The organism is Bradyrhizobium sp. TM102 (assembly GCF_009176685.1).
GTDB lineage: Bacteria > Pseudomonadota > Alphaproteobacteria > Rhizobiales > Xanthobacteraceae > Bradyrhizobium > Bradyrhizobium ottawaense.
On record NZ_AP021855.1, the window covers coordinates 5,204,683 to 5,318,729 of the forward strand.

General features: G+C 63.7%; 107 protein-coding genes and 1 pseudogene (2 of these 108 only partly in view). 27 read left to right on the forward strand and 81 right to left on the reverse strand.

All coding sequences use genetic code 11. The features are described 5' to 3' along the window. On the reverse strand, positions 1-347 hold the 5' portion of the coding sequence (locus GDN70_RS24940) for an H-NS family nucleoid-associated regulatory protein (protein WP_028143633.1). The gene continues 19 nt to the left of window position 1, outside the view; only the first 347 of its 366 coding nucleotides appear in the window; it begins with the start codon at positions 345-347; its stop codon lies off the left edge, out of view. A gap of 679 nt (positions 348-1,026) precedes the next feature. Here GDN70_RS24940 and GDN70_RS24945 point away from each other — a divergent pair. Further along, positions 1,027-1,410, forward strand: coding sequence for an H-NS family nucleoid-associated regulatory protein (locus tag GDN70_RS24945; RefSeq protein ID WP_028143632.1), 384 nt, complete (start codon positions 1,027-1,029; stop codon positions 1,408-1,410). A gap of 128 nt (positions 1,411-1,538) precedes the next feature. On the opposite strand, the gene GDN70_RS24950 is transcribed toward GDN70_RS24945, so the two are convergent. The 3 genes from GDN70_RS24950 to GDN70_RS24960 form a co-directional block, all read right to left on the reverse strand. Next, positions 1,539-2,615: a nucleotidyltransferase family protein gene (locus GDN70_RS24950; protein WP_240536270.1), complete on the reverse strand. Its 1,077-nt coding sequence runs from the start codon at positions 2,613-2,615 to the stop codon at positions 1,539-1,541. Continuing rightward, the gene (locus GDN70_RS24955; protein ID WP_244625821.1) at positions 2,602-3,669 is read right to left on the reverse strand and encodes a serine/threonine protein kinase; all 1,068 of its coding nucleotides are present in this window, start codon (positions 3,667-3,669) and stop codon (positions 2,602-2,604) included. Before GDN70_RS24955 ends, GDN70_RS24950 begins: the two co-directional genes overlap by 14 nt. 258 nt (positions 3,670-3,927) lie before the next feature. After that, complete coding sequence (locus GDN70_RS24960; RefSeq protein ID WP_244625822.1) at positions 3,928-4,149, reverse strand: hypothetical protein; 222 nt, start codon at positions 4,147-4,149, stop codon at positions 3,928-3,930. 679 nt (positions 4,150-4,828) lie between these two features. Between GDN70_RS24960 and GDN70_RS24965 the strand changes: the two genes are divergently transcribed. After that, entirely contained in the window at positions 4,829-5,044 is a 216-nt protein-coding gene (locus GDN70_RS24965) for a hypothetical protein (protein WP_038948928.1), read from the forward strand. A 773-nt stretch (positions 5,045-5,817) separates the two neighbouring features. Next, on the forward strand, positions 5,818-6,015 hold the full coding sequence (locus tag GDN70_RS24970; RefSeq protein WP_240536272.1) for a hypothetical protein: 198 nt from the start codon (positions 5,818-5,820) through the stop codon (positions 6,013-6,015). 31 nt (positions 6,016-6,046) lie between these two features. On the opposite strand, the gene GDN70_RS24975 is transcribed toward GDN70_RS24970, so the two are convergent. The 10 genes from GDN70_RS24975 to GDN70_RS25020 all read right to left on the reverse strand — a co-directional run bounded on the left by GDN70_RS24975 (position 6,047) and on the right by GDN70_RS25020 (position 15,222). Further along, positions 6,047-7,048, reverse strand: coding sequence for a formate dehydrogenase subunit gamma (locus GDN70_RS24975; protein ID WP_038948932.1), 1,002 nt, complete (start codon positions 7,046-7,048; stop codon positions 6,047-6,049). A gap of 39 nt (positions 7,049-7,087) precedes the next feature. Next, on the reverse strand, positions 7,088-7,684 hold the full coding sequence (fdh3B, locus tag GDN70_RS24980) for a formate dehydrogenase FDH3 subunit beta (protein ID WP_028143626.1): 597 nt from the start codon (positions 7,682-7,684) through the stop codon (positions 7,088-7,090). Between the two features lie 13 nt (positions 7,685-7,697). After that, entirely contained in the window at positions 7,698-10,640 is a 2,943-nt protein-coding gene (locus tag GDN70_RS24985) for a formate dehydrogenase subunit alpha (protein WP_038948933.1), read from the reverse strand. Positions 10,641-10,652: 12 nt separating this feature from the next. Further along, a complete protein-coding gene (locus GDN70_RS24990; protein ID WP_028143624.1) occupies positions 10,653-10,862 on the reverse strand; it encodes a twin-arginine translocation signal domain-containing protein in 210 nt (69 codons plus the stop codon). Positions 10,863-10,891: 29 nt separating this feature from the next. Next, positions 10,892-11,671, reverse strand: a complete 780-nt coding sequence (locus GDN70_RS24995; protein ID WP_028143623.1) for a molecular chaperone TorD family protein — start codon at positions 11,669-11,671, stop codon at positions 10,892-10,894. A 147-nt stretch (positions 11,672-11,818) separates the two neighbouring features. Then, complete coding sequence (locus GDN70_RS25000) at positions 11,819-12,451, reverse strand: DUF3306 domain-containing protein (RefSeq protein ID WP_152103157.1); 633 nt, start codon at positions 12,449-12,451, stop codon at positions 11,819-11,821. Continuing rightward, positions 12,448-12,963 carry a DUF3305 domain-containing protein gene (locus GDN70_RS25005; RefSeq protein WP_028143621.1) on the reverse strand — a complete coding sequence of 172 codons (516 nt, stop codon included), beginning with the start codon at positions 12,961-12,963 and terminating at the stop codon, positions 12,448-12,450. Before GDN70_RS25005 ends, GDN70_RS25000 begins: the two co-directional genes overlap by 4 nt. Beyond that, positions 12,960-13,967, reverse strand: a complete 1,008-nt coding sequence (locus tag GDN70_RS25010; RefSeq protein WP_038948936.1) for a DUF6352 family protein — start codon at positions 13,965-13,967, stop codon at positions 12,960-12,962. Before GDN70_RS25010 ends, GDN70_RS25005 begins: the two co-directional genes overlap by 4 nt. Continuing rightward, complete coding sequence (locus GDN70_RS25015; protein ID WP_028143619.1) at positions 13,964-14,503, reverse strand: DUF6505 family protein; 540 nt, start codon at positions 14,501-14,503, stop codon at positions 13,964-13,966. Before GDN70_RS25015 ends, GDN70_RS25010 begins: the two co-directional genes overlap by 4 nt. Then, on the reverse strand, positions 14,500-15,222 hold the full coding sequence (locus tag GDN70_RS25020) for a biotin/lipoate--protein ligase family protein (protein WP_240536273.1): 723 nt from the start codon (positions 15,220-15,222) through the stop codon (positions 14,500-14,502). Before GDN70_RS25020 ends, GDN70_RS25015 begins: the two co-directional genes overlap by 4 nt. A 182-nt stretch (positions 15,223-15,404) precedes the next feature. Between GDN70_RS25020 and GDN70_RS25025 the strand changes: the two genes are divergently transcribed. Both GDN70_RS25025 and GDN70_RS25030 read left to right on the forward strand, forming a co-directional pair. Then, positions 15,405-17,375, forward strand: a complete 1,971-nt coding sequence (locus GDN70_RS25025) for a 4Fe-4S binding protein (protein ID WP_038970428.1) — start codon at positions 15,405-15,407, stop codon at positions 17,373-17,375. Between the two features lie 52 nt (positions 17,376-17,427). Beyond that, positions 17,428-17,727 (forward strand): hypothetical protein, encoded by a 300-nt coding sequence (locus GDN70_RS25030; protein WP_038948941.1) that lies wholly within the window; start codon positions 17,428-17,430, stop codon positions 17,725-17,727. Positions 17,728-17,734: 7 nt separating this feature from the next. Here the strand turns inward: GDN70_RS25030 and GDN70_RS25035 are convergent, their stop codons facing one another. After that, positions 17,735-19,024: a c-type cytochrome gene (locus GDN70_RS25035; RefSeq protein ID WP_038948942.1), complete on the reverse strand. Its 1,290-nt coding sequence runs from the start codon at positions 19,022-19,024 to the stop codon at positions 17,735-17,737. Between the two features lie 483 nt (positions 19,025-19,507). Between GDN70_RS25035 and GDN70_RS25040 the strand changes: the two genes are divergently transcribed. The 3 genes from GDN70_RS25040 to GDN70_RS25045 all read left to right on the forward strand — a co-directional run bounded on the left by GDN70_RS25040 (position 19,508) and on the right by GDN70_RS25045 (position 21,688). Beyond that, positions 19,508-19,744 (forward strand): hypothetical protein, encoded by a 237-nt coding sequence (locus GDN70_RS25040; RefSeq protein WP_028143615.1) that lies wholly within the window; start codon positions 19,508-19,510, stop codon positions 19,742-19,744. Between the two features lie 90 nt (positions 19,745-19,834). Continuing rightward, complete coding sequence (locus GDN70_RS35700) at positions 19,835-19,957, forward strand: hypothetical protein (RefSeq protein ID WP_256379433.1); 123 nt, start codon at positions 19,835-19,837, stop codon at positions 19,955-19,957. A 570-nt stretch (positions 19,958-20,527) separates the two neighbouring features. Beyond that, complete coding sequence (locus GDN70_RS25045; RefSeq protein WP_028143614.1) at positions 20,528-21,688, forward strand: iron-containing alcohol dehydrogenase; 1,161 nt, start codon at positions 20,528-20,530, stop codon at positions 21,686-21,688. Between the two features lie 92 nt (positions 21,689-21,780). On the opposite strand, the gene GDN70_RS25050 is transcribed toward GDN70_RS25045, so the two are convergent. From GDN70_RS25050 to GDN70_RS25080, 7 genes are all read right to left on the reverse strand, one after another. Then, entirely contained in the window at positions 21,781-22,392 is a 612-nt protein-coding gene (locus GDN70_RS25050) for a TetR/AcrR family transcriptional regulator (protein WP_049806587.1), read from the reverse strand. A 117-nt stretch (positions 22,393-22,509) separates the two neighbouring features. Further along, complete coding sequence (locus tag GDN70_RS25055) at positions 22,510-23,514, reverse strand: nitronate monooxygenase family protein (RefSeq protein ID WP_038970430.1); 1,005 nt, start codon at positions 23,512-23,514, stop codon at positions 22,510-22,512. Positions 23,515-23,536: 22 nt separating this feature from the next. Then, entirely contained in the window at positions 23,537-24,724 is a 1,188-nt protein-coding gene (locus GDN70_RS25060; RefSeq protein WP_028143612.1) for an acetyl-CoA C-acyltransferase, read from the reverse strand. Positions 24,725-24,739: 15 nt separating this feature from the next. Next, positions 24,740-25,870: an acyl-CoA dehydrogenase family protein gene (locus GDN70_RS25065; protein ID WP_028143611.1), complete on the reverse strand. Its 1,131-nt coding sequence runs from the start codon at positions 25,868-25,870 to the stop codon at positions 24,740-24,742. A gap of 24 nt (positions 25,871-25,894) precedes the next feature. Continuing rightward, positions 25,895-27,076: an acyl-CoA dehydrogenase family protein gene (locus GDN70_RS25070; protein WP_028143610.1), complete on the reverse strand. Its 1,182-nt coding sequence runs from the start codon at positions 27,074-27,076 to the stop codon at positions 25,895-25,897. Between the two features lie 13 nt (positions 27,077-27,089). Further along, a complete protein-coding gene (locus GDN70_RS25075) occupies positions 27,090-27,827 on the reverse strand; it encodes an SDR family oxidoreductase (RefSeq protein WP_028143609.1) in 738 nt (245 codons plus the stop codon). Positions 27,828-27,870: 43 nt separating this feature from the next. Next, entirely contained in the window at positions 27,871-28,500 is a 630-nt protein-coding gene (locus tag GDN70_RS25080) for a 2-hydroxychromene-2-carboxylate isomerase (RefSeq protein WP_028143608.1), read from the reverse strand. Between the two features lie 235 nt (positions 28,501-28,735). On the opposite strand from GDN70_RS25080, the gene GDN70_RS25085 reads away from it, so the two are divergent. Further along, a complete protein-coding gene (locus tag GDN70_RS25085) occupies positions 28,736-29,248 on the forward strand; it encodes a helix-turn-helix domain-containing protein (RefSeq protein WP_028143607.1) in 513 nt (170 codons plus the stop codon). A 96-nt stretch (positions 29,249-29,344) separates the two neighbouring features. Here the strand turns inward: GDN70_RS25085 and GDN70_RS25090 are convergent, their stop codons facing one another. The 6 genes from GDN70_RS25090 to GDN70_RS25115 all read right to left on the reverse strand — a co-directional run bounded on the left by GDN70_RS25090 (position 29,345) and on the right by GDN70_RS25115 (position 37,193). After that, the gene (locus GDN70_RS25090) at positions 29,345-31,147 is read right to left on the reverse strand and encodes an AMP-binding protein (RefSeq protein ID WP_049806588.1); all 1,803 of its coding nucleotides are present in this window, start codon (positions 31,145-31,147) and stop codon (positions 29,345-29,347) included. Between the two features lie 113 nt (positions 31,148-31,260). After that, positions 31,261-32,460: an ABC transporter substrate-binding protein gene (locus tag GDN70_RS25095; RefSeq protein WP_038948946.1), complete on the reverse strand. Its 1,200-nt coding sequence runs from the start codon at positions 32,458-32,460 to the stop codon at positions 31,261-31,263. 866 nt (positions 32,461-33,326) lie between these two features. Further along, positions 33,327-34,304, reverse strand: a complete 978-nt coding sequence (locus tag GDN70_RS25100; protein ID WP_028143604.1) for a HEAT repeat domain-containing protein — start codon at positions 34,302-34,304, stop codon at positions 33,327-33,329. Positions 34,305-34,306: 2 nt separating this feature from the next. Further along, the gene (locus GDN70_RS25105; protein ID WP_007593252.1) at positions 34,307-34,540 is read right to left on the reverse strand and encodes a ferredoxin family protein; all 234 of its coding nucleotides are present in this window, start codon (positions 34,538-34,540) and stop codon (positions 34,307-34,309) included. Positions 34,541-34,572: 32 nt separating this feature from the next. Continuing rightward, positions 34,573-36,315, reverse strand: coding sequence for a fumarate reductase/succinate dehydrogenase flavoprotein subunit (locus GDN70_RS25110; RefSeq protein WP_038948947.1), 1,743 nt, complete (start codon positions 36,313-36,315; stop codon positions 34,573-34,575). A gap of 104 nt (positions 36,316-36,419) precedes the next feature. Next, positions 36,420-37,193, reverse strand: a complete 774-nt coding sequence (locus tag GDN70_RS25115) for a ferredoxin--NADP reductase (protein ID WP_152103158.1) — start codon at positions 37,191-37,193, stop codon at positions 36,420-36,422. Positions 37,194-37,383: 190 nt separating this feature from the next. On the opposite strand from GDN70_RS25115, the pseudogene GDN70_RS25120 reads away from it, so the two are divergent. From GDN70_RS25120 to GDN70_RS25140, 5 genes and pseudogenes are all read left to right on the forward strand, one after another. Further along, a pseudogene (locus GDN70_RS25120) lies at positions 37,384-37,677 on the forward strand (gamma-butyrobetaine hydroxylase-like domain-containing protein); the annotation flags it as partial. Between the two features lie 192 nt (positions 37,678-37,869). After that, complete coding sequence (locus tag GDN70_RS25125) at positions 37,870-38,646, forward strand: Crp/Fnr family transcriptional regulator (protein ID WP_095426564.1); 777 nt, start codon at positions 37,870-37,872, stop codon at positions 38,644-38,646. Positions 38,647-38,827: 181 nt separating this feature from the next. Continuing rightward, positions 38,828-40,249, forward strand: a complete 1,422-nt coding sequence (locus tag GDN70_RS25130) for an ABC transporter substrate-binding protein (protein ID WP_038948952.1) — start codon at positions 38,828-38,830, stop codon at positions 40,247-40,249. Further along, positions 40,246-41,142, forward strand: coding sequence for an ABC transporter permease (locus GDN70_RS25135; protein WP_028143598.1), 897 nt, complete (start codon positions 40,246-40,248; stop codon positions 41,140-41,142). The genes GDN70_RS25130 and GDN70_RS25135 overlap by 4 nt, the downstream gene beginning before the upstream one ends. Beyond that, positions 41,139-42,011 (forward strand): ABC transporter ATP-binding protein, encoded by an 873-nt coding sequence (locus tag GDN70_RS25140; RefSeq protein WP_038970441.1) that lies wholly within the window; start codon positions 41,139-41,141, stop codon positions 42,009-42,011. The genes GDN70_RS25135 and GDN70_RS25140 overlap by 4 nt, the downstream gene beginning before the upstream one ends. A 20-nt stretch (positions 42,012-42,031) precedes the next feature. Here the strand turns inward: GDN70_RS25140 and GDN70_RS25145 are convergent, their stop codons facing one another. The 8 genes from GDN70_RS25145 to GDN70_RS25180 form a co-directional block, all read right to left on the reverse strand. Beyond that, on the reverse strand, positions 42,032-43,159 hold the full coding sequence (locus GDN70_RS25145) for a mandelate racemase/muconate lactonizing enzyme family protein (RefSeq protein WP_038970442.1): 1,128 nt from the start codon (positions 43,157-43,159) through the stop codon (positions 42,032-42,034). 48 nt (positions 43,160-43,207) lie between these two features. Further along, positions 43,208-44,245 (reverse strand): tagatose 1,6-diphosphate aldolase, encoded by a 1,038-nt coding sequence (locus tag GDN70_RS25150; protein WP_028143595.1) that lies wholly within the window; start codon positions 44,243-44,245, stop codon positions 43,208-43,210. Next, complete coding sequence (locus GDN70_RS25155; protein ID WP_244611280.1) at positions 44,242-45,153, reverse strand: sugar kinase; 912 nt, start codon at positions 45,151-45,153, stop codon at positions 44,242-44,244. Before GDN70_RS25155 ends, GDN70_RS25150 begins: the two co-directional genes overlap by 4 nt. A 44-nt stretch (positions 45,154-45,197) precedes the next feature. After that, positions 45,198-46,271 carry an ABC transporter ATP-binding protein gene (locus GDN70_RS25160; protein ID WP_028143593.1) on the reverse strand — a complete coding sequence of 358 codons (1,074 nt, stop codon included), beginning with the start codon at positions 46,269-46,271 and terminating at the stop codon, positions 45,198-45,200. A gap of 5 nt (positions 46,272-46,276) precedes the next feature. Then, entirely contained in the window at positions 46,277-47,281 is a 1,005-nt protein-coding gene (locus GDN70_RS25165) for a zinc-binding dehydrogenase (protein WP_038970445.1), read from the reverse strand. 7 nt (positions 47,282-47,288) lie between these two features. Continuing rightward, entirely contained in the window at positions 47,289-48,116 is an 828-nt protein-coding gene (locus GDN70_RS25170) for a carbohydrate ABC transporter permease (RefSeq protein ID WP_028143591.1), read from the reverse strand. A gap of 4 nt (positions 48,117-48,120) precedes the next feature. After that, positions 48,121-49,008, reverse strand: coding sequence for a carbohydrate ABC transporter permease (locus GDN70_RS25175; protein WP_152103159.1), 888 nt, complete (start codon positions 49,006-49,008; stop codon positions 48,121-48,123). A gap of 61 nt (positions 49,009-49,069) precedes the next feature. Then, a complete protein-coding gene (locus GDN70_RS25180; protein ID WP_152103160.1) occupies positions 49,070-50,371 on the reverse strand; it encodes a sugar ABC transporter substrate-binding protein in 1,302 nt (433 codons plus the stop codon). Positions 50,372-50,539: 168 nt separating this feature from the next. Here GDN70_RS25180 and GDN70_RS25185 point away from each other — a divergent pair, with 168 nt between their 5' ends. Together GDN70_RS25185 and GDN70_RS25190 are read left to right on the forward strand one after the other, a co-directional pair. Further along, entirely contained in the window at positions 50,540-51,580 is a 1,041-nt protein-coding gene (locus GDN70_RS25185) for a LacI family DNA-binding transcriptional regulator (protein ID WP_152103161.1), read from the forward strand. A 9-nt stretch (positions 51,581-51,589) separates the two neighbouring features. Continuing rightward, complete coding sequence (locus GDN70_RS25190) at positions 51,590-52,324, forward strand: SDR family NAD(P)-dependent oxidoreductase (protein ID WP_152103162.1); 735 nt, start codon at positions 51,590-51,592, stop codon at positions 52,322-52,324. 59 nt (positions 52,325-52,383) lie between these two features. Here GDN70_RS25190 and GDN70_RS25195 read toward each other — a convergent pair whose 3' ends face one another. From GDN70_RS25195 to GDN70_RS25235, 9 genes are all read right to left on the reverse strand, one after another. After that, a complete protein-coding gene (locus GDN70_RS25195; RefSeq protein ID WP_152103163.1) occupies positions 52,384-53,715 on the reverse strand; it encodes an MFS transporter in 1,332 nt (443 codons plus the stop codon). Positions 53,716-53,791: 76 nt separating this feature from the next. After that, positions 53,792-54,598, reverse strand: a complete 807-nt coding sequence (locus tag GDN70_RS25200) for an enoyl-CoA hydratase/isomerase family protein (protein WP_152103164.1) — start codon at positions 54,596-54,598, stop codon at positions 53,792-53,794. Between the two features lie 29 nt (positions 54,599-54,627). Further along, entirely contained in the window at positions 54,628-56,172 is a 1,545-nt protein-coding gene (locus GDN70_RS25205) for an AMP-binding protein (protein ID WP_152103165.1), read from the reverse strand. Further along, complete coding sequence (locus GDN70_RS25210; RefSeq protein ID WP_152103166.1) at positions 56,165-56,683, reverse strand: (2Fe-2S)-binding protein; 519 nt, start codon at positions 56,681-56,683, stop codon at positions 56,165-56,167. Before GDN70_RS25210 ends, GDN70_RS25205 begins: the two co-directional genes overlap by 8 nt. Continuing rightward, positions 56,680-57,495, reverse strand: a complete 816-nt coding sequence (locus GDN70_RS25215) for a xanthine dehydrogenase family protein subunit M (protein ID WP_152103167.1) — start codon at positions 57,493-57,495, stop codon at positions 56,680-56,682. Before GDN70_RS25215 ends, GDN70_RS25210 begins: the two co-directional genes overlap by 4 nt. Next, positions 57,492-60,497 (reverse strand): molybdopterin cofactor-binding domain-containing protein, encoded by a 3,006-nt coding sequence (locus tag GDN70_RS25220; protein WP_152103168.1) that lies wholly within the window; start codon positions 60,495-60,497, stop codon positions 57,492-57,494. The genes GDN70_RS25215 and GDN70_RS25220 overlap by 4 nt, the downstream gene beginning before the upstream one ends. Before the next feature lie 144 nt (positions 60,498-60,641). Then, positions 60,642-61,481 carry a helix-turn-helix transcriptional regulator gene (locus GDN70_RS25225; protein WP_028143581.1) on the reverse strand — a complete coding sequence of 280 codons (840 nt, stop codon included), beginning with the start codon at positions 61,479-61,481 and terminating at the stop codon, positions 60,642-60,644. Positions 61,482-61,551: 70 nt separating this feature from the next. Beyond that, positions 61,552-63,024 (reverse strand): UbiD family decarboxylase, encoded by a 1,473-nt coding sequence (locus GDN70_RS25230; RefSeq protein WP_152103169.1) that lies wholly within the window; start codon positions 63,022-63,024, stop codon positions 61,552-61,554. A 28-nt stretch (positions 63,025-63,052) separates the two neighbouring features. Further along, complete coding sequence (locus tag GDN70_RS25235; protein WP_038970453.1) at positions 63,053-63,673, reverse strand: UbiX family flavin prenyltransferase; 621 nt, start codon at positions 63,671-63,673, stop codon at positions 63,053-63,055. 173 nt (positions 63,674-63,846) lie between these two features. Between GDN70_RS25235 and GDN70_RS25240 the strand changes: the two genes are divergently transcribed. Both GDN70_RS25240 and GDN70_RS25245 read left to right on the forward strand, forming a co-directional pair. Continuing rightward, positions 63,847-64,815, forward strand: coding sequence for a LysR family transcriptional regulator (locus GDN70_RS25240; protein ID WP_173015959.1), 969 nt, complete (start codon positions 63,847-63,849; stop codon positions 64,813-64,815). Between the two features lie 212 nt (positions 64,816-65,027). Next, positions 65,028-66,068: a tripartite tricarboxylate transporter substrate binding protein gene (locus GDN70_RS25245; RefSeq protein ID WP_028143577.1), complete on the forward strand. Its 1,041-nt coding sequence runs from the start codon at positions 65,028-65,030 to the stop codon at positions 66,066-66,068. A 126-nt stretch (positions 66,069-66,194) separates the two neighbouring features. Here GDN70_RS25245 and GDN70_RS25250 read toward each other — a convergent pair whose 3' ends face one another. From GDN70_RS25250 to GDN70_RS25335, 18 genes are all read right to left on the reverse strand, one after another. After that, entirely contained in the window at positions 66,195-67,244 is a 1,050-nt protein-coding gene (locus GDN70_RS25250; protein WP_038948973.1) for a LacI family DNA-binding transcriptional regulator, read from the reverse strand. After that, positions 67,241-67,885 (reverse strand): ThuA domain-containing protein, encoded by a 645-nt coding sequence (locus tag GDN70_RS25255; protein ID WP_028143575.1) that lies wholly within the window; start codon positions 67,883-67,885, stop codon positions 67,241-67,243. The genes GDN70_RS25250 and GDN70_RS25255 overlap by 4 nt, the downstream gene beginning before the upstream one ends. Positions 67,886-67,895: 10 nt before the next feature. Then, positions 67,896-68,993 (reverse strand): Gfo/Idh/MocA family protein, encoded by a 1,098-nt coding sequence (locus tag GDN70_RS25260; RefSeq protein ID WP_038948974.1) that lies wholly within the window; start codon positions 68,991-68,993, stop codon positions 67,896-67,898. A gap of 21 nt (positions 68,994-69,014) precedes the next feature. Then, positions 69,015-69,863: a carbohydrate ABC transporter permease gene (locus GDN70_RS25265; RefSeq protein ID WP_038970457.1), complete on the reverse strand. Its 849-nt coding sequence runs from the start codon at positions 69,861-69,863 to the stop codon at positions 69,015-69,017. Continuing rightward, positions 69,856-70,797, reverse strand: a complete 942-nt coding sequence (locus tag GDN70_RS25270) for a carbohydrate ABC transporter permease (protein WP_152103733.1) — start codon at positions 70,795-70,797, stop codon at positions 69,856-69,858. Before GDN70_RS25270 ends, GDN70_RS25265 begins: the two co-directional genes overlap by 8 nt. Positions 70,798-70,799: 2 nt before the next feature. Then, positions 70,800-72,059 (reverse strand): extracellular solute-binding protein, encoded by a 1,260-nt coding sequence (locus GDN70_RS25275; RefSeq protein WP_028143571.1) that lies wholly within the window; start codon positions 72,057-72,059, stop codon positions 70,800-70,802. Positions 72,060-72,353: 294 nt separating this feature from the next. Continuing rightward, the gene (locus tag GDN70_RS25280) at positions 72,354-73,439 is read right to left on the reverse strand and encodes a YeeE/YedE family protein (protein ID WP_152103734.1); all 1,086 of its coding nucleotides are present in this window, start codon (positions 73,437-73,439) and stop codon (positions 72,354-72,356) included. A gap of 106 nt (positions 73,440-73,545) precedes the next feature. After that, positions 73,546-73,989 carry a DsrE family protein gene (locus tag GDN70_RS25285; RefSeq protein ID WP_152103171.1) on the reverse strand — a complete coding sequence of 148 codons (444 nt, stop codon included), beginning with the start codon at positions 73,987-73,989 and terminating at the stop codon, positions 73,546-73,548. 10 nt (positions 73,990-73,999) lie between these two features. Continuing rightward, positions 74,000-74,905, reverse strand: a complete 906-nt coding sequence (locus GDN70_RS25290; protein WP_152103172.1) for an alpha/beta hydrolase — start codon at positions 74,903-74,905, stop codon at positions 74,000-74,002. 14 nt (positions 74,906-74,919) lie between these two features. After that, on the reverse strand, positions 74,920-75,354 hold the full coding sequence (locus GDN70_RS25295) for a DsrE family protein (protein ID WP_246554407.1): 435 nt from the start codon (positions 75,352-75,354) through the stop codon (positions 74,920-74,922). A 26-nt stretch (positions 75,355-75,380) separates the two neighbouring features. Continuing rightward, a complete protein-coding gene (locus GDN70_RS25300) occupies positions 75,381-76,073 on the reverse strand; it encodes a c-type cytochrome (protein WP_038948986.1) in 693 nt (230 codons plus the stop codon). Continuing rightward, on the reverse strand, positions 76,057-77,319 hold the full coding sequence (gene soxC, locus GDN70_RS25305) for a sulfite dehydrogenase (RefSeq protein WP_152103173.1): 1,263 nt from the start codon (positions 77,317-77,319) through the stop codon (positions 76,057-76,059). The genes GDN70_RS25300 and soxC overlap by 17 nt, the downstream gene beginning before the upstream one ends. Positions 77,320-77,325: 6 nt before the next feature. Next, complete coding sequence (gene soxB, locus GDN70_RS25310) at positions 77,326-79,017, reverse strand: thiosulfohydrolase SoxB (protein WP_095426548.1); 1,692 nt, start codon at positions 79,015-79,017, stop codon at positions 77,326-77,328. A 27-nt stretch (positions 79,018-79,044) separates the two neighbouring features. Continuing rightward, positions 79,045-79,866 (reverse strand): sulfur oxidation c-type cytochrome SoxA, encoded by an 822-nt coding sequence (gene soxA / locus GDN70_RS25315; protein ID WP_028143564.1) that lies wholly within the window; start codon positions 79,864-79,866, stop codon positions 79,045-79,047. A gap of 29 nt (positions 79,867-79,895) precedes the next feature. Beyond that, positions 79,896-80,222, reverse strand: a complete 327-nt coding sequence (gene soxZ / locus GDN70_RS25320) for a thiosulfate oxidation carrier complex protein SoxZ (protein ID WP_018316049.1) — start codon at positions 80,220-80,222, stop codon at positions 79,896-79,898. Between the two features lie 19 nt (positions 80,223-80,241). Next, positions 80,242-80,694, reverse strand: coding sequence for a thiosulfate oxidation carrier protein SoxY (gene soxY / locus GDN70_RS25325; protein WP_028143563.1), 453 nt, complete (start codon positions 80,692-80,694; stop codon positions 80,242-80,244). A gap of 18 nt (positions 80,695-80,712) precedes the next feature. Beyond that, on the reverse strand, positions 80,713-81,168 hold the full coding sequence (soxX, locus tag GDN70_RS25330) for a sulfur oxidation c-type cytochrome SoxX (RefSeq protein WP_038948994.1): 456 nt from the start codon (positions 81,166-81,168) through the stop codon (positions 80,713-80,715). A 130-nt stretch (positions 81,169-81,298) separates the two neighbouring features. Continuing rightward, complete coding sequence (locus tag GDN70_RS25335; RefSeq protein ID WP_095426604.1) at positions 81,299-81,916, reverse strand: thioredoxin family protein; 618 nt, start codon at positions 81,914-81,916, stop codon at positions 81,299-81,301. Positions 81,917-81,963: 47 nt separating this feature from the next. Between GDN70_RS25335 and GDN70_RS25340 the strand changes: the two genes are divergently transcribed. Continuing rightward, positions 81,964-82,668: a hypothetical protein gene (locus tag GDN70_RS25340; RefSeq protein ID WP_173015863.1), complete on the forward strand. Its 705-nt coding sequence runs from the start codon at positions 81,964-81,966 to the stop codon at positions 82,666-82,668. Between the two features lie 2 nt (positions 82,669-82,670). On the opposite strand, the gene GDN70_RS25345 is transcribed toward GDN70_RS25340, so the two are convergent. Next, complete coding sequence (locus GDN70_RS25345) at positions 82,671-83,402, reverse strand: cytochrome c biogenesis CcdA family protein (protein ID WP_038948997.1); 732 nt, start codon at positions 83,400-83,402, stop codon at positions 82,671-82,673. 103 nt (positions 83,403-83,505) lie between these two features. Here GDN70_RS25345 and GDN70_RS25350 point away from each other — a divergent pair, with 103 nt between their 5' ends. The 3 genes from GDN70_RS25350 to GDN70_RS25360 all read left to right on the forward strand — a co-directional run bounded on the left by GDN70_RS25350 (position 83,506) and on the right by GDN70_RS25360 (position 85,417). Next, positions 83,506-83,877 (forward strand): thioredoxin, encoded by a 372-nt coding sequence (locus GDN70_RS25350; protein WP_095426546.1) that lies wholly within the window; start codon positions 83,506-83,508, stop codon positions 83,875-83,877. A 35-nt stretch (positions 83,878-83,912) separates the two neighbouring features. Then, positions 83,913-84,263, forward strand: coding sequence for a metalloregulator ArsR/SmtB family transcription factor (locus tag GDN70_RS25355; RefSeq protein ID WP_018316042.1), 351 nt, complete (start codon positions 83,913-83,915; stop codon positions 84,261-84,263). 74 nt (positions 84,264-84,337) lie between these two features. Further along, entirely contained in the window at positions 84,338-85,417 is a 1,080-nt protein-coding gene (locus GDN70_RS25360) for a YeeE/YedE family protein (RefSeq protein WP_152103174.1), read from the forward strand. A gap of 835 nt (positions 85,418-86,252) precedes the next feature. Here the strand turns inward: GDN70_RS25360 and GDN70_RS25370 are convergent. From GDN70_RS25370 to GDN70_RS25415, 10 genes are all read right to left on the reverse strand, one after another. After that, a complete protein-coding gene (locus tag GDN70_RS25370) occupies positions 86,253-87,572 on the reverse strand; it encodes a DUF3422 domain-containing protein (protein WP_097668686.1) in 1,320 nt (439 codons plus the stop codon). Between the two features lie 146 nt (positions 87,573-87,718). Continuing rightward, positions 87,719-90,031, reverse strand: a complete 2,313-nt coding sequence (locus GDN70_RS25375; protein ID WP_152103175.1) for a TonB-dependent receptor — start codon at positions 90,029-90,031, stop codon at positions 87,719-87,721. After that, positions 90,012-91,091, reverse strand: a complete 1,080-nt coding sequence (locus tag GDN70_RS25380; protein ID WP_152103176.1) for a HoxN/HupN/NixA family nickel/cobalt transporter — start codon at positions 91,089-91,091, stop codon at positions 90,012-90,014. The genes GDN70_RS25375 and GDN70_RS25380 overlap by 20 nt, the downstream gene beginning before the upstream one ends. A 200-nt stretch (positions 91,092-91,291) precedes the next feature. Beyond that, a complete protein-coding gene (locus GDN70_RS25385; RefSeq protein ID WP_244625823.1) occupies positions 91,292-93,622 on the reverse strand; it encodes a TonB-dependent siderophore receptor in 2,331 nt (776 codons plus the stop codon). 379 nt (positions 93,623-94,001) lie between these two features. Then, positions 94,002-94,478, reverse strand: coding sequence for a hypothetical protein (locus GDN70_RS25390; protein WP_152103178.1), 477 nt, complete (start codon positions 94,476-94,478; stop codon positions 94,002-94,004). Next, positions 94,462-95,373 (reverse strand): DUF2950 domain-containing protein, encoded by a 912-nt coding sequence (locus GDN70_RS25395; protein ID WP_038970469.1) that lies wholly within the window; start codon positions 95,371-95,373, stop codon positions 94,462-94,464. Before GDN70_RS25395 ends, GDN70_RS25390 begins: the two co-directional genes overlap by 17 nt. Further along, complete coding sequence (locus GDN70_RS25400; protein ID WP_152103179.1) at positions 95,370-97,076, reverse strand: DUF3300 domain-containing protein; 1,707 nt, start codon at positions 97,074-97,076, stop codon at positions 95,370-95,372. Before GDN70_RS25400 ends, GDN70_RS25395 begins: the two co-directional genes overlap by 4 nt. Before the next feature lie 194 nt (positions 97,077-97,270). Then, positions 97,271-99,163: a HAMP domain-containing sensor histidine kinase gene (locus tag GDN70_RS25405; RefSeq protein ID WP_038970471.1), complete on the reverse strand. Its 1,893-nt coding sequence runs from the start codon at positions 99,161-99,163 to the stop codon at positions 97,271-97,273. 88 nt (positions 99,164-99,251) lie between these two features. After that, the gene (locus GDN70_RS25410) at positions 99,252-100,484 is read right to left on the reverse strand and encodes an HlyD family secretion protein (protein WP_028142535.1); all 1,233 of its coding nucleotides are present in this window, start codon (positions 100,482-100,484) and stop codon (positions 99,252-99,254) included. Next, complete coding sequence (locus GDN70_RS25415) at positions 100,477-100,893, reverse strand: hypothetical protein (RefSeq protein WP_038970507.1); 417 nt, start codon at positions 100,891-100,893, stop codon at positions 100,477-100,479. Before GDN70_RS25415 ends, GDN70_RS25410 begins: the two co-directional genes overlap by 8 nt. A gap of 163 nt (positions 100,894-101,056) precedes the next feature. On the opposite strand from GDN70_RS25415, the gene GDN70_RS25420 reads away from it, so the two are divergent. Both GDN70_RS25420 and ppk2 read left to right on the forward strand, forming a co-directional pair. Then, the gene (locus GDN70_RS25420) at positions 101,057-101,509 is read left to right on the forward strand and encodes a hypothetical protein (RefSeq protein ID WP_028142533.1); all 453 of its coding nucleotides are present in this window, start codon (positions 101,057-101,059) and stop codon (positions 101,507-101,509) included. A 40-nt stretch (positions 101,510-101,549) separates the two neighbouring features. After that, the gene (gene ppk2, locus GDN70_RS25425; RefSeq protein WP_038970472.1) at positions 101,550-102,350 is read left to right on the forward strand and encodes a polyphosphate kinase 2; all 801 of its coding nucleotides are present in this window, start codon (positions 101,550-101,552) and stop codon (positions 102,348-102,350) included. Positions 102,351-102,394: 44 nt separating this feature from the next. Here the strand turns inward: ppk2 and GDN70_RS25430 are convergent, their stop codons facing one another. The 5 genes from GDN70_RS25430 to GDN70_RS25450 form a co-directional block, all read right to left on the reverse strand. Further along, on the reverse strand, positions 102,395-102,829 hold the full coding sequence (locus tag GDN70_RS25430; RefSeq protein ID WP_028142531.1) for a hypothetical protein: 435 nt from the start codon (positions 102,827-102,829) through the stop codon (positions 102,395-102,397). A gap of 20 nt (positions 102,830-102,849) precedes the next feature. Further along, the gene (locus GDN70_RS25435; RefSeq protein ID WP_028142530.1) at positions 102,850-104,550 is read right to left on the reverse strand and encodes an aspartate:alanine exchanger family transporter; all 1,701 of its coding nucleotides are present in this window, start codon (positions 104,548-104,550) and stop codon (positions 102,850-102,852) included. A gap of 18 nt (positions 104,551-104,568) precedes the next feature. Continuing rightward, a complete protein-coding gene (locus GDN70_RS25440; RefSeq protein WP_152103180.1) occupies positions 104,569-107,322 on the reverse strand; it encodes a decarboxylase in 2,754 nt (917 codons plus the stop codon). 182 nt (positions 107,323-107,504) lie between these two features. Beyond that, the gene (locus GDN70_RS25445) at positions 107,505-109,208 is read right to left on the reverse strand and encodes a SulP family inorganic anion transporter (protein ID WP_038970473.1); all 1,704 of its coding nucleotides are present in this window, start codon (positions 109,206-109,208) and stop codon (positions 107,505-107,507) included. Continuing rightward, positions 109,205-109,885 (reverse strand): YoaK family protein, encoded by a 681-nt coding sequence (locus tag GDN70_RS25450; protein ID WP_152103736.1) that lies wholly within the window; start codon positions 109,883-109,885, stop codon positions 109,205-109,207. The genes GDN70_RS25445 and GDN70_RS25450 overlap by 4 nt, the downstream gene beginning before the upstream one ends. Before the next feature lie 136 nt (positions 109,886-110,021). Between GDN70_RS25450 and GDN70_RS25455 the strand changes: the two genes are divergently transcribed. The 3 genes from GDN70_RS25455 to GDN70_RS25465 are packed head-to-tail and all read left to right on the forward strand — an operon-like array spanning position 110,022 to position 113,218. After that, positions 110,022-111,710: an aspartate:alanine exchanger family transporter gene (locus tag GDN70_RS25455; RefSeq protein ID WP_038947990.1), complete on the forward strand. Its 1,689-nt coding sequence runs from the start codon at positions 110,022-110,024 to the stop codon at positions 111,708-111,710. A 9-nt stretch (positions 111,711-111,719) separates the two neighbouring features. Next, positions 111,720-112,610, forward strand: a complete 891-nt coding sequence (locus GDN70_RS25460; RefSeq protein ID WP_371731407.1) for an alpha/beta hydrolase family protein — start codon at positions 111,720-111,722, stop codon at positions 112,608-112,610. Between the two features lie 23 nt (positions 112,611-112,633). After that, positions 112,634-113,218, forward strand: a complete 585-nt coding sequence (locus tag GDN70_RS25465; protein WP_152103181.1) for an invasion associated locus B family protein — start codon at positions 112,634-112,636, stop codon at positions 113,216-113,218. Positions 113,219-113,233: 15 nt separating this feature from the next. On the opposite strand, the gene GDN70_RS25470 is transcribed toward GDN70_RS25465, so the two are convergent. Both GDN70_RS25470 and GDN70_RS25475 read right to left on the reverse strand, forming a co-directional pair. Beyond that, positions 113,234-113,557 carry a response regulator transcription factor gene (locus GDN70_RS25470; protein WP_244625824.1) on the reverse strand — a complete coding sequence of 108 codons (324 nt, stop codon included), beginning with the start codon at positions 113,555-113,557 and terminating at the stop codon, positions 113,234-113,236. 241 nt (positions 113,558-113,798) lie between these two features. After that, positions 113,799-114,047, reverse strand: the final stretch of a protein-coding gene (locus tag GDN70_RS25475) for a response regulator transcription factor (RefSeq protein WP_038970510.1). The gene runs 375 nt beyond the window's last position; the window shows 249 of its 624 coding nt (coding positions 376-624); the start codon falls outside the window, past its right edge; the stop codon is at positions 113,799-113,801.

Genomic DNA, 114,047 nt, shown 5'->3' on the forward strand with positions numbered 1-114,047 from the left:
TTCGGAGTCGCTGCCCCTATGCGAAACTCCTCGATCCGTCGGCCGGATTTCATGGCAGCAACCAACCACCGCGGCCGCTTGCCACGTCCTGACCAGGTTTCAGAAGTCTGGGGGTTGCGGTACTTCGGCAGCACACGCGGATATTTACGCCTCTGCTTGCCGGTCGGGGAGACGGCCGGCCCGCCTGTTTCGAACACGGCCATTCCCCCTCCGAGAACCGCCAGGCGCTTCTCCAGTTCCTGCTTTTCCGCCTTGATCCGATCCGACAAAATGCCGCTAATTTCCTCATGAAGCGACCATAGATCGTCCAGAGACATCGCTTCTAGTTCGAGCTTCTTGGTCGACATGCTAGCATCCTGTAGTTGCGCCCATTTAATATTGTCCCGGTCGGCTAATCAAGAACCAAGTGGTCAGCTTAAACAAAAATATGTGGAACCGAACGGCAAGTTCGTGCTCCACATAACTGCGCCGCTGGTTCTAATCAAGACAAAAAAATGAACTTATCCGCTCAATTTAATAGTGGCCAAAGTAACATTACGCGCCTTACGTGCACCGATGCCCCGACTCAAGTGAAGAACGACACGTTAAGCCGGGCCTGGGATCAATCTGCCACGCCGCACTTTCGACAAATATGCTCGGCATCCGAGGCCGCGTTGCATCGTTCTTACCCTCGGCAACAGGGAGCGTACGACTCAGTTACCCTCAGCGCGAGCCATCGCAGCTGGATTTGTGGCTTCAAGCCTGGATATCAATCAATCTAGCCGCGGCAGCGATGAACCGGCCGATCGCTTCCTGAAGGGCGCCCCAGAGGGCAATCGTAACATCCAATGTTTCTCGTCTGGCTCGCATTAAAAACTGATGAAAATAATCCTCGCAATTAATAATTAAATAATATATTATTATTTATTGTCACGCCAATTTGAAAGACCAGCCTTGGACCTATCCGTATTTTGCGCTCGAAAACGATACTCGGCGTGGAGATGACAAGGTAGTCGGGAGCGTGAGTTGAACGGTGACGAGAATGCTATGCGCAGGCAAGATCTCGAAGCCATGGATTTTGAAGAACTATGGCTCCTCCACGAGGAGCTAACAAAGATTCTTGCTGAAAAGATCACGGCCGAAAAGCGGGAACTGGAGAAGCGCCTGGCGCAACTCAATCAACCGGAACAGGTCGGTGGGCCCGAAAGCGGGGCGGCAGAGATGGGCCTAGGCCAGCCTCCCCGCCGCAAATACCCAAAGGTCGTACCGAAATACTTCAACCCTCTCAAACCGACAGAAACTTGGTCCGGGCGTGGCAAACAGCCGCGCTGGCTGGTCGCCGCACTACAATCCGGGCACACATTGGAGGAGTTCAGGATTCACGAGAACGGTGAAGCCTCCAACCAGAATGCTGGTGGTCAGGGGCACTGATTGCCCTACCACTGCAAATCCCCGCATGCGCAAAGTCGTTGGATCCAGGGAAGCTGGCGCCCGGTCGGAACCGGCCAATTGAGGTCGTTCGCTTCGGAGCTACCGCCCTAACGGAGCGGCTTGTGATTTTAGGCCTTCCCTGCGCGCACCGCGACGGCCGCCTTCAACAGAAACTGCAGGGTTCCCATCCTCGGCAGGGACCACAATCCACGCCGGCGCGCAGTGGGTTGGATGGTGTCATTCGCCACCTTCCGGTAGTTTCCGAGATCCAGCATCATCATTGCGAGGAAGGGCACGCGCGTGGCTGGAAATCGTGCTTGCATCAACTGTCGCATGAACTGCAGACGGGGAATCAGCCGAGAGCGCAACTCTTGCGGAATCTCGACGCCAAGCAACTCAGCAAGAGCAAACAGCTGGGTTTCAACCGCGTTCTTCATCAATTCGCCCGAGACAAGAGAGGCAAGCTCTTTCCAATCCAGGCCCTCGGCGGAATTGCTCATATCGCGCAATTCAACTAGGTGCCGCAGGTCGAGGTCGCCCAGCCAATAACCGTAGTCTTGAAATTGATCATGGATGATCAACATGAGCGCCCGGTAGGTAGGCGCGGGGATATACACGCGTCCGCGCCCCAGCGGCGCGGGCACACAATGATTCAGCGGGTGCCCGAAGCTCCGGTAGAGGTACGCGGGACCTGGAGCTGCCCGCTGCAGGTCGATGGTCCCGACATCCTGCGAGCGATTCAGCTCGACATGCCATCTGTGGCTTTCGGGAGGGGTCTCATAGTCAACATCGTAGCCAATTGCGCATAGAGCGGAGACTGCCATTCTGGCTTCGTCCGGCATAACCATAATATCCAGGTCGGACATTAGCCGAACGCCTCGTCGCTCTTCAGGCGCGGTCACCAGCGTCGATGCCCCCTTGAGCATGATTGGCGTAATTCCCAGGTCGTTCATCGCAACGACGGCTTCTTCGAGTTGAGCGACGAGCCGATTGTTCCGCAGCACGTTTCGGCCGTGGATCTGGCGAATATATCCGCAGACGTCCTCCGACAGGACCGGTGCAAATTTGTCGACAAAATCGATGAGCGCCGGTGTCGTCAGAGTCTGATTTGCGAGCCCGATTACGGACGTCCATTCGACATCGACAGGTGGCATGCCTTGCAGGCAATTGCAGAGGCTCGTGAGCGCCGCGCTATGCCTTGCCATTGCATAGATCCATAAGCACGCGGCGAGCCTCCACGGCCTCGCAATAGGTGAGTTGAAGCGATGGCGCGCCCGCGACGATCCGCTTCAAAGCGAAAAAGCCGGCCTGCGAAAGTCTTCCGTCAGCAGCAAATCCGTTGTCGATGAGCCGCTTCATCGAATCCAGTTGATCTATCGCGGTTAGTTCGGCCGGACCGCTCGCGACACGGTTCAAGAAGATGATCCAGCCTGCGGAAAAGCTTTGGTGGTACGCATCCGCAATGGGTACGTATCGCACCAGAACGCCGTCGGAGCGGCGATGCGTCGCGTCGTACCGGCCGCCATGTAGTCGCGAGAGCAAGTCCCACGACCCCTCCTTGAGCGTGAGAGCAAACGGGATGCCGCAGATCGCTCCGTCAGCGCCAACCAGCGCAACGTCATCGCCGGCGTACCGAAGTCCGGCATCCACCAGCTGCAATGTGAGGGTAGACTTTCCGGCTCCCGGCTGGCCGCACAACAATAGTCCCATACCGTCCTTCACAAGAGAAGCGGCATGAAGGGAGAAGGTCCAGCGATCGCTTCGAATAAGCCGCTCGGTGATGTGAGCTTTGATCGTTGGGGCAAGTGCTTCGACTTGACATCTGGAGATGCTGGAATCCTCTCCGCGCAAGAGCACTTGCTCGTCCAGCATCATTGCCTCGATCGCAATGTCGTCGTCGCCGCCGGCGCTCTGGTCCGAAACACAAAACAGCGAACACAGCCGCCTCAAGAGGTCCCGATTTGCAGCCCGGACCCCTATTCGGTGCCGGCCTAGTACCGCCGAGAAGGCAAAATCGGTCGGCATTCGCCAGTCGACCTCGAGCAACGCTCGATCGATCCAGACATCTACGACCTGTCGGGTGAACTGGCGCGCGGTCTGCTCGTCGATGCCTAGGGTCCCAAGCCCCTTACAGGTGTCTTCCAGAGAGGCGCCTTGCGCCAGCTTACACCAGATGAATGCCCCTACTCGGTCCAGTTCAAAGATCTTCTGCCCTGCTTCGCTGAAGAGCATTGATCGACCGTCCAGCAGCGCGAACACTGCATCCGAAGCCGGTCTCAATACCATCTCTGCCGACGATCTTTCCAGCACGGTTCCAACCAATGTGAAGACATCTGCCTCGTCCTGTGCCGACGAAGCGACGACAGCGCCCGGGATGCTAGCGTCGCGGCCCTAGGCAGCCACGAAGTTCAATCTGAACCGTCCGCGGCGCGGCAATTCCCGTCTGCCGGGCACAAGTGACCCAATCGGTCTCGTTTCGAAACGACAATCAGGTCCGGCACGCCACAGCTGACCGCCCTACCCCCTCCCTCCGGAGAAATGTTCAACACCTGCTCTCAAAGAAAGCGCGCCCGCACTCAACCGATGAGCATCCAGGAGGTACCGATAGGCTTCGCGATCGGCACTGCGTTCCCGCAGAATGCGCTCCTTCTCGCCAATACCTACCAATTCGGCACGCATCTGGGCCAACTGCGGCGCATCGGGGGCGAAATCGTACTCGCTAAGAGTTAAATCCCACATTGTCTCCTCCAGCCGAACAAAACCTGGACGAGCTTAGCTTACGTGATCGGCAGCAATTAACAACGATATTTACATCAGTGCCATATAATCAAAATTTATTTCATATTTGAACCGAACCTAACCACCCGTTTACCAAAGCCAAATCGCAGCGCGCGCCGAACTGATGGCAGGTGGCGAGGGATAGGCTGAGCGTGCGAAAGGGCCCGCCGCGACAGCCCGCAAAATAAATCGGTCGAGAGTCGCAAACCGGACCGACAACGCGCATTTAATTGCGCATTAAATAAAAAAACGATAATGTTGACGAATTGCGTGAGGGGGGAGTGAGACCAGTGATCCGGTTGGCTGATCTGTCCGTCAAAGGGAAGATATTGGCTTCGTTGCGAGCGGAATATTCGGCACGAAGCCGCAGGGATTTGAACATGCTAATTGTGAGGGGCCTCCCAGAAGCCTTCGGTTGAAGCCGAAGCCTCATTTCATAGGCCTGCCGGCCAAAGCCGGCGGTATCCCCGAGAATTCGCCAAGCAGGAATCCGGTCGGTTGGAGAAGCGTCGTCACGAGCAAGCTGCCCTTTGCTCGACAACGACCCCAGGTGCGATGCCCCCCCAAGTAACCCGCACCGACGAGAGCGCACTCCAGCCGACCGGCCCCTTTTTCAGCAGTATGTTTCTGGGAGGCTCACATGGGTATGGTCATGGTCGAGTGTCCGCAAACGGGTCGCGCGATTCCTACCGGCATCAAATCCGATCGCGAGACTTTCCTGCGGAGCATCGTGTTTTTCGGCAATACTCGTTGCCCAATCTGTGAGGCCAATCATAACTGGTTCGCCCGCGAGGCCTGGGTCGAAGAGTCAATCATCCGGACGGTGGATATCCTTCGTGCGGCTCCTTCGCGCTGACATAAATGCCAAGGCCGTTTGAAAGAGCGCGTCCAAATTCCCTTTTCCGATGCGAGCATTTTGGTGCAATGCACTAGAGTGCTCGAAAATATTTCTGCGTATCGTCGTAAAGCGAACGGACGGCTCCGGGATCCATTGCTTACAAATTATTGGCACGTCGTCACAAATTCGATCTTTCCGTCACGGCTTCGGCAAGGCCTGTTGGGGTATTATAGTGAGTAGTGGGTTTTGCAGCCTGGCTGTTCTGCATCATACAGCGATCGAGCTCGTTAGCCTGCTCGCTCAATTGAAGCGGCTCCGGGAGAGAGTACGAAGGGCGGAAGCACGGCGCTCGGGAGAAAGACGGCAATCGGCGTCGCGTGCGCGAAGGCCCCGAGCAACGAGATATCGCACGCGAACGATTCCCGGGTCAGTGCAATTCTGATCATCATGCTGGCTGAATCAAGGACCAGCATGGATGCGCAAGGCCTATTCACCGCAAGCGTGCCGTGTTCTCTCTAGCCCGCTTTCGACAGGCGCTGGCCGGCATACATCGCAGGCTTGAACCCTGATTCCGGCTTTCATCACGACAAAGCCGCATCACAACAGACGGCGCAGAGCGTGTTGGCGCGAGTCCGATCGAGCTCTTCCAGTTTCCTCGCTTCATACTTCCGGCTTCGTTGGACGGAACGCATCGACGACTTTGGAACCGCTGGCTGTGAAGTGGCTCACATTGCGCAAGACAATATACGTGTATCCGTCGTGCTGGGTGGACATGGCAGACGGAGATGCGCATGAAACGCCTCATGCTCTCGCTCATTGCAGCCTTGCTTCTCGCCGGAGCGGCCAACAGCATGCTCAGATCGCACGCACTGTTCGACCAGAGCGGCATGCCATCCATCCAGGAACTGCAGACAGGTCAGGCAAACAAGCTCCCTGAACAGGAGATGCAGGACCGTTCGATCTTGTTTGCGAAAGAACCGGCGCAATAGAGCGAACCGCCCGCTTTCCCGGCTGTCCGTCTTACTCGGCCGCCTCGGTTGCGGGTCGTGACTGTCCGTCGTTTGGCCCCGCTCGTGCCGTCTCCTGGTCGAACCAGAGGCTATGGTGCTCGCGAGCCCAATTGACGTCGACCTCACCCGTGCCCATGGCCTCGAACGCACCTTCCATTCCGATCGTGCCGATATAGATGTGCGCGAGCATCGCCGCGACAAACAAGACGGCCACGACGGAGTGCACCACCTGGGCAATCTGCATGCCCTCGATCCCCGTGCCGTAGAACGGAAACATCAGCGCATAGCCGGTCGCGGCGACGAGCCCGCCGCCGATCACGACGATCCAGTAAATCGCCTTCTGCCCGCCATTGAAGCGATTGGCCGGCGGATGGTCATGCCCGAACAAGCCGCCGCCACGTTTCGCCCATTCGATATCCACCTTGTTGGGAATGTTGCCGCCAATCCACATCAGGAAGATCAGGACCACGCCGAGCGTGAACGGGAAGCTCAGATAATTGTGGGCGTACTTCGCCCATTGCGACCATTCGGAAAAGGCCTCGAAGCCGATCAGCGGCAAGAGCAGCGGCCGGCCGAAGGTGATGTTGAGGCCGGAGATCGCCAGGATGATGAAGCAGGTTGCCGTCATCCAGTGCACGAAGCGCTCGAAGACGTTGAAGCGCACGATGGTACGACCCGATCGGCCACTTTCCAGCCGGACCATGCCGCGGGTGAGATAGAAGATCATGATCAGGGCGGTCATCCCGATGATCGCGATGCCACCGATCCAGCGCAGCGTGACATCGCGGAACTCGCGCCACTCACGTCCCTGTGGCTGCTCCAGGACGCCGGACCGCTGGTCCGGAATGCTCACCCGGCCCTGGATCCGGTTCAGCTCCTGCAGAAGCTGCTGCTCCTTGACCGAACTTGCAGTCGGATTGACCTGTTGAGCACTCGCGGGCGCCGCCATCACCAAGAGAAGCAGCGTGCAGACGCCGAAAGCCAGGCGAATGAACATTCCAAATGACGCCATCACGTCCTCCCCGGTATTGCGCGCCCTCGGCTGCCCACCTCAAGATTCGATCGTCTCGCGATAGGCGGTCTTCCAGCCCCACGCGCCCGAACCATAGCCGCGCTTCATGACCCGCTCTTTGTAGATCTGGGCAATGATCTCGCCGTCGCCGGCGAGCAACGACTTGGTCGAGCACATTTCGGCGCAGAGCGGCAGCTTGCCTTCGGCCAGCCGGTTCGCACCGTATTTCTCGTATTCTTCCTTGCTGCCGTCGGCCTCGGGGCCGCCCGCGCAAAAGGTGCATTTGTCCATCTTGCCGCGCGAGCCGAAATTGCCGACCTTCGGATATTGCGGCGCCCCGAAGGGACAGGCGTAGAAGCAATAGCCGCAGCCGATGCAGAGATCCTTGGAGTGCAGCACCACGGCATCCGCCGTGGTGTAGAAACAGTTCACCGGACACACGGCCGCGCAAGGCGCGTCCGTGCAGTGCATGCAGGCCATCGAGATCGAGCGCTCGCCCGGTTTGCCGTCGTTGATGGTGACGACGCGGCGCCGGTTGATGCCCCAGGGCACCTCGTGTTCGTTCTTGCACGCCGTGACGCAGGCGTTGCATTCGATGCACCGGTCAGCGTCGCAAAGAAACTTCATTCGAGCCATGTTCGTTGCTCCCTCAAGCCGCGACGATCTGACAAAGCGTGACCTTCGGCTCCTGCATGCCCGTCGCCGGGTCGTAGCCGTAGCTCGTGATGGTGTTGGCGCTCTCACCGAGCACGATCGGGTCGGTGCCGGCCGGATAGTTCTTGCGCAGGTCGGCGCCGCCCAGCCAGCCGCCGAAGTGGAACGGCATCCAGGCCACGCCCTTGCCGACACGCTCCGTAACCAGCGCCTTCATCCGGGCGCGCGAATTGTTTTCGGCGCCGCTCACCCAGACCCAGCCGCCGTCCTTGATGCCGCGATCGGCGGCATCGGCGACGCTGATCTCGATGAACATGTCCTGCTGCAATTCGGCGAGCCAGGGATTGGTGCGCGTCTCCTCCCCGCCCCCCTCATACTCCACCAGCCGCCCCGAGGAGAGGATGAGCGGAAACTGCTTTGCGATCCCCTTTTCGACCGCCGCCTTCTGCACGGAGAAGCCGATATTGGGCAGACGGAACTGCTTGGCGTCAGGCAGGGTTGGATACTTCTCCACCAGGTCGACGCGCGGCGTATAGATCGGTTCACGATGCACCGGAATCGGATCCGGCAGACCGAACGCGTTCATGCGCGCCTTGCCGTTGCCGAAGGGCACGCAGCCGTGCTTCAGCGCGACGCGCTGGATGCCGCCTGAGAGGTCGAGTGCCCAGGATACGGCATCCGGATTAGCCGCGTTGACCTTCTGGATCGTCGCCATTTCAGCCTCGGTGAGATCCTTGTCCCAGCCGAGCTTCTTCAGGCTTGCCAGCGTGAACTCGGGGTAGCCGTCCTCGATCTCCGACCCCTTGGAAAAGGATTTGTCGGCAAGCAGGCTCACCTTCCGCGTCGTGCCGTCCGGCAGTTTTTCCTCGCGCTCGATGCCGAAGCGTGGGCGGAAAGCGCCGCCGCCGTCCATGACATGCAAATTGTTGTTGTAGAGCAGCGGCGAGCCGGGATGTTTCACCTCCGGCGAGCCCCAACACGGCCAGGGCAGGCCGTAATAGTCGCCGCCGACCTCCGGATCGTCCTTCGGCGCGCGCATCGTCACCAGATCGAATTTGTTCTGGTTCTTCATATGCGCCTTGATGCGCTCCGGCGACTGGCCGCAATAGCCGGTCGACCAGCTTCCGCGGTTGATCTCGCGGAGCACGTCCTCGGCGAGCGGAAGGTTGTTCTCGACCTTGATGTTCTTGAACATCTTGTCGGCGAAGCCGAACTTCTTCGCCATCAGGTAGATGACCTCGAGATCGTCCTTGGATTCGAAGATCGGCTTGACGATCTGCTCGCCCCACTGCATCGAGCGGTTGGAGGCGACGCGCGATCCCGAGCATTCGAATTGCGTGGCGACAGGCAGGATATAGACGCCGTCCTTCCGTCCGGCCTCGACCGCGAGCGACGCCCAGGTGGTCGGGTGCGGATCCGCGATCACCAGCAGGTCCAGTGCCTTCAAACCCTTCATCGATTCCGGAATGCGGGTGATGCTGTTGCTGGCGTGGCCTTGCACGAATACGGCCTTGACGTTGTCCTTCTGTGCAACGTCGGCCTTCGGCAACAGCGCAGCATCGAACCATCGCGTCAGCGGGATGCCTGGGGTCTCCATCTGCTTCTTCTCGTCGAAGCGGGAGACCAGGTACTCGTAGTCGACCTCCCAGACCCGCGACCAGTGCTTCCAGGCGCCTTCCGCAAGGCCGTAATAGAACGGCAGGGTCACGATATCGAGGCCAACGTCGGTTGCGCCTTGCACGTTGTCATGGCCGCGCAGGATGTTGGCACCGGCGCCCGCCTTGCCGACATTGCCGGTCATCAGCAGCGCGATGCAGCTCGCCCGCACATTGGCCGTGCCGACGGTGTGCTGGGTCTGCCCCATGCACCAGATGATGGTCGCGGGCTTCACGGTCGCGAACATCTTGGCGACGCGTTCGAGCTGCGCAGCGGGCACGCCGGTGACGCGTTCGACCTCCTGCGGATTCCACTTCTCGACCTCCTTGCGCAAATCGTCGAAACCGTAGACGCGCGAGGCGATGAACTCCTTGTCCTCCCAGCCGTTCTTCAGGATGTGCCACATCATGCCGTAGAGCACGGGAATGTCCGTGCCGGGACGGATCCGAACATATTCGGTGGCATGGGCCGCGGTGCGGGTCAGGCGCGGATCGAAGACGATGAAGTTCGCCTTGTTGAGCTCCTTCGATTCCAGGAGATGCTGCATGCTGACGGGATGCGCCTCCGCGGCATTGCTACCGATGAACAGCATCGTCTTGGAGTTGCGCATGTCGTTGATGCTGTTGGTCATGGCACCGTAGCCCCAGGTATTGGCGACGCCCGTGACCGTGGTGGAATGGCAGATACGCGCCTGGTGGTCGGTGTTGTTGGTCCCCCAGAACGCGCCGAGCTTGCGGAACAGATAGGAGCCCTCGTTCGTCATCTTGGCGGAACCGAGCCAGTAGACGGAATCGCTGCCCGATTTTTCGCGAACCTGTAAGAGCTTGTCGCCGATCTCGTTCACCGCGGTGTCCCAGGACACGCGCGTCCATTGGCCGTTCACAAGCTTCATCGGATAGCGCAACCGCCGATCACTGTGCACGAGCTCGCGTACGGAGGCACCTTTCGCACAATGTGAGCCGCGGTTGATCGGCGAATCCCAGCTCGGCTCCTGGCCGATCCAGACGCCGTTGAGCACTTCCGCGGTCACCGTGCATCCGACGGCGCAATGAGTGCAGATGCTCTTCTTGACGACGGCCCCGGCCGCGAGCGGTCCGGCCACCGCGGCTTCCGCCTTGCGCACACTGCCGATCGGCATGGTGCTGAGTGCCGCAAGCGCGCCGCCGGCAAGGCCGGACCTGCGCAGGAAGGAACGGCGATCCAGACCGCCGGCCTGACCCGCAAGGGATTCAGCGACGGAGCCGCGACGATCGGAACGCTGGTGTGTTCGCTTGATAAGCACGGGAAGCCTCCCTCAAGCCGGATAGCGATTGACGCGGTAATAGGTTTTTACGTGGTCGGATTCCTTGTAGCGCGCCTTGCGCTTCTCATCGTTGTTCTCGCTGTCGGCTTGTGCCGGCCCGACCAGCGGTGTCGCGAGCGTCGCGCCGGCGCCGACCGTGCCGATGCCGACCTTGCGCAGGAAATCGCGGCGTCCCACCTTGGCTTTCGTCTCGTCACTCATCGCATCTCTCCCGCACCGACGCGCGTCGGTCAGTTGGCGAATGTGAATGCTTCCGTCTCGATCTCGATAAAGGCACGGCCGAGCGCCCCCACGACCCGATAGAATCGGGCGTTGTCGGTGCTTTCCATGTCGGCGAACAGCCGCCCGATCCAGGGCGACACGTGTTTTTCAAAAAAGGCGCGTTGAGCCTCCGGCGAGGCGTCGAGGCTGCCGTCGGCAAAGCCCGACATGATCTCGCAGAGGATGGCGGCGTGATCCTCGGGCTCGGAATTGTTGGCGACCCGCTCGATGCCGAGCGCGGCCATATCCGCGCGCAGCCGTGACAACGGCCGCTCGTTGAGGAAGCCGGTGAGGTAGTACGAGGCATAGGGCAGCAATTCCCCGCGGCCGAGCCCGACGAACAGGTCGAAATATTCGCGCTCGGCTTTCGCCGCGACAGCGCTTGAGGCCGCCTCAGCCAACGCAACATGCGCGCGCCCGAGCGGCGTCGCGTCGCCCGTCAACATGGAAAGCTGGTCGAGCAATCGTCGCGACGGTGGCGCAGATAGAAGCGTTGCCAGAAGCGCGTATTCCTGCGCGCGCGCCGCATCGACGGGATCGAGTGGTTCTGCGGAGAAGGCCTGTTCGCTGTAGAGATCGGGCCGCAGATCGTTGCGAGCTACGCCGGTGGCGGCTTCGACTGCAACCACCCGTTGTGCGGGTACCTTGGTCCAGTTCGAGACGGATGGCTGGCTGATGCCGATTTTGCGCGCAAGCTCGGCTATGCCGCCCGCGGCATCGATCGCGCGATCAAGACCGTCATCCCGCACGTGGACCTCCCATCCGAGTCCCGTCTGCCTAGTCCCACCTGCTCGATTATTCTTTTGTTACAAAGCAGTATGCGGAGGGTAGTCCTGGTTCCACGGACGGTCAATCGCTTGGCCATAGCCGGAGGCTATAGCCTTTCGTCGCGCTGCTCAGGACGGCAGTGCACCACCATGCGTGCGCGGCATGACGGGCTCGGCAAAATCCGCGTGTCTCTCCGCCCCGATCGGTTGCGCTGCAACAGGGGCTGTTGGCAGTTCCGGCGCATTCGCCTGCTCAGGAGCCTCGAGGGCAGCGCTCGTGTCGGCTTGATGCAATTCCTCCGAAGAATCCACTGATTCACCAAGCGCATCGGGCAATGACTCTGCCACTTCGCGCACACCGCCAATGACGCGATCGACGAGAGCCGCCAGTTCTTCCGAGGTACAATCCAGCGGTCCAAATCCCGGCATTGCGGTCGGGTCGTTGAAATCCCATGCGTTCTCCGCAAGCCCGACGAAGTCGCGGATGGCAGGATCGGCGACCCAAGCGCGGCGAAGGGCCGCACGGCTCAACTCCTGTGGAATACCCTTGCGCAGGAACGCGGTGACGTCGGTCGCAGCGTTGATCTCGTCGATCGATGGCAGGCTTGAGAGGTCGAACTCGCTCTCGCCGTCCTTCGCAACGTCCTTTGCACCATCCTTGGCCTCGGGCGGCGGCGCGGGCTGCGCCCCAGGCTTCGCCGGCTCTGGTCGCGACTCGCGCTTGCGGCGGGACCAACGCGCAAGGAACTCTTCCTCGCTCATTCCTGTCCGCCTTCATGTTCGCGCCGGGCGAGCGCCTCGGGGTCAGCCCGGCGCCGCTTGCGCTTGACGAATTCCCGCTCAACATGGTGCTCGACAATGAAGCTTTCAATCGCCTCCCTCAGCACCTCCGGCATCGGCACCGCCTCGACGAGATTGTCGGCAGCCTCGGTAAAGCCCTCGCCTTCCGAGGGATCGGCGGTAACGGTCGTGACGACATAGGGCCACACGCCTTCCGAAGGGGACAGCACGGTCCAGATGCTCGGACTGCCGGAGGCGAGATTGTCGCGATAGCGCGCCGTCTCGGACGGATAAAGATCCACGGTCGCGCTTCCGGCATAGAACAGCGTCGTGCCGTCCTGCTCGCGAAGCACGGTCCAGGGTCTCATGGCGGGCTCGTCCGGCAGGATGGCGACGCCACGCCAGATGAAATCGACCCAAGGGGAGTCGGCCTTGCGCCGCTCGACCACGACACCGACCGGAATCGACAGCAATGGCAGCGCCGCGGGGCTCATGTCACCATCTCCAGACGTTTGACCGGCAAGCCTGTCAGCAGATTCTGGGGCTTCATGCGCAGTTTTTGATCCGCCGACATCGACAGGATCAGGTAGACCGGCTCGTCCTCGACATCGTCGAGCGCGAGCATTGAATCGACGAAGGTGAGGCGGAAGAGCGCGAGCACACGCTCGGCGCTGGGCCCGTCGAGCTCCTCGCCGTGCCAGAGACGATCGCCGAGCCTTGTGGCATCGGCATCGAGCCCGACATACCAGGTGAGCTTTGCGTCCTGCAGTGCGCGCAGCGGTTCGATCGTGACGTCAAAACCGAGCAGATGAGAGAGCCAGCGCCTCATCACCTGCGCCAGGGCGGTCGGCCCCAAGCCGTCGGCCGTGAGGTCGAAGGCCATGTCGAACTGGTCGCTGCGCTGCCAATAGGCAGCAACATTCTCCGCGTTCAAGACATCGACCACCGCATCGGTTGTGGCGCCTAGCATCGACATCAGCGATAGCACCGGAGTTGGGCTAATTCCGCCGACAATCTCCTCGTCGCCGAGCAGCAGGGCCTGCTCATGCGGCAGAATCCGCTGGGCCCGGAAGAACAGTTCGGCCGCGCGCAGCACGAACGGATCGTCGCAACCGTCGAGCGCATTGCGCAGGATGACGTGCACGAGCTGATTGACGAACAGCGGCGGCAGATCGTTCGCGCCTGCGCGCACCGTTGCAAGATAAGCAGCTTCGAGCGTCGGATGCCGCAACAGGAGATCGCGAAAGGCCAGCACGAACTGCCAGTTCTCCCGGGCGTCGGGATCGGCAATACCGGCGATTTCGCCGGCGCTGACCGGTTGGCGCGGATCGGAGAGCAATTCCCGGTGCAGCCGGCGTTCGACCTGACACGCATCCTCCGGCGGCATCAGTTCGGGACGGGCAAAATAGGCCTTGAGGAATTCGTCGGTAACGCGGAGCCCGCCGCCCTCGTCGCGATCGAGCAGATGATGGCCGCAGGCAATCCAGAAATCGTTCATCTGGCAGTTGGCCTCCGGCCCAGATCCACAAGCTTGAGATTGCCGTCAGGCTCGATGTCGTCCTCCATTTCCATGAACGAGAACGCCTTGCCGTGCCCCTGCCCTTCGCGCAGTTGCAGTCGGCGGAAGGACTCGCGGACCTCGCCGTCGCTTACGGCCCGGTGCACCGCAACAAGGGAGCTGATCGGATGGCTGCAGAGCGACTGCGAAAACGCCACCTCCTCTTCTGCGGCGCTCTTCGCTGTCGCCATATCCGGCGCGCCGAAACGATCGACCAGTTGCCCGGCAAGGAGATCGACCAGGTTGCGGTAATCGTCCTCGGTGGCCGGAACGATCTGCGCCAGCGTCGACCAGCCCCAGGACTGCACCCCGAGGAAACCGCCGCGGAAGGCCGCGCGCGCCTTGCCCTCGAGCTTCGCAGGATCGCAATCCCAAAAGCGGAAAACGCCGGAGACGGCCCATTCGCCCGGCTCTGCCGCCACGTCAAACACGAATGTGTCGGAGGGATCGAGCGCGATGGTACGCAGGAGCTTCACAGCCGCGGCCCCCCGAGTGCCGGATCGAGCCAGGATGGGGTCGCAAGCGCCTGGACGAGGTCGCCACGCTCGATCGCGCCCGCCCCAACCCGGCGCGTCAGCAGATCGCCGAGATCGTCGATGCGCCGCACGGTCTGTCGCTCGCGCGGCATACGCGAGACATAATCGCGCGCGACACCGTCAAAACCGTCTGCCTGCCAGCCGTCAATCACCAGCATCAGGTGCCGGGCAAAGCTCTCTGTCAATTGCTCGGCGCCGGCCTCACCAAACCCTTCCTGGTCGAGCGCCGAGGCAAGCGGGTGAACGCCCGGCTCGTCGTCGTCCATGGCAACCGTCCGGATCATGGCGCCAAACACCAGCCATGGCGGCGGTGTGTCTTCGTCGGCGTCGCGTGGCCATCCCAACCGTCCGCCGCCGACCAATCCCCCGTCGACCCTGACCGCGTCAGGCCAATCGATGGTGATCGGCTTGCTCGGCGGCGCATAGGCGCGCAGCGCATCGGTGAGTGCGACCATGCCGGCGTAGAACGCGCGACGCGCGCTGCACAGAGGCTCTCGGGGCTCAAGGACCACGGCAAACTCAGCAAGATCGAAGCGGCCGACATAGACCAATGTGCCCGCACCACTCTCCGGTGCAATGCGGCATGCATGGGCAAAAGCATCGCCACTCTCGCGCAGCCGCACCAAGGTGAACGGCGGCGGCAGGCGGATCGGTTCCACCGGGGAAACGTGGCTGACTGGGGTCGACGGCAGGCCGTCCTCCGCTTTCCTTTTCTTCCCGATGGATAATGTCTATACGAGGCAAAGGGCCGGCGCGAGTCCACAGTCGGCGCCCGACTAGCGGAGGGATTAACCTGTCGCAGCCGTCGAAGACCGTCTTGATCTGCTCGTGCGAAGACACGATGCGTCTCGACATGGCCGCGATCCGGCGCGGATGTCCGAACAGCGAGATCAGAGGCTTTCGCCATCTCTGCGGGCCCGAACTCGATCATTTTCGCAAGGCAGCCGCGGAGACTGGCCCGCTGACGGTCGCCTGCACGCAGCAGGCCGCGCAGTTTTCGGACGAGGCCGGCGAACGGGCCAAGGCGATCAGCTTTGTCAATATCCGTGAGACGGCCGGCTGGTCACACGAAGGGGCGCGCGCCGGCGCGAAAATGGTCGCCCTGTTGGCGGCCGCCTCCATCCCGGCGCCCGACTATCCGCTGGTCACCCTGTCGAGCGACGGCGTGATCCTGATCTATGGGCGCAACGAAGCTGCGATCGAGGCCGGCCGGCTGCTTGCGGATCACCTCGACGTCACGGTCATGCTGAAGCAGATCAGTGACACCGTGCCGCAGGCGGCAACGGTCTTCCCGATCGTGAGGGGCACCATCCGCTCTGCAAAAGGACACTTTGGCGCCTTCGAGCTCATGATCGACGACTATGCCAGGCCCCGCCCCTCCTCGCGCGATCGCTTCGTGCTTGACGCTTCCCGAGACGGAGTGACGTCGCACTGCGATATCGTGCTGGACCTTTCGGGCGGGATGCCGCTGTTTCCCGCACACGACCTGCGCGACGGGTATCTCCGCGCCGACCCGAACGATCCCGCCGCGGTGCTGCGCGCCGTCTTGACCGCACGCGACCTCGTCGGCAGCTTCGACAAGCCGAAATATGTCGACGTTACGCCCGGTCTTTGCGCCCATTCGCGCTCGAAGCGCACGGGGTGCCATCGCTGCCTCGATCTCTGCCCGACCGGCGCAATCACGCCCGCCGGCGATCATGTCGCTGTTGATCCGAACATCTGCGCGGGCTGCGGGCAATGCGCCGCCGCCTGCCCGACTGGCGCTGCATCTTACACGTTACCGCCCGCCGATACGCAGCTTCAAAGACTTCGCGCCATGCTGCTCGCCTACCACGCGGCCGGCGGCGCCAACGCGGTGCTGCTGTTCCATGACGGCTCGCACGGCACACCGTTGATCGAAGCTCTGGCACGACATGGCGACGGTCTTCCCGCGAACGTGCTTCCCTTTGTCGTCAACGAACTCACGCAGGTCGGGTTGGAAGCGATCGTCGGCGCATTCGCTTATGGTGTAACAGCCGTGCGCTATCTGCTGCGCGCAAAGCCGCGCCACGATGTGACCGGACTATCGCAGACGATCGGCATGGCCGATGCGATCCTTGGCGGTCTCGGCTTTGATGGCCAGCGCGTCGCCACGATCGAGACCGACGACCCTGACGCGCTCGGCAGCCATCTGACCGGCATCGGCCCGCTTGCGGCGGTCGCAACACCGGCGACCTTCAGAACCGTCGGCAAGCGGCGCGACCTCCTGCGCTTCGGCCTCAGCGAGCTGCATCGTCTTGCGCCAAAGCCGGTGGACGTGATTGCGCTGCCGCAGGGCGCTCCAGTCGGCGCGATCAGCGTCGACACGGACGGGTGCACGCTGTGTCTCTCGTGTGTCTCCGCCTGCCCGACCGGCGCGCTGCGCGACGATCCCGAGCGGCCGGTGCTGAAATTCATCGAGGACGCCTGCGTGCAATGCGGCCTGTGCCAGACCACCTGTCCGGAAAAGGTCATCACGCTCAAGCCGCAGATCGATTTCCGCGCCGCCCGCGCTCCCGCCGCGGTCATCAAGGAAGAGGAGCCCGCGCTCTGTGTCCGCTGCGGCACGGCGTTCGGGGTGAAGAGCACGATCGACCGGATCGCCGCCAAGCTCGAGGGGCGGCACTGGATGTATCCCGCCGGCGACAAACGGATCGAGGCGCTCAAGATGTGCGCCGACTGCCGCGTCATCGTCATGAGCGAGCAGCAGTTCAATCCGTTCAAGGGCATTCCCGAACGCACGCCGCCGCGAACGACGGACGACTACCTACGTCAGCGCGAGGGCAAGGACTAGACAAGACCAGCAGACATCTACGCAGGGGCAGGAAACCAGGGGAAGCATCACCATGTCTCGTTTGATCACAGCTCTGTCGACGTGCTTGATCTCCATCGCTTTCGCCGGCACAGCGGCCGAAGCTGCCGCTCCTCCACTGACCAAGGCACAAAAGGTTGCCGTGAAACAGGCGATCGCCGCCTGCAAAGCCGAGGCCAAGGGCAAGAAGATCGCATGGCTGTCGCGTCGCAAATACGTCAATCACTGCGTCGCGGAAGCGCTCAAGGAGCACCCCAGCATCGACGTCATTCAGATCCTCAAGCAACATCCGGAGATGAGGGATCTTCCGATGGACAATTGGGATTCGATCTGAGAGGCAGCTATCGCGACGTCACGCGGCCAAGGAAATCGGTGAGCGCGCGGCGATCCTCGGGCGAGCCGATGCGCTGCTCCGGCATCTTGGTACCGGGGGTGTAGGCATTCGGTCCAACCTCGAACAGCTTTGCAACCGTCTCCGGCGTCCAGACGATGTCCATCGTCTTCAGGGCATCGGAGAAGCGGTAGCCCGGCAGCGATGCGATCTTACGGCCAAACAGTCCGGCAAGCGTTGGGCCTGCGCGCTGGACCTCCTTGTCCGACAGCGTGTGACAGGCAACGCACGCCCGGAATACGTCGGCGCCATGATCGCCGGCATAGGCAGCGAGCGGATCGGCCGGAGAGCCCATCAGACTCGAGCCGACGGGATCGCCGGTGCGTGCATTCCACCGCCGGATCTTGCCGTCCGCGCCCCCCGTCATCAGCGTCTCGCGATCCGGAAGGAAGGCAACCGACCACACCGGCAGCCCGGGCCCGACCAGCGTGCGTAGCAGGCTGCGCGACTTGCGATCGATGATCGCAACTGTGCCGCCGATGCCGGCTGCGGCAATCAGCTTGCCGTCGGCCGACATGGTCACGGCCACCACCGGTGTTGGGCCGGCCGATATCTCGCCGCTGACCTTGCCGTCCGTGGTCAGCATCCGCAGCATGCCGTCGACCGCGCCTGTGACGATTTCACCGTCCGGCGCCACGGCTACTGCGTTGAGCGGAGCCGGCAACGTCACGACTTCAGGCTGGCCGCCCGACAACCGCCAGATGCGCAACGTAAGGTCATAGCCGGCGCTGACGAGCGACCTGCCGTCCGGCGTGAAGGCGACGCCGTTGACGTTCTGCGAATGCCCTTCGAGCACGCGCGACACGCCGTCCGACAGCGACCAGAGCCGCACCGTCCGATCCCATGAAGCCGATGCGAGCAGTGCGCCGTCGGGAGAGACCGCGAGTGCGACGATTGGACCGACGTGTCCCTCGAACACCCGGTCCGGCTGCCGCCGGCCCGCCGTCCAGACCGCAATTCGTGCATCGGCACCCGCCGTGATCATGCGGCCGTCGTTCATAAAGGCGACGGCATTGACCGCATCAGCATGATACCGCAGCACCTCCTCCGCTGTCTCCGCCTTTAGCGACCAGCGAATGGCGGCTGAGTCGAAGCTGCCGGACAAGAGGCTGTCCCCATCGGGGGAAATAGCAAGAGCCCGCACGGAGCCGCCGTGTCCCGCCATGTCGGCGTGCACGGATGATACGGCCAGGATGGCCCACAAGGCTGCGGCGCCGCCCGCGCAGAAAGGTAGTCTCATTGACCCTCGCCGCGTCCCGTTCACGCTCTCAAGATTGCCAGAAGAGCCGACGGAGGAGAATATCCGAACCGATCTATTTGGCTGGTGCCGTCGTGGTTTTGGAGGATCCTTGAGGCGCGGCCTGCATTCCAGGCGGACTCTGACCCTGGGGACTTTCGGCGGGCGCGCCACCCGAGCCTGTATTGATGGGGCCCGTCCAGCCTTGCGGCTGTGGTTGGCCCTTCTCCTCGGGAGGGGTTGGTGCCGCAGACGAGCTGGTTTGCGCGGGTTGGGCGGAGGCGCTCTGGAAGAAGCAGAGTGCCGCGAAGCACAAGATCGTTGTTGGCAATTTCACGTCGGATCCTCCGGTGCGTGTACTAAACAGGGCAACGCTGCCTTCCGTTCCGGAGCGTGCATTGCAACAACCTGACTTCGCTCATCCTCCGCTTGAACGCCGGTGGTCCGAAGACTAGTCTCTCGCTGGTCACGTCAAGGACGACTGGCATGCAGGGGCCAACGCGGCCATTTCTGCGGATGATGGCGCGGCTGCGCGCTGTCCGCGCGCTCGATGGGCCGCAAGATCCCATTTCCCGAGAAGCCTCGCCCTTCCTGATCCTCGTTGCCATCGTGCTTGCGCTTCTTTTTTCGATATTAGAGGTCGACCTGAATACCGCGGCGCTTCAGTCCGTAGGCTTGATGGGCAATGGATTTTCCATCGATCCCATCTTCAAGAGCCCATAAGATCGCTTGTGCCTTGGTGCGATCAACGAGTTTGCTCGCGGCAAGCCGTGTCGTATAACACCTTGACGTTTCGATCGAAGGAGGCTGCGGATGAAGGCTTTTCTTCTTGGCTGCGTCGCGGCCATGGTGGTCGCGATTGCGGGAATGGTGGTCTTGAATCGGGTCCAGGAGCCCGTCGCCCAGGCGTTTGCTACGACCGGCGTGCGTCTCTGAGACACTCAAATCTCGCAGAGCGTTAGGCCCCGTCGGCCGATGCGATTCTCCACGCTTCCGCGTGCGAAAGACCCCACGATCGTCTCGCCTTTCGAGACCGTCGGGGCATCCTGTATCGGCAAGACGACACGCGAGGAGTTCGAGAGCATCGAGCAACTTTCGTGCACGGGCCTTGGCGTTTGCGGTGCAAGGTATGCTGCAAACGCCGAGGGTGTGGACCATCGCAGCGTTCGGCGTCAGCTTTTCTCGACTAGCCCTACCCGTTTTGGCCTTTCGGTGCATACGAAAGCTGGAGTGCACATCCGTGTGGCCTTCACCCAAATCGGCATCAGGAAACTGGCGCGTCGGAGCCCGCTACAAGACATTGATGCGGCTGAGGCTTTCCGACGGCGCAAGGGCGCCGAAGGATGGGTGACCGCGAAGTCGGCAAGCCAGGCTGGTGCTTCGCGTGGAACTTGGCGAAGGCCGTAAAACCCTGAGTTCGTGCGATATTTTTGAACAGCTATTGCATGATACTCATAATATAAAAGACTATCTCCGCTTCGACCGCAGTTCCGATGGGAGGATAAAATGCGCAGGACTGGTGCACACAATTTTCCGGCAATTGATCGCGTGATCTATGGCAAACCGGCGGCTGAGGCCATCAACGAAGAAGCGGAACGACTGAAGGCAACGCGCGTCTTCCTTATCGTCAGCCGCACCTTGAACACCCAGACCGACGAGATTGAGAAAATCCGGCATACGCTGGGCGACAAACATGCTGCGACCTTCGACGGAATTGCACAGCACACCACGCGCAAGCAAGCTGCCGAAGTTGCGCTCCACGCCAAGGAAGCACACGCCGATCTCGTCGTGGCCGTCGGCGGCGGTTCTGCCGTTGACCTCGCCAAGATCGTCATCATGGCGATGGAGCACGATATCCGCGATGAAGCCGGCTTCGATCCGTTCCCCATGGGCCCGGGCGTGAGCCATTCCCCGTTCCGAACGCCTGCAGTCCGACAGATCGCCGTGCCGTCAACGCTGAACGGCGGCGAATACAATGCCGCAGCGCTTGTCACCGATGAGCGCAACAAGCTGAAGCAAATATTCTTTCACCCCCACATGATGCCGGTGGCAGTCATCCTCGACCCTGCCCTCACGCTTCATACGCCTTCGAACCTCTGGATGGGATCTGGCACTCGCTCCATGGATCACGGCATCGAAGCATTGTGCTCGCCAGCTGGCACCCCCCTTGCTGACGAAGTGGTTCTGGCGGGTATCCGCACGCTGCGCGATGGAATGCTCCGGACCCTGCAACAACCTGACGATTTCGAGGCGCGCCGCTTGTCTCAATACGGCTCATGGCTTGCGTCCTTTGGACTGCAGGCACGCGTTCCCATGGGCGCAAGCCACGGCATCGGCCACGTGCTTGGTGGGACTTTCGGGGTTCCTCACTATTATTGCACGCCCGTCATCATGCCGAGCCTTCTTCGCTATAACAAGCCGTTCACCGATGACGCGCAGAAGCGTTTGGCGGCAGCTTTGGGGGCTCCCGGTGGGGACGCGGCAGACGCCTTTGCGGAGTTCGTCAGGCAACTTGGACTACCGGGCCGCCTCGCTGAGGTCGGCATCGGCGAAGACAAGTTCGGCAAGATCAGCGAAATCGCGATCAACCATCGCTTCGTCAAAGCCAATCCGCGCCCCTTCAACGACCAAGCCGAAATCGTCGATCTGCTGCGGATGGCCGCGTAGCTGCCAAGGCGGCGGCCGATGGTAGAGGCACGGCCGCTTGCCTCCGCCATCGCCCCGCTCCGCCCAGAAGCCAACGTCAGTTAAGCCGTGTCTCAATTGTCGGCCGAATGCGTTCTCTCGCAGTCGCTCGCGACCGGGCTGCCCAAAGCCTGCCGTCCGGCCTCCAGCAGGAGGTCGGACAGACGCTTGTCGTCGACCGCACGCGCCAGCACGACCGCACCGACCATGGTCGCAATTGCGCCGGCGGCCCTCTGTCTCACATCCGAAGACGGCCTCGCCGAGGTCAGCCGCGCGATGATATCGATCATCTTGCTGAGCCCCCGTTCAAGGGTGCGCCGCGCCTCCGGACCTGAACGTCCGATGTCGGCGGCCAAGGCCGGCAACGCGCAACCGCGCCCCGGATCGTCACGGTGGAGAGGACCCAGGTAAGACTCGACAAGTGCGTCGAATCCCTTCCCGGCGGGCAGCCCCTGCGTGAGGCTGAGCCAATGCACGATCGTTCGATCCATGGCCAGGGCGAGCCCTTCGACGACCAACGCGTCGCGCGATTTGAAGTAGGCGTAGAAGCTGCCATGCGTCAGATTGGCGAGCTTCATCAGGTCGGCCACACTCAGGCCATCGGCGCCGGCCTGGCGCAGACCGCGGGAAGCGCTTTCGACGATGCGTCTGCGGGTATGCTGCCCATGGTCTTTCGGGTAACGCATCGCCTGCTCCGGGATGGCACAAGATATTCGCTGTTGACTATCCCATCACGGCCGGAGCTTCCAGCCCGCGCAGAGACGACGAAATGTCGTCTGCAGCGCGGGTCGCAAGCCGTGGCTTCACGCGACCTTGAGATTGGCCCCACTGTCGGCATCAAGGAATCCCGTCAGCCTGCCCCTGATCAATCGCTCGGCGTCCGCCATGATGCGGTCGATCAACTCCTTCACGGTCGGAATATCGTGAATGAGTCCGACGACCATGCCGCAGCTCCAGGCGCCCGCGTCCATGTCACCGTCGATCATCACCCTGGGATAGACGCCCGCTACCTGATCATGGATGTCGTCGATCTTGAGGCTCTTGCCCTTCTCGCGCTCGACCTCGAGCAGATGCTCGACGCCCTTGTTGTTCAGGACCCGCTCGGTGTTGCGGAGCGCGCGCATAACGAGCCTGGTGTCGAGCTCGGACGCCGCGACCAGCGCCTTCTTGACGTTCTCGTGCACCGGCGCTTCCTTGGTGGCGATGAACCGCGTACCCATGTTCATTCCCGCCGCTCCCATCGCAAGCGCCGCAACCAGGCTGCGCGCGTCGGCCATGCCGCCGGATGCCACGAACGGGATCTTCAGTTCTTCGGCCGCACGCGGCAGCAGGATCATGTTGGGCATGTCATCCTCGCCCGGATGGCCGCCGCACTCGAAGCCGTCGACGCTGACGGCATCGCAGCCGATCTGTTCGGCCTTCAACGAATGCCGGACCGAGGTGCATTTGTGGATCACCTTGATGCCGCCCGCCTTCAGGGCCGGCATGTATTGTTCAGGGCTACGTCCGGCCGTCTCGACGATCCTGACGCCGCCCTCCCTGATGGCAGCGATATACTCCGGATAAGGCGGGGCGCTGAAGGTCGGCAGGAAGGTCAGGTTCACGCCGAACGGCTTGTCCGTCATGTCCCGGCAGCGCGCGATCTCCTTGGCAAGCAGCTCCGGCGTCCGTTGGGTGAGGCCGGTGATCAAGCCGAGCCCGCCGGCGTTGGATACCGCGGCTGCCATTTCGGCGAAGCCGACATAGTGCATTCCGCCCTGGATGATCGGATGTTCGATACCGAACAGTTCAGTGATCGCTGTCTTCACGAATGATCTCCCCGCGTTTCCGTCAGTGGATGATTTCAAACAAGCCCGCGGCGCCCATGCCACCACCGATGCACATGGTCACCACGCCGTATTTCGCCTTGCGCCGCCGTCCCTCGATCAGGAGGTGGCCGGTGAGCCGCGAGCCGGTCATGCCATAGGGGTGGCCGATCGCGATCGAGCCGCCGTTGACGTTGAGCTTGTCCGGATCGATGCCGAGCTTGTCGCGGCAATAGATCACCTGCACCGCATACGCCTCGTTGAGCTCCCAGAGATCGATGTCGTCGATCCTCAAACCGTGGCGCTTGAGCAGACGCGGGATCGCGGCGACCGGGCCGACGCCCATCTCGTCCGGCTCGACGCCGGCGGCGACGAATCCGCGGAAGATACCGAGCGGCTTCAGCCCCTTGCTGGCTGCAAACTTTCCGCTCGTGACCACACAGGCTGAAGCACCGTCCGAGAGCTGGCTGGCATTGCCCGCGCTGATGGTCTTGCCCTCGAACACCGGCTTGATCTTGGCAAGGCCCTCGGCCGTGGTTTCCGGACGCGGGCCCTCGTCTTTCGTGAGCGTCACCTGTTCGTAGGTGACCTCCTTGGTGTCCTTGTTGACGAGCGCCATCCTGGTCGTGAACGGCACGATTTCATCGCTGAAGCGGCCGGCTTGCAGAGCGGCGCCGACGCGGCGCTGGCATTCGAGGCTGTACTCATCCTGCTTGTCGCGGCCGATCGTGTACCGCTCGGCGACGACCTCCGCCGTATCGAGCATCGACATGTACATTTCGGGCTTCATCGCCATCAGCTCGTCGTCGACGGCGTGGAATTTGTTCATGTGCTCGTTCTGCACGAGGCTGATCGACTCGATCCCGCCGCCGATGGCGACCTCGACCCCGTCCAGCATCACCGAGCGCGCGGCAACGGCGATGGCCTGCAGGCCGGACGCGCATTGCCGGTCGATCGTGGTGCCGGCCACCGTCACGGGCAGGCCAGCGCGGATCGCGCCCTTGCGCGCCACGTTCATCACCATGGTGCCTTGCTGCATCGCGCAGCCCATCACCACGTCTTCCACCTCGCCCGGCGCGATGCCGGCGCGCTTCACGGCTTCGGCCATCACATGCCCGGCCATGGTCGGGCCGTCCGTGTTGTTGAGCGCGCCACGATAGGCCTTGCCGACGGCCGTGCGTGCGGTGGAAACGATGACTGCTTCAGTCGTCATGCTGGCCTCTTCTCTTTACGCGGCCGCATCCAGCTGCGCGTAGCGCAGCACGTGGAACGCGGGATCGCCGAACTGGATGTTGATGGAGGAGATTCGCTTGAAATAGTGTCCGACGTTCAGCTCGTCGGTCATTCCCATGCCGCCGTGAAGCTGCACCGCCTGGTCGGCTACGAACTTCCCGGCATAGCCAATCTTCGACTTGGCCCCGGAGGCGAGCCGCGACAGGCCTGAATCACCGGCGTCGAGGCTGAGATTGAGATGCTGCATCAGGGAGAGCGCCTCCTGATGGGCAATGAACATGTCGACCATGCGATGCTGCAACACCTGAAAGGAGCCGATGGCGGTGCCGAACTGCTTGCGGGTCTTTGAATAGTCCAGCGTTGCGGCATTCAGCTCGCCGATCGCGCCGACGACCTCGGCGCAGAGCGCGCCGATCGCGCGGTCACGACAGGTTTCCAGCGCGGCAACGCCCTCGCCTTCTGCTCCCAGCAATTGCCCGCGGACCTCGCGCAAGCTGATCTCGGCGGCGCGGCGTCCGTCGATCGTCTTGAAGCTCTGGAGATTGACGCCCGCGGCATGGCGGTCGACCACGAACAGGCTGACGCCGCCGCGGTCGCGATTGTCGCCGGCGGTCCGGGCCGAAACGATCAGATGATCCGCCCAAGGCGCTGCCATCACCATGGTCTTCTCGCCGCTCAGAACGTAGTCGTCTCCCTCGCGCCGCGCCTTGGTCGCGATATTGGCGAAATCGAACCGGGAGGCCCTCTCGGTCCAGGCCAGCGCCCAGATCCTGGAGCCGTCGATGATGCCTGGGATGAATGCCTGCTTCTGCTCGGACGTGCCAAGCTGCTCGATCAGGCCGCCAGCAAGCACCACCGTTTCGACGAAAGGCTCGACGACGAGGTGACGGCCGAACTCCTGCATGACGATCATGGTCGACAACGGACCGCCGCCGAGGCCGCCGGCATCTTCGGAAAACGGTGCAGCGAGCAGGCCGAGCTCGGCGAAGGCCCTCCACCGCGTCCGGCTGAACCCCTCCTCGCTCGCCACGATCTTGCGCCGCGCCTCGAAATCATACTGGTCGCGCAGAAGGCGCTGAACGCTGGATCGCAGTAATTCCTGCTCTTCCGTGAACTGAATATCCATCCGGTCCTCCCGATCCGCCGTGGCTTAGAGCCCGAGCACGGCTTTGGCGATGATGTTTCGCTGGATCTCGTTGGATCCGCCGTAGATGCTGAGCTTGCGCGCGTTCAGATATTTCTCGGACGCGGTGTGGCCGTAGTCCGGACCCGGCATGAAGTGGTTGTCACTGACCGGATGCTCGCGGATGGCAAGACCATAATTGCCGATCGCGCGGTGCGTGAGCTCGGTGATGTCCTGGAAGATCTCGGTGCCGCGGATCTTGAACAGCGACGCCGCCGGACCGGGATCGATACCACGCGCCATCTGGGCAACCACGCGTAGTTCGGTCGCCTCCAGCGCCAGCACGTCGAGCTCGACGCGGGCGATGTCGCGTAGAAATCCCAGATGCGCCGGATCGTCGGCCGGTATCTCGGCCTTCACGATCTGCTTCAGCTTCCGGAGATAGCGGGTGGACCGGCCGATGCCCGCCATGCTGGTGCGCTCGTTGCCGAGCAGGAACTTGGCGTACGTCCAGCCCTTGTTCTCCTCGCCGACCAGGTTGTCGACGGGCACGCGGACGTCCTCGAGAAAGACGTCGTTGACCTCGTGACTGCCGTCGATCGTGATGATCGGCCGAACGGTGACGCCGGGCGACTTCATGTCGATCAGCAGGAAGGAGATTCCCGATTGCGGCTTCGCATTCGGATCAGTTCGCACCAGGCAGAAGATCCAGTCGGCGTGCTGGGCCAGCGTGGTCCAGGTCTTGTGCCCGTTGACGACGTAGTGGTCGCCCTCGCGCACCGCCTTGGTTCTGACGGTCGCAAGGTCCGAGCCGGAGCCCGGCTCCGAATAGCCCTGGCACCACCAATCCTCTCCGGAGAGAATTCGCGGCAGAAACTTCTTCTTCTGCGCCTCGTTGCCGAACGTGTAGATCACCGGCCCGACCATGGTCACGCTAAAGGCAAGCGGCGGCAGCGTTCCCGCCCGGGAGGTTTCCTGCTCAAAGATGAACCGCTGTGTGACCGTCCAGCCCGGCCCGCCATACTCCTTGGGCCACAGCGGCGCGATCCAGCCCTTCTTGTGGAGGATCCGGTGCCAGAGCAGTGACTGCTCCTTGGTCAGGTCGGTCTCCGGATTGGGCACGCGCATCTCCGCCGGATAATTGTCCGCGATGAAGGCGCGCACTTCATCGCGGAAAGCCTCGTCATCGGCAGACAGCGCAAGCTCCATCGTAAGGGCCTCCTTACCACTTCTCGCCGAAGGGACGGATTTCCAGCTCGAATGTCCACGCGCTCTTCGGCTGCTGATAAAGCTGCCAATAGGACGCAGCGACGGACGACGGCGGCATCAAGAGATCGGGATCGTCGAGCGCATTCGGACCGAGTGCCTCGAGCCGGCGCTGCCGCACCCATTCCGTATCGACGCCGGAATCGATGATGAGATGCGCGACGTGAATGTTCTTGGGGCCGAGCTCGCGCGCCATCGCCTGGGCCACCGCCCGCAGGCCGAACTTCGCGCTGGCAAAGGCGGCATAACCGCTGCCGCCGCGGAGCGACGCTGTCGCGCCGGTGAAGAAGATCTTGCCGCCGCCGCGAGGCAGCATCAGCCGCGCGGCCTCGCGGCCGGCGAGAAAGCCGGAATAGCAGGCCATCTCCCAGACCTTGCGGAAGACCCGCTCGGTCGTATCGAGGATCGGAAAGTTGACGTTGGCGCCGATGTTGAAGATGCAGACCTCGAGCGGCGCATGCTTGTCGGCATCGGCGAGGAAGGAGATGACCTCCTCCTCCTTGCGGGCATCCAGCGAGCATGCATGGATTTCGCCTCCGGCGGCCTCGATCTCCTTGACGAGCGGCTCGAGCTTGGCCCCGTTCCGGCGCCCGGCGAACACCATGAAGCCCTCCGAGGCGAACTTCTTGGCGATCTCGCCGCCGATATAGTCGCCGGCACCGATCACTGCGACGGTTGCATTTCTCTTTTGCATGGATCGTCTCCCGGTTGGATTGAACTTCGTTAGCTCGACGGCTCTATGCCGTCCTTGCGACTGGCCTCGTTTGCTCGAGGATGGACTCCTCGACGTCACGAAGCTGATCCTTGCCGAAGAACATCTCCTTGCCGACGAAGAAGGTTGGCGACCCGAACGCGCCTCGGCTGACGGCATCGCTGGTCAGATCAATCAACCTCTTCTTGACGTCGTCCTGCTGGGCGCGAGCGATCAATCTGTCGATATCGAGCCCCGAAGCCATGAACGCGTTCCGGAAGATTTCGACGTCGTCCATCTTCTTCGGCTCCTCCCACATATGGTGATAGGCCGCGCGAAAATAGGACTCGAACACGCCCTCGAACTGGGCTGCCACGGCGCCCCGCATCAGCATCAGCGTGTTGACGGGAAAGAAGGGATTCTGGCGGAATTTCGTGACGTTGTGGCGGCGGATAAACCGCTGGGTCTCAAGCGCCTGATATTCCGGCTTGTTCTTGATCCCACGAAGCGAGTCGAACGGCGACATGTTGCCCGTCGCCTTGTAGATGCCGCCAAGCAAGACCGGAACATAATCGAATTTCGCACCCGTGCGCTGCTCGATACCCGGAATCGCCACCTCGGCCAGATAAGCGTTCGGGCTGCCGAAATCGAATTGGAATTCAATCTTCAAGGTCATCTCGGCTCCTCCCGCGGAACATGTGCTTGCACTGGCGATCCGGTCGCCGGCCTGACTTTCCTCAAACATACAGTTCTAAAATAGAACTGTCAAATGCTCCCGCAATCTGCTGATTTGGTCTAGTCTGGAAGGGTATTGTTTGGAGTTTAGTACCTATCTAGAATGGCAAATCCGCGCCGGCCTCTGCAACGATTCGAGACGAGGTCCGTGCCGCGGCGGCGACTGGAGTGTGTGGATGAAGTGGAAGGAACTCGAGGAAGAGCCGTGCTCGATGGCCCGAACTATCGGCGTGATCGGCGATCGCTGGACTCTTCTGATCCTGCGCGAGTGTTTTCTGCGCACGCGCCGCTTCGAGGGATTTCAGTCGGCACTCGGAATCACGCGGCATTTGCTTGCCGAACGTCTGAAGAAGTTGGTTCGGCAGGGCATCCTGCGCCGCATTCCCTACCAGGAATCCCCCAAGCGGCACGAATATATCCTGACCCAGAAGGGGCTCGATCTGTATCCGATCATGATGGCAATCGTGCATTGGGGCGATATTCACATGGTCGACGAGCGCGGCCGCCCCTTGCTGCACCAGCATCGCAAGTGCGGAAAAGATTTCGATCCGGTCATGGTGTGCTCCGAATGCGGCGAGCCGCTGTCGGCCAAGGAGGTTCATACTCATCCCGGGCCGGGTGCTCGCAGCGCGCCGGCGGCAGCGGCGCCGACGACCTCGAAAACAAAGGCACGCTCGCGGGCCGCCTGAGGCTCGCGCATCGAAGGCCTCCCGCGGCCGGAGGTGCCGCCAGATGCGATCTGGCGGCAAGGGAGTGAGTAACGACCGCACGGGACAGGCTCGCTCTCAGACCCGGATCACATCGGCGCCAGCTTCGTGGGTGTAGAGACGCTCAACCTGTTCGGATCGAACTTTCAGCACCGCGCGTTGGTTGACATAGGCCTTGTCGGTGATCTCGCCTGCCGCCATTGATGGCGGGTCTTTCAGCAGAACGAAGGAGCAGATCCGTTCGCTGCTTCCGACGGTCTCATTGTAGTCCCGAAAGCGATCCAGCAGGAACCCGACCACGGCGGGATCCGAGGTCAAATCCGCACCCGGAGTTTTCGAGATCCGTGCGGCCTCCGTGGGATTCAACCAGCAGAGCAGCGCGCACGCCTCACGATTTTCGCCCGCGACCACCATGTCGAGCAAGACACCGCGCGTTGCGGCCAGGATTGCCGCGCGCATATTGCCGATCGAGACCCAGGTCCCATTCGCAAGCTTGAAGTTCTCGGAAATTCGTCCGGTAAAGCGCAGCCCGAGCTCAGGCTTCTGCGGATCCAGAAACGAGACAGTATCGCCGATGCGATAGAAGCCTTCCTCGTCGAAGGCCATTTCCGTCAAATCCGGCCGCCCGAGATAACCCGGCGTGACGTTGGGTCCCTTGACCCTGACCTCGTAAGTATCCGAGACCGGAATGAGCTTGAGCCGCAGTCCCGGCGCGGGAAGACCGATCTCGCCGGGTCGATCTGTCGCCCAATGGGTCGTACTGATGGTCGGGGCGGTTTCGGTCGTACCGTAACCCGACATGACCGGAATTCGCCGGCCGGTCACCGAGAGTGTCAAGCGATAGAGCTTCTCCAGCGTGTCCTTTGAAATTGCAGCGCCGGCATAACTCATTCGGTCCATCCGCTTGAAGACACTGGCGCCCAGATCGAGATCCTTCTCGACCGCGTCACACAGCAGGTTATAGCCGGCAGGCACGTTGAACATGGCGGTCGGCGACACTTCCTTGAGATTGGCGACAGTCTTATGAAAGAGCTGCGGCAGCGGACGGCCGTCGTCGATATAGAGCGTCCCGCCGTTCTTGAGGATGCCGTGAAGAATGACGTTGCTGCCCATCGTGTGGTGCCAAGGCAGCCACTCCACCTGGACTGGCGCAGCCGGAGGAGACACGAGCTGGCTACCCATTTGCAGGGAGCTTGCCATCATGCGGTGGGTGTTGAGCACGCCTTTCGGAAAGCCTGTCGAACCCGACGTGAAGAGTATCTTGGCGACCGCGTCGCACGAGACCGCACGAGATGCCTCGGCAAATCCGTCGCACGCGGTTTTGGCTATGAGGGTACGGAAGGGCACCGTGTCCGGCGCGCCATCGACACTGATCCAGGTCGCGGCCGCCAATTCCGGAATGGTACGGCCTGCGGAAAACTCACGTCCGCTTTGGACGAACACGAAGCTCGGGCGCAGCACTTCGGCGATGTCCTTGAGACGAGCAAGTCCACCGGGCATCAGCGTGTAGTTTGGCGATATCGAGGCCAGGATGACGCCGATAGACATCGCCGCAAACGAAACCACGGCGTTCTCGATCGAGTTTCCGGAGAGGATGGCCAGCCTGTCCGCTGGCTTTGCGCCCTGATCAAGCAGACTTTGGCCTACCGCCTGGACCTGAGACCATGCCTCGCTGTAGGTGATCTCGTCCCACCCACCCTTCGCATTGCGCTGCGCGAGGAATATCCGGTCCGGGGTGGTGCTTGCCCAGCTCGGCAGAAAGTCCGTGATACGCCAGTCACACGGCTTCCACTCGAGGGGTGAGCTCAATATGAGCGCGCCATCTGGTCGGCGCTCGATTGAAACCTCGCGCGGCGCAAACGTCAGTGCCTTCGTCGACATCGAATTGATCTCCTGAAGTACCGGAATGGCGATCGCAGCCGTTGCGCTCGTGTCGCGCAGGACGCCGGCGCCGGCACGTCGTCAATGCCGCTCGCCTCTCGCCTGTTACGTGCTCATTCGGACCTGGCGTCCAGCACTTCTCCGAAGGCTTCCCAAGTCGAGCCGGTCCATCGCTGCAGGCGCATCTGCGTCCAGATCATGTTCTCGGTTTCGCTGGTGTTGATCTTGATGCCCGGCAGTGCGGTCGGGACGACGAAGTCCCGGAGGTTCTTGGCCTGCGCCAGGATGTTCTTGCGGGACAGGTCATCGCCGCATTGTTTCAAGATCTGTTCCAGCAGGATGCCCTGCTGATAACCTGTGAGATAGCTGCCGTTGGTGATATCGACGCCGGGCAGATATTTGTCGATAAACGCCCGATAGGCCTGCATGCCGGGATCATCTTTCCACTTCGGATCCACGACATCCTTGTTGATGGTGCCGACGATCACGCCAGTCGACTTGTCGAGGCCGGCCGGCGTGAGCGTGCCTCCAACCGAGCCGGACGGAAAGTTGATGATGACGGTCGCCTTCCAGCCGATCAAAGAGGCCTGCCGGATCGCCTGCGCAGCGAATTTCGGCGTGCCCGCGATCATCAGGGCATCCGCACCGGAGCTCTTCAGGTTGGTGATCTGCGAATCGACGGTCGGTTCAGTGACCTCATAGGACGCGGTGACGACCCTGCGATCGTAGTCCTTACCGAGAAACGCCTTGAAGGCGTTGACGTAGTCTTTTCCGAGGTCGTCATTCTGGTAGAGGATCGCATATTTGGCGTTCGGCAGAGCCTTCGTGAGGTATTTTGCGTAGATCTTTCCCTCGGTATCGTAGCTGACGAGACCTGTCGTGATCAGCGGGTAACTGGCGACGTCAGTGAACTTGGACGATCCGCTGACGATCGCGATGCTGGGCACCCCTTTCGACTTCAGGTATTTTGACGTTGCCGAAATGGCGGGAGTGCCGAGCTGGCCGAACATGAATGCAACTTCATCGCTCTCAACGAGCTTGCGAACCTGCTCCACCGCCTTGGGCGGGCTATAGGCATCGTCATAGGCGACGTAATTGATCTTGCGCCCGCTGATGCCGCCGCGATCATTCAGGGACTGAATGTAGGCGATCAGCCCCTTGCCCACGAGACCGATCGATGAAGCCGGTCCGCTGAACGGAAACACCCCGCCAATCTTGATTTCCGTCGCCGTAACCCCGGGCTCGTCGGCCGCGAATGCCGGGCTGCCCAACAGCACGAGCAGAACGGCAAGACTCTTCCATCTCGGCAACATCGGCATCCTCCCTGATGCGCACTCTTCGGGTGCGCCGTTCAATTCTTATGCGTCTCTACGACTCGCCAGGCGTCATGCCGTGCGAGATCGAGCGCGCTCGCCAAGCGTCGATGGCCAAGCGCATCAACCGTTGCGGCTCTTGGATCGGCCGCCTCATTCCTCGAACCTACAGTTCTTTTTTTGAACTCGTCAAGCGCTTAGATGCAACACCCCTGACAAAGGACGAAGCGCTTGCGATCTTGCGAAGAGTTGTACTCATAATTCGACAGCGGCACGGGTAGAGGCTGATACCGATTCCAGGCGCGGAGACGCCCCTTTCGGCCCCGGATATCGCGCGTCACAATACAAGACCAGTTCATTCTGTTCTTGAACTTACGAGATGATCGGAGGTGAACCGTAAAATGGCACCGAGGGCTGCGCTGCAACACGCCCGGCCAGCAGGCCAGCGATCCGCTTAGATGCGCGGCGCTCGATTGAAGGGCTCAGGCCATAGACAAAGGAACGTCAAAGCGGGAGCACGCTTCACTGAGAGGGGAGAATTCCAGGGTCTTCAAGACGTTCCGGGCGCAGGCGACGCCGCCCGTGATCTCGCGACACGGACGCTACGGGTCCAAGTTCGTGGATGGCGCCAAGACGTTCAAGGTCGGACGGCAGCGACCCTGATTCCAAGATGGGGTCGCTCGCCAATCCGCGCTGCGCGGAGCGATTGTCAGACTACAAGGTGCCGGAAACAGTCTCACTGCGCATGACACCGCCACCGCGCAATGCAAACGGCAAGGTTCTGAAAGCCGCGTTGCGCGAGAGCAAGACATGAAGGTCGCCACCTGGCACAACGGTACAATAAGGCTGTACTGGCCCTTTCCGCCCTACGGCCCCGCCTTCCCCTTTCGCGCGGCGATCTGCTGTAGCGCCCAGCGCGCGTTCTTGCGCACGTCAGGATCGGGATCGTTGGCGATCACCACGAGGTATGCCTCGCCTTCGGGGGCGGCGATCTCGCCGAGCGCGGCAGCCGCCTCCTTCCGCAAATTCGCCTGCTCATGGTTGATGCAGTTACCGATCGGACGCAGGGCGCGCTCGACCTTCATCTTGCCGAGGCTGCGGATCGCCTTGAGCCGAACCTGCCAAAACCCGTCGGCAAGTGAGACGATAAGCTGATCGGCGGCGAGCGAGCCGTTGACGTTGAGCCCGAGCGTCTCGGCTGCCATCTCCCGGACCATCCAGTCCGCATCCCTGAGTGCGCGGGTGATCGTCTCGGCCGCAGGCTTCATCTGGGAGAAGGCGAGCGCGCTCACCGCGGCGCGGCGCACATGGGCGTCGGGATCATGGATCAGCGCGGTGAGCGCCGGGATCGACTCTTCGAGCTTCAGGAAACCGATGACGCCGATCGCCTGCACGCGGACGGCCGCGTCACCATCCTGGAGCGCTTCCAGCGCAGGCTTCAGCGTGTCCTTGCGGCGCAACTCCTTGAGCGCGCGCAGCGCGCCCATGCGGACGAAGGCGTGGGCATGCTTGACCAGCGGCAGGATGATTTCGGCGCAAGCGGGATCCTTGAATTCGGCCAAACTGTCGGCTGCGGCCGACGCCACGATCCGCTCGGGATCGACGAGCAGCTTGACCAGTGCATTCGCCGCTTCCCGCCCGTCGAACTCGCCGAGCGCCATCGCGACCTGCTGGCGCACGCCCGCGTCGGGATCAGACACCATGTTGGCGAGATGCGCGACCGCAACCGGATCGCCGGAATGGCCGAGCGCAATGATGGCGACGCGCCGCTCGGCCGGATCTGCGGCTTGCAACCGCTCGTCGGCGTCTTCGAGATCGTCATAGGATTCGAACGGACTCGACATGACTACCTCAAGAGATAGGGAATGTTCACGGTGACGGCGCCGGTCGGGCAATCGGCCTCGCAGGGCATGCAGTACCAGCACTCGTCATAGGCCATGTAGGCCTTGTTGGTCATGTCGCTGATGCGGAGCACGTCGAGCGGGCAGACGTCGACGCAGACGGTGCAGCCCTTGTCGGCGATGCATTTGGCGTCGTCGACGACCACCGGGACCGACGTCTGATAGGACGCGAGAGGCATCGTAGATCTCCTGTTGCTTGTCGTTCGATGGATCAGGCGGTCGCGCGGATGCGCTGCTTGTCGTAGAGGTCCTTCTCGTCGTCCGCGATCGGGACGACATAGGGTTCGACCGCGCGCTTCTCACTGGTCATCCTGCCGTTCTGTTTGCTCAGCAGGGTGTGGCAGAACCAGTTCTCGTTGTCCTTCTCCGGGAAATCCGTGCGCCAGTGATAGAGGCCCCAGCGGCTCTCCTCGCGATACAAAGAGGCATGTACCGCCATGTCGGCGCAGTCCATGATCGACTGCACTTCAAGGGCGCGGAGCAGCTCGTGTGCGTTACGTGCGATCATATGCTCCTGCATGTCTTGCCGCGCCTCGGCGAGGCGGCGCATGCCGAGCTCGTATTTGCGCGTGACCTTCGGCGGCTGGAGATAGTCGTTGACCAGGCGCCGCGTCTTGTACTCGACCTGGTTCGGCGGAATGCCGTCCTCGCGCCTGGTCGGCGCCATCACGCGGTCGCGCTCCCTGGCCACGTCGGCGGCATCGAACTCCGCGAAGTCGTGGCTGTCGGCGAACTCCATCGCGTCGATGCCGGCCACCGCGCCGTTGGTGAAGGCGCCGAGCATGTAATTGTGCGGCACGCTCGCCATGTCGCCGGCGGCGTAGAGGCCGGGCACGGTGGTGCGCGCATTGTCGTCGACGAACACGCCGGAGGCGCTATGGCCGGAGCAAAAGCCTATCTCGGAGATGTGCATCTCGATCGAATCGTTGCGGTAATCGACCCCGCGTCCCTGCTGGAACAGGCCACGCGTCGGCCGCTCCACCTTGTGCAGCGTTGATTCGATTTCCGAGATCGTATCCGGGTGGAGATGCTTGAGCTGGAGGAACACCGGGCCCTTACCCGACAGCAGCTCGTTGTAGAATTCGAGCATCATCTGTCCGGACCAGTAGTCGCATTCGATAAAGCGCGATCCCTCGTTGTTGGCGGTAAAGGCGCCGAAGGGACCGGCGACATAGGCGCAGGCGGGACCGTTGTAATCCTTGATCAGCGGATTGATCTGGTAGCATTCGAGGTTCGCAAGCGCGGCGCCGGCGTGGTAGGCCATCGAATAGCCATCGCCGGAATTGGCAGCATTCTCGTAGGTTCCGAACATGTAGCCGGAGGTCGGCAGACCCAGGCGGCCGGCCGCGCCCATGCACAGGATGACGGCCTTGGCCTTGATCACCAGCATCTCTGCGGTACGCGTATTGACGCTGACCGCGCCAGCGATGCGCCCATCTGCCGACTTGAGCAGTCGCGTCGCCATGTAGCGATTGGAGATCAGGATTCGGGCGCGCCGGAGCTGGCGGTAGAGCGCCTTTTTCACTGTCTCGCCGTTCGGCATCGGCAGCACGTAGGTGCCGATATGATGCACCTTCTTGACGGCGTAGTCGCCGTTCTCGTTCTTCAGGAAGCGGATGCCGAAGCTGTCGAGCTCTTCGATGATGCCGTAGCAGTTCTGCGCGTACTTATAGACCGCCTTCTGGTCGACGATGCCGTCATTGGCGATGGTGATTTCCTTGGTGTACTGCTCCGGTGTCGCATAGCCGGGGATGACGGCATTATTCAAGCCGTCCATGCCCATCGAGATCGCGCCGGAGCGCTTGACGTTGGCCTTTTCGAGCAGGACGACATTGGCCTTCGGATTCTTCAGCTTCGCCTTCAGTGCAGCCATCGGGCCGGCTGTGCCGCCGCCGATGACCAGCACATCGCAGGAAACCTCCGAAAATCCGTCGACGATCTGATCTAGTGCCATCGCTTGCTCCTGGTTCGCCGGCATTTCCGGCGCCTTTGCATCAGATTTGTTCAGAGGGCGTCGCGGCGATAGCAATTAGTTGTCGACGGGACGCGATTTGCCCCTCAGCGCTCGACGAACGCCTTTTCGATCACGAAATGCCCGGGCTGGCTGTGGTTCCCCTCGACGAAGCCACGCGCGGAGAACATTGCGGGCAGTTCCTCCAGCATCGCCGGGCTGCCGCAGAGCATGATGCGGTCGGTCTCGATATCGAGGCTGCCCTGCCCGATATCGTCGAAGAGCTGGCCCGAGGCGATCAGATCGGTGATGCGGCCACGATTCCTGAACGGCTCTCGGGTGACGGTCGGATAGTAGACGAGCTTGTCGCGGATCAGCGGTCCGAAGAATTCGTGATTGCGGAGGCCTTCGACCACGTGCTCGCCATAGGCGAGCTCAGAGACTTGGCGGCAGCCATGGGCGAGCACGATCGTCTCGTAGTTCTCGTAAACGTCGGGGTCCTTGATCAGGCTGGCGAACGGCGCGAGCCCCGTGCCGGTCGAAAGCAGCAGGAGGCGCTTTCCCGGAATGAGGTCGCCGGTGATCAACGTCCCCGTCGCCTTGCGGCCGACCAGGATGATGTCGCCTTCGCTGATCTTCTGGAGGCGCGAGGTCAGCGGACCGTCCTGCACCTTGATCGAGAAGAACTCGAGCGCTTCCTCGTGATTGGCACTCGCCATGCTGTAGGCCCGCATCAAGGGCTTGCCCTCGACCTCCAGCCCGATCATGGCGAACTGGCCGTTCTGGAAGCGAAAGCCGGGATCGCGCGTCGCGGTAAAGCTGAACAGGGACTCGGTCCAGTGCCGGACCGACAGAACCGTCTCTTTCTGAAATGCGCTCATCTCGTCTCCGTGCCTCGATCGCGCACAAGGTTTCGGAGAGACGGGCATCCGGCAACGCGGAAGTGAAACTCCCGGTCGATTAGTTTCACATTTCGCGGGCGATGATCGGAGAGCGGCCGGCGTTGGCAACTAGTTGCTATTCGCACTCGTCTGCAACGCCGTAGAAGAGGGTCGGAGATACGTCATGACCATGACCTTGGTAGTACCGACCGTGGCCGACTACGAAGCGAGCGCCGATCTGGCGATGCTCCTCGTCCGCACCACGCTGGACGACGCGCTGAGCGTCCCTGCCGAAAAACTTCGCCTCTCCTGCAAATGCGCCCACTGCATCCGCGCCCGCTTCGACGGCCGTTTCCCCGAACACTTTCCCGGCATCGCCATCACCGAGATCGGCGATCTCGGCTATGGGCTGAACATCTCGTTCTCGGACGGACATAACAGGGGGATTTACCCGAAGACGTATTTGCTGAGCCTGGCGGGGCGCCTGACCCGCATCCACACTCGTCATTCCGGGGCGCCCGAAGGGCGAGCCCGGGATCCATAACCCCCGCTCGTGGCTATGGATTCCGGGCCTGCGCGCTTTGCGCGCATCCCGGAATGACGCAGGAAGTTTGCGCTTTCCCATCTGGCACGGACATTGCTCCTCTTTAGAACGATTTGAACGTTCCGGAGGCAGATGATGTTGCAGGCGGCGAATGCGGTGCGCGGGGCTGTTCCCCCGGCAGTCCGGCCTGCAGGCAGCTCCTCGCTGCTGCTCACCGAGAACCAGCAATGGATCGGCGGGCCCCCGCCGCTGATGGATAAGCTCTCCCCGCGCGAGCGGGAGCAGGTGCTGAAGCAAGGCCGCCGAAAAGTGCTCAACCGCGGCCAGACGCTGTTCAGCCAGGGGGGCAAGCATGACGGCATCTGGCTGATCGAGAGCGGCCGTATCCGGGTGTTCTACACCTCCCCACTCGGGCGCGAGATCACGCTGGCCTATTGGCATGTCGGCAATTTCGTCGGCGGGCCGGAAGTGTTCGAGGGCACGGTGCATCAATGGTCCGGTGTTGCGTCCAGCAATTGCAGCGTCGTGCACCTTCCCGGAAAGGAGCTGCGATCCCTCGCCGTCGAGATCCCGAACCTTGCGATCGGCCTGATCGAAGGCCTGACGTTCAAGGGCAAATGCTATTCGGCTCTCGCCCAGATGCTGGGAACGCGCTCGATCACGCAGCGCCTTTCGCATTTGCTGCTGCATCTCGTCGAGCTCTATGGTGTTGAGGACGCCGATGGCAGGGTGATCGCGGCCGCCTTTACCCATGCCGACATCGCGCACATGGTCGGTGCCACCAGGCAATGGGTCACGATCAGCCTGAAGCGGATGCAGGAGAAGGGAATCGTGCAAACCAGGCGGTCACAGATCGTGGTCTGCCGGACGGACGTGCTGGAGGAGATGCGCGGCCACGCATCCGATTGACCGAATTTGCGACCATCGCCCCTGCTCAGGCAAGCGGCTTTATAGTGCAGAACTGCTCAAGGAGTATGCAATCAGCTTTTCCCGGCAACTAATCGACTGCAGCGCTCATTCCGGATTTGCCCTGTCCGGGCCCTCCCCCAATCATGGCAACCACAGCACATCCAACCGAATGAGGATGAGAATGGTCCGCCGTCTTTCCACGCTCTCGATCGCGACGTCGGTGACGTCGCTGGCCCTTCTGGTCGCGCAGCCGGCCTCGGCGGAAACCGTCACGCTTGGCATCGGAACGCAGGATACGACAACCAACACGGTGACCGCCGGTGTCGTCATCCGCCAATTGCACCTGCTCGAAAAATATCTGCCGAAGGACGGCAAATACAGCAACATCAAGTTCGAGCTGGAGTGGCAGAACTTCACCTCCGGCCCGCCCGTCACCAACGCGATGATGGCGAACAAGCTGCAGATCGGCATGATGGGCGACTATCCGCTGATCGTGAACGGCTTCACCTTCGAAAGTAACCCCGAAAGCAAGAGCCGGCTGATCGGTATCGCCGCCTACAGCCTGTCCGGCTCCGGCAACGGCATCGTCGTTCACAAGGACTCGCCCTATTACGATCTCGCTGATCTCAAGGGCAAGCTCGTCAGTGTACCGTTCGGCTCCGCCGCCCATGGCATGGTGCTCAAGGCGATGCAGGACCGTGGCTACACGTCCGACTTCTTCCAGCTCGTCAGCCAGAGCCCGGAGGTCGGCTCGACCAATCTCCAGGAAAAGAAGATCGACGCGCATGCCGACTTCGTTCCCTTCGCCGAGCTGCTGCCGTTCCGCGGCTTCGCGCGGAAGATCTTTGACGGCGTCGAGACCAACGTACCGACCTTCCACGGCATCGTGGTCCGCACCGATTTCGCCGATAAATACCCGGAGGTCGTCACCGCCTATCTGAAGGCGGTCATTGCCGCCAATCAGTGGCTGCGCGACGATCCCAAGCTGGCCGCGGAGAAGATCCAGGAATGGACCGGCATCAGCAAGGAAGTGGTGTACATCTTCCTGGGGCCCAGCGGCAACATGACCACCGATCCCACGGTCAAGCCGGCATTGATCAACGCCGCCACCGCCGACGTCAAGGTTCTGCAAAATCTCGGCCGGATGAAGGAATTCGATCCGAAAAAATGGGTCGACGATGGCCATATCCGCAAAGCCTATGCCGAGATGAAGCTCGATTACGACGCGCAGCTCGCGAGCACCAAGAATTACGAGATCGCCGGCGAAGACACCTTCTGCAAGAAGCCGATCACCGATCCGCGCAAGGCCGGTGAGGTCTGGGTGGATGATGCCGGCATCATGCCGTTTGCGTCCGCGGCGTGCACCCTGGGGGCCTATGCCGGCTTCAAGGCCAAGGGCAAGAAGATCAACGTCGCCTACGTCTTCGACACCACGCGCGGCATCAAGCTGTTCGCCGACCAGGCCTTCTTCGCCGTCGGCGATGGCGACGTCGCGCCGTTCCTGCTGAAGAAGGACGCCGAAGCCTATGCCGCCAGGAACGGCGGCAAGGTGCTGGGCTTCGACGACGCGGTGAAGGCGGCGGTCGGCGGAGGCAAGACGTGAGTAGTCCCGCCATCCTCAGACATCCCGAGGACAGCATGCCGGCAACAGCCATTGCAGAGACGGGCGTGGAGCCCGTCGCCACCCCGCCCTCCTTCGGAACGCTCGCGCTGCGCTGGTATCGACTGAACCGCGGCGGCCTGCGCGCGATCGCGATCGGCATCACCTCGCTGCTGGCATTCCTGCTGGTCTGGCACCTGCTCACGACCTATCGCGTCGTGTTCTTCGTGCGATTCACCAATGTGCCCTCGCCGCTCGCGGTCTATGCCAGTTTCACCAAGGCGATCCACGATCCCAAATTCCTGATGCACATCGTCTTGAGCTGCCGGCGCATCCTCGTCGGCTTCTCCCTTGCAGCCATCGTCGGGGTGCCGCTCGGTCTCGTGATGGGCCGCTTCAAGCTCGTCCATGAGATCATCTTCCCGGTCGCCGAAGTGCTGCGACCGATCCCGGCAATCGCCTGGGTGCCGATGGCGATCATGCTGTGGCCGACCAACGAGCAGAGCATCGTCTACATCACCTTCCTCGGCTCGTTCTTCCCGATCCTGGTGAATACACTTCACGGCATGACGCTGGTCGATCCCGTGCTGGTGCGCGCAGCACAGTGCCTCGGCGCGCGGGAGCGCTCGATCTTCCGGGAGGTGTATTTTCCGGCATCGCTGCCGCACATCTTCACCGGCCTCACGGTCGGCATGGGCGTAGCATGGGTCTCGCTGATCGCGGCCGAGATGATCTCCGGCCAGTACGGCATCGGCTACTTCACCTGGGAGGCCTATTCGCTGGTCCAGTACGCCGACATCGCGCTCGGCATGATCGCAATCGGCGTTCTCGGCCTGGGATCGAGCCTGCTGATCCGGGGCGCCGGACAATTGGTGATGCCGTGGAGAGCAAAATGAGCGAGATCCCCGCCAAGGCACCGCAAGGCCATATCGACGTCAGGAGCTTCTCCCTCAGCTATGACAGCATCGAGGGACCGGTCCAGGCGGTCACCGATACGCAGATCCATGTGAAGCCGGGCGAGTTCGTCTCGATCGTCGGGCCCTCCGGCTGCGGAAAATCGACGCTGCTCAATGCGGTCGCGGGCTTCCTCAAGCCGACCACCGGTATTGTCACCGTCGACGGCGAGCGTGTGAGCGGACCCAGTGCCGAGCGCGGCATGGTGTTCCAGCAATATTCGCTGTTCCCCTGGAAGACGGTGCGGGAGAACGTCGAGTTCGGGCTGAAGATGCGCGGCATGCCTCGCTCGCAGCGTGAGCGCGCCGCCCGGACGCTGCTCGGGCTGGCGGGCCTGGAGGCCTTCGATAAGCACTATCCGGAAAAGCTCTCCGGCGGCATGAAGCAGCGCGTCGGCATCGTCCGCGCGCTCGCCACGGGGCCGAAAGTGCTGCTACTGGACGAGCCCTTCGGTGCACTCGACGCCCAGACCCGCGTCATCATGCAGCAGATCCTCACCAACATGTGGCAACGGCTGAAGATCTCGGTGCTGTTCGTCACCCACGACATCGACGAGGCGATCTTCCTGTCCGACCGGGTCTATTGCATGACCGCGCGCCCCGGCTCGATCAAAGCGGAGATCCCAATTCCGCTGGAACGGCCGCGACAGCAATCCATGATGATGTCCTCGGAATTTTTGGCGCTGCGCCGCGGGCTGATGTCCCTGATCCGCGAGGAGAGCCTGAAGGCGATGGGCGGCGAGATCAACGACCTCGGCATGCGCGGATTGAACATCGAGCTGCATGGCCAATCTTTGGCCGAGGTACTTTAGGCGAAGCCCCCCGCACTGATCTAGATGCTGCGATAGCGCTCGATAGCTGAAAGATCCGGCACTGTTCCGAGCCCCGGGTCGTCACTCAGCTGAACCGTGCCTTCGCGCACGTCGACCAGGGAGCCGCAAAACAAATCGCGCAACGGATTGTCGTTGGCGTCGACCTCCAGCCAGCCATCCCCTCCGATGCCGGCAAGCAGATGAGCCGAGGCAAGCAGTCCAACGCCGCCGCCGAGATAGTGCGGGCAAAACGTCTTGCGCGCATCGAGGATGTCACGCGCCAGTCCGACACAGACCGTGAGCCCGCCCCACTTCGCGATGTCCGGCTGAACCACGCCGAGCACGTCCTCGGTCAACACCTGCCTGAAGCCTTCGGCGCTCGAGATGTTCTCGCCGGCCGCAATCGGCATGTCCGCGCCTGCCCGCAGTCTTAGCCATTCTTCGCGTGGCCGATCGGCGCGGATAGGCTCTTCCAGCCAACGCAGATCGAACCCGCCAAGCCGCTCCAGCATCTGAAGCGCCTGGTCGACCGACCAGCCCTGATTGGCATCCGCCGCTAGCATGCCCGCGCCGACGATCTGGCGCAGAGCCGCGAGGTTGGCGAGGTCGATGTCGGCGCCGAATCCGACCTTCAACTTCAACGCGCGATGACCTCGCTCGAGTGCGGCTTCGGCCGTCTGCGTGGCTCCGCCGGGATTGATGCCGCTGGCATAGACCTTGATCGTACTGCCGTGCCCCCCGAGCAGCCGCCAGAGCGGCAAGCGCCGACGGCGCGCCGAGAGGTCCCATAGCGCGAGATCGATGCCCGCGATCGCCTGCGCAAACGGACCGGGTTCGCCGCATTGCAGCGCCAGCACTTCGGTGCCCCTCGTCAGGCTCTCGAAGGCTTGAGCCGGACCGTCGAATTTGCGCCCGACGAGACCGGGCGCGAGCACCTCGTTCACGAGTCGCGCACGATGCTCCGCACCGGGCGCGGGAAAATTCGACCAGGCCTCGCCCCACCCCTCGACGCCATCTTCATCGACGGCGCGAATGAAGACGGCGGGGCGGTTGAGCATGCGGCCGAACGACGTCACCACCGGTGTCGCCAACGGATAGCGATAGCAGAGCGCTTCGATCGAGCGGATGGTGAAGCTGTCAGACGTCATGTTGCAGATCCTGCGATCGAGATCGGACCACGCGGAACGGCCATCAGCTCAATACGCGCGCGCGAAGTCCCCTTCCCGCTTGATATCAGTGAATACGGGAAAGCGCGCCTTCCACGGCGTTCCCTTGGCCTTTGTCAACTCGTTGAGCCGTTCGAGCACACCAAGGCCATCCTTGCGCAGGCTGGCGGAAACCGCCGCGCGGTCCGGGAAATTCTTCAAGACGGCATCGAGCCAGATCGTGCGGCCCGCCAAAAACCCGCCCGCGCCCGCGGCATAGGCAAAGTCGAGTACCCGTTCGAATTTCTCCGGCGCAGCACCGCCGGAGAGCAGCACCCAGGGGATGCTGCGCGCGCGGCAGATGTCGCCGATCGCGTCGAACTCCGTCTGCGCGGCTTTCGCCTCGGCGCCGCCATCCCGGGCAGGCAGATTGTTGGCCGCCAGCGGGCTCTCCAGCTTCAGAAGGTCGACGCCATATTCCGGCTTGGCGAACTCGCGCACGCTCTCGATGACCAGACCTGGAAGTTTTTCGGGCGACTCCACGTAGTCAGCGGTGTGATTGGCGCTGCCGAGGAACGGATAGACCAACAGCTCCAGGACGTAGGGAATGTCGTGACGGGCGCAATCCTGCCCGATCTCGCGAACGAACCGCTTCTGATGCTCGTTGACCGCAGCATCGGCGTCCGGCCGGTACCACGCCAGCACCTTGACGGCGTCGCCGCCCATGGCGCGGATCTTCTCAACGCTCCAATCGGTGATCGCCCGCGACTTGCGTCCGCCCGATGTCTCATCCACCCGGTGCTCTTCAAGGGTCATGATGAGACCGCAACGCGGCGGCAGAAGATCGATGGCCGCGGGCACCGCGAAATTCGGATCGAACAGCATCGAGCTGCAATGTGGCGCGAGGTTCTCGACGAGCAGACGCTTTGCTGCCGTCACGTCGGAATACTCGACCTGGTCCCGCGTAATCCCCTTTGCTTTCGCAATAGCGTCAAACAGCGGCGGCCGCTGATCCAGCGCGACCATGCGAAAATGACCGTCCGCGTCGGCCAGACGCGCCAGGCCGCGGTTCTTTCCAATCGTTCTCATGGCTTCGTCCTCATGAATGCAAGACACTCGTTGATGGTGGGGATTCCGTTGCGTCCGCCTGCGTGGCGGCATTTCATTGCGGCCGCCGCGGCGGAAAACGCCATCGCGTCGCGCACGTCGAGGCCGGCGCCGACCGCGAGGGCATAAGCGCCATGGAAGACGTCGCCGGCGCCCGTGGTGTCGACCACATCGACCGCGAAGGCCGCCTGCCGGTGCAGGCGGCCGTTCTCGTACCAGCTCACACCCTCGCCACCGCGCGTCACGGCGATGATGCGACACCCGAAGCGGGCGAGCGCGGCGAGGGTTTCATCCTTGGCCGAGCCGCCAAAAGCCGTGAGCGCGGGCTCGGAGAAGATTGCGTGGTCAGTCAGGGGCAACAGCCGCTCGAACACCTCGGCATCGGCCATGTCGCCGTCGAGCACCGTCGGGATCCCGCGCGCGCGGGCTTCGCGGAACAACGTTGCCGCCCCCTCGACCCAGCGCGGATCTGCCAGCACCGAGGATGCGCGGGCAACCGTCTCCAACGGCAGCCAGTCGGCTGCTTCCGGATAGAGACCGCGGAAATTGACGATCTGCCGTTCGCCCGAGCTGTCGACGATGATCCCGGAGACCGACGAGCGGCCATCGGGAAACAGCCGGAAATTCTCGACATCGATGCCCTCGGCGCCGAAGGCGGACCGCATCTCCTGGCCGGCGGCATCATTGCCTGCCCGGCCCCAGAACGCGACCGCCGCGCCGAGCCTTGCAACCGTAACCGCGGCGTTGGCGGCCATGCCGCCGCCGAGGGTCCCGTAGCCGGCGGCCTTGATCTTCTCGCTTCTGCCTGCAAAGAGCCGGTCGACGCGCCAGATCTGATCGAGCGCCGACAGCCCGAGGCAAATCACCTGCACGCGATCCGCCTTGGACACGAGCTCTGCCAGCGCCGACGGATTTCCAATGTTCGCCGGCGAGCTCACCGCAAGACCCGCCCGTCTGCGGCGTCGAACAGATGCGTCCGGCCGGGTTGCGGGCGGAGGCTGAGGCGATCGCCGACCTTCGGTCGTAGCGACGGATCGACCCGCGCGATGGATGCCGCGCCGGCGAGATCGAAATGGATCAGCGTGTCCGAGCCGAGCGGCTCAACGAGCTTGACGTTCACTGCAATACCGTCGGCGGCATCGGTGGCAACGGCAAAATGTTCGGGACGAATGCCAAGCACAGCGCTGCCGGCCCGCCGCAGCCCGTTTGCCGTCTCCTCGCCCAGCGGCACCACCGTTCCGCCTTGCGAAAGGATCGCACGCTCCTGTCGCCATTCGACCGGAAAGAAATTCATGGCTGGCGAGCCGATGAAGCCGGCCACGAACTGGTTGGCCGGCCGCTCGTAGACCGCCTCAGGCGTGTCGTATTGCTGGATCGTGCCGCTCTGAAGCACCACGATGCGGTCGGCCATGGTCATGGCCTCGATCTGGTCATGCGTCACGAAGACCATGGTGGTCTTGAGCTCCTGCGACAGCGCCTTGATCTCGGCACGCACCTGCCCGCGCAGCTTGGCGTCGAGATTCGAGAGCGGCTCATCGAACAGGAAGGCTTTTGGATTGCGCACGATCGCACGCCCCATGGCGACGCGCTGGCGCTGGCCGCCGGAGAGCTCCTTCGGCTTGCGGTCGAGATACGGCTCGATGTGCAGCAGCGACGCCGCGCGCTTCACCCGCGCGTCGATCTCCGCCTTCGGCGTTCCCCGCAGCTCCAGCGCAAAGGACATGTTGTCGTAAACCCGCATGTGCGGATAGAGCGCGTAATCCTGGAACACCATCGCGATGTCGCGCTGCGCCGCCTGCACGCCGTTGACGCGCGTATCGCCGATGTAGAGGTCGCCGGAGGAAATCGGCTCGAGGCCTGCGATGATCCGGAGCAAAGTCGACTTGCCGCAACCGGACGGGCCGACGAAAACCACGAATTCGTGGTCCGCGATCTCCAGGTTGAGATCGGGGATCACAGTGAAATTGCCGTAGCGTTTGGTAAGGTTGCGGATCGAGATCGAGGCCATATCGCTTAGTCCAGCGCCAGTACAGGCTTGATCAACTCGCCTTTGGCGAAGCGGGCGAAATTCTCGGGCAAAGCGGACAGGCCGAACTCGCCGTCGACGAGAACGCGGTATTCGTCCTTGTACCTGCGCAGCAGTTCGACGTTCGGCTCGAAATCCGAGACCGGGAAGTAGAAGGTCCGGATCATGTAGAAATCCTTGCGGCGGAACACCTTGCCTTCCTCGATGGTCCAGGGCGCGGCGTTCTCGCCGACCAGCACCAGCGCCCCGCGCGGCAGGACGAGCTCGATACCGAGGTTGCGCGCCGCGTGCGCGCCGGAGCATTCCATGATGAGGGCGAACCGTTTCGACGTGTCGCCGACCGGATGCGGTTTCACGCCGAACGATCGGGCGATATTCAAGCGTGCAGCGTTCGGATCGGCCACGTGGATGTCGTCATAACCGAGACTACGGAGCGCCAGCACGACGCCGAGACCGACGGGCCCCGCTCCCATCACGAGGACCGCACCTGCCTCGTCCGGCTGCACTACGCGACTGACGAACCGCACGGCGTGGCCGGAGGTGCCGATGGTGTCGAGCAAGAGCGGCGCGAGGCTGTCCTCGATATCGTCGGGCACCGGCAGCAGGCAGTTTTCCGGCACCGGCACGTATTCGGCGTAGCCGCCCGGCCTGTTCCAGCCGATCAGGCTCGAGACCTCCAGGCACATCTGGGTGTCGCCGCGCTTGCAGGCCGCACAGTGGTCACAGTGCAACGGGATATAGACGGCGCAGCGGCGGCCATGCAGGCGATGGCCGGACTGCTCGACGACGCCAAAAATTTCGTGGCCGGCGGTGAACTCGGCGCCTTTGTGCCAGAGCTTGAAGTCCGAGCCGCACAGCGCGGTGCGCGAGACCCGTACCAGCACCTCGCCTGCCCCAACGTCGGGCATCCGTACCGGCTCGATGGTGATGCGTTCGTGACCATGGAACACCGCAGCCTGCATGATCGCGTTCGGACGTGGCGTTACGTTCATCAGATACCTAACCTTTCACCGCGCCGAGCGTCAGCCCGGACACCAGCCAACGCTGAACCAGAGCTGCCAGTACCAGCGGCGGCAATGCGATCAGCGTCGCCGCGGCCATCAGGGCGCCCCATTGCGTCGAGCCTTCGCCGATGAAATTGAATGCAGCCGCGATCAGCGTCTTGGTGTCGCCATTGGAAAGCACCAGCGCAAACAGGAAGTAGTTCCACGAGAATACGAAGGCCAGTATGGCCGAGACGGCGATGCCGGACGCCACCAGCGGCAGCGCGATGCGCCAGAGGATGCGGGTGACGCTGCATCCATCGACCTGCGCCGCCTCGAACACGCTGCGCGGGATGCCGTCAAACGACGGCAGCAAGACCCAGATCACGATCGGAAGCGTGATCACCGCGTGGCTGAGGATTAGCGCCGTGTACGACCCGATCATGCCGACCTGCCGGAACATGACATACCACGGCAGCAGGAACAGCGTTCCCGGTGCCATGCGCGCCGCGAGCGTCAGGATCGCCGGCCACGAAATACGCGTCCAGGAGACGGCGAACGCGGCCGGAATTCCGAACAGGAGCCCAAGCGCGGTCGAGCCGACGGTGACGATCAGGCTGTTGAGGGCATAGCTCAGGAACGGCGTCGTCTTGGTCAGCTCGACATAATTGTCCAGCGTCGGCGTGAAGATCAGTGTCGGCGGATAGGCCGTCACCTCGAAGGACGGCTTGAAGGAGGCCAGCACCATCCAGACCGTTGGCGTCATGATGATAACGCCGGCCAGCACGAGCTGCACCAGGTTGAGCCAGCGTATCCAGCGGTCGGTGTTGACTGCGTCGGTCATGAGATCACCACGCCACCGCGCCGCGCAGGCGGTTGAAGGCGAGCACGGCGCCGAACACGATCGCGGTCAGCGTCAGCATCAACGCGCTGGCATAGCCGATGTTGAAGAATTCGAAGCCGACCCGGAAGCCGTAGATATTGAGCGTATTCGAGGCGTTGCCGGGCCCGCCCTGGGTCGTGATGTAGATGATGTCGAAGAAGCGCAGGAGATCGACGCTGCGCAGGATGGCTGCAGTGACGATGGTCGGCAGCAGCAGCGGCAGCGTGATGCGCTGGAAGGTCTTGAACGCAGATGCGCCATCGATCTGCGCGGCCTCGTAGACGCTCGGCGGCAGAGATTGCAGGCCGCCGAGCACGATCAAGGCGACGTACGGCGTCCACTGCCAGCTATCGATCAGCGCGACCGTCGGAATGACCCATGTCGGCGAGGCCAGCCAGTCCGACGGCGCCAGGCCGAACGATTGCAGGATGTAGTTGGCCGCGCCCAGCGACGGATCGAGGATCACAAGCCACATCATGCCGGCGACCACCGGCGGCATCATGAACGGCGAGATGAACAGCGATCGCACGATCCCAGGAAGGCGCTTGGCATGAAACAGCACCAACGCAAGCCAGACGCCGAAGACGAGTTGCAGCACCAGCGAGAGCACGAACAGCGCAATGGTGATCCACAACCCATGCCAGAACTCGACGTCGGACATCAGCTTCGTGTAATTGGCAAGGCCGGCAAAGGACTGCTTGCCGGTCGAAGAGAAGGTCTGGAAGCCGAGCCAGATCGTATAGACGACCGGAAATGCGATCATCGCGACCGTGAAGATCACGGCCGGCGCCGAGAGCGCCGCCATTTCCAGCTTCTGCCGGTCCTGCGTGAGTGTCGCAGCCGTGTCAGACATGTATTCCTGTCCTCGATCGAGTTAGGTGCCGGCCGGCGCGAAACCAGCCGGCACCGGGCGGTCAGTTCAGCGCGATCAGCGCGTCCAGCGCCTTGTCGGCGTCCGCGCAAGCCTGATCGACGGTCTTTTGCTTCAGGATCAAATCCTGCACCGCCTGACCAATGAACTCGCGCGATTGGGGATTGGCGACGATGGGATAGCCGACTTCGGACGAGCCCTTGGTGGCGAGCACGTCGAGCGCGGCCTGCCATTCCTTGCGCACTGGCTCCTCGTCGATCCACTTGCGATATTCGGGGTCCTTGGCGACGGACGGACGCGGCGGGGCAATACCCTGCAGGGCCATCTTCTTCTGCACCTCGGGGCTCGTTGCCCACTGCACGAAGTACCAGGCCGCATCAGGCTGCTTGCTGTGTGAGGACACCGCCATGCCCCAGCCGATCGTGGTCGGCACCTGGCCGGCCTCGCCGGCCGGGAACGGCAACAGGCCGGTGTCCTTCAGGCGCGCGCCGCCTTCCATCACCGTGCGCAGTTCATTGGAGGATTCGAACGCCATCGCCGCGCGGCCGCCGCGATACAGCGCCGAAATCTGCTGGAAGCTGTAGTTGACGACGCCGGGCGGTCCGAAGTCACGCAGCAGCCGGCTATAGGTGTCGAGCGCCTCCTTGCCCTTGGCCGAGCACAGGCTCGACTTGCCGCTCGCGATATACGCGCCGCCGATATTGTGCAGCATGTTGCTGAAGGTGTAGGCGATCGCAGGCTTGAGGCCACGCGAGACGAACGGCGTCACCGTGCTGTCGCAAGTCTTGATCTTCTCGGCGGCAGCCTCGACGTCCTTGATGGTCTTCGGCGCCTCGAGGCCGCACTTCTTGAAGATATCGGTGCGGTAATAGAAAATCGGGCCCTCGATGTTCATCGGCATGCTGGTCAGCTTGCCGCCGAACGTCGCGGCCTTCAGCAGGGCCTGGCTCAACCCCGCCGGATCGTAGTCCTTGGCGACCTCGTTCTTGGCCATCGCGGTGAGATCGCCGTACCAGCCGGCAGCGGCGAACTGCTCGCCTTCGCGCGAGGGCAGCGTCATGAACACATCGACCTCGTCGCTGTTCGCATTCATGACGGTGACCAGACGCTGGCGCATCTGCTGTTCCTGATAGCCGTCGACCTTCAGGGTCATGCCGGTCAGCTTCTCGAAATCGGCCTTATAGGTGAGCAGCGCCTGCGAAACCGGATTGTTGTTGGCGAGAAAGGTGACGGTCTTGCCCTTGAACTTCATCCAGTCGAATTCGGCCGCGCGCGCCTGCGCGCTCACGGCGGCAATCGCAAGAACGGGCAACGCGACGCGCGTCGTGAGCATCCTGGCCTTCATCGAACTCTCCTCCCGCTGGCCGCTTTATGCTGTCGGCACTTTCTGAAAACGGTTACATCCTAAGCGCCATCTCACCTCTGTCAAGCGATAGACAATCTATCTTTTGTGCGGCAATATCGCAGATATTCTCCTTGCCGCGCTCACGATCCGGGATTGTAACGTTACATCATGAATCGACCGTCCGCCAAATTGACGAAGCAAGGCATCCGCGCCGTCGCGGCACGAGCCGGCGTGTCGACGGCATCGGTCTCGCGTGCGCTCAACAATCCCGATGCAGTGAGCCCGTCCCTGCGCGCGCGCATTGCGCAGGCAATCGAAGCCGTCGGTTACATCCCGCATGCGCCGGCCCGCATTCTGTCATCGCGGCGATCGCGTACGCTTGGCGCGATCGTGCCGACGATCGACAACACGATGTTCGCGCGCGGCATCGCCTCACTGCAAAGATACCTGTCCTCGGTGGGATACATGCTGTTTCTCACCACGAGCGGGTACGATCTCGACGTCGAGCTGCAACAGGCCCGCAACTTGATCGGTCGCGGCGTCGATGGCCTCGTGCTGCGGGGCGACTGCCATCACGAGGGGTTGCGCAAGCTACTCGCGGACAATGCGGTGCCTTTCATCAATGTCGGGATCTATCAGCCCGACCGGCCCTACCCTTGCGTCGGCACGAACAACGAGGCCGCTGCCCATCGGGCGGCCGGGCATGTCATCGAGCTCGGCCATCGCCGGATCGGAATCGCTTCCGCCCTCCAGCGCAACAACGACCGCGCCGGCGCCCGCGTCGCCGGCTTTCGCCACGCGCTCGCGGAGAACGGCCTGGAGCTGCCTCCGGAATGGCATGTCGAGGTGCCCTATACCCTGGACGACGCGCGCGAGGCGGCCCGCCATCTCCTCAACCTCAAGAATCGCCCGACGGCAGTGGTCTGCGGCAACGACGTCATTGCCTACGGCGTCCTGTTGGAAGCGGAGCGCAGCGGCTTTTCGGTGCCGCGTGATCTGTCGGTCGTCGGCTTCGACGACCTCGACTGGAGCCGCCATTTGCGACCGAGCCTGACGACGATCCACGTCCCAACCGACGAGACCTGGCAGCGTGCCGGAGAATATCTGGTGCGCAGCCTCGCCGGTGAGCAGACCATCATGCATCGTGAGATCGACTTCTCGCTGGTGGTCCGGGAATCGACGGCTCCGCCTCCCGCAATCCTGAAGTGAGATCCTCCGATGAGTACCAGCTTTTCTCTCACCTCCGGTTTTCATGCCGTCGTGATCGGCGGCGCCGGCGACATCGGTGCCGCGATCAGCAACCAGTTCTGCGACCTCGGGGCGACGGTGACCGCCACAGGCGTCAATGACGCCGATCTCGCACGCTCCCTGCTCAAGCCGCGCGCCGGACTTGCGCTCACGACGCTCGATGTCACGAGCGATCAGGCCGTCGCGTCACTCGCCGGGCGGCACGAACGCGTCGATGCGCTGATCAATTGCGCCGGCATCCTGGCACGGGACAAGGAATACGAAATCGAGACCTTCATGAAAGTGCTCGACATCAATCTCACGGGCACTTTCCGAACCTGCATGGCATTCCGCTCGCAGCTGGCGAAGATGAAGGGCTCGATCGTCAACATCGCCTCGATGAATGCAACCCTGGCCCTGCCGCGGATTCCGGCCTATTGCGCCAGCAAGGGCGGCGTCGTGATGCTGACCAAGGCGCTGGCCCTGGCGTGGGCCGAAGACGGCATCCGCGTCAACGCCGTCGCGCCCGGTTATGTCGAAACCGCGATCAATGCCGCCGGCCGCACCGACCGCGCCCATTATGAGCGCATCGCCGACCGCACCGCGTTCAAGCGCTGGGGCCAGCCCGAGGACATCGCCGGTGCCGTCGCCTTTCTCTGCATGCCAGCCTCGCAATACGCGACCGGAACGGTGGTCGCGGTGGATGGCGGGTTTCTTGCGGGCTAGCGGCAGCTGTCACACGTTCGCAAGCTGGCGCGGCTGCAGGTGCAGCCGCGCCAGCTAGCTCAGCGGAAGTTGCCCTTGGTCTCGGGGATCACGACCGCGCCGATCAAATAGATCACGAACACGCCGACTGCAAAGTAGGCCAGCGACATCGGAATCTGTGCGGGGCTGCCGCTCACCAGCGAGACGAAGGTCGGCATCATTCCGCCCAACGCAAAGCCGATATTCCAGGACAGGCCGGTGCCGCTGGCGCGAAGCGCCGTGGGGAACCGTTCGTTCAGGAAGATCAGCACCGGCGCATAACCGGCATTGCCGATGAAGGCGATGGCAAGCGCATAGAGCGTGATCTGCGTGGTGTCCTTGGTCGTGGCAAGATTCAGATAGCACAGCGGCAACAGCACCGCCGCCAGGACCCCGATCAGCAGGAACGTCTTCTTGCGGCCGATGAGATCGCTCAGCGCGCCGACCAGCACCGCGGCGAAGAACGCAGAGACGCTGGCGCCCATCAGGATCAGCGAGGAGGTCTGGTTCGGAACCGCGTTGATGACTTTCAGGAAGCTCGGCAGGTACCCCGAGGTCAGATAATAACCGGCGCCGCCGCCGAAGGTAATGAGCAGGTTGATCAGCAGGACGCCGCGATACTCGCGGGACAATACGTCCTTGACCGGCGCCTTCGAGACCTTTGCCTGCTTATTGCCCTGCTGGCGCTTGAGGTCCTTGAAGTACGGGGACTCTTCGAGGTTCCGGAAGATGAACCAGCCGAGCAGAGAGCTCAGCAGCCCTGAGAAGAACATGAAGCGCCAGCCCCACACGGCAAAGGCATCTCCGGGGAATACCGAGGACGTGATCAGGAAGATGAAGGACGCCAGCAGCGCGCCAATGCCGGCGCCGCCGCCGCCGACCAGGCCCGACATCGCCCCGCGCCAATGCGGCGGCACCGATTCCGTGCCGATCGTGTGGGTCGAGGCCACGACCCCACCGACGAACACGCCCTGCACCAGGCGCAGGATCAGGAACACGATGGGAGCGATCACGCCGACCTGCGCGATGGTCGGCAGCAGGCCGAACGCGGCCGTGCTGATGCCGACGCCGATGATGGCGATCAGCATGGCCTGCTTGCGGCCGTGCACGTCGGCGTAGTGCCCGAACACCGCCGAACCGAGCGGCCGCATCAGCAGCGTAACGGCGAACGAACCGTAGACCGCGGCGAGCGACAGCGCCGCATTGCTCGACGGAAAGAACAGCGCGCCGACCACCGGCGCTACATAGAGCAGAATGAACAAGTCGAACAGGTCGAGTGCCCATCCGAGCACTGACGCGATGATCGCATTGACCATCTGCTTGTTATCCGTCGATGCCCGTGCACCGGCCACCGGCATATCCATCTCAGCCATCTTGTTTTACCCTCCCCGTTTGAATAGGGCCGCGGTCCGCGCCATTGCGAACCGCGGCAGCTTGTTGCGTCGCGTATCAACGGCCGACGAATTTCGGCGGACGCTTGGCGTTGAAGGCCTCGACGCCTTCCTTGAAATCTTCCGACTGTCGCAGGCGGCTGTAGCAGTGCCCCTCGAGCTCGATGGCGATCGCGAGCGTCGAATCCTCGGTGTCGTTGAGCAGCTTCTTGGCGGTACGCTGCGCCAGCGGCGAGAAGCTGCGGAGCTCGTCGACAAGCTTGTCGGTCGCCTTCTCCAGTTCGGAATCGGGCACGCATTCGGTGGCGATGCCCCACTCCAGCGCCTGCTTCGCCGAGATGCGCTTGGAGCGCATCACGATGTCCTTGGTGCGGGTGATGCCGACCATCTTCTGCAGCCGCGCCGACCCGCCGGAACCCGGGATCTGGCCGAGCTTCTGCTCGGGCAGCGCGTACTGCGTGGTCTCCGAGGCGATACGGAAGTCGCAGGCCAGCGACAGCTCGAAGCCAACGCCGAAGCAATAGCCGCGGTTGGCGACGATAACAGGCTTGGCGCAACGCGCCGGCGCGGCGATGTTCCAGGCGAGCTTGGAGACGTGCTCGGGGCTCGCTTCCATGAAGCCTCCGATGTTCCCGCCGCTCGAGAAATGCTCGCCCTCCCCGCGCAGCACGATGATGCGCACGCGCGGATCCTCGTCCAGAGTCTCGAAGGTCAGCCGGAGCTGGTCGCGCTGCGGCATCGCCACGACGTTGTAGGGCGGGCGTCCCAGGATGATGTCCGCGCGCTCATGCGCCTCATCGATCTCGACCTTGAACCCGTCGAGCTTGGCAAGCCGAGGATCGGCAAACGTATAGGGTGACGGCATTTTCACTTCCTTCTGTTGATGCGTGACGATCAAGCGGCGTCCGACGGCGGCCGACGCTCGGTCTCGTATTCTCCGGCGACGAGCAGGCGCCGCAGCAGCTTGCCGACCGGCGATTTGGGAATCGCGTCGACGAAGACGTAGCGGCGCGGCCGCTTGAAGTTGGCGAGGCCCGAGGTGCGGCAGAACTGCTCCAGCTCACTCTCGGAAACGCTGCAATTGCGCTTGACGAAGGCGGCGACGACCTTGCCCCATTTTTCGTCGGCGACACCGACCACGGCGACCTCGTCGACCCCGGGATGCAGCGACAGGCAGCTCTCGATCTCGACCGGAGAGACGTTCTCGCCGCCGGTGATGATCATGTCGTCGACGCGGCCCGTGACGAAGAGGTCACCATCGGGATCGACGAAGCCGGTATCGCCGGTGAAATACCAGCCTTCGCGCAACGATTTGGCGTCGGCCTCGGGGCGGCGCCAGTAGCCCTCAAAGGCTTCGTCGCCCGCGAGCGTGGCGATGATCTCGCCCTCCTCGCCGACCGCGGCAAGCTCCGCGACCGAACGCGCGCCGATGCGCACGACCTTGACGTGCTGGTTCAGCCCGGCCCTACCGGCGGAGCCGGGTTTTGCCGTAGCGTTCTGATCGATCGTAAAAGTGTAGATCTCGGAGCTGCCGTAATGATTGACGAACAGCTCCGGCCTGAAGGCCTCGTCCAGCTTCTTCAGCAGGCCGTCCGTCATCGAGGCGCCGGCAAAGCCGAGCTTGCGCACGCTGGAGACGTCGGTCCGGTCGAAGGCCTCGTGATGGACGAGATCGTGATAGAGCGTCGGCACCAGATAGAGATTGGTGATCCCTTCCCGCTGGATCAGCTCCAGCGCCTGGCGGCTGTCATAGCGCGGCAGGCAGATGAAGCTGCCGCCGATCAGCGACATCGCGAGCAACGAGCGGACGCCCATGGTGTGGTAGAGCGGCATCACGCCGAGCGTGCGCTCGCCGCGGCCGTAGAGATTTTGCGCGACATGGGCGATCGCCGCGGCGCGCTCGGCGCGATGACGCCGCGGCACGCCCTTCGGCCGAGAGGTGGTGCCCGATGTGTAGAGCATGATCGACCAGGCATCAGAGCCGACGCACGGCTCGGCATCGGGCGCGCTGTCCCTGATCAGATCGGCAAAGCCGACCGCCTCGCCTGTGCCCGGATCGACCGACACGCGTAGCAGCCGGCCGGCGAGAGCCGAACCCTGCACCGCCTCAGCAGAAACATCCTGGTAGAAAACTGCGCGGCCCTCCGCGTTCTCGATGCAGAAGTCCAGCTCGTCGGCCTTGGCGCGCCAGTTGATCGGGGTGATTACGAGTCCTGCGAACTGGCACGCCCAATGCAGCGTCGCGGCCTCCCAGCGGTTTTGCAGCAGCGTGACGACGTGGTCGCCGGGCTTGAGGTCCAGGCGGCCGAAGGATGCGACCAAAGCAGAGATCTTGTCGTACCATTGCCGGTAGGTCAGGCGGAGATCGCCGTCGACCAGCCCGATGGCGCGCGGATCGCGCGCGGCGCTGGCCATGAAGCTGCTGGCGAGATCAAGCATCTGACGTCTCTTTTTTCGATGAAGCGAGCTGGGCGGCGGCTTCGAGGGCCGCCTGGACGATCGGCGTGTAGCCGGTGCAGCGGCACAGATGCCCGCTGAGAAGATCGCGAATCTCCGCCTCGGTCGGCGCCGGGTTCCTGGCGAGATAATGATCGAGCGACATCAGGATGCCGGCCGTGCAGAAGCCGCACTGGAGCGCGTGGTGACGGCGGAAGGCCTGTTGCAGCACGCCGAGGCGATCGGCCGCGGGTGCAAGCCCTTCAACCGTCTTGATCTCGGAGCCGTCGACCTGCGCTGCAAGGGTGAGGCAGGAACGGGTCAGCATGCCGTCGACGACGACCGTGCAGGCGCCGCAGACGCCGTGCTCGCAGCCGACATGGGTGCCGGTGGCGCCCAACTGGTGCCGCAGGAAGTCGCACAGCAGCGTCCGAGGCTCGGCTTCTCCCGCGATGGGCTCGCCATTCAGCGAGACGTGGATGGGGTGGCGGGCGTCGGATTTGAGACGGGTCATCGCAGAACCTCGCCGATCAGATCGCGGCCGATCATGCGCACGAGGTCGCGGCGACAGCGCGCGGTGGCATGAACGTCGTCGCGCGCACCGAGCTCGTAGGCAAACGCGTTGAGGGCATCGTCGAGCGCGCTGCCCTCGAGTCGCGGCCAGTCCCGCGCGGTCGGGACGTCCGCAACGCCACCGACCGCGAGGCGGACGCCGGATGGCGTCTTCATCGCGGCGCAGGCCACGATGGCAAAATCGCCGTGCCGGCGCGCGACCTCGCGGAACGCGAAGCGAGATCCATTGATGACCGGGAGCGAGATGCCCTCGATCAGCTCGTCGTCGTTGCGCGCCGTCAGCATCATGCCGGCGAAGAAATCTCTGGCCGCGATGCGGCGACGACGCCTGGCACTGCGCAAAAGCACCTCGCCGCCGAGCGCGACCAGCGCGAGCGGCATCTCGGCGCTGGGATCGGCATGCGCGAGCGAGCCGCAGATGGTGCCGCGGCTGCGGGTCTGCATGTGACCGACGCAGGGCAGCGCCAACGCCACCAGCGGCAATGCCTCGGCCAGATCTGGCCAGGCCAGCAGATCGGCCTGGCGCACACCGGCACCGATGACGACGGCATCGGCTGTCCGCTCGATCTTGCGCAGCTCTCTGATCCGCATGATGTCGATCAGAAGCTTCGGCTTGGCGAGGCGCATATTGAGCATCGCCATCAGCGACTGTCCACCGGCGAGCACACGAGCATCGCCGCCCTGCTGCGCCAGCGCACCGAGGACATCACCGACGGCTTCGGCGCGGAGATAGTCGAATGCGGGCGGCTTCATCGGCGCCCCCCAAACCGGCCGGCGAATTTCGCCAGCAGGGCGAACAGCGAAAAGCCGCCCGAGGCGCCGCCGCCGGCCTTGCGGGCCAGCGCTGCGAAGAACTGGCCGACGATCACCCGCGTCGCGCCGTCGAGGAGCCTGCCGCTGATGCTCGCGATCTTGCCGCCGATCGCGGCGTCATAGCTGTAGGTCAACTTCGTCCCGCCGCTGCCGTTGGGCGCGAGCGTAACGCGTCCCTCAGCGCTCCCGAAGCCGAGCGCGCCGGTGGCGCCGCCGCGCAAGGTGACCGCGCCCGGCGGATCGAGATCGAACAGCTCCACGTCGGCACGATAGCGCCCGGTGACGGGGCCAATGCCGAGGGTGACGTCGGCGCGGAAATGCGTCTCGGTGATCTTGTCGACGCGCCGGCAGCCGGGAATGATCGATTGGAGCGTGGCGGGATCGAGCAGCATGGCCCAGACCTGCTCGGGCGTCGCCCTCAACGAGGCCTGCCCTTCGCCGCCAAGCCGCCGATCCGCTTCGCGCGCAGGCACCGCGGCCACGCCCCCCGCGGGCGGTGGTGGCTCGGCGCCGCGCGCCAGCTCGGCAAGCCGCGCGGGCACCAGCGGCAACGCGATGTCGGCTACGCCGAGCGCATCCGCAACCGCATTGGCGAGGCAGACCGGCGTCGACATGCAATTGCCTTCGCCGACGCCCTTTGCTCCGAGTGGAGTAAATGGCGACGGCGTCTCCATGTGGAAGATCTCGGGCTCCGGCACCTCGGTGGCGGTCGGCAGCAGATAGTCCGCCAGCGTTCCGGTCAGAAAGCTGCCGTCGTCAGCGTAGGCAAATTCCTCGTAGAGCGCGGCACCGAGCGCCTGCGCGAAGCCGCCACGGATCTGGCCATTGACCATGCCGGGATGCAGGATGGTGCCGCAATCATGCATCGTGACGTAGCGGTCGATCCGCGTCTGCAGAGTGGTGCGGTCGATCTCGACGCCGCAGAAGTCGAAGATGAAGCCATGGCACAGCGAGGAGTTGATGCGGTCGTCCTCGCCGGGCGGCGTCAGCTCCGGCGGCGTCCAGAACACGGTCTCACGGATGGTCTGGCCGGCATCGTCAGGCAGTGAGCCCGGCGACCAATGGCTGAGCGCGGCGACACGCGAGAACGCGATCCGGTTTTCCGGATTGTGCCTGGAGGCAACGAAGCCCTCAGCAAACACGATATCCGCGGCTTCGACGTTCAACTGGCTGGCGGCGATGCGGGCGAGACGGCCGGCAATGCGCTCGGCTGCCAGTTTTGCCGTGCCGGCCACCGCGGCGGCGAAGCGGCTGGCATAATTTCCCGACGCGATCGACCAGGCGTCCTTGGCGGTATCGATCTCGGTGTTGACGCGGATGTCCTTCGGCTCCAGGCCGAAGACGTCGGCGACCACCTGCGACAGCACGGTGCGATGGCCCTGCCCCTGCGGCACGGAGGCGACGTGAACGGTGACGCTGCCGACCGGATCGAGGCCGACAGTGGCGGTCGCCTGCGCCCCGTTCTTCGGCCCGGCCTTGCGGCGCTCGGCCGCGGTCAGCACCGTTGTGATGTAGCCCATATTGGAGACGCTGGGCTCGACCACCGCCGTGAAGCCGATGCCGTAAAGCCGCCCCTCCGCCCGCGCCGCGTCGCGCCGCGCCTTCAATTCCGCCAGCCTGCCCTGCTCGACCGCGCGCGCGATCGCGTCCTGGTAATTGCCGGAATCGAGCAATGCGCCGGTCGCTGTACGATAGGGAAAAGCACCCGCCTCGATCAGATTGCGCTTGATGACATCGAGCGGATCGAGACCGAGCCCGATCGCGATCCGCTGCACCAGGCGTTCCAGCGCGAAATAGACCTGCGGCCCGCCGAAGCCGCGGTTGAGGCCGGTCGGTGTCTTGTTGGTGACGACGACGCGGTTGCGGATCCTGACGTGGCTGATGTCGTAGGCCCCCGTCATGTTGCCGTGCATGCGGTAAAGCGTAGCCGGCTCAGGGGCACGCAGATGCGCACCGCAATCCTCGACCTGGTCCCAGTCGAGCGCGAGAATCTTGCCGTCGGCCGCAACTGCCGCGGCCAACGTCGTCGCGCGGTTGGTCGCCGACACCGACGCGGTGAGATGCTCGAGCCGGTCCTCGATCCACTTCACCGGCCGCCCCGTGACGCGCGCCGCAGCCGCGATCAGAACGATGTACGGAAACACACCCTGCTTGACACCAAAGCTGCCGCCGGAATCCGGCGGCGTGCGCAGCCGCAGCCGATTGCCCGGCACTTTCAGTGCACGCGCAATCACGGTGTGGATGCTGAAGGGCCCCTGAAAATTCGCGAGAACCTCAAAGGCGTCCTCGCCGGCATCATGCGAGGCAACGACACCATAAGTCTCGATCGGTGTGCAGGAGTTGCGGGGATAGCGGATGTCGATGGAGAAGCGGTGCGGCGCATCCGCAAACGCCTTTTCAGGATCGCCGTAGCGAAACGCGCGGTCGCTGGCGAGATTGCCGGGAAAACCGTCGTGCAGGACCGGCGCACCCGGTGCCATCGCTCCGAGCGGATCGACTGTAGCCGCTCGAGGGCGATACTCGACATTGATGAGTTCGGCCGCATCTTCGGCGCGGGCGCGATCAGTCGCCACGATCACGGCGACCGGTTCGCCGACATAGCGCACACGCTCGACTGCGATCGGCCAGCACTCGACCGGCGCCTTCACGCCGACGACGAGACTAGTGGTGACCGCCTTGATCTGCTCGCCAGTCAGGACCGCTGCAACGCCCGGCAGCCGCCTGGCCGCTTCGGCGTCGATCGAAATAATATCGGCGTGGGCGTGCGGCGAGCGCAGGATCGTCGCATGCAGCGTGCCGGGCTGGACGCCGAGGTCGTCGATGAAACGGCCGCGGCCGCTGAGCAGCGCGGCATCCTCGACGCGCTCGATTGAACGCCCGACCCACGGCTTGTCGCCACTCTGATCAACCGAATTTGCGGACTTGACCGCAGCCTGCACCATGTCCCGGCATACCTCCCGACGCGCTCTTTGACGCGACGGCGACGTTTGTCAGGACAGGAGGTGCTAGGGCCATACCGCCCGCTCTCACGACTTACCAAATCGTCTCATTCGAGAGCGTGCAGCGCAATATCAGCCCGCAAAAAATCAGCCCGCGAGACGCGAAACGTTGCGAAACTCGCGCGGGCTGACGCCGGCATGATCGCGGAAGAAGCGCGTGAAATGCGCCGGCTCCGGAAAACCAAAGCGCTCGCTGAGTTCGCCGAGCGCTGTGTCCTCGCGCATCACCGCGTCGAGCGCGCGCTCCATGCGGACGACGTTGAGGTAAAGCTTCGGCGAAACGCCGAGCGAGGTCTCGAACAGGCGGAAGAACTGCGCGCGCGACAGGCCCGCGCCCTTCACGAACTGGTCGACGTTGGCATAGGAATCGTTCACGCGCATCGCGTCCATCGCGCGGCGGATCCGCCAGTCGCAGCTCACCGCGCCCATGCCGCGGATCGAGGTCGGAAAGCTGCGCCAGGGCGTGAAACGCTCGATCACCGCAATCATGAGGTCAGAAAGGGTCTGCTCGTGGGTTCGCACCGCGTCGGGATTCGCCATCATTTCGGCCGCAAGATGCAGCGTGAGCTGGCGAATGCGCGGCGAGACTTCGCCCGAGGGACGCTCGAAAAAGCCCGGCGCGCCGCTCGCGGCCCATCCGCGCCGGAACTCCTTCAGCCACTCCGGCTCGATATAGAGCGCCATGATGAGCGTGCGCGGGCGATTGACGTCATGCACATAGGCATGCGGCTTCCAGCCGTCGACCAGAACGGCGGCCGTGTCCGTGAGCGGCGTGACCTGGTCGCCGACCAGGAACTGGGTGTCGGAGCCCTCGACCTTGAGCAGGACGTGGCAGTGATGATGGGCGTGGCGGACCAGCGAACGATCCATGTCGAGCAGAGCGACCCTGCCGAAAGCGCCATGAGCGATGCGCAGGGCCGTCGACATCAGTTTCTTCCTCCCGGCGTTGCGCCGCAAAATGGTTGCCTTGCTGGTGCGGCACTATAGGCCGCCCTTGCTACATATTCCAACGGCGCAAACGGACGCAAGCCGCTTCCGGGCGATAACCCGCTCGCATCCGCGCCTCCGCAAGAAGGCGTGCGACCGCAGCGCCCGGATCGGCCTGCAAGGCTGTCGTCAGGTCGACGTCCTCCTCGCCCTTGACGCGGATGCGCTTGAAGGCGAGCTCGGACGCGCTGACCGGCGCTGTCGCATCGAGGCCCATCTTGGCGCCGATACCGTCATCCGTGGTCGGATCGAGTTTCGAGCCGAGCGCGCCGGCGACGACCATGAGATCGCGGTCGGCCTGGAAGCGCGTCGCCACCGCCCATTCGATCTCCTCGGAGGAAGAGATATCGACGTCCTTGTCGACCACAACCACCTGCTTGATGTCGTAATGCGCGCCGAAAGCGCACATCATGACGTTCTTCGGCTCGCCCTCATTGGTCTTGTCCATCTTGATCGCGAGATGATAGCGGCAGGTGCCGCCGCGCGTGAGGCGAACATCCAGCACGGTCGGGAAGCTGCGGCGCAGATGCTGGAGCAGCGTCGCTTCGCGCGGCACGCCGCCGAGTATCAGGTGCTCGAAACCGCCGCCGACGATGGTGTGGAAGATCGGCTTGGCGCGATGCGTGATGGCATCGACTTCGATCACCTCGCGATTGGCGCGCGGGCCGTAATATTGCGGGAATTCACCGAACGGGCCCTCCGGCTCGCGCACGCCTTGCAGGATCCGTCCTTCAATCACGATCTCCGCATGGGCGGGAACGCGAACCGAATTGGTGCGACATTTGACGACGTCCACGGGCGAGCCGAGCAGCGCGCCCGCAATCGCCATCTCGTCCTCGTCCAGCGCGGCAATCGCCTGCGAAGCCAGCAGCAGCGCCGGATGCGCGCCGATGACGATGGCGATCTCCAGCGCCTGGCCCAGCTCTTCCGCGATGCGATAGTAAGAGAACGTGTGCCGCGGCAGCAGCAGAACGCCGATACGATTCTTGCTGCTGACCTGACAACGGTGGATCGAAACGTTCTGAACGCCGGTCTTCGGATTGCGCGCGATCAACAGGCCGGCCGTGATATAGGGACCGCTATCGCGTTCATTGTGCTTCGGCACCGGAAGTTGTCGGAGCAGGTCGACGTCGTCGTGAACGACCTCCTGCACTGGACCGTCCGGAACCTCGCGGGTCGGCAGCGGATTGCTTGCGGCGGCAAGGAATCGCGGCAGCAACTGGTCCTCGGTGACGCCGATGGAATCGGCGACCCAGTCACGACCGGCAAACAGGTTGGCGATGACGGGAATCTCGTGCCCATCGGGACGCGGGAACAGCACCGCGCTGTCGCGCTCCAGCCGCTTCGCGATGGCGGCGAGCTCATCGGTCAGCGCAATACCCTCGCGGGCAATCGCGAGCTTACCGCGCTCGGCGAGGTAAGCGAGCCAGGCACGCAGATCGGCCGGTGCGTTCGTGCTCTTCGCCGAATTTTGCATTCGCATATGACGTATCTCTCCTCGGGCGTTCGGGTCAGGGCGCGATCTTGCGCAGCGACGGCGAGCGGCGCTTGAGCGCTTCGTCCTCGCCCCAGCGGCGCACCACGCCGATATCGATATCGAAGAGGTCGAGCACCCGGCCGACGGTGTGCTCGACCATGTCTTCGAGATTCTCGGGTTTTGCGTAGAAGGCGGGCACAGGTGGCGCGATGATCGCGCCCATCTCTGATAGCGCCGTCATCGTCCTGAGATGCCCGGTGTGCAGCGGGGTCTCGCGCACCATCAGCACCAGGCGCCGGCGCTCCTTGAGCACAACATCGGCGGCGCGGGTCAAGAGCGTCGTGGTGACGCCCGAGGCGATCTCGGACATCGAGCGCATCGAGCACGGCGCCACAATCATGCCCGCGGTACGGAACGAGCCGCTCGAGATTGCCGATGCCATGTCGTCGATCGCATGGCTGACATTGGCGAGCTCCCTCACCTCCGCGATCTTCAGGTCGGTCTCGTAGGCAAAGGTCTGCTCGGCCGTCTTCGACATCACCAGGTGAGTCTCGACGCCGGCATTGCGCAGGAGTTGCAGCAGGCGCACGCCATAGGTGACGCCCGAGGCGCCGGAAATGCCGATGATCATCCGCGTGGGCGCTGCGTGCTGCATATGTCTGATTTCGCTCCCGTGGCCACGTACCCTCGAGGTCTCGTAGCCGGTCGCAAAACTAGGCAATCTCGGCCATCACAACAAATAATGATTGATTATATCATTCATCATCGAAGATGATGGCCCGCGAACGAGTTGGCGAACGAAGGACTGGCCCCGTGGAACTCAGGCAGATGCAGTATTTCCTGTGCCTGGCCGATGAAAAGAACGTCACGCGGGCCGCGCGCCGGCTCAACATCGTGCAGCCGGCGCTCAGCATGCAGATCGCCAAGCTCGAGGTCGAGCTCGGCCAAAGGCTGTTCGACCGCAGCGTCCAGGGCATGACGTTGACCAGCGCCGGCGAGGCGCTGGTGCGGCTGACGGCGCCGATCGTGCGCGATGCGGAGTATGCGCGCCAGGAGATGGCCCAGATCGGCGGGCGGATTTCAGGCCGCGTCGCCGTAGGCCTCATCACCTCCGTTGCGCAGAGCACGATGGCGAGCTCGTCAGCGACTGTCGCGCGCCGCTATCCCGAGATCATCCTCTCCGCGTGCGAAGGCTACACCGAGACGCTGGTCGACTGGGTCAACAGCGGCCAACTCGATTTCGCGCTGATCAACGTGCCGCGCCGAAGGACGCCGCTCGCCGCGCATCACATCATGGACGAGGAGATGGTGTTCGCCTGCCGCAAGGACGGCCCGATCCGGCCGGCGGCCAAGCTGCGCTTCGACCACATCGCGAATTTCGATCTGGTGCTACCCTCGAAGCGCCACGGCCTGCGGCTGATCCTGGACGAACACGCCGCCGCCCTCGGCATCGACCTTCGGCCGCGCCTGGAGCTCGACACGCTGCCCGCCCTCTGCGACGTGATCGCGACCACCGATTTCGCGACCGTGCTGCCGACCATCGCGCTCCGGCAGTCACTGGCAAGCGGAACCATTCGAGCCCATCGTTTCGACGCGCAACGGATCGTTCGCTCCATCGCCTGGGTGCATCACCCGCGGCGAGCGGTCTCGGTTGCGGCCAAGGCCGTGCTGGACGTCATCAGCCACGATCTGGCGCAGGCCGCGGCGGTGGCAAAGCAGTTGGCTGAACCTGGCTCCGGCGGCGCAGCCTCGTCATCCCGCAAACAACGTCGCAAGACCGGGAAGACGATTTCCTGAATCCCGAACGCTCATTTGGACAAGATGTCGCGCCTCTTTGCAAAATGAGACGGGTTGGTAAGTTTCGAGACGAGCCGGCATGACGGTCACGTCAAGCCGCTAACTACGGTCCAGGCGCAGAAAATCGCGGCCTGGCGCTCCTCCGGACAACTCCTGTCACGGACGCTCCCAAGGCTCGCAGAACAAGACGCGGTCGGGAGATTCAGTCCGAGATGGCAAGGTTCGGTCACAGCAGGATCGCGGACGACACAGCGCCGCACGTTGAAGGATTTCACCCTGACCGCAGGTCTTTGCTCTCGCTCGGCCTGGGCGCGGCTCTCTCCGCCACCGGGCTGCGTCCCGCGCAAGCCCAAGACTACCCCGCGCGTCCGATCCAGGTGCTCGTGCCCTTCGCCGGCGGCAGCGCCAGCGACGTCATCACGCGCATCCTGCTCAACCGCATGTCGACGTCACTGGGGCAGGCCTTCGTAGTCGACAACCGCCCTGGCGCCGGCGGCAATATCGGTACCGCGGCCGCTGCACATGCCGCCCCGGACGGCTACACGTTGCTGATGAGCACCTCCGGCCCACTGGCCGCGAACCGATCATTGTACAAGGAGCTGCCCTACGATCCGCTGAAGGATTTCGCCCCGATCGGACTGTTCGCCACGTTGCCGAATGTCATCGTAATCAATTCGAGGCTGCCGCCGAAATCCCTGCACGAGCTGATCGAGTACACCAAGGCCCGCCCCCGGGAGCTGAACTACGGGACGGTCGGAGTCGGCTCGTCGCAGCACCTCGCGGCTGCCTATTTCGAGCAGCTCACGGGCACCGAGATCACCCACGTTCCTTACCGCAACATCGCTGCTTACACGCCGGACTTCATCGCGGGCCAGGTCCCGCTCGGCTTCCAGCTCTTGCCGAACGTCATCGGTCTGATCAGGAGCGGCGATGCGCGCCCGCTCGCGGTTGCCAGCGACAAGCGCATGACGGCGCTGCCGGACGTGCCGACCGCGGCCGAGGCTGGCCTGAAGGACTACGAGAGCGCGGCGTGGCTTGCCCTGCTCGCGCCCGCGGGCACCGGCACCGCCGTTATCGACAAGCTCTATGCCGCCATGATCGAAGCCATGAACGATCCGAAGGTGCGCACCCTCCTGGTGGAGCAGGGCGCCGAGCCCCTGGTGATGGCCCCCCAAGGTCTGAAGGATTTCATGACCGCGGAAACCACAAAATGGGCCGGGATCATCAAGAAGATCGGCATCGAGCCGATGTGACTTCAGCTTTTGGGTAATCAGCCTCTTCCGCGTGATCCGCCACCCGCGCCCTGCTCGCCCAAAGCTCGCTCGCTGAACCGGCTCGCGCATGGCTCAACGCAGCGGCGCTGGCGGTATGAGCTCGCGTTACGGCAGATTGTCCCGCAGAAAAATGTCGATGCGGATGCGTTCTTGGTCGGGGCTGATTGGCTCGCCCGAACAGTGCGCGAGCAGAACGCGTGCCGCAGAGCGCGCCTCGTGCCCGGGATCCTGATTGATCACGGCATCGAGCGTGCCGCGAACCAGGAAACGCCGTGTATATTGGGTCAGCTCATGGGTGATCCAGACCACCTCGCGAGCGCGGCCCGAGGCCTCGAGCGCATCGGCGATGCCGCGGTTTCCGGCGCCGCAGCAGTATATGCCGCGAAGATCTGCATGGCGCGCGAGCAGCGCGGCCGTAAGCTCCCGCGTGCGATCGCTGTCGTCCCTGCCCTCGATGACCGGTAGCGCGGGCAGGTTCGGATACTCGCTGGACAGGATCTGATGGAAACCGAACTGCCGTTCGGTGTGGTCACGCAGCGACAGCGATCCCGCGATCACCGCGACCGTCCCCTCGCGCCCAGCAAGGAAGCGCCCCATCAGCGTTGCGGCGGTGCGGCCTGCGGCCGGATTGTCGATGCCGACATAATGCAGGCGGCGCGAGCTTGGCGCGTCCGACACGAGGGTCACCACGGCGACCCCGCGCCCGACGAGCTCATCGATCGCGGCCCGAACCCTGGGATGATCGAGCGCGATGACGGCGACGCCCTGGTAGGCCGGCGACAGGGTTTCCAGCGCGCCGGCGAGCACATCCGGATCGAACACGTCGACACGGAGAATGTCGATGAAGCCGCGCTGGCCGGCGAGCCAGTCCGCGGTGCGCTGGACCTGCTCGCTCAGATTGGTCATGAAGCTGTTGCTGCCGGTCGGCAGCACGAAGGCGAAGCGGAACGTCTGCCCGCGGGCGAGCCGCGCGGCCGCGACGTCGGCGCGATAGCCGAGTTTTGCCACCGCGGCCTCGACACGCGCGACGGTCTTGGCGCGCACGCCCTCGCGGCGGTTGACGACGCGATCGACGGTCGCAAGCGAAACGCCGGCCGCACGCGCGACGTCCTCGAGCGTGGCGCGAATCGCCGGCTGCGTCGCCCCTCCCGTCATTCGCGCGCCGCCCACAGCATGCCGCGGGTCATCAGTGTCCGGATCTCCGGTACGTCGAGCTCGTAGGCACGGTGGCCGAGCGAGGAATAGAACACCCTGCCCGCGCCGTAGCGCTTCTTCCAGACCACGGGCATCACCACGCCCTCGATCCACGGCGCGTGCTCGCCGGTGAAGGTCGTCGTCGCCAGCACCTCGTTGGCGGGGTCGACATGCATGTAATATTGCTCGGAACGATGTTCGAAACTGTTCAGGCCCTTCATGATGGGGTCATCCGGCTTCGTCAAGTCGACCTTGTAGTCGATGATGTTGCCGGGATGGGCCACCCACTGCCCGCCGCACATGAATTGGTAGTCGACGGAATCGCGGAACGCATCGCACATGCCGCCATGATGGCCGGCGAGCCCGACGCCGCTCCGCACTGCGGCGCAGAGATTGAGCGCTTCCGCCTTCTCGATCTTCGACATCGTGTAGATCGGGATGATCAGCGACATGTCGTGGATCGCGGGATCGGCGAATGCCGCCGTCGTCGTCTCGATCCGCACCTCGAAGCCTTCCGCTCTCAGCCAGCCGCGAATCATCGAGGCGCAGAGATCCGGATCGTGTCCCGGCCAGCCGCCCCATACAATCATTGCCTTGCGCATGGTCATTCCCTCAATCGATCTGACCCGTTTCACGTCCCGCCGGCAGCATCGCCGGCCGCTCGACGCTGCTCTCGATCTTGACGCGCCGCCCTTCATCGGCGGAGGTCTGGAACGCCTCCATCACCTCCAGCACGTGAAACGCAAGCGCACCGCTGGCGCGGTGCGGACGGTTGTTCAGGATCGCGGATGCCATGTCGGCGACCCCAATGGAGCGGAACTCACCCTCGACATGGCCGTGCGTCAACGGCATCGTTTCCCATTCGCCGCCGGTCCTGGCGAGGTGCACCTCGCCGCCGAAACGGTTCGGGTCCGGCACCTGCATGCTGCCCTTGTCGCCATAGATCTCGATCGGCGCATGCCGGTGCTTCGGTACATCGAAGCTCATCGCGATCGAGATGACTGCTCCGCTCTCGAATTCAAGCGTACCCGCGACATGGGTCGAAACCTCGACCGGGATCAGCGTGCCGTTCATCGGCTGGCTGGTGACCAGGCGCTCCGATTTCGGCCTCGCGGTCGAGCCCATCACGCTAGCGACCGGGCCGAGCAACTGCACGAGATCGGTGATGTAGTACGGCCCCATGTCGAGCATCGGCCCGCCGCCGCGCAAGTAATAGAAGCCCGGCGCCGGGTGCCAGCGCTCATGGCCGGGGCAGCCGAAGAAGGCGCTGCCCGCCACCGGCGTGCCGATCGCGCCGTCGTCGATCAGCTTGCGGGCGGTCTGGTGCCCGCCGCCGAGGAACGTGTCGGGCGCGCAGCCGACGCGCAGGTTCTTCTGTGCGGCGAGATCGATCACCTTGCGGGCTTCGGCGGCGTTGATGCCGAGCGGCTTCTCGGAATGGACATGCTTTCCGGCATTCAGCACCGCGAGACTGACGTCGGTGTGGGCCAGCGGCACCGTGAGATTGACGACGACCTCGACGTCATCGCGTTTGAGCAATTGATCGACCCGCATCGCCGGCAGCCCGAAAGCGGCACCCTGCCGCTCCGCGACTTCACTGCGCATATCGGCGAGCGCCCTGACCTCCATGACCGGGAAGCGTTGCGCCGCCTTGAGATAGGCGGTGCTGATGACACCGCAGCCGATGATTCCAATTCCGACTTTTCTCATTGTGATCTCCGTAAGGTCCGTTCATCCCTTGACCGCACCTGCAGTGAGGCCGGCAACGATGTGCTTCTGCGCCAGAAGGAAGAGAATGATCGTCGGCAGGATGGTCAACGTGATGAAGGCCAGGATCAGGTGCCATTCGGACGAATACTCGCCCTGATAGACCATGATGCCGAGCGGCCAGGGATAGAGCGCATCCGTGTTGAGCATCACCAGCGGCAGCAGATAGGCATTCCAGCTGTTGACGAAGGTGATGGTCCCGACGGTCGCCAGGATCGGCCGCGACAGCGGCAACGTCACATAGCGGAAGAACTTGATGTAGCTGCAGCCGTCGACCAGCGCAGCCTCGAGCAGTTCATAGGGAATGTCCTTGAAGAAACGCCGGAGCAGCAGCACGCTCATCGCGAGGCTGAAGGCCACCTGCGGCAACGCAACGCCGAAATAGGTATCGAGCAGCCCGAGATCGCGCACCTTGATGAACAACGGAAGCACCGCGGTCGCCGCCGGAAACAGCAGGCCGAGCGTGAGATAGCTCAGCAGCATCGAGCTGCCGTAGAACCTGACATGGGCAAAGGTGAACGCCGCCATCGAGGCCGTGATCAGGGTCAACACCACCGCGAGCGACGATATGATCAGCGAATTGCGCAGGAGCTGCCAGTAGCGCGCGGAGAACAGGATGTCGGAATAATTCTGCCACTCCCAGTGACGCGGCAAACCGAACGGGTTGACACGCAATTCGCCGAGCGATTTGAAGCCGCCGAGCAACGTCGCGAGCAGCGGCACCAGCACGAAGATGGCCACGATGGCGAGGAACACCGCCTTGAACAGCACGGCGGGATCGACCGGCGTACGAGAGATCTTCGCACTACTCATCGCGCATGAACCAACGCTTGTAGGTAAAGGCAAATGTCACGCAGATCGCGAACAGGATGACGCCGATGGCGCTGCCATAGCCGACCCGCATGCGAGAGATGCCGTTGTTGTAGAGGAAGCTCACCATCGTGTTCGAGGAGTCCGCAGGCCCCCCGCGTGTCAGCGGCATGACGAGGTCGAACAGCTGCAGCGAGCCGACAATGGCGAAAAACACCGAGAGGCGAATCGTCGGATAGAGCAAGGGAATGACGACATGGCGCAGGGCTTGCAGCCGCGTCGCACCGTCGATGCGCGCCGCCTCGATCAGGCTCTTGTCGAGGCTCTGGAGCGCCGCGATGAACAGCATCATGTGGAAGCCAAAATACTTCCACACGATCACGATCAGCACGGCCAGCATCGACGTGTCGGTCGAGGCCAGCAGGTGCGGCGGCTCGGCGCCGAAACTGCGCCAGATCGAGGCGACGAGGCCGTAGTCACCGTCATAGACGAAGCTGAAGATCAGCCCGGTCGCGATCTCGGCCAGGATATAGGGCATGAAGAACAGCATGCGCAGCGCCACCGACCCGCGAAAGCGTTCGGCGAGCATCAAGGCCAGCGTCAGCGCGAGCGGCAGCTGGACCGCGAGCGAGACCGCAATAATCAGCCCATTGTTGCGCAGCGCGAGCCAGAAGGCGCGCGTCTCCAGCACGAAGCGGTAATTGTCGAAGCCGATCCAGTTGGTCGGCCTGCCGAACCCGTTCCAGTTGAAGGCCGAATACCAGGCGGCCTCGCCGATCGGCAGCACCACGAACAGCGTGAACAATAGCAGCGCCGGCGGCAGGAACAGGATCAGGACCGTGAAGCGGCCGTCCCGGGCCGGGCCGCGGACCGCGAGCGAAGAGAACGGTGTCTCCGCAACGCCAATCGCGGGCGAATTCGCGATACGCCGCGCCACCGTCAGTTGCCCTGCTTCCACGCCGCCTCGATCGCCTTCGCCGCATTCTGCGGGCTCATGCTGCCACCGGCGATCTCCGCGGTGACGTCGTTGACGACGCGGCCGACCGACGGACCAAGGCTCTGATCATAGAAGTTCTGGTGGTAGTTCGACTTCGCCAGATTGGTCGCGATCAGCTTCATGAAGGCATTGTTGAGACCAGCGTCCGCGCCCTGCACCACCGGGATGATGAAGTTACCCGCCGCAAGTCGCGTCTGCACGTCCTTCGAGACGAAGTACTTCAGGAAATCGACCGCCTCCTTCGGCGAGCCTTTCGTGACCAGCCAGCCGGTGATGCCGCCGAGCGTGTCGGTGGGCGCGCCCTTGCCGCCTGATACCACCGGGAAGTCGAACCAGCAGATCTTGTCTTCGCTCAATCCGACCTTGTCGGCGGCGAGAGCGCGCTGCAAATGATAGACCGTGCTGATCGCGAGCGTCATCGCCGCCTTGCCGTCGCCGAAATAGCCGACGGCCTGCGGATTCTTGAAACCAAGGAAGCCATTCTGGAACGGCTGGAGATCGACGAGTTGCTTGAACAGCTCGCCGGACTTCTGGAAGGTCTCGCCGGCGAAGCCGCTGTCCTCGCCGCGCAATGCAGCGTCGAATGCCGGCTTGCCGCCGATGCGCACCGCAAGATGGGTCCAGTAGAAGTGCAACGGCCATTTGTCGGCGCCGCCGACCACGATCGGGGTCACGCCGGCGGCCTTCAGCGTCTTCACCGCCGCAAGCAGATCGTCCCAGCTCTTGATCCCGGCAGGATCGACTTTCGCCTTGGCCATCAGCTCCTTGTTGCAGAGGAAGCCGACCTGCGACAGCGCGGTCGGCAGACCATAAACGCGGCCGTTAGCGGTGAACGCGGCGAGCGCGGCCGGGGTGAGACTGTCGCTGTAACCCTTCACCTGTTCGGTGATGTCGTCGAGAACGCCTGCCTCGATCTGGGTCTTCAGGACGCCGCCGGCCCAGCTGTAGATGATGTTCGGCCGGTCCTTGGATTGCAGGATGGTCGGCAGCTTGGCCTTGTAGGATTCGTTCTCGAGAAACTGCATCTCGACCTTGACGCCAGGATGGGAGGCCTCATAGGCGCGCGCGACCTCCTCCCAGATTTTCACCTGGGCCGGATTTGCCTCGATGTGTAGCCACTTTACGATCGTGTCGGCTGCGGCGGCGTCGGCCAAAAGCAGGCATGCGGCAGCGGCGAGTCCCAGCTTCCCGAGCAGTCTCATCACATCTCCTCCCGACATCTTATTCTTTGCCGCGATCCTGCTCCCGATTTTTGAGGTACGCAACTAAAATTCTGATCTACGCACCTCACGCGGGACGTGGCCGAAGCCTGCGGAAGAGCTGCATGGCAACCGTGCTTCGTTCAGGCTTAGCTGGCGAGCCCCTCGGGGCCTGAGCGTCAACCTTCTGAACTCGTCGTATCGATCGACGGCAAATTCCGAAGCGCTGCCGCCGACGAAAACGGAATGCGCCAGAGATATCCATGCCTGCGGCGAACGAGGCGTGATCGCTGGATCTCAGCCGCTCGCGGCCGGCAAGCCCGGCGTCTGCAGCGGCATGCCGGCGCGGTCGACGAGCACATCCGTGAGTCCCGCCCCCAGCCACATGCCGCCGAGCACGAGCCAGGCGGTGAGTGCGAATACGGAGGCACCGGTCACGCCAGCGCCGACCGCGCAGCCGCCGGCGAGCATCGCACCGAACCCCATCAGCACCGCGCCGAACAGGTAGCGCCGCATGCCGAGCCCGTCCGAGAACCCCTCGAGCTTCAGTTCATGTGCACGCGCCGCGGCCAGAAACGAGCCGAGGAATACGCCGGGAACGATGCCGAGGTCGAAGCCGAGCCGGAGCTGCGCGCTGTTGAGCACCAGCATCAGCAACTCGGCCGAAGGCCCGCTGAAGGTGAGGCTCTTCAGCGTCACCGGCGCGAAGGAAGCCTGCGACAGCTGGTAGGTGAAGAGCCAGCCGGCGACGACGGCCGTTCCGGTTGCGAGCGCGGCAAGGATCAGCCGGCGCGGCAACCGGCTGCGAAAGGCGAAGGCCAGCCCGGCAATCAGCCACAAACCTCCGAATGCTAGCTTCTCGGGCGTGCCGGCACCGAACATGGCCATGATGTCGCGCGACGGACCGCCATCGACCAGCCACAGGTTGGTCACCCATTCACGGGCGGGCGACAGCAGGCCGCGATAGGAGGCTTGCGCGGTCACGGCGAACACCAGCCCCGACAACAAGGCCCGGAGGTTTCCGTTCGCCGAGAGCACCAGCAGCCGGCTGGCGCAACCCCGCGCCAGGATCATCCCGCAACCGAACATCACGCCGCCGAGGAGAGCGCCGGAGATACTGCCCTGCTGCGCGAGCTGGCGCGCCTCGGATATTTCGAGCCAGCCGAGCGCGACAAAACCTTGCGTGCCGACCAGCGCCGCGGCAAAGGTCAGCAGCCAGACCGCAAGGCGCCGGCCGCCCTCGCCGCGGGAGAATTCGACCGCCGCGGCACGCAGGCAGAAGCGGCTGCGCTGCGCGAAGAACCCGAACAGACCTCCGACCACGAGGCCGCCGAACCATGACAGCGAATCTTCACCCAAGAGATCGATGATCGGCGTCAGCACGTCCGCCTCGGTTGTTCCTGCGAGCATGCAATTCTAGCGATCGCGTCGTCGCGTCCCATGAGCCAGATCAAGGCTCGACGTCGCAGGATGCCGGAGCGGAGCGGCCTCATGGCCGTAGATAAGCATATCCCTGCTGTTGCAGCTCGACGAGCCGCACCACGCCGCCCTTCGAGGCCACCACGAAGCCGGGCGTGAGATCGTCCAGCTTGACGCCCTGCGCCTTCATCGTATTGGCGCAGGCATCGAAGCCGACGCCGGCATCGACGAGCTTCGTCATCATCGTAACGGTGTGGTCCTGTGCCGCGAGTGCGTGGAAGGCACGCAGCGCCGGCCCGTGCACGACCAGCCTGATGTCGGCCTTGCCAGGCCCGCCGACGCCGTCGACATGGTTCTGCAGATTGCCCAGAACGAAGACGACGCGATCGGCATCGGCGAGATGATAGACGACGCGCTGCCGCGCGGGCGTTTCCGTCGCCGCGGACGCCTGGCGCACCGCGAACGCACCAAATAGCCCGGCAAGGCTCGCGCGAAGCATGGATCGACGCTGCATGGTCCCCCTTCTATCGTGCCTCCTTGATGAACTCGGCGATTCGATCGGCGACGTCTTCCGCGAACAGGTCGCGGAAGAAATGATCGGCATCCTCGATCTTGTCGAGCTGCACTCTGCCCCCGCTCGAACCAGCAAGCGAATCGAAGGCCTGTGCTACATCGGGCACAACGCTATCCTTGGTGGCGGCGAGCACCAGCACCGGCAGCTTCACGCGCGCTACGAGCGCGGCCGTGTCCTGGCCGGCATCGGGACCGTAGAATGACGCAAAGGTCCGCGCGGTAACCACGGCATTGCGGCAATAGACGAAGCCCGGCACGTCCATCCACTCCCCGCCGCGGCCGGCCGCAACCGCCTTGGTCGCCAGCTCCAGAAACGGTTCGAGCGGCTTGCCATAGGTCTTGGCGTAGGAGGCGCGCAGATCAGCCTCGGCCTTCGCGGTCACCGGCGCCAGCAACACCCCACCCGCCACCGGCGCGGCTTCGCTTGCAGCAAGATACCGTGCGACCTGGTTGCCGCCGCGCGAATGGCCGAACGCGAAGACGAGCCGGGACATGCGCCTCGCCCGCGTGACCCAGGCGCTGATCTCCGCAACTGCATCCTCAACGACATAGTCATGCCGCGCGGTACAGTCGTACATGCCCTTGCGGCGATCGAGCCCCAGCGACAGCGTATGGGCGAGCGAAGCGATGCCGCGCTGCTCAAGCGCCTTGGCAACGCCCTGAATGACCTCCATGTCCTTGTGCGCGAGCGTGCCGTGGGTCATTACGACAAGCGGCGTATCGGGTTTCGTCGAGGCTGGCGTGCGCAGTGTTGCGAGCGTGGTGCGGCCGTCGACCGACAACTCGAGCTCCTGCTCGGCCGCATATGCGGACCCTGCGAACGCGAGCAAGACTGTCAGTGCTATCAACCATCGCATCAGCAGCTTTCTCCTCAGGGCCGGACAATTGTCCAGTTTTTCTCCGCCAAATCCATCAGCGCGGCAACCCCAACCTGCGTGACGCTGACGCCATCGATCAGCGGCGGCCGCTTGTCCTCCTTCGCCGCCAGCGTCTCCAGCGTGTTGCCGCAGGCGATGAAGCTCACATTCGGCATCGATTTCAGGAAATTCCCCAGGCGCTCCTTCACCGGCGAGCGGTCCGCGAGCAGCATGTCGAGGCCGCCGTTGAAAGCGACCACAGCGATTTCGACGTCCTCGCCCTGTCCGGAATAGTGCCGCGAGACGTTGGCCGCGACATCGAGCACGGCACGCATCTTGACCGGGTCGTCGTCGCTGATCTGCAGCGCGAGCCTGTGAAATTCGGCCGCCTGGGCCGCGGCGGGACGGATTGCGATGAGCGAGCCAACAGCGAGAGCCGCATGCAGCAGCGCGCGGCGGTTCGCCCGGCCGTGTATCACTCCACGCCCCGCGACTTCTTCTCCTTGCCGTCCTCGGGCGTCACGTCGATGGCGGCAGCGCGCCCGATAATCTTCACCGGGGCGACGCAGTTATTCATGCAGGGGTCTTTCTGCCAGAACGACTTCTCGGTGGTGGCGCGGTCGTCCATCACGAACCCCTGCTCGTTCGGCATCTTGATCGTCGCAAGGGTCTTCTTGTTCAGCTCGAAGTTTTGATCGGTGACGACGTCGTTCAGATAGAGGACGTACGCGACCAGCGCATAATATTCATCGACGGACAGGGATCCCGTATTGCCGTAAGGCATGGCGTGACGGACGTAGTCGAACACGGTGGACGCGTAGGGCCAGTACGAGCCCACGGTCTTGACCGGATTGTCCGACGTCAGTGAGCCCTTGCCGCCGGCCAGCACCGGCCAGCGGCCGTTCCCCTCGCCGAACTCCCCGTGGCAGCTCGAGCAATTGTCCATGAACAGCTTTTCGCCCTGCATGGCCGTGCCCTTGCCTTCCGGCAGGCCCTGGCCGTCCGGGCGCACGTCGATATCCCAGCCGCGGATCTCGTCCGCGGTCGGCGCGCGGCCGATGTGATAGCGGGGACCGCTCTTGGCGTCCGCCTTCTGCTGTGCAAGCGCCGGCGCGCTCAGCGCACAGGCGAGCAGCGCGGCTGCAACGAACTTAAGCGACTTCGACATTCTCGACCTCACCATTGGCCAGCACATGCCAGGTCTGGATGCCATTGTTGTGATAGATGGAGTTGACGCCGCGGATCTTGCGCAGCTCCGCCTTGCTCGGCTGCACGTAACCCGTCTCGTCCTGCACGCGCGATTGCAGCAGCAGCGGCTCGCCGTTCCAGTCGAATTCGTAGTAAAAACGCGTCAGCGCCTTGTCGAGAACGGGCCCGTCGAGCCGCGCCGGCCACCAATTTCGGCCGCCGTCGAGCGACACGTCCACGCGCTTGACCTTGCCGTTGCCGCTCCAGGCCAGACCCGAGACGATGGTAAAGCCTTTGCCGTGCTTGATCGGCGCTTGCGGGCTCGGGCTGGTGATCACGGACTTGGCGTCCATCGACCAGGTGAAGCGGCGCGCCTTGCCGCTCGGCATGAGGTCCGTGTATTTCGACGTCTCCTCGCGAGTGTGCCAGGGCTGGTCGCCGACCTTGATGCGGCGCAGCCACTTGACCCAGAGATTGCCCTGCCAGCCCGGCACCACAAGCCGCATCGGATAGCCCTGCTCGGGATAGAGCGCCTCGCCGTTCATCTTGTAGGCGATGATGCAGTCGTCGAGCGCCTTCTCGATCGGCAGGCTGCGGTCCATCGCAGCCGCGTCGGCGCCTTCGACCAGCAGCCACTTGCCGCTCGTCTTGACGCCGGCTTCCTCCAGCAGAGTGCGCAGCGAGACGCCGGTGTACTGCACGCAGTGGATCATGCCGTGGGTGAACTGGCAGCCATTGAGCTGGGCGCCGCGCCACTCCATGCCCGAATTCGCCGCGCACTCCATGAAGTGGATGCGGTTGACGCGCGGATAGCGCTTCAGCTCCTCCAGCGTGAGGATGAGCGGACGCTCGACGAGGCCATGGATCATCAGGCGATGATCGGCCGGATCGACCTCGGCGATGCCGCCGTGATGGCGTTCGAAGCAGAGGCCGTTCGGGGTAATGATGCCTTCGAGTTCGTGCAGCGGCGTGAAGCTCACCGAGGATTCTCGCGAGGCAGTCAGCCATTCGACGTCGCGCCGGACAACGTCCTTCTCGAAGTTCGACGGCTTGCCATACGGGCGCACCGCGACGCCCTCGCCGAGCGACTTGGTCCATTCCGGCACATTGGGCGGCTGGTTAGCGGGATTTCCGCCTGCGGCCGCCGGCCTTGCCAGCATCGTGGCCGCGACGCCGGCCCCGGCGGCCAGGAAGCTGCGACGGGATTGACTGTCCATCTTCGACATCGCTTCTTACGCTCCGGTAACTTTGACGGCCCGGTTGGGCTCGAGCCGAACGGTTTTCTGTTGCGTCAGGTAGTTCGCGACGACGTCCCAGATCGGCGGCCCTTCGGTTCCTTCGTTGACGCTGGCCCAGCCGGCGACCTGATATTCCCTGGCGGGCTCGATCGGCGTGCCGGTCTTGAGGACCTGCATGCCGGAGATGCGCTGCCCCTGCGGCTTGGCGACGTCGATCGCGTAGGAGAGCCCGCCGATCCGCACCATATCGCCGCCCTGTTGATAATAGGGATCGACGTTGAAGAGATTGTCGGCAACGTCCTCGATGATCTCCTTCAACCGCGAACCGGTCATGCCCATGCGGTAGACCGCGGGATAGGTGATCGCGGTGGCGTTGGTGACATCCTCGAAGGTGACGTCCTGCCCCGGCAGCACGCTGGTGCCCCAACGGAAGCCGGGTGAGAGCGCGATCTCGGCGTCGCGTTCCTGCAGCAGCGCCTGGCAGATCAGATCGTCGAACGTACCGTTGAAATTGCCGCGCCGGTAGAGCAGCGAGTCGGTCTTGCCGAGCACCTTGGCCAGATCGGAGGCGAAGGGTTTGCGGACCTCGGCGATCTTCGCGGCCATCTCGGCGTCCGCCGTGATCACATCGGAGAACAGCGGAATGAGCTTGTACCTGAAAGCCTTGACCTCACCGTCGCGAACATCGAGATCGAGCCGCGAGACGAACTTGCCGGACGAGCCCGAGGCGATCAGCAGAGTCTTGCCGACTTTGACAGCCTCGGGCAGCGCGTCATGGGTATGCCCGGTCAGGATGACGTCGATGCCCTTGACGCGGCTCGCGAGCTTGCGGTCGACATCGAAACCGTTATGCGACAGCAGCACGACCAGTTGCGCGCCGCCCTTGCGCGCCTTGTCGACCTGCGCCTGAACGTCCTCCTCGCGCACGCCGAACGACCAGTTCGGAATCATCCAGCGCGGATTGGCGACCGGCGTATAGGGGAACGCCTGGCCGAGCACCGCGATCTTGACCCCGCCGCGCTCGATCATGGTCGAGGCGTCGAACGCCGCCTCGTTCCACTCGGTGTCGCGGATGTTGAGGCCGAGGAACGGGAAGCCGAGGCCTTCGATGGCCTGCTTGACCCGATCGGCGCCGTAGGTGAACTCCCAATGGCCGGTCATGGCGTCGGGCTTGAGCAGCGCCATGCAGTCGATCATGTCCTGACCGCGCGTCTTCAGCGAAGACCACGAGCCCTGCCAGGTGTCCCCGCCGTCGAGCAGCGCGACCTTGTCGCCGCGCTCGGCCCGGATCGCCTTGATCACGGTCGCGGCACGATCGAGGCCGCCGATCCGGCCGTAGCTCTTCGCAAGGGCCTCGAAATCCTCCGAGGTCAGGGCATAAGCCGCCGACGAGCCGGGCGCGATGCCGAACCGGGCGAGAAACTCCTTGCCGGTGACGTGCGGCGGAAGGCCCTTGGCCTCGCCCACGCCGAGATTGGTCGAGGGCTCGCGGAAATAGAGCGGCATCAGCTGACCGTGGATATCGGTCACGTGCACGAGCGTGACGTTGCCGAGCGGCTCGAAGGCCAACAATTCCTTTTCAGTCAAGCGCTGCTGGGCGAACGCGCGGGTCAGGCCGGAGCCCGCACCGGTCGAGAGCCCCGCCGTTGCCGCGGCAACCTGAATGAACTCGCGGCGAGAGATCATGCGCAATACTCCTGCAAGCTCAACGTTTCAGTTGCGCACCGACGGCGTCTCGACCGGCAACCCGATGCCGCGCCAGGCCACATAGAGCTCGAGCGCGAGGAACTCGTCCGAGAGCGGCTTGAACGGCTCGGCGCGTACGTCGAACATGCAGCCTTCGAACCGCTCATGCAGCGGCACCAGGCGCTGGTCGCGCAACCGATAGGTCGGAAAGCCGTTGGTCTGGCCCTGGCTCAGGAAGTCCGCGCGCATGAACTTGCCGTTGTTGCGCTCGTGGCAGGACTCGCAAGCGAGATCGAGCTGGCCGTAGCGCGTGTAATAGATCTGCTTGCCGCGATCGAACCAGGGCGACATCGGGCCGTCGGTCTTCACCGCGACCTTCATGCCGTGCGACTGGTAGCGCACGAACGCTGTCATGTCGGTCAGCTCACGGGATTTGAACTTCCAGGGCTCCGCCTTCATGTGCTCGCTGCGGCAGATGTTGATGCGCTGCTCGAGGTTGACCGGCTTCTTCAGCTTGTCGTCCCATTTCGGCATGGCGGCGCCGACGCCCTTCATGCTGGTCTCGGCTTCGCCGTGGCAGCTCATGCAGGACTTGCCCTCACCGCCCTCGACCTTCTTCCAGACATCCGCCGCGCGCTCCACGGCGAGGAAGCCCGGATTTTCGAGATCATCGTCCTGCAGCGCGCGGGTCTCCTTGCTGCGAAACTCGTAGCCGGAGATGATGGTCTTGAAGACGTGGCCGGGCGGCGCCGCGATGCCTTTGCGCTCGGCGTCCTCTGCGACCGCGAGCGTCGCAACCGACGCGGCGGCCACGACCAGAGCGGCCAACCCAACAAATCGTCGCGCCATTGCGTGCCTCCCTCAATGCGCGATGCGCATCATGCCTTGAGCGCAATCTTCTCTTCGGCCGTGATCACCGTGCCGTCGTCATCCGTCCAGGAGAACTTGAACGTGCCGGCTTCGTCGACCCGCGCGTCGAACTGGACGTAGGGATTGGCCGAGATCGCCGGTTCGAGCGCGCAGGAGAACACCGGCTTGCCGTTGAACTCGCAGGCGAACTTGTTGATGATCTTGCGCGGAATGGCCTTGCCCTGTGCGTCCTTGCGCTGGCCGGATTCCATGACATGCGAGACCAGGGTCTTGATCTGGATGACCTCGCCCTTGGCCGCTTCCTTGGGAAGCTTGATGCGCGGTTTGTCTGCCATTGTTCCTCTCCTGACGCCCTTAGCCGCCGCAGCCGCCGATAGTGACCTTGACGGTCTTCTGCTCCATGAACAGCGAACCGTCACTCATCTTCGCGACCGCAATCACGTTCTGCGTGGTCGCGAGCCGGATCCGGATCGAGGCTTCCGCCTTGCCCGACAGCGCTGTGAACGACAGCGTCGCCACGCCCGCATTGGGGTTGCCGTCCGCGATGATCAGAACGTCTTTCACATAGGCGTCCGCCGTCATCGGGCTCTCGATGTTGATCGACAGCGGCACGGTGTTGCCGTTCTCCGCGATCTCCGGCAGGTCGAGCGCGATCTTTCCCTTGGCAGGCTGCTTGCCGCCGGTGAACGTCTCGATCCATTTCGCCGCATCGCCCGTCACTTCGGCATCGGCTGCCATGGGCATCAGCGTCAGCATGACGAAGCCGCCCCCGAGCGCAAATGCCTGCCGTCGATTGATGGCTTTCATTCCTGATCCTCCTCGCTGTCAGTTCAGCGTCTTGAGAAAAGCGATGACGTCCTCGACCTGCGCGGCCGTCAAAATGGATTTGCCTACGAATTCCGGGCGCACCCGGCTGAGGCCGTCGTTCCTGAAGAACGCCGGCATGACGGTGTTGGTGAAGATGCGCTTGGGGTCGGCGACAATGAGGCGCAATTGCGCCTCGGTGTAGCGGCCGGCGACATCGTCCAGCGACGGACCGAACTCGCCGTGGAATTCCTCGGACTTCAGGCTGGTGACCTGATGGCAGGCCAGGCAATTGCCGAGCGTGCGGGTCAGAAACACCTTCTTGCCGGCGGCGGCATTTCCTGGCGCGCCGGTCAGGGATTTCGGCACGGAGTCGTTGACGATTTCGAGCCTGATCGGCTCCTTGTTCGGCTCTTGCGCCAAAGCGCTTCCGGCCGACAGACAAAGTGCAAACGCAGCAGCAAGCGAGCGCCGCATGTTCCCTACCCTCGGATCGCGGGGTGACCCCCGCTCTTGGTTACGACGGACTCACAATCCATCAAATTCATTTATTATGATATGTTCATATAAACGCTGACGTCAAGCGGAATTCGAAAGGCGCTCATGGTCAGCCGTTCGCGGCCAGAAACTCCCGGAACGAGCCGCGCTCGTAAGCGCGCTCCCGCACGAAACGAAACATCGCCAGGAAGTGCGGCGGCTTGAGATAGCCGGGTGCCCGCGCCACCTCGCGCGCCATCGCGTCCTTTGCTTCGAGGCCATCGGCGGATGGCGGAAAAAACTGAAAGGTCGGCGTGAACCGGATCCCGTATTTCTGGGCGAGCTCTTTCTCTGTCAATTCCTGGCGATCGAAGTCCGTCACCTTGCGCGAGCCGATCAGGTTGAGCTGCAACACCTCGAAATTGTCGCGGATGTAGCTCGCGATGCCGGCATCGGCGAAGTTCACCAGGTGCGTCTCGCGGCAATAGGGGCAGCCGCGCAGCTCCCACATGATGGCAAGGCGCTTGCCGCCGGCCGCAGCGCTATCCAGGTCCTCGCGCAGATCGAGGAAGCTCTGCAGGAACCAGGGCTCGTGATAGAGCCCGTCTTCTCCGACGGCGGGCTCGGCCGCCGCCGCGCCGCGGCCGGCCAAGGCCACGCCTGCTGCGAATGCGAGGACGCCGCGTCGCGTCGGCGTGCGAAGCGACGTCGGGGTTTCGTGTATCGGAAGATCTTGCGCGCTGCTCATTTTCATTATGATATTCGAATACACGAATGTGACAAGAAGATCCGATCTTGCGCTGCACCATCGTGCTGCTGGCATGGCTGGCCTCGAGCGCGCTCGCGCTCGGTGCGGAAGCCGATAGACTTGCGGATGTCGCATCGGCGATGGCGCCGATCATGGCCAATCTGCGCACCGCTGCGAGCTATGCGCGCACCGGAAATATCGCGCTGGCACAGATCGAGACCGACGAGGCGGTCGCCGGGTGGAAGCGGCTCGCTTCCCTGCCCGCTGACGGACCGTCCGAGTTGTCGAGATTTTTCGACGGAGGTCGCGAACGGCTGACGACGGCGGCGGCTGCACTGGACCGCGGAGACAATGTCGCCGCCGGCCGCGAGCTGCTTGCGCTCCGGCAGGCTTCTCACGCGCTCAGGCGTCGCGCAGGCCTCTACGATCTCGGCGATTGCATCTTCGAGATCGCGCCCGCCATGGAAACGCTGCGTGTCGCAGCCATCGGGTATGGCGAACGGCCGGCACCCGCAAACGCCGAGGAGACCGTTGCCACTGCAAGCGCGTTCCGCGATCGGCTTCAACGCTGTAACGAATGGGCAAACAGCGAGATCGCGGCCCAAGGTGAATTCCGCCGCCTGATCGACGGCGCAATCGCCAGCAGCGGCGAGATCGCTCATGCCGCGATGGCGGGCGACGGCCCCCTCGTGCATCGTTACCTCATCGAGTTGCAGTCCTTTGCCCAGTTGCTCGACTTCCGTTACGGCTAGCCTCAGCCGATGCTGGTCAATGCAGGGAAATACTCGAGCAGCCATTGCGAGACCGCGGGCATCAAGCCGGTCAGGAACATCAGACCCGTCGCGACCAGGAATACGCCCATCGTCTTCTCGATCAGGCCGAGATGCCGGCGCACACGACCGAGCGCGGCAATGAAGCGGCCGGTGAAGGCCGCCGCGATCAGGAAGGGAATGCCGGTCCCGACCGAATAGGCGAGCAGCAGCAGTGCGCCCCGCCCGGTCGTGTCCTCCGATCCAGCCATCAGCAGCACGGCGGCGAGGATGGGGCCGGCACAGGGCGTCCAGCCAAACGCAAAGGCCAGGCCCATGACGAAGGCCCCCGCCACGCCGGCCGGGCGGTTGTCGACCTGCACGGTCGCGCTGCGATAGAGCAGCGGAATCCTGAGCAGCCCCAGAAAATGCAAGCCCATGACGATGATCAGCCCGCCGGCGACGATGCCGAGCGTCGACAGATGCACGGAAATGAAGCGTCCCGCGATCGAGGCGGTCGAGCCGAGCGCGACGAACACCAGCGAAAAGCCCGCCACGAAGGCCAGCGCGGAGAGCAGGATCCGTGGCCGCAGATCCGGCCTGTCGCCGGATAGATCCGTGACCGAGACGCCGGCCATGTAGCACAGGAAAGGCGGCACCAGGGGCAGGATGCAGGGCGACAGGAACGACAACAGGCCCGCGACGAAGGCCGCACCAAGCGTGACGTCCAAGGTCATTTCCGCCCCATCCCTAGCACATATACGAATTTAATGATATAAGCCCCAGGGACGTTTGCAAGCAAGTCCGCCAAGCAAGTCCGCAAAGGGCCGGTTACGCAGCATGAACAGAATCGTCGTTTTGCTCGCCCTGGCCGTCGGGCTCGCGCTGCCCGCGATGGCCTCGCGCGCCGCCGAGCTCGTCATGCTCGAGCGCGCTGGCTGCGTCTGGTGCGCGCGCTTCAACGCCGAGATCGCCCCGATCTACGGCAAGACCGACGAAGGCCGGGCCGCACCGCTGCGACGGGTCGACCTGAACAGGCCCCTTCCCGCCGATCTCGCCGGAATCGATCCGGGTCCCTTCACGCCGACCTTCGTCGTGGTACAAGAGGGCCGTGAGATCGGGCGCATTCGCGGCTATCCCGGCGATGCCTTCTTCTTCGGCCTGTTGGACCGAATCCTGTCAAACACGGGATCGGAACCCGGGGGGTCGTGACCACCTTGCGGATTTTCTGAGAGGAACTTGACGCGATGCCGTTGCCAAAGCTGAAGGATATCGAGGGCTCCGCCGAACTCGAGCAGATGATCGAGAAGGCGCGCGAGGCCAGCGACATGCTCAAGGCGCTGTCGCACGAGTCCCGATTGCTGCTGCTCTGCATCCTCGCCGAGGGCGAGAAGTCCGTGACCGAGCTCGAGCAGTTCCTGGGCGAACGCCAATCGACCGTCTCCCAGCAGCTCGCGCGGTTGCGGCTCGATCGGCTGGTGACGACCCGCCGCGACGGCAAGACGATCTACTACAGTCTCGCCAGCGAGGACGTTCGCAAGATTCTCACCGCCGTTTACGACGTGTTCTGCGAGCCGGTACGCCGGCGCCGCCGGTAGTTCTCCGCGCTGGATTTTCGCGCCCCACCGGCGCAGACTACCCGCAAGGCAGAACCAAAAACGAAGCGGGAGGAATGCTGAGCCCTTCGACCATAGCGTTTGCATGCGGGCTTGCCGCCGGCGCCGTGCTCGGCGTTGCCGGCCGAGCGGGTCGTTTCTGTACGCTGGCGATGCTCGAGGACGCATTCTTCGGATCGGATTTTCGTCGGCTGAAATCCTTCGCGCTGGCCGCGGCAGTCGCCCTGCTCGCGACCCAGGCGCTCGCCGCGTTCGGCATTGTCGATCTGTCGCGGTCAATCTACCTCACGGCGTCGATCGGTCTTGGCGGTGCGATCATCGGCGGTCTGATGTTCGGCGTCGGCATGGCGCTGGTCGGCACCTGTGGCTTCGGCACGCTGGTGCGCGTCGGTGGCGGCGATCTAAGGGCCATCGTGGTCTTTCTCGTGCTCGGCCTGTCGGCGCTCGCGACCATGCGTGGCATCACCGGCATGCTGCGGCTGATGCTGATCGAGCCGTTGTCGGTGAGGCTGCCCGAGGGAAGCACCCAGACCTTGACGTCGCTGCTCGGCGCAGGCAGCGCGATGCGCGCGATCCTCGTCGTGGCGATTTCCGCCGCGCTGGCCTTCTGGGCCCTTGCGGATGGCAGGCTGATCCGGTCGCCGCGGCTGCTGGCGTCCGGTCTTACCGTCGGTGCAGCAATCGCGTTCGGCTGGTTTGCCACCGGATGGCTTGCCGACGACGAGTTCGATCCCGCGCGGGTCTCCTCGCTCAGCTTCGTGGCGCCGCTTGGTGATGCCATCCTTTACGTCGCCACCTTCTCCGGCGCGCGGCTCAATTTCGGCATCGGCTCGGTTGCCGGCGTCGTCGCAGGCTCGTTTGCCGCCGCGATGCTCGCGCGCGGCTTCCGCTGGGAAGCGTGCGACGACGCTCGCGAGTTGAAGCGTCACATGATCGGCGCGCTGCTGATGGGCATCGGCGGCATCATGTCGATGGGCTGCACCATCGGTCAGGGCCTGAGCGCGCTGTCGACGCTCGCGGTTTCGGCCCCCGTCACGATGTCGGCCATCGCCTGCGGCGCGCGCCTTGGGCTCGAGTTCACGATGACCGGCGAGTGGCTGCCGGCGGTGCGCAGACTGTTCGGGGTCTCGACCTAAATCGAAAAACGCGGATCGGCGTCAAATCGCCGTCGAACTGCCGGCCTCGTATCCTCCTGCAACCCGGTTGCCCCTTCAAGCATGACGGCAGACACACCTTCGCATTCTCGCGGCGCAATTCGCCCGAGCTTTGCTTCGTCTCGCGACCCTCATAGCCAAGAGGGCGCAGGGAAGGCCGGGTGCTGGCTCGCACCCGCGGTCCGCTGCGCGAAAAGCGCACGCAGTAAGAACCGCACAGCAGCATACAGGTGGTGCCGATCACTCGGCCTTCCCTGCGCGATGGTCGGACGGCTTATGCCGTGATCTCCCGGGAGCCGAACTTTCCTTCTGGCCTCCCTCGCCCCACGAATTGGATGATGCAGTCTGCCCGGTTGGGCTCGCTCGCACCTTCGCAAGGACTTGACCGTGGCAACGACGGCCAGGACCACACGGTTTTGCCGTACGCGCGGCCCGCCATTTCGCCGCAGTTTTTCCAGCCCTGTCGACGAAGCCGGAAACTTACAGACGAGACGAAGCCTGACAGCGCCGTCGTCCGCACGAAGCCTCGGGCTCACAGGGACTACCCGCCCTGCCCGCACCTCTCGTGCCGACGCTGCCGCGTCCACCGCAAGCCCGGCTCGCGATGCGTGACGACACATGATCGCCCCTCTTGGGTGAGCCGGGATGGGCAAACACATACGCCGAAACCGAATTTCGGTAAAGTGGAATATTTTTGCACGCGTGGATTGACAGAGCGCGACACAGGCACGGTTCGGTCGGATCGGCTCATCCACGTCTCCCAGTCAACCTCGCTTCGACCGCTTATCGACGAAGCGCAAGAGCCTCGTTTGCGCCCTCAGTCGTGAGCGCCCGACATTTCGTCGTGCTTCAAGTGCCGCCTGCGGATATTGCGGGTGACGATCCAGACCACGGCCACGGCAACCGGCACGAAGATCGCGGTTGCCAGCGAAGGCTCGACATGCAGACCACCGTCGTGGGCGCCCTTGGCGAGGTAGCCGAACAGGCTGACGACGTAATAGCCAATGGCCGCCACCGACAAGCCTTCGACCGTGCTCTGCAGCCTCAATTGCAACCGGGTGCGCTCATCCATCGAGCGCAGCAGATCGCGATTCTGCTCCTCGAGCTCGACATCGACGCGTGTGCGCAACAGATCAGCCGCGCGCGCGAGCTTGATCGACAGATCGGCCTGCCGGTCCTCCATCGTCGCGCAGGTGCGCATCGCAGGTGCCATGCGGCGGGCGAGGAAGGAGGACCAGGTCGGATAGCCCGCGATCTCGCCGCCTTCGATCACGGCGAGGCGGGCCTGCACGATGTCGTTGTAGGCGCGGCTGGCGCCGAACCGAAACGAGCTGCCGGCAGCTCCCCTTTCGAGCGAAGCCGCCAATGCCGTCAGTTCCGTCAGGAGATGATTGTTGAGCTTGAGATCCTCGGCGCCCTGCATCTCCTCGAGCACTTCGACGAGCCGTCGGCCGATATGGTCGACAGAGGGCGCAAGCTCGAGCGCGGCGGGCAGACCGAGCAGCGCCAGCGTGCGATAGGTCTCGATCTCCAGCACACGCTGCACGAGGGCACCGAGCCGGCCGGGCGAGAGGCCGTCGTTGCAAACGAGGATGCGGACGAAGCCCTGATCATCGGTGCGAAAGTCGGATGCAACGACGGCGGGACCGCTGCGGACCGCGGCGATGGCGAGACTGCCTCTCTCGAACAGCTGCTGCGCACGCTCCAGCGCCGCCGAAATCTGCTCGACCTCGAGCTTGACGGCGACCAGCAATTGGCCCGATTGCCGCAGAGACCGGATCAACGCGGCCGGCTCTTCACCGATCTCGCCGAACCGGCGCGCGGGCGTCTGCGGGCTGCTCACGATCCAGGTGAAGGTGCTGAACTCCGAGTGTTGCTCCCAGCGCAGCTGGGTGTCACCGATCGTCACCTGGTGATGCTTGGTTCCGGCGTCCGGCGGCGCCTGCCCGTGCGACATACAAAATGCCACGAAGCTCTGCCGGTCCGCTGCAGCGACCTCGCCTTGGCCGAGAAAGGCAAAGCGCAGCACCGTGACCGGCGCCGTCAACCGGGTGAATGGGCGCGCATGCACCTCGGCCAGCACCGCACCGCGCTGCGGATGCAGTTCGAAGTCGGCGAGATCGAGGTCACGGTTCATCGACGGTCCCCTGGTGCGCTGTCAGGCCGCGATGTGCCGCCAACCTGGCCGTTCACTACCACAACACACCTCGCCTGCAACGCATCGCGCGTTGCGAGGCCATTTTTTCGCCGCGGAGACTTTCGCCGCCCACGACCTGACCAGACCTAGAACGTCCCGGCGATGGTAAGACGGAACGTCAACGGCTCCACGGGGTGCAGCACGTAGTCCATCACGCCGTTCTGACAGACTGAAGTTGGCGCAGTGCCCGATGCGCAGAGGTTGTAGAGCGTATCGGTCTTGAGCAGCGAGCCATAGGCATAACTGATCTGGTTCGCCCTCGTGTTGAGGAGGTTCAACACGTCGAGCTGAAGGCGCCAGCCATTGTCGATACGATAGCCGAGGCGGCCGTTGAAAATGCTGGTCGCAGAGGAACGGAACGCGTTGTCCTCCGTCAGTGGGCTCGACGCCAGATACCGCCAGCGCAAGGTCCCGAACCAGCCGGTCCTCTCGCCCAGCGTGACGCCGGCTGAAGCCACCATCGCGGGCGAGTTCGGAATGTAGTTGCCGGGCGCATTGCCGATCTGCGCCTTGGGATAGCCGGCGAGCGAGGCATAGACGTCCGCCTGCTCGCTGTCATAACCGCGGAAGCGTGCATGGGTCATTGCGAGATCGGCGTCGATGTCGATCCAGGATCTGGGCCGGTAGTGGTTGGTCCATTCAAAGCCGTAGCGGCGGCTGGCGCGGGTCGCCGACGTATCCCCGGCATCGCCGGAGAACAGGATCTCGGAATCCTGATCCAGGATGAAGAGGCTGAGCGAAGTGTCGAGGCCGGGAACGATCCTGCTGCGCACGCCGACCTCTGCACCCTTGGTGCGCACCAGGAGCGGCGATGGCGTCAGCCTCGTCGCGGGGTCGCTAGGATCCTCCGTCGTGGTCGCGCCGCGGGCGTCGTTGGAGTGCATGCCGTAGCCGGCGCCGAAGAAGAATTCGGTCTGGTTGAACGGACCGAGCACCATCCTGAATTTCGGGCTGCCGAGCGCTGCGTCGGTACGGCCGGAATTGTTGGCATTGAACCGCGACGTGACGTCGGCGGCATAATAGTCGCCGCGCCAGCCCACCGTCGTCCTGAGCCAGTCAGTCCAGCGCACCGTGTTTTCGGCATAGACGCCGACGCTGCCCTCGCCGACCTTGTCGCTGCGAACGCTGGCAAGGAAGCCTCGCTGGAAGGTGTTGGTGAGCGCGAGATCAATCGCATCATAGCGCGACTCCAGGCCAAAGGTGGTCTGCATCGGCAAGCCCGCCAACGCGCCGTTCAGCGTGCGCGAGATGTTGGCGCCCGCCATCAGGCGATCGTCGTGCTGGTGGAACTGGTCGCCGAGCACGGGATCGCTGAGGTAGTAGGTGAAATTATTGAAGAGGTCGAGCTGGCTCTTCACGACATAAGCGTTGGCTTTCCAGGAGCCGAGATCGTCGCTCTGCGCGATGCGGCCCGAGAGCGCGAAGCGGTTGGTGTTGCCGCCGTCGCTTGGATCTTCCGCGCCGAAGCGATCGAGAAAGCCGGATGCGATCGCGCGCTGCGGGACCTGGTCCGTCGAATTCCATTTGTTGGCGTAAGCCATGCCGGTGACGGAGACGCCGTCGGTCGCGGTGCCCTGGCTGTAGCGCGCGAGGCCGTTGAGCTTTCGCACATTGTCCGGATTGGCCCATGGGCCGTTGTAGGTCCCGATCTCCCCGGCCACGAGCAAGGAGCCGTCACCGACCTTCGCGGAGTCCATGCCGAGCAGACGGCGATAGCCGAAGCTGCCGGCGGTCACCTGCGCTATCCCTCTGGTGCGGTCGATCAGATCGATATGGACGCTGCCGACTGATGCGAAATCGCCTTCGTCGGCGAAGTACGGACCCTTGCGCACGTCCACTGCTGCGATAGCCTCCGGAATCAGCCAGTTGAGATCGGCATAGCCCTGGCCGTGCGCGTGGGTGCGCATGTTCACGGGGACGCCGTCAACGGTGATGGCAAGGTCGGTACCGTGGTCGAGATTATAGCCGCGCAGGAAATACTGGTTGGCTTTGCCCTCGCCCGAATGCTGCGTCACGATGAGACCCGGCACGGCTTCGAGCGCTTCGCCCGGCCGCGCGAAAGGGCGTGCATTGATCTCCTCGCCCGAGACGGAGATCTCGCTGGCCATGCCAAGCTGACCCTTTGCACCCGAGGCGACGCTGCGCATATCCGACGCTTGCGCCGCTGCCGGATACACGGGGATGCGGTGATCCGCTGGGGACGGCTTGCCGGCCCGGCGCGATGCGACCGGCTTCTTGCGCTCCGCCGCCTCGCCGCCGCCGATCTGGATTGGCGGCAGCTCGCGTGAGGTGCTCTCGCTCTGCGCGAAAGCGCGGCCGTCATCCGCGAGCAGAACCAGGGCCGAGAGTGCCGTCAGCGCGCCGCCGCCACGACAGGCCTCACGCAACTTCGGTCGCATCGGCGCATGCCAGAGCTTTCGTCGCGGCCCGGTTCCGGCCGTCCGCAAAGACGCGGCGATAGAGCACGACCGAGACGAGCCAGGCGACCGCGAACAGCGCGATCACGGCAAAGCCGACATTGGCGAGCGACTCGTTGAGGCCGTCGACCAGCGTCCACATCCCTCCGGACAGATCGAGCCGGTCGGCGATCAGCCCGAGCGCCTCGATACCGCCGATGAACAGCGCGACCGCCACCGAGGCACCGGTGATCGTGAGGTTATACCAGAGCTTTCGCAAGGGATCGACGAAGGCCCATCGATAGGCGCTCACCATCAGAGCGGAATCGGCGGTGTCGACCAGCGCCATGCCCGACGCGAACAGTGCAGGGAAGACCAGCACGTCCGCAACCGACGCGCCGCGCGCGGCTTCGGTTGCGGAGATGCTGAGCAGGCCGATCTCGGTCGCCGTGTCGAAGCCGAGCCCGAACAGGAAGCCGAGTGGGTACATGTGCCAGGGTTTTGTGACCAGGCGGAACAGCGGTTCGAGCAGTCGCGCGAGGAAGCCGCGATTGGCGAGCAGCCTCTCGAGCCCTTCGGCGTCGTGGACGCCCTGCTCCCGGGCAGCGCGAAACGTCCGCCACAGGCCGACGAAGATGACGAGATTGATGACCGCGATCACCAGCAGGAACAGGGCCGACACCGACGTGCCGATGAGGCCGCCGATCTCCTTGAGCAGGCTGTCGCCGCCCAGGCTCACCACGCCGAGCGCAAGCAATATGGTAGCCACCACGACGACGGTGGAATGGCCGAGCGCAAAATAGAGGCCGACGCTGCGTGGCGCACCACCCGTCTGCATCAGCTTGCGCACGACGTTGTCGATGGCGGCGATGTGGTCGGCATCGACAGCGTGGCGCAGGCCGAACACCCAGGCCAGCAGCGCGGTCGCCAGCACCGTCGGCCGGTCGCCGAACAGCGCGAAGGCCCAGGCCCATGCGGCGATGTTGGCGGCGATCAGCCCTCCGAACAGCACCACCGTTCCGGGCTCGACCGCCCGCAAAGTCCGCCTCACCGCTCGCTCCATCCACCTGATCCCGCAGTATGACGTTTATCAAGAACCCTCATACTGGCAAGAGCAAGAGCCGCGCCACTTTTCGGCCCGGCGGCCGAAAGGGCCCTCGAGATGGAAGTCACCTCGTTGATTCAATGGAGACTTTTTTAGTCCGGCGCATCACGGCGCCGGAGCGGAATGCTGGGCTGCGTTTCACGCAAGCGCGTGCGCGGTCACATATCCACGGTCATCGACAGGAGATATGTGCGCGGTGCTCCCAGGAAGAATGTTCCGAACGAAGCCACGCTGGACCAGTAACTCTCACCGGTCACGTTCTGGATGTTTGCGCGGAAAACCGTCTTCTTGCCGTTGATCGCGGTGGTGTAGCGAGCGCCGAGGTCGAGCCGCGTCCACTCGGGAATCGGCTGCTTGTTCGCGGCGTCGACGAACTGCCTGCCCGTGTAGATCACGGCTCCATTCACGGTAAGCCCCCTCATCCACGGGAGGTCCCACTCCGCGCCGATATTGGCCTGTATGTTCGGAACGCCGATCGGCGTGTTGCCCACATTGGCCGCGACGGCGGTCTTCGTCAGGGTGCCGTCCAGCAGCGAGACACCTCCGAGGACACGAACATCCGGCAAGAGTTCGCCGTAGACGTTGAATTCGAGCCCGCGGACACGTTGCTCGCCTGTCGCCGCGAAGCGCCCAGCAGACGACTCGCCGCTCGCCTTCGATATCTCGAACGCGCTGAAGGTGGTCGCGATCCGGCCAAACTCCACCTTGATACCGGCCTCGTACTGCTTGGCGATGTAGGGCTGCAGCACTTCACCGAAATTGGACGTACCCTGAGGGGCAATGTCGCCCCGCGCGAGACCTTCGACATAGTTCGCGTAGAGGGAGACGTTGTCCTGGGGACGGACGACCAGGCCGACCACCGGGGTGACCGCGCTCTTGTCATAGGACGACGTCGGTGTCCCGACATTGGAGGAATAGTTGTTCGCCTCGATGCCCTGGCGGCGGACGCCCAAAGTCAACAGGACGCGCTCATCGAGCACGGACAAGGTGTCGGCAATCGAAAGCCCGGTAAGCTCGCTGTCCGAGAGCCGAGGGCGGTCGCTGATCTCGTTCGCGAACTGCGTCGGCGCGACGGTCGGGCTGTAGATGTTCGAGGTGACCAGACTGCCATTGGTGAGCCGCCGGTGCAGCGCGTCGTGATAGACCGAGGCCTGGAAGGCGACGGCATGGTGGACGAAGCCGGTATCGAAGCGGGCGCGAACACCGCCATCATATGTAGTTCGATCGATGCTGAGGCCGAAGTACTGGGGCGTCGAGGTCGTATTGCCGCTCGTGTTGACAATGGTCGGAAGACCGAAGAACCGCTCGACGTTGGTCTTGGAGCCGCCGACATCCGCGAACAGCGTGACCTGCTCGGTGAGATCGTACTCCGTCCGCAGCAAGGCAGACTGGTCGTTGATGCGCGACCATTCCCAGGGCTGGGTCACGTTCAGCTTGCCGTCCGGCGCCTTCGGCACCTGCAGGCCGGGAGCCATCAGAAAGGGACGTGACGGCGCGTCGAACCGATCGGTCTGGGCGATGAGATAGAGCCAGGACCTGAACCGTTCGCCTTGATAGTCGAGCGCCAGCGATCCGACACCTGTCGTCTCGGACTGGCGGTCGATGGGCGTGTCGCCGCCGCGGACGCTTCCGCTGGCGCGTACGCCCCATTCCTTGCCATCGCCGTAGCGCCTCGCAACATCCCAGTGACCGCCGAAACGTGCGGTCGAGCCGTAGCTCGCGGTCAAGCGGGTCAAATCCTCTTCCGCGCGCTTGGGCACGACATTGATGACGCCGCCAACACCGCCATTGGGCGCCATGCCCGAGAGCGCGGCCGAGGGACCCCTGAGCACTTCGATGCGCTCGACGTAGTCCGTGAAGATCCGATATGTCGGCGCGATTCCGTAAAGGCCCTCGAAGGCGAACTCACCGTTATTGCCTTCGTTGATCGGGAAGCCGCGTATGTTGAAGGAGTCGACGATACCGCCCGTCGGGTGGGAACTTCGCACGGAGGGATCGAGGATCAGGGCATCCGCACCCGTTGCCGCCTGTTGATCCCGAATGAACTTGTCCGTGTAGCTCGTCACGCTGAAGGGTGACTTCATGGTGTTGGTATTTCCGAGCATCCCCAGTCGCGCGCCTTGAGCGACCTGCCCGCCGGCAAATGGCGGGACGACAGCCGGTTGCGATTGCACTGCGACCGTCGGGGCTTGCGGGGCGCGCCGTGAGGTCGATCGGACCCGCGCGTCGTTTCGCCTGGTTGGCGCACGGCGAACCGACTGTTGCGTCGGAGCTTCGACGGTCACGGGCGGAAGGGAGCTGCCGCCCTGGGCCGTTTGGGATTGAGCAGGCGATTCGAACCACGTCAGCCACGCCACACCACCCAGCAGCGCCGCACCAAAGCGAGCTACCGTCTTATCCCCACCCGCACGTCGCATTCCAGAAAGTCCTTCATCAATAGCGCGCAGCCCGCCGTGAAGCGGCTTCCGCGTTTGGCCAGCAACGACCATGGATCGAAGAGCAGCTCTTCGTATCCGAGCTCGGCCGGCAAGCATGGCCCGTCAATCAGTTGCTCTGCAGACGCGCACGCGCGTTTGCTGCCTTCGTCCTGGCGGCAACATCCGAATGTCAGCGATCTGCATCGCTTCTTTAAGAAGACGCCATCGTGACGGCAACGCAAATGCGTGCGCTGCGGCTTAGAATGCCTCGATCATCGCCAACTGGGAGGGGAATGTCTGGAACGATTCAAATACGCTTTGGATGATTCCAGATCGGTGCGGTCAAAATGCCGCAGGAAGGCTTGCTCGGAGTGCGCTCGTCAGGAACGCTTCGGCATCATCACTTCGTTGCTGTGGCCTTTATCGCGTCGACATCTGCCGCTGATACGCTCTATCTCAGCGAGATCATGATCTGGCTGATGTTGGCCGCAAGCTCCAGGCCCGCTTTCGGCCCCTGCATCACGATCGTCACCCCCTTCTCGTTGCGCAGGTGGACGCCGCTGATGCCTCCAACCAAAGCGAAGCCGCCGCCGACGGAGCTGTAGGTGCCGGCGAAGTCGCCGACCTCGCGGATACCCGAGGCCCAGCCGTCGAGCCGGCCGATCGTCGCGCCGGCGGTGATGCCGAAGCTCATGCCCGTAATTTTGAAGGGATACTTATTGCCCCGATAGGTCAGCACACCGCTTCCAGCGCCACCGCCGACAAGGAGACCCGCCTTGACGATCTTGGCACGCACGTGACCGGCGGCTTGCGCGAATGACGGCGTAGCCGGCACTGCGAAGCCCATCACCAGCACCAGCACCATCATCGCAATCAGGCGACATAGGCGCAGCGGCGATGCCATGATCCGTTCAAGGCTTTGCGGCATCGACTTTCTTCCAAGTCTGGTCGGGATCGAACAAGGTCGTGCGCGGCGCGATGAATTCGGTTCTCGCCCCCAAATCCTTCTCGTAAACGGTGCCGGCATGGTTCACCACGAACGTCATCACACCGGAATTGCCGTACTCGGCGGGCCAGGCGATCAGCCCGAAGCCGCCGATCATCTTGCCCTTGACGACATAATTGAGCGCGCCGCCGGGTGCGTCAGAACCCTGCCCCTTCAGGATGCGGAAGTAATAGCCGTGATAGGGCGCGAGCCTTTCGCCCGGCTTGTAGCCCTCGGCTGAAGCCTCCGCGACGAGGGGACCGAGCGGACTCGGGTCACTGTCGTCGCGCCAGAACAGACCGTCCTTCTTGCCTGACGTCGAGAGGAAGCGCTGTGCGTAGATGCCGGCGCCCTCGCCGCGATCCTTGTCGGCATATTCATTCTGCGCGTCGACATAGGCGAGCGCGGTCTGGATCGCGTCGAGCTCGTTACGGCCGATGCGGCGGCGCAGCACTTCGATCCGTCCCTCGTCAGTGTCGAACTCCCAGCCTGCCTTGGTGTTGACGAGGGGAATCGGGAACGGGAAATCGTCAGGCCCGAGCACCAGCGTCGCCCTCTTGTTGCCCTCCGCCCTGACCGAGTGCTTGGCGTCGTACATCGAAACAAAGCGGGCGCGGATATCGGCGTCGGCGACGTCGTCGCCCGACGAGACGATGTCATCACCCGCCCTTCCGAGCACTTTCAGAACGTCACGTGGACCGCTCCTGGCCGCCGCCGCGAGTGCCGAGGCGGCATCCTCCGGCGTCGGATAAGATTGCTGGGCTCGGGCCGTGGTGACGAGAGCCAGTGCCACGATGCCCGGCAGAGCGGCGCGACGAAGCAACTTCAAGCCGGTCATGGCAAGTCCTCCGCAGGGATCTTTGCGCCATTGGCGAGCCAGTCACCGTAGGATCGGAATCTCAATCCGAGCTTGTCGTAGTAGACCCGCAGATAGCCATCGCTGCCGCGCGTGACAGCATCGGGCGCCACCCGCTCGACCTCCTGCGCCATCACGCCGACATAGCTCTTGTCGCTGCCGATATAGCTGAAGCGGTAGTAGCCGAGGCCGCTTGCGAGATAGCCGAGCAGGACGACATCGTGCTTCAGTGCGATGTCGGAACGCCGGCCACCACCGCCCCCTCCGCGGCCGCCACCACCAAAGCCACCTCCGCCGCCGCGCATCGCCATTCCGCCACCTCCGCCGCGGCCAGCCATGCTTGGTCCGCCGCCACCACCGCGCGGCATGCTCGCCATGCTGGATCTTCCGCGCGCAGATGCTGCGGCTGCCGACCGGCCGGAGGAGACGTTCATCGCGCCGCCGCGATTGCCGCCACCGCCGCGGTTGGCCGCACCGCCGCTGGGGCGGCTGGCGGCCTTCGCACGATCGCCGCCACCCTTGGCCCGGTCGCCTCCGCCCTTGGCACGATCCCCGGCACCAGCGCGATCACCACCGCCCGGCCGATCGCCGCGATTGCCGGCACGGTCACCCGCTCGATCGCCGGCTCGATCACCAGCACGATCGCCCGCACGATCACCCGCGCGATCACCCGCGCGATCTCCTGCACGATCTCCTGCACGATCGCCTGTCCGATCTCCTGCGCCCTGATTGGGTCGCAGCACCTGATTGCCGTCACGACCTCGGAAATCCATCCGATCCGACACGCCCGCCTTCAGGTTGTTGTTGCCAAAGCGCTGCTGAACATTGCTGTTGTTGTAGCGCACGCCCTGGCGATGCGCCGGATTGTGCTGCCAGCCGTTACCGATGTTGGTGGTGCGATGATTGACGTAGACGTTGCGGTTGCCCCAATTGCAGCCGCCGCCCCAGTAATTGCCCCAGCGCCCGATCGCCCAGGCGGTGCCGAAGGCGAGGCCGGCCGCGACCACGCCGGCACCGATATAGGACGGGTAGCCCCAATAATACGGCGGATACTCCGCATAGGGCCAGCTGCCATAGACCGTCGCCGGATCGTAATATGGCACGTACATCGCCGAGGGGTCGGCCTGCTGGATCACGACGACCTGCTTGCCTTCCTGCGACTGGACACTGACCTTCTGCTGCTTGGTCGTGACCAGCTTCTTGTTGTCATAGGCCTTGTTGCGCAGGCGCTGGATCGCATCCATCACGTCGGGCTGCTGGGCGAGAAAGGCATCCCCGAGCTTCTTGGTCCATTCGAGCTGGTCGCTCATCATGGTCAACACATCGGCGGTGCTGGCCAGCGCCTTGACGCTGTCGTCCCAGGCCTGCTTCTCGACCTCCGTCTTCAGCGCATCGCCCTTCAGGGTCTTGCGCTCCTTCAGCCAGCGGTCGGCCTGCACCACCTCCAACGGATAGGTTGAGGCGGCGAGCACATTGGCAAGGAGCTCGTCCGGATAGAGCCCGATCGGCGCTACCAAGGCCTCGAGCTGCTCCGGCTTCAGAAGCTCGGCGGTCGGCGCAGGCGGAGGAGCCGGCTGCGCTTGCGGAGACGGGGCCGCAGGCGTCGTGTTGGTTTGCGCCGTTGCGGCGAACGATGTCGCCATGACGAGCGCAAGCGCCATCAGGGTCTTGCCGCAGCGAAACATTGCACCCTCCCTTGCACTTCCAGGGTGGGACGATCGGGCCGGGGCGCAGACGTTTGTTGATCGAGATCAACGAAACGAAGCCCTCGTGGCTGCTGCAGCGCGAGAGCAAACTGTCATTCAACCAGCCCGGCATCCATCCGGAGCCGGCGCGGCGCCCTCAGTCCAGGGGCATTGGCGGCTCGCCACATCGTCTGTCAGCGGATGATCGGAAGCTGGATCGTGAACAGCGCCCCGCCCGCAGGCTGGTTCGCCGCGGCGATCGTGCCGTGATGGGCCTCGATGATGGTTTTGGCGATCGCGAGCCCCATGCCCATGCCCTGAGGCTTGGTCGTGAAGAACGGATCGAACACGTCGGCGAGGTCGGAGGCGGCAATCCCGGGACCAGTATCGGAGACCCGGATCTCCGCTGCATTGCCGACGCGCTGGGTCGAGACGTTGACCTGGCGCTTTCCGGGATCGGCGTCGAAGATCGCATCCATCGCGTTGATGACGAGGTTGAGAACGACCTGCTGAAGCTGGATCGGATCACCTCTGACATGCAGGTCAGCCAAAGCGGGCGTGTAGATCAATGTGATCCGGCGTCCGCCGGCGACAGCCCGCACAAGGCCGATCGCTTCGCGGACCATATCGTTGAGCTCGATGTCCTTGACCTCGAACGGTGTCTTTTTCAGAATACTGCGTAGCCTGCGGATGACTTCGCTCGCCCGCTGATCATCACGCCTGATGTCCGCGAGGATCTGCCGGATCTCGTCGATGTCGGGCGAAGCGGCCTTGAGCATGAGCTCCGCGGTCTCGGCGTTGGTCAGGATGGAGCCGAGCGGCTGGTTCAGCTCATGGGCGATCGACGTGGTCAACTCGCCAACGGCCGAATAGCGGTTGGCGTGAGCGAGCTCGGCCAGACGCTGGCGTGACTCGACTTCGGCGACCTGGCGCCGACGCCGCTCATGCAGCATCCCGCTGATCAGGCCGGCCTGCACCAGAATCACGGACGCGATCAGCAGCATCTGCCAACGATAGCGCTCCCAGATGCTCTGTTCGCGAAACACGATTTCGCTGCCGGGAGGCAAACGGCTCTCGCTGATGCCCCAGTGCTGCAATTGGCGCCAATCATATCTCGGCGCGGCGAATCCGATCGGATCGTAACTGATGCTCGCTGGTTTCGCGCCGCCGAGAATGCCAATCGCGGCACTGACGGTCCGGGAGCTCGTTTCCGCGATCATATGCATCGGTCCCCCGACGGTGCCGTCACCGAAGAACGGCTCCTGGTAGGAGAAGATCGGGGCATTCGCGGCCGCGTACAGGCTGCGCAAGGCGATGTCGCTCTCGTGGACGACCCCGGCCGCATCGACCGACATCAGTCCCCAGAACAGCGCGGTGTGCGGCGGCAGCCTTGATGCGCGTTTCAGGATTTCCTCGAATGACAGGTCCGAGTACCAGACCAGCTCAATCCCTTCTCCCAAAGGTTGCAGTTCCCGCTTCACCTCCTCTACCCAGAACTTCTCGAGCGGCGATGCGCCGATCACGACCGCAATCGACTTGGTGTCCGGCAGAACCTGAAGGATGTTGCCGAACGCGGCCATGAAGTCGTTGCGGATCGCCACGACGACGTCGTTGTCGCTGAGATCGGCGCGATTGATCAGCCGATGCTCGACCGCGGAGAAAATCAATGGCACATCAGGGAACAGTCTTCCGCGGTATTTCTGCGCAAACCGGGCCGCCGGCGCGCCGATGCTCAATACGATGTCGGGCATCGCTCCGTGGTACAGCGACTGCAGATAGTCGACGAAAGGCGCCTCGGGACCAGGATTATTGAAGCGCGCGGTGAGCAGCGCGTGCTCCTGGATGTCGAGCGGCCAGGGCGATTGCCGTTCGAGCTTGGCCTTGATATCGCGCGCATACTCGCTCCACGGCCGAAAATCACGGCCGAAAGAATGCAATATCAGGACGCGCTTCAGCTCGCCGCGGAGGCTCCGCTCGACTGCACCAACTCGCCCGGCTGACAGGCACACGGTGAAAAGCAGCGCGAGACAGAGTAGCGCCGCCACGGCCCTCGGCCTGACCTTGGAGATGGACGTGGGCCCGCTCATGCTCCATCCTTGCAGCTCCAGCAACTGCTGTCGCGGCAATTCTAGCGGGAATTGCACCGCTGCGACAGGCCCGGGGCGGCTTCACAGCTCAATGCCCGCTCAGCACCAGCGTCTGGATCGGCAGCAGGAGCGCCTGGATGCGCAGCAGCAGGGCATGCACCAGGCCGACGCCGTCGACGACATGCAGCGCGATCTTCCGGCTGGTCGAAGTCCCCTTGGCCGAGATTTCCTCGTGGTTGCTGGTGTAGGCATTGACGACGCAGCTACTGCCCGGCGTCACGCCATCGATGCCACCCTTGTAAAGCGGCTCCAGGAACACCAGGATGGTGCCGGGGCGGACGGCGTTCTGCGGATCGACCAATTGCTCCCCGGATCGGAATTGTCCGGCAGCGATGTAGTCCTGGACTGACGTGATCACCATGGGGATGATCACCCATGGCCTGGAGATGCAGGTCGCTTCCGCCACCATGCCCTCTTTCATCACCTGTGCCTCGATCTGGCCGAACCCGGCCTGGAGCACCTTGCGGCCGGCCCCCTCCGGGATGAGAACGCCTGCGGGCCGCATGAGTTGATTGACGACGTCGCCGGGACGGATCAGGAATTGCTCGACCCGCCCATCGACACCGGCGCGGACGAAGGTCTTGTCGATATCGACCTGGGCCTGGTCGAGCGCGGCCTCCGCGCTGGCCTTCTGCGCCGGCAGCAGGATGGAGATCTGCATCGATACGGATTGCTTCGCGGCAGTCGCGGCATCGATCCCGGACTGACGTTGATCGACCAAAACCTGGAGCTTGTCGATATCACGTTGCGGAACGATGCCCGGATTGCGGCGCTGCAGCTCGGTCTTGACCTCGAGCTCGTCCTTGGCCTGCTGGTAGTTCGCCTTCGCTTCCCCGATCTGTGCCTCGGCCTTGACCACGTCGGCCTGCGCCGTCTGCATGGCGGCATCGACCTCCGCGACCTTCCGCTTGGCGGTTTCGAACGCGGCCTGCTGTTTCGATGCGTCGAGCGTGAACAGCACGTCGCCCTTCTTCACCGGCGCGCTGAAGCCGACCTTGACCTCGGCAACGCGGCCGGAGCCTTCCGGCAGGATCGGCACGGTGCGGAAATAGAGCGTCGCCGATGACGTCGTCGGATGGAAATAGAAGATCATGGTGATCAGCGACACCGTCAGCATCAGGCAGCCGGTGATGCCCCAGCGCAACTCGTACCAGATCGAGAAGAAGGTGATCTCCTTGCCGAAACGCTTGCCCTGGGCGTAGCGGCGGTAAAGATAGTCCGGCAGGATCGTCAGCAGCGAGCAGAACATCAGCTCAAACATGGCTGTGCTCCTTCTTTGCGGCTTCCGGCTTCTGTTCGGGAGGCGTCGCGGCCTCTGTCCGGATCTCTTCGCCACCGGCGGCAGGCGCTGCCTCTGCAATCTTCTCGACCGACCCGGCGATGCTGCGCAGCGGCGTGCCGAAATCGGGAAGATCGATCAACGCGAGCAGGAGGCCTGCGACCCAGAAGATGTGCATATGCGTGAACAACGAGATCAGGCCGAGCACCGCGACGAACTCGAACTGCAGTTTTTGCGATTTGTGCGCCATCCGCTCGGGCAGGCTGTGCAGCTTCCAATAGAGCGTACCGACCCAGAGCACGGTGCCGATCAGGAACAGCCCCATCACGACCATCAGCGTATCAGTCCCGCTCCCCGGCGCCAGATAAAACGGCAGATGGTGCGGAGCCATCGGATGAAGCTGGTCGCTCAAGGCGTCTCTCCCGATCAAATGCGCATGTGCGATATTGTGTTCGGGCTGGCCGCGGTTTGCTTGATTTGAATCAAGGGAACATCCTCCGCCGGACCTAGCGTTTCCTGGATGCTGATTGGATAACCACCAGGAGCCGCCAGCCATGCCCGGCCTCGACGATCTCATCCCCAACGCCGCTCAGATTCGGAAGGAAGCCGCTCTCAAGGAGGCCGAGAAGGCCGAGGAGTATGTCCGCCTCGCCGCCGCGGTCGAAGCCGAGAAGCGCGCGCTGATCGAGCGGCTCAGCAAACCCTCCGGCAAGAGCGAGGAGGAGAAGATCAAACTCGCCTCGACCATCATCCAGCGTGCGGTGCGAAACGGCCTGACGGAGGTGCTGGTCTATCGCTTCCCCAACTCGCTTTGCACCGACAAGGGGCGCGCCATCAACCAGATGGAAAAGGGCTGGGAGACCACGCTGACCGGCATCCCCAAGGAGATCTTCCAGCTCTGGACCGATTATCTGAAGCCGCGCGGCTATCGCATCGCCTACCAGATCATCGATTTCCCCGGCGGTGTGCCGGGCGATATCGGCGTGACCATTTCCTGGGACGATTGATCCTCCGGACGACGACGAGCGCAGCAGCGAGAGGACCGGCATGGCCAAGGACGCGACCGCGGAGAAGATGAAGCGGAAGGACTATGAGAAGGAGCTGGGGAAGCTCCAGGTCGAGCTGTGTCACCTTCAGGACTACGTGCGGGAGAATAAGCTCCGGGTCATCGTGCTGTTCGAAGGCCGGGACGCAGCCGGCAAGGGCGGCACGATCAAGGCGATTACCGAGAAGGTCAGCCCGCGCGTGTTTCGTGTGGTCGCCCTGCCCGCGCCGTCAGATCGCGAGAAGACGCAAATGTTCTTCCAGCGCTACATGGAGAAATTTCCGGCCGGCGGCGAGATCGTGATCTTCGACCGGAGCTGGTACAACCGCGCGGGCGTCGAATATGTCATGGGCTTCTGCACTCCCGCCGAGCACGAGCGCTTCCTCTCGCTGTGTCCGCAGATGGAGAAATACGTCATCGACGGCGGCATCATCCTGATCAAGATCTGGCTCGAGGTCGGCATGGACGAGCAGGAGCGCCGCTTCAATGCCCGCATTGACGATCCCGTCCGGCAATGGAAGCTCAGCCCGATGGATCTGGAATCCTATCGGCGGTGGTACGACTATTCGCGGGCGCGGGACCTGATGCTGAAGAAGACGAGCACGAAGGACGCACCCTGGTATATCATCCGCTCCGACGACAAGCGGAAGGCGCGGCTGAACTGCATCGCCCACCTTCTGGGCGGCATCCCCTACAAGCGTATCAAGAAGGACAAGATCAAGCTGCCGAAGCGTTCCGACAATGGACGCTACAATGACCAGACCAGCCTGAAGGGGATGAACTTCGTCGCCGAGCGATATTGAGACGCGAGCGGGCTGCGCTGCCGCAGCCCGCCGTCTCGTCTGGATCACTTGAGGCGGATCGTGACGCCGCCGACCGCCGCCGATACTTCCGCGCCGACCCTCGGACCGCTGAGCTGGAGGATCACGCCGTTGGCGTTCTGCAGCTGAACGGCACCGGCGCCCGCGGCCACGGCTCCGCCCGCTCCGCCCACGGCGTAAGAGCCTTCGATGGATGCTGGTCCCTTCAGATTGAGCGCCCGGCCGACGAACTTGGTCGTCGATGCCCCGACCGTGAGGCCAACGCTCATGCCGGAGACGGTGAAGGGATATTTCTTGCCCCGGAGGAGCAGAACGCCCTCGCCGCCCCCGACGCCGACGATGAAGCCGCCCTTGGTGAAGACGACGGCGACCTCGCCGGTCTCGGCACGCGACGGCGTGCTGAGACCGGTCAGGGCCGCAATCGAGGCAACCAGGGCGACGCCAACGGCAAGTGTCTTCATGACTTTCTTCCCCCTTTTGATCATTGCGCAAGGATCATTGCGAAGTAGCCGAACACGGTGAGCAAGATGCCCGAGACGGCATAGCCGACCGGGAATCCGATCCACGGCACGGAACTCTGGATCTCGACCGCGGCCTCACGGCACGGACCGGAGTGCGACCGCGCGCCGGCAACGCCGCCCATCAGCACGGCCGGGTTGATCTTGAAGACGTGGAAGCCGATCGCCCAGACGATGAACGGCGGGATCGTGCAGGCAATGAAGCCGACGAGGAATATCTTCAAGGCGACTGCACCCGTGAGCTGCGACAGCAGCCCCGCGCCGGCATTGACGCCAACGATGGCGACGAAGACCACGAGGCCGAGATCCTCCAGCACGTTGCGCGCCGCGTTCGGCGTGTTGCCGAAGAAGCGCAGACGCGACACGACCGACGACACGATCACACCCGACAGCAACAGACCGCCCGCGTTGCCGAGGCCGATCTTGGCACCGAACGCCGGGAATTCGATCTTGCCGATCAGGAAGCCGATGATCATCCCGACCGCCAACGTCAGCAGATCGGTCGAGGTGTTGGACCGGGCGATCCGGCCCCACATCTCGCCGAGCTCGTTGACGGCAGACTTCAAGCCGACCACGGAGACGATGTCCATCCGCTCCAGCTTGGTCTTGAGACCGGCCGGAATCTGCACACCGCCGCGCTCGACCTTGGTGACCTGCAGCTGGCCGGCGATCGCGGTGTCACGGAAGGACTCGAAGGTGCGCCCCACCATCTCCTTGTTGGTGATGAGGATGTCCGCCTGGTCCATGGGAATGCCGAGCGTCTTGGCATCCGAGACCTCCGGACCGATCAGGCCCATCTTCTCGGTGAGGTGCTCGGTCGAGCCGCCGAGGGCGACGATGTCGCCCTTCTGCAGCACGAGGTCGGCATCCGCGCCTTGCGGCTCGCCGTTCCGCCCGACATTGACGATCCGGTATTCCGGATTTATCGAGCGGAATTTCGCGATGCTCATACCGACCGTCGCCGGGTTTTCCAGCCGGTAGGCCCGCAAACCGAACTGGCGATAGCCGGTCAGGCCGCCGCCTTCCAGATCCTTGACGCCGAATTCCCGCTCGTACTGCTTCGCGGCGGCCTTGGCATCGACGCCCCACCAGCGCGGCAGGTATTTGCAGATCAGGATGATGCCGACGGTGCCCCAGATGTAGGTGATGCCGTAGGACAGCGCGATCATGCCTGAGGCATCCTCAGGCTTCATTCCCTCGGGCAGCTTAACGACGCCCGACGTGATGGCCTGCTCGGCCGAGCCGATCGCCGCCGACATGGTCTGCGATCCCGCCAACATGCCGCCGGCTGCGCCTGGCGGGAGAGAGAACATCTTGGCGCCGATCACCACTAGCGCGAGCCCGATAACGCTCGATACCACCGCGAGGATGCAGAACTTCAGGCCGTCGCCCTTCAGGCTGTTGATGAAGGACGGCCCGACACGCAACCCGACGCCATACATGAAGAGATAGTAGAACAGACTCTTGGCGAAATTGTTCAGCTCGAGCTTCACGCCGTAGGTCGACGCCCACACCGAGACGCCGGCGCCGACCACGATGGCGCCGGCAACCATGCCGAGGCCATACCCCTTGATGCTGGCCCGACCGATATAGACGGCGAGGCCGACGACAAAGAACAGCAGCAGGTACGGATTCTGCTGCAGGAAGGTGAAAAACGCCTGCATGTTGGTCCCCTCCAAGACTTATGACGCAGCCTTGAGCTTGGGCTGTGCACTGGGCTTTGGACGTCCGATCTTCGCCAGGGCTTCGGACCGCACGAGCTTCAGCCCTTCCTTGGCGTCGTAGCCGTGGATCTCCTTCACATCGAGCTTGCGCATGAAGTCGATGGTCTCCTGCGTGATGACCTGACCGGGCACCATGATCGGGAAGCCCGGCGGATACGGGATCACGAAATTGGCCGAGACGAGCTCTGGTCCCGACTTGAGCCGGCGATCGATCTCGGGATCATTGAGGCGGATGTGCTCGCAACCCGCCACGTCGTAGGCCGCGTAAAAGCCGCTGCGAATGTCGCCTTCATTGGTCTTGCTGCCGGCATCGCCGCGGAAGCTCGGGTGGAAATGCGAGAAGTTGGGCAGATCAGGCACGTCGGTCATCAGGCTCTTGACCCGTGCTTCGAAGGTCTTCCTCGCATTGGCACCGCCCTGCGCCAACCCGCGATCGACCTCGCCCGCGATGTCGGCGAGGACGCGGATGAGATGCGCGACGTCGCTGCGGGTGTTGTTGATGTTGGACTGGACCAGGACCGAGTTGCGCGAGGTCTTGTTGACCTGGATGTTGTACTCATTGGCGAGGATACCCTTGAACTGGGTGCCGTCATAACCGGCCATGCCGCACACCAACGTCATGCGGGTCGGATCGAGGCAGAACTCGTCCTCGTCCAGGCTCTTGAGGGTGTTGACCCAATTCACGCCCGCGGCGAGATAATCGGTAAAGCCGCTCTGGCGATACTGGGCAGGCACCATGGCGTCGGCGCCGAGGATGCGGAAATATTTCGAGATCAGCGGGTTGTTGTTGACCGCCTGGCGAATGGCAAGCGCGATCTCCATCGCATTGGCCACGAGGCCGTAACCTTCCAGTTCCATCTGCCGCCGCGATATATCGAGGCTGGCGATGAGTTGCTGGTTCGGGCTGGTGGAAGCGTGGGTGAACACGGCCTCCTTGAACTGCTGTTCGACCGTGTGGAATTCGACGTCCTTGACCGAGAGCATGGAGCCCTGGCGGATCGCCGACATCGACTTGTGGGTCGAGTTGGTCTGGTAGACCCGCAGCCGGATCTGCCTGGGATCGGGAATCAGCCGGGTCTTGAGCAGCATCTCGTCCGACGGGCTCTTGCCGAGTTCGGCCTGCTGCTTCTCATAGGTCGCGACCGACTTCGGGTCGTGCATCCACGCCTCGATCTCGTTCGCCGCCCCCATGGCGGTGCGGCGGCGCAGGAACGGCGAGAAGCGCGCGAAGCCGAACCAGGCCTCGTCCCAGAGGAAGATCAGGTCCGGCTTGATAGCGAGACATTCCTCCATCACCCGGCGGGTGTTGTAGATGTGGCCGTCGAAGGTGCAGTTGGTGAGGTCGATCATCTTGACGCGGTCGAGCCGGCCGTCGGCCCTGGCGCCGAGCAGCGCCTGCTTGATCGTCTTCAGCGGCACCGCGCCGTACATCGAGTATTCCGTCATCGGGAAGGCTTCGACGTAAAGCGGCTGCGCACCGGCCAGAACCATTCCATAGTGGTGCGACTTGTGGCAGTTGCGATCGACGATCGCGATGTCGCCCGGCGCGAGCAGCGCCTGCACCGCCATCTTGTTCGATGTCGAGGTGCCGTTGGTGACGAAGAAGACGCGGTCAGCGCCGAGCGCCCTCGCCGCTTTCTCCTGCGCCTTCTTGATGTTGCCGGTCGGCTCCAGCATGCTGTCGAGGCCGCCCGTGGTGGCGCTGCTCTCGGCCAGGAACAGGTTCGGCCCGTAGAATTCGCCCATGTCGCGGATCCAGTCGGACTTGAAGATCGACTTTCCGCGGGCGATCGGCAACGCATGGAACGTGCCGATCGGACGCTGCGCATATTTCTTCAGATTGTCGAAGAACGGGGTGTCGTAGCGATCCTGAATGCCTTCGAGGATGGACAGATGCAGCTCGAGGAGCTCCTCGACGGAGTAGAAGATGCGGCGAACGACGTTGGCTTCAGGGTTTCCAGCCAACTCCTCGACGTCGCGGTTCGAGATCATGTAGAGGTCGAGCTCGGGTCGGACGCGCTTGATGATTTGGGCGAGCCGGAGCGCGGAGGCGTCGGCCTCGTCGTTGAGGCCGGCCGAAGCCGTGATCGAGCGCAGCACGGGTGCATTGTGGCGCGAGCGCAGCCCGAAGCCTTCGTTGATGATGACGGCCGCGATATTGGGATTGAGCATGGTCGCGCAGAATGCGTCTTCCAGGCTGCCGACGACGACGGGCTCATAGATGAAGCCATCGATTGGACGCCGCAACTTGCGCCATTCGGCGGCGAGCGCCGGCCACTGACTTGACGACACGCCGGTCACGATCAGGGTTTCGAAATAGGGCCGGCGTGCCGTATGCGCACCGAACGTCGGTGGCACCAGCTCGGGCGCGTCGCCATTACCATCATCCTTCGCGCTCCAGTCGCCGGCATGCTGCCGGAAAGACCGCGTCGCAAGTGCCTGGGTAATCCGCGTCGCAAGGGCCAGCGACGTTGCCCCATCGCCTGCTGAGGCCGCTTCCCGCAGTGCCGCCATCAGGTGCAGGCCAGGATAGCCGTAAAACTCCTCCGTCACCGCAAGATCGGCCAGTGCCGTATCGTAGACCGCGCGATTGCCGACCCGAGCCCACGCCTTCGCGGCCTCCACGAGGTCGCGCCAGTCATCCGCCCGCGCGCCGGGCCCGGAGAAGAACTGATCGATGCGCTTTTGCGCCGGCTTGGTGTCCTTGGACATGTGTCTCTCCCGATCTTCGGCGGTGCCTTGATGGTCACTCGATGGTCATTTGATGCCAATTGGGCGAAGATGAGCGTGATCGTGAGTTCGGCGCCGGTGGCTCCATTGATCCAAGTCAACGGTCGGGCGCATTCTGGCGAGACCGTCGGCCGCAGCGGTCATTCGCATTGCAACACGCCCGCTCAGGCCGTCCGCTGCGCCGTCACGGCCTGCTCGTCGCCGAGGACGCTGTCGAGCGATCGCAGCCACTGGCTGCTATCCGTCCTCTCCGCCAGCCCTTCCGCCCGCAAGAGGTCGCGGAGCTGCGCGTGTGCGCCGACGATGGAGAAAATGACCTTTCGCGCGGCGAGCTCGTCGTAGAGGTCGTGCAGCATGCCCGCGCCGGCGAGATCGATATAGGGCGAAGCCGAGAGGTCGCAGACCACCAGCCGGATCCCGGGCGCGCGCCGAAGCGCGATCAGGACGGTATCGAGGATCGTCTCGGCGTTGATGTAGAGCAGCGAGGCTTCGGGCCGGAACGCGATGACGCCGATCAGCGGCTCGACGTCTGCGTGCCTTGAACTGTCCGAATAACGGCCGCTGCCGGGCAAGCGGCCGAGGAACGCGACGTTTGGCCGCGAGGCCCGGGCCAGCAGCAAAAAGATCGAAGCGATCGACGCCAGCAGCACGCCTTGCAGGATTCCGAGCAATAGCACGGAGACCAGCGCAATCGTTGCGGCGTAGAAATCGATCCGGCTGACCTGCCACATCCGCACCAGCGCGCGGACGTCGACGAGCTTGTAGACGGCGGCAAAGACGATGGCTGCAAGCACGGCCTTGGGCAGGTTGGTCAAGAGTCCCGTGAAGAACAGAAGGCACAGCCCGAGCGTCACCGAGCAGATCACCAAAGCGAGCGGCGTCCGTGCGCCGGCGCTGTCATTGACGGCCGATTGCGACAGCCCGCCGGCAACCGGATAGCCATGGCCGAAGGCAACGACGAGGTTCGCTGCCCCCAGCCCCAGGAACTCCTGCCGGACATCGAGGGGATAGCCGTGCTTGGCGGCGAAGCTGCGGGCGGCCGAAACGCCCTCGATATAGGCCAGCAGGATACACCCTGCGGCGAGCGGGAAGAGGTCGTCGAAGTCCAGCAGGCCGATCGTCGGAATGCCGAGGGCCGGCAGACCTTCCGGTATCTTCCCGGTGACGGGCACGCCGTACGCCGGCAGGCCGAGCAGCGTCGCCGTCCCGATCGCGAGCGCGACGATGGTGATGCCGACCGGTTTGCCCGGCAGCAGCCGTTCGCCGAACAGGAGGAGCAGCAGCGCGACCGCGCCGACGGCGAGCACGAGCAGGTTGACGGCTCCGAGCTGGCCGGCGAGCTTGATGGCGCGGTCGAAGAAATTGTGGCCGCCGCCGGCAACGCCGAGCAGGCTCGGCAGCTGGCTCATGATGATGGTGAGCCCGGCGCCGGCCTTGAAGCCGACCAGGATGCTGTCGCTGACGAGGCGGACCAGCACGCTCAGCTTGAACAACCACGCGATGAAGCACAGCACCGCCACTGCAAAGGCCGCAAGGCTTGCGATCTGCGCATAGCGGATCGCATCGCCTCCGGCCAGCGCGCCGACGGTGCCCGCGATCATCAGGGAGATCGCCGAGGTCGGCCCGATCGCAAGTTGCCGGGACGAGCCGAGCAACGCATAGCCGATGCCGCCGAGCATATAGCCGTAGACGCCGATCTGAGGCGGCAGGCCGGCCAGCGCGGCATAGGCGAGCGAAACCGGGATGGCGTAAGCAGCCAGCGTGACGCCGGCGACGGCGTCGGAGGAAAACCACTCTCGCCGGTAGGCGCCAAGCCAGCCGGCCGGCGGGAACGACCGTATCCATCCAGGTTCGGACGGCGCGCTCATTGGACGGCCCTCTGATGCGAGGCTTCGCAGCGCAGCAAGACGACCAACAGCGCGACCACGGGGATACCGAGCGCGAGGTCCGGAATAGCCTTGGTGGCGAAGGCGCCCACCGCGGCGCCCAAGCCGAACACCGCACACAAGGCGAAGAAGATGCCCGAGCGGCGCAGCGTGCCGAGCGGCGCGCCTCCGGCGGCGGCGTCGAAGACCGTCTCGATCGCCTGGCGCATGTTGCCCGTGACCATCACCGTGCTACAAACAACGCCTTCGACCCTGGTGAAGATCGCGGTCTGCATCGCGGCGACGAACGAGATGCCAAGCGTTCCAGCCAGATCCGGCAGCCTGTTGTGCAGGATGCTGATCGCGATCAGCAGCAATATCTCGAGCAGGGTGCTGATCGCGCTGGCCCGCCCGCCCGCTACGCGGCGCAGCCATGCGGCAATCACGATACCGGCCGCAAAGGCGAGAAGCGGCGGCACGAAGTGAAGCGCCTTCGTCCAGTCGCCGGCCGTCGCATAAACCCAGAGGAAGATCAGGTTGGCCGTCTGGGCATTCGCCATCACGCCGTGGATGATCCAGGTATAGGCGTCGATATAACCGCCCGCGAACGCGAGCAGCAGAACGATCTCCACCGTTTCGTCGCGGCGGATCGCGCCGGCTGCGAGGTCGAGAGCGCTCATGTTGACGATGCCGACTGTCGCGAATTCCGCATCGTCCGATAGGCGGGGCCTTGCCGCTCGCAGGGCTTGATCTGGATCAAGCAATGCCCGCGATTTCCCGACTGAGATCACGGCAAAGCGCATGGGGAGATGCGACATGGATACCGTCAGGTGGATCATCTCCACCGCTCCCGAAATCTTTCTGCTGCTGGCCGTCGCCATCGGCACGATCCTGGGCCGAGTCCGGATCCGCGGCTTCGCCGTCGGGACCACGGCCTGCATCCTGATCGTTTCCGTGCTGCTCGGACAGCTCGGCAGTTTTGCGTTTCCGCCGCTGCTCCGCGTGATCCTGTTCAGCCTGTTCGTGTTCACGATCGGCTACCGGTCCGGGCCCGAGTTCTTCGCCTCCTTGAGCGTCCGCACGCTCGCGCAGGTCGCCATGGCGCTGGTGCTGGGCGGCACCGGTCTGGTCGTCGTCCTGTTGTTTGCCCACGGCTTCCGGCTCGATCCCGGCACCGCTTCGGGGATTGCGGCCGGAGCCTTGACGCAATCGTCGGTCATCGGCACCGCCTCGGGCGCACTGGCCCAGCTCGGCCTGTCCAAGGATGTGCTGAGCCAGCAGGAGGCGAACATCGCGGCGGGCTACGCCGTGACCTATGTGCTCGGCTATATCCTGACGCTGCTGTTCGTCCCCTTCGTCGCGCCGAAATTGATGCGGATCGACCTGAAGGCCGAGGCAAAGAAGCTCGAGGCGGAGCTTGCCGGCGGCGAACCGCCCAAAACCGAAAACCTCTCGTATCGCAAGTTCCAGGCCCGCGCCTATCGCGTGACCGCGGGCGCCGGGCGCACGGTCAAGTCGATCGAGGAGGAAATCGGAAGCCGCACGGTGGTCGAGCGCATCGTCCGCCAAGGCTCGGACATCGAGCCACATTTGGAGACCGAGCTCGAGGCCGGCGACGACATCGTCATCGCCGGCCGCACCGCGGTCATCGTCGCCGCCAAGCCGATCATCGGCACCGAGATCGACGCCGACGAAATCTTGAAGGCCGTCCCGGGCAACGTGCTGGAGGTGCTCGTGGACAATCGCCATCTCCACGGCCGCTCGATCCAGGAGATCGCAACGCGTGTCGGCACCGACGCCCGGGGCGTCTTTCTACGCGCACTCACCCGCATGGGCCGCGAGGTTCCCTTGAGCGCGGACACACGGATCTATGTCGGCGATGTCATGACGCTGGTCGGCAGCACGCGCAATATCGAACGTGCGGCAAAGGCCATCGGCCAGATCCTGCGGTCGGGTGATCGCGCCGACATTGCCTTTCTTGCCGCCGGCATTGCGGCCGGCCTGCTCGCGGGGCTCGTCAGCTTCAGGATCGGCGGCGTCGCGCTCACGCTCGGCGGTGGCGGCGGCGCGCTGATCGCGGGCCTCGTCTGCGGCTGGCTGCGGTCGCGCAAGCCGACCATGGGCGCATTGCCGCCGGCGGCGCAACAGACCCTGAGCGATCTCGGACTCGGCGGCTTCATCGCGGCGATCGGGCTCGGCAACGGCGCCGCGGCCTGGGCCGCGATCCAGGCCCACGGGCTGCTTCTGGTCGGCATGGGTCTTGTCATCACGCTCGTGCCGCTGATCGTCGCGACGCTGTTTGCCTTCTATGTGCTGCGCATGAACCCGGTCGTGACCTGCGGCGCACTGGCCGGCGCCATGACCGTGGATGCCGCGGTGACCGGCGCGTGCGAGGTGGCCGAGAGCCAGACGCCGGTCCTTGGCGTCGCCGTGCCATATGCGGTCGGAAACGTGGTGCTCACGGTGCTCGGGCCGATCATCGTCGCGGCAACCTACAGCGGATGACGGAGACCCATGATGCGGCGACCGGCCAGATCGGTGCTGGGATGTTTCGCGGCCATCTTGTTCGCGTGGGCCGCCTTCGCCGCGGCCGCGCGCGCGGAGGATGACCTCCGCATCCAGGAAGAGATCTGGGCGCTGCCACTAGCGCTTCCGATGTTCGCCTATCTGGTGCGTCCCGTCGGCGACGGCCCCTTCCCGCTCGTGATCATGAACCACGGCGTCTCGCTCAACCCGACCGACCGCAGCTTCTTTCCGCTGGTCGAATTCCGCGACGCCGCCCAATGGTTCGCAAGGCGCGGCTACCTCGTGGTGGCGCCGGTCGGCTCCGGCTATGGCGCAGCCGCCATCGACATTCCCGAGCGCGCGGTCTACGGACCGTTCTTCTCCAAGATCGGCAAGTGCAGCAATCCCAATTTCCACGACGCCGGGCTCGCGGTCGCCAAGGTCGACCTCGATATCATCGACTATCTGGTCGCCGAGAAGCGCATCATCCCCAAGGACGTGATCGTGATCGGGCAGTCCGCCGGTGGCTGGGCCTCGATCGCCTTGTCGAGCATGAACCCGCCGCAGGTGAAGGCCATCATCACCTTCGCTGCGGGCCGTGGTGGACGCGTCGGCGGCAAGCCGAACAACAACTGCGCCCCCGACAGACTGGTTGAGGCCACCGCGGATTTCGGCCGCACATCGCGTGTGCCGATGCTGTGGATCTATATCGAGAACGACACCTTCTTCGGGCCGGACCTATCGAAGCGCATGCATACGGCTTTCACCGCCGCCGGCGGCCGGGCCGAGTATCACCTGATGCCGCCGTTCGGCAATGAGGGCCATTTCTTCATCGGCTCGAGGGATGCCATCCCGCTCTGGTCGCCACTGGTAACGACGTTCCTCGACGCGCTGAAATAGATGCCAGATCCGGAGGCCCAATCATGCCCAATGCCCGTGACGGCCTTGCCAGTCTCCTGCTTATCGCCATCGCCGCCGCCACGGCGGCGCCCGGCCATGCCGCACCGAAGGGTGCCCAGGCCGAGAGGCCGGCCGAAGTCGCCACACGTGGTCAGCGTGAAGCAAAGGACATCAGCTACGGCGGTTGGCAGAAGCTCTGCTTCAAGGCAGGCGGCGCGCCCACACTGTGCCGGACCTCGATCACCGGCCAGTTCGCGACCGGACAGACGGCGGTGCGCGTCGATCTGATCGAACGCGAAGACGCCGCCGCGGCCCGGCTGCAACTGTTCGTGCCTGTCGGCATGTACCTGCAACAGTCGCCCAGGTTGAGCGTCGACCAGGGCGCGCCCTTCCGCCTGCCCTATACCTGGTGTCTCACCAATCTGTGCATCGCTGCCGATGTGGCGGCGCCGAAGATCATCAGGGAGATGGAGTCCGGCAAGACCCTGACGCTTGAACTGGTCGATTCGAACCTTCTCGCCATGACGACTTCAATTCCCCTGGCGCAGTTCACCACCGTCCGCAAAGGGACGCCAGCCAGGACGCTGGAGCAGGATATCGACGAATGACGGGGCGAGTTGATCTCAGGAGATGCCGGCGCGTTCAATGGATCCGATCAGCGACTCCGCCGTGAAGGGCTTGGTCAGATAGGCGAAGCAGCCGGACCCAAGCGCCGCAGCGCGGTTCGCCTGGCTGTCGTTGCCGGTGATGTAGATCACCGGCGCGGTGACGCCCTGCTCGGTCAAGCTTCGCCGCACGTCGATGCCGGATTTTCCACCAAGATCGATGTCGAGGACGATGCAGATCGCGGTGTGGAATTTGTCGTGTTGGAGCAAGGCCCCCGCGGACTCGAATAGCGTGGCGTCGAAACCGTGGCCGCGCAGCAACCTGTTCAGGCTGGCCCGCATGGACGGATCGTCATCGACGACAAAAACGGACCGGCATAGCGGCAAGGCGATCTGCCTTTCCAGGAGATGAACGAACTGAGAGCGCTGCAACGGCGGTGGGATACTGCATCCGCCTGCACTGCGTTGCCGACCCGGCGCCCGTGCATCATTGCGCACGCCTCGCCGTGCACTGTCAACACGCCTTGATACTGTCCTTTGGGGCAATCACACCGTGCGAACCGGGCTTGCGGTGAAGAAGCAGCTAATCCTCGTTCGTACCGAGCATTCCGAGCCGTTCCGCGATCGAAACGAGCTCCGCAAGCGAATGTACCTGCATCTTCTCCATGACCTGATGGCGGTGTGCTTTCACGGTGCGTTCGGTCGTCCCGAGTTCATGCGCAATCTGCTTGTTGATCCGGCCGCGCACGATGAGATTGAACACCTGTCGCTCGCGATGCGTCAGCGTGGCCAGATGGGTACGAAACGTCTCCAGCTTGCTGCGCTGGACGCG

Excerpts from the sequence above, each read along its gene's own strand:
- GDN70_RS24945 (WP_028143632.1), top strand. The coding sequence starts at position 1,027 with ATGCGCAGGCAAGATCTCGAAGCCATGGATTTTGAAGAACTATGGCTC.
- GDN70_RS24950 (WP_240536270.1), bottom strand. The coding sequence starts at position 2,615 with ATGGCAAGGCATAGCGCGGCGCTCACGAGCCTCTGCAATTGCCTGCAA.
- GDN70_RS24960 (WP_244625822.1), bottom strand. The coding sequence starts at position 4,149 with ATGTGGGATTTAACTCTTAGCGAGTACGATTTCGCCCCCGATGCGCCG.
- GDN70_RS24965 (WP_038948928.1), top strand. The coding sequence starts at position 4,829 with ATGGGTATGGTCATGGTCGAGTGTCCGCAAACGGGTCGCGCGATTCCT.
- GDN70_RS24970 (WP_240536272.1), top strand. The coding sequence starts at position 5,818 with ATGAAACGCCTCATGCTCTCGCTCATTGCAGCCTTGCTTCTCGCCGGA.
- GDN70_RS24975 (WP_038948932.1), bottom strand. The coding sequence starts at position 7,048 with ATGGCGTCATTTGGAATGTTCATTCGCCTGGCTTTCGGCGTCTGCACG.
- fdh3B (WP_028143626.1), bottom strand. The coding sequence starts at position 7,684 with ATGGCTCGAATGAAGTTTCTTTGCGACGCTGACCGGTGCATCGAATGC.
- GDN70_RS24990 (WP_028143624.1), bottom strand. The coding sequence starts at position 10,862 with ATGAGTGACGAGACGAAAGCCAAGGTGGGACGCCGCGATTTCCTGCGC.
- GDN70_RS25000 (WP_152103157.1), bottom strand. The coding sequence starts at position 12,451 with ATGAGCGAGGAAGAGTTCCTTGCGCGTTGGTCCCGCCGCAAGCGCGAG.
- GDN70_RS25005 (WP_028143621.1), bottom strand. The coding sequence starts at position 12,963 with ATGAGCCCCGCGGCGCTGCCATTGCTGTCGATTCCGGTCGGTGTCGTG.
- GDN70_RS25010 (WP_038948936.1), bottom strand. The coding sequence starts at position 13,967 with ATGAACGATTTCTGGATTGCCTGCGGCCATCATCTGCTCGATCGCGAC.
- GDN70_RS25025 (WP_038970428.1), top strand. The coding sequence starts at position 15,405 with ATGCGTCTCGACATGGCCGCGATCCGGCGCGGATGTCCGAACAGCGAG.
- GDN70_RS25030 (WP_038948941.1), top strand. The coding sequence starts at position 17,428 with ATGTCTCGTTTGATCACAGCTCTGTCGACGTGCTTGATCTCCATCGCT.
- GDN70_RS25035 (WP_038948942.1), bottom strand. The coding sequence starts at position 19,024 with ATGAGACTACCTTTCTGCGCGGGCGGCGCCGCAGCCTTGTGGGCCATC.
- GDN70_RS25040 (WP_028143615.1), top strand. The coding sequence starts at position 19,508 with ATGCAGGGGCCAACGCGGCCATTTCTGCGGATGATGGCGCGGCTGCGC.
- GDN70_RS35700 (WP_256379433.1), top strand. The coding sequence starts at position 19,835 with ATGAAGGCTTTTCTTCTTGGCTGCGTCGCGGCCATGGTGGTCGCGATT.
- GDN70_RS25045 (WP_028143614.1), top strand. The coding sequence starts at position 20,528 with ATGCGCAGGACTGGTGCACACAATTTTCCGGCAATTGATCGCGTGATC.
- GDN70_RS25050 (WP_049806587.1), bottom strand. The coding sequence starts at position 22,392 with ATGCGTTACCCGAAAGACCATGGGCAGCATACCCGCAGACGCATCGTC.
- GDN70_RS25060 (WP_028143612.1), bottom strand. The coding sequence starts at position 24,724 with ATGACGACTGAAGCAGTCATCGTTTCCACCGCACGCACGGCCGTCGGC.
- GDN70_RS25065 (WP_028143611.1), bottom strand. The coding sequence starts at position 25,870 with ATGGATATTCAGTTCACGGAAGAGCAGGAATTACTGCGATCCAGCGTT.
- GDN70_RS25070 (WP_028143610.1), bottom strand. The coding sequence starts at position 27,076 with ATGGAGCTTGCGCTGTCTGCCGATGACGAGGCTTTCCGCGATGAAGTG.
- GDN70_RS25075 (WP_028143609.1), bottom strand. The coding sequence starts at position 27,827 with ATGCAAAAGAGAAATGCAACCGTCGCAGTGATCGGTGCCGGCGACTAT.
- GDN70_RS25080 (WP_028143608.1), bottom strand. The coding sequence starts at position 28,500 with ATGACCTTGAAGATTGAATTCCAATTCGATTTCGGCAGCCCGAACGCT.
- GDN70_RS25085 (WP_028143607.1), top strand. The coding sequence starts at position 28,736 with ATGAAGTGGAAGGAACTCGAGGAAGAGCCGTGCTCGATGGCCCGAACT.
- GDN70_RS25090 (WP_049806588.1), bottom strand. The coding sequence starts at position 31,147 with ATGTCGACGAAGGCACTGACGTTTGCGCCGCGCGAGGTTTCAATCGAG.
- GDN70_RS25095 (WP_038948946.1), bottom strand. The coding sequence starts at position 32,460 with ATGTTGCCGAGATGGAAGAGTCTTGCCGTTCTGCTCGTGCTGTTGGGC.
- GDN70_RS25100 (WP_028143604.1), bottom strand. The coding sequence starts at position 34,304 with ATGTCGAGTCCGTTCGAATCCTATGACGATCTCGAAGACGCCGACGAG.
- GDN70_RS25105 (WP_007593252.1), bottom strand. The coding sequence starts at position 34,540 with ATGCCTCTCGCGTCCTATCAGACGTCGGTCCCGGTGGTCGTCGACGAC.
- GDN70_RS25110 (WP_038948947.1), bottom strand. The coding sequence starts at position 36,315 with ATGGCACTAGATCAGATCGTCGACGGATTTTCGGAGGTTTCCTGCGAT.
- GDN70_RS25115 (WP_152103158.1), bottom strand. The coding sequence starts at position 37,193 with ATGAGCGCATTTCAGAAAGAGACGGTTCTGTCGGTCCGGCACTGGACC.
- GDN70_RS25125 (WP_095426564.1), top strand. The coding sequence starts at position 37,870 with ATGATGTTGCAGGCGGCGAATGCGGTGCGCGGGGCTGTTCCCCCGGCA.
- GDN70_RS25130 (WP_038948952.1), top strand. The coding sequence starts at position 38,828 with ATGGTCCGCCGTCTTTCCACGCTCTCGATCGCGACGTCGGTGACGTCG.
- GDN70_RS25140 (WP_038970441.1), top strand. The coding sequence starts at position 41,139 with ATGAGCGAGATCCCCGCCAAGGCACCGCAAGGCCATATCGACGTCAGG.
- GDN70_RS25145 (WP_038970442.1), bottom strand. The coding sequence starts at position 43,159 with ATGACGTCTGACAGCTTCACCATCCGCTCGATCGAAGCGCTCTGCTAT.
- GDN70_RS25150 (WP_028143595.1), bottom strand. The coding sequence starts at position 44,245 with ATGAGAACGATTGGAAAGAACCGCGGCCTGGCGCGTCTGGCCGACGCG.
- GDN70_RS25160 (WP_028143593.1), bottom strand. The coding sequence starts at position 46,271 with ATGGCCTCGATCTCGATCCGCAACCTTACCAAACGCTACGGCAATTTC.
- GDN70_RS25165 (WP_038970445.1), bottom strand. The coding sequence starts at position 47,281 with ATGAACGTAACGCCACGTCCGAACGCGATCATGCAGGCTGCGGTGTTC.
- GDN70_RS25170 (WP_028143591.1), bottom strand. The coding sequence starts at position 48,116 with ATGACCGACGCAGTCAACACCGACCGCTGGATACGCTGGCTCAACCTG.
- GDN70_RS25175 (WP_152103159.1), bottom strand. The coding sequence starts at position 49,008 with ATGTCTGACACGGCTGCGACACTCACGCAGGACCGGCAGAAGCTGGAA.
- GDN70_RS25180 (WP_152103160.1), bottom strand. The coding sequence starts at position 50,371 with ATGAAGGCCAGGATGCTCACGACGCGCGTCGCGTTGCCCGTTCTTGCG.
- GDN70_RS25185 (WP_152103161.1), top strand. The coding sequence starts at position 50,540 with ATGAATCGACCGTCCGCCAAATTGACGAAGCAAGGCATCCGCGCCGTC.
- GDN70_RS25190 (WP_152103162.1), top strand. The coding sequence starts at position 51,590 with ATGAGTACCAGCTTTTCTCTCACCTCCGGTTTTCATGCCGTCGTGATC.
- GDN70_RS25195 (WP_152103163.1), bottom strand. The coding sequence starts at position 53,715 with ATGGCTGAGATGGATATGCCGGTGGCCGGTGCACGGGCATCGACGGAT.
- GDN70_RS25200 (WP_152103164.1), bottom strand. The coding sequence starts at position 54,598 with ATGCCGTCACCCTATACGTTTGCCGATCCTCGGCTTGCCAAGCTCGAC.
- GDN70_RS25205 (WP_152103165.1), bottom strand. The coding sequence starts at position 56,172 with ATGCTTGATCTCGCCAGCAGCTTCATGGCCAGCGCCGCGCGCGATCCG.
- GDN70_RS25210 (WP_152103166.1), bottom strand. The coding sequence starts at position 56,683 with ATGACCCGTCTCAAATCCGACGCCCGCCACCCCATCCACGTCTCGCTG.
- GDN70_RS25215 (WP_152103167.1), bottom strand. The coding sequence starts at position 57,495 with ATGAAGCCGCCCGCATTCGACTATCTCCGCGCCGAAGCCGTCGGTGAT.
- GDN70_RS25220 (WP_152103168.1), bottom strand. The coding sequence starts at position 60,497 with ATGGTGCAGGCTGCGGTCAAGTCCGCAAATTCGGTTGATCAGAGTGGC.
- GDN70_RS25225 (WP_028143581.1), bottom strand. The coding sequence starts at position 61,481 with ATGTCGACGGCCCTGCGCATCGCTCATGGCGCTTTCGGCAGGGTCGCT.
- GDN70_RS25230 (WP_152103169.1), bottom strand. The coding sequence starts at position 63,024 with ATGCGAATGCAAAATTCGGCGAAGAGCACGAACGCACCGGCCGATCTG.
- GDN70_RS25235 (WP_038970453.1), bottom strand. The coding sequence starts at position 63,673 with ATGCAGCACGCAGCGCCCACGCGGATGATCATCGGCATTTCCGGCGCC.
- GDN70_RS25240 (WP_173015959.1), top strand. The coding sequence starts at position 63,847 with ATGCAGTATTTCCTGTGCCTGGCCGATGAAAAGAACGTCACGCGGGCC.
- GDN70_RS25245 (WP_028143577.1), top strand. The coding sequence starts at position 65,028 with ATGGCAAGGTTCGGTCACAGCAGGATCGCGGACGACACAGCGCCGCAC.
- GDN70_RS25250 (WP_038948973.1), bottom strand. The coding sequence starts at position 67,244 with ATGACGGGAGGGGCGACGCAGCCGGCGATTCGCGCCACGCTCGAGGAC.
- GDN70_RS25255 (WP_028143575.1), bottom strand. The coding sequence starts at position 67,885 with ATGCGCAAGGCAATGATTGTATGGGGCGGCTGGCCGGGACACGATCCG.
- GDN70_RS25260 (WP_038948974.1), bottom strand. The coding sequence starts at position 68,993 with ATGAGAAAAGTCGGAATTGGAATCATCGGCTGCGGTGTCATCAGCACC.
- GDN70_RS25265 (WP_038970457.1), bottom strand. The coding sequence starts at position 69,863 with ATGAGTAGTGCGAAGATCTCTCGTACGCCGGTCGATCCCGCCGTGCTG.
- GDN70_RS25275 (WP_028143571.1), bottom strand. The coding sequence starts at position 72,059 with ATGAGACTGCTCGGGAAGCTGGGACTCGCCGCTGCCGCATGCCTGCTT.
- GDN70_RS25285 (WP_152103171.1), bottom strand. The coding sequence starts at position 73,989 with ATGCAGCGTCGATCCATGCTTCGCGCGAGCCTTGCCGGGCTATTTGGT.
- GDN70_RS25290 (WP_152103172.1), bottom strand. The coding sequence starts at position 74,905 with ATGCGATGGTTGATAGCACTGACAGTCTTGCTCGCGTTCGCAGGGTCC.
- GDN70_RS25300 (WP_038948986.1), bottom strand. The coding sequence starts at position 76,073 with ATGTCGAAGTCGCTTAAGTTCGTTGCAGCCGCGCTGCTCGCCTGTGCG.
- soxC (WP_152103173.1), bottom strand. The coding sequence starts at position 77,319 with ATGTCGAAGATGGACAGTCAATCCCGTCGCAGCTTCCTGGCCGCCGGG.
- soxB (WP_095426548.1), bottom strand. The coding sequence starts at position 79,017 with ATGATCTCTCGCCGCGAGTTCATTCAGGTTGCCGCGGCAACGGCGGGG.
- soxA (WP_028143564.1), bottom strand. The coding sequence starts at position 79,866 with ATGGCGCGACGATTTGTTGGGTTGGCCGCTCTGGTCGTGGCCGCCGCG.
- soxZ (WP_018316049.1), bottom strand. The coding sequence starts at position 80,222 with ATGGCAGACAAACCGCGCATCAAGCTTCCCAAGGAAGCGGCCAAGGGC.
- soxY (WP_028143563.1), bottom strand. The coding sequence starts at position 80,694 with ATGAAAGCCATCAATCGACGGCAGGCATTTGCGCTCGGGGGCGGCTTC.
- soxX (WP_038948994.1), bottom strand. The coding sequence starts at position 81,168 with ATGCGGCGCTCGCTTGCTGCTGCGTTTGCACTTTGTCTGTCGGCCGGA.
- GDN70_RS25335 (WP_095426604.1), bottom strand. The coding sequence starts at position 81,916 with ATGAGCAGCGCGCAAGATCTTCCGATACACGAAACCCCGACGTCGCTT.
- GDN70_RS25345 (WP_038948997.1), bottom strand. The coding sequence starts at position 83,402 with ATGACCTTGGACGTCACGCTTGGTGCGGCCTTCGTCGCGGGCCTGTTG.
- GDN70_RS25350 (WP_095426546.1), top strand. The coding sequence starts at position 83,506 with ATGAACAGAATCGTCGTTTTGCTCGCCCTGGCCGTCGGGCTCGCGCTG.
- GDN70_RS25355 (WP_018316042.1), top strand. The coding sequence starts at position 83,913 with ATGCCGTTGCCAAAGCTGAAGGATATCGAGGGCTCCGCCGAACTCGAG.
- GDN70_RS25360 (WP_152103174.1), top strand. The coding sequence starts at position 84,338 with ATGCTGAGCCCTTCGACCATAGCGTTTGCATGCGGGCTTGCCGCCGGC.
- GDN70_RS25370 (WP_097668686.1), bottom strand. The coding sequence starts at position 87,572 with ATGAACCGTGACCTCGATCTCGCCGACTTCGAACTGCATCCGCAGCGC.
- GDN70_RS25375 (WP_152103175.1), bottom strand. The coding sequence starts at position 90,031 with ATGCGACCGAAGTTGCGTGAGGCCTGTCGTGGCGGCGGCGCGCTGACG.
- GDN70_RS25380 (WP_152103176.1), bottom strand. The coding sequence starts at position 91,091 with ATGGAGCGAGCGGTGAGGCGGACTTTGCGGGCGGTCGAGCCCGGAACG.
- GDN70_RS25385 (WP_244625823.1), bottom strand. The coding sequence starts at position 93,622 with ATGGTCGTTGCTGGCCAAACGCGGAAGCCGCTTCACGGCGGGCTGCGC.
- GDN70_RS25390 (WP_152103178.1), bottom strand. The coding sequence starts at position 94,478 with ATGCCGCAAAGCCTTGAACGGATCATGGCATCGCCGCTGCGCCTATGT.
- GDN70_RS25395 (WP_038970469.1), bottom strand. The coding sequence starts at position 95,373 with ATGACCGGCTTGAAGTTGCTTCGTCGCGCCGCTCTGCCGGGCATCGTG.
- GDN70_RS25400 (WP_152103179.1), bottom strand. The coding sequence starts at position 97,076 with ATGTTTCGCTGCGGCAAGACCCTGATGGCGCTTGCGCTCGTCATGGCG.
- GDN70_RS25405 (WP_038970471.1), bottom strand. The coding sequence starts at position 99,163 with ATGAGCGGGCCCACGTCCATCTCCAAGGTCAGGCCGAGGGCCGTGGCG.
- GDN70_RS25410 (WP_028142535.1), bottom strand. The coding sequence starts at position 100,484 with ATGTTTGAGCTGATGTTCTGCTCGCTGCTGACGATCCTGCCGGACTAT.
- GDN70_RS25415 (WP_038970507.1), bottom strand. The coding sequence starts at position 100,893 with ATGGCTCCGCACCATCTGCCGTTTTATCTGGCGCCGGGGAGCGGGACT.
- GDN70_RS25420 (WP_028142533.1), top strand. The coding sequence starts at position 101,057 with ATGCCCGGCCTCGACGATCTCATCCCCAACGCCGCTCAGATTCGGAAG.
- ppk2 (WP_038970472.1), top strand. The coding sequence starts at position 101,550 with ATGGCCAAGGACGCGACCGCGGAGAAGATGAAGCGGAAGGACTATGAG.
- GDN70_RS25430 (WP_028142531.1), bottom strand. The coding sequence starts at position 102,829 with ATGAAGACACTTGCCGTTGGCGTCGCCCTGGTTGCCTCGATTGCGGCC.
- GDN70_RS25435 (WP_028142530.1), bottom strand. The coding sequence starts at position 104,550 with ATGCAGGCGTTTTTCACCTTCCTGCAGCAGAATCCGTACCTGCTGCTG.
- GDN70_RS25440 (WP_152103180.1), bottom strand. The coding sequence starts at position 107,322 with ATGTCCAAGGACACCAAGCCGGCGCAAAAGCGCATCGATCAGTTCTTC.
- GDN70_RS25445 (WP_038970473.1), bottom strand. The coding sequence starts at position 109,208 with ATGAGCGCGCCGTCCGAACCTGGATGGATACGGTCGTTCCCGCCGGCC.
- GDN70_RS25450 (WP_152103736.1), bottom strand. The coding sequence starts at position 109,885 with ATGAGCGCTCTCGACCTCGCAGCCGGCGCGATCCGCCGCGACGAAACG.
- GDN70_RS25455 (WP_038947990.1), top strand. The coding sequence starts at position 110,022 with ATGGATACCGTCAGGTGGATCATCTCCACCGCTCCCGAAATCTTTCTG.
- GDN70_RS25460 (WP_371731407.1), top strand. The coding sequence starts at position 111,720 with ATGATGCGGCGACCGGCCAGATCGGTGCTGGGATGTTTCGCGGCCATC.
- GDN70_RS25465 (WP_152103181.1), top strand. The coding sequence starts at position 112,634 with ATGCCCAATGCCCGTGACGGCCTTGCCAGTCTCCTGCTTATCGCCATC.
- GDN70_RS25470 (WP_244625824.1), bottom strand. The coding sequence starts at position 113,557 with ATGCGGGCCAGCCTGAACAGGTTGCTGCGCGGCCACGGTTTCGACGCC.